This window comes from Collinsella aerofaciens, assembly GCF_015670745.1.
Lineage (GTDB): Bacteria > Actinomycetota > Coriobacteriia > Coriobacteriales > Coriobacteriaceae > Collinsella > Collinsella aerofaciens_T.
In genome coordinates this window covers 1-90,350 of sequence record NZ_JADPCH010000008.1, presented here as the reverse complement: position 1 = coordinate 90,350, position 90,350 = coordinate 1, and the positions used below count along the sequence as shown (strand labels likewise).

Below are 90,350 nucleotides of genomic sequence, written 5' to 3'. Positions count from 1 at the left end.
TTGCTGCTCTACAGTCCTGCGCAAGACGGAAAGCACATTAAGTGCTTTCCTTTGCGTGCGGAACTCGCGACAAACTTCATGCCCTCCGGTCCGCCCCGGGAGCTGGGGTAACTTATTCGGGCCCGGCATTCAGAAAAGTCAGTGCAGCAAAATGGCGATGCAGATGGTGCGAACAAGAAAGGGGCACGTTGCTGAAACGTGCCCCTTATGGGTGGGGTATGGGGTTAGCGCTCGTAAATCAAGTTACCTGCCAGGTAGGTGGCCTGAACCTTGGTGGCCTGGAGCTCTTGGGGGTCGATGGTGAGCGGGTTTTGGTCCAGGACTACAAGGTCGGCATACTTGCCGGGCTCCAAGCTGCCGAGGTTTTGCTCGTCGCCCGCTGCGTACGCGCTGCCAAGCGTGTAGTTGCGCAGGGCCGTTGCCGCGTCGATACGCTCGCTCGGCAACCAGCCGCCCTCGGGCCAGTGGCTGCGGGGGTCCTGGCGCGTGATAGCCGTGTAGAGCACATTCATGCTGGTAACGGGCGTAATAGGGCTGTCGGTACCGAAGGCTTGGCGAATGCCGCGCTGCTTATAGGTCGCAAACGGCCACATGATGCGGCTGCGCTCCAGGCCCAGATCGCGCTCGGGGCCGCCCGGGTCGAGTGTAATGTGACAGGGCTGGCTCGAGGCAACGACGTTAAGCTTGCGTAGACGATCGATGTCCTCGGGCAGGAGGTTCTCCAGATGCTCGAGCGTGTTATGACCGTGCTGGGGCAGTCCGTACAGTTCGGCGGCCTCCTCAAAGATATCGAGCGCGGCATGGATGGCACCGTCGCCGATGACGTGGATGCGCACGGTGTGGCCGCGCTCCGCGGCCGCCAGAACCAGCTTACGCATGCGCTCGGCAGGAACTGTCAGACGGCCCTGGTCGCCCGGGAAGCGCGGGTTGGTATAGGGCTCGGTGAGATAGGCCGTGTGTTCGCTCGACACGCCGTCGAAGAACTGCTTAAAGCCTGGCGCCGAGAGCAGCGCGTTGTTCGCGTAGCGGGTCTGCAGCTCTTCCAAGCGTGACTGGTCATCCAACAGCGTGGGGAACAGATGGGCTCGGATGCCCAACTTGCCGGCTGCCTGCAGTTTGTCGTAGACGTCGTCGCGGATAAAATCGCAGCCCGGCATGGGCATGAGCGACATATCGCATATCGAGGTGATGCCCTGCTCGGCCATACGCCTCATTTGATCGGCGTAAGCGCTTGCGATGCGATCTTCGCCCAGCCACTCAAGGCAGCGCGGCAGCAGCTGCATGGCAGCCGCCTCGTGAGCGATACCCGTGAGCTCGCCGTTTGCGTCCTTGTCGTAGCTACCGCCCGCTGGTGACTCGCTGTCGCGCGTGACGCCGAGTGCATCGAGTGCGCGGCTGTTGAGCCACAGCGTGTGCCCGTCGCCCGAATACATAACACAGGGACGATCGGGGAATGCCACATCAAGCGACGCCTTGGTAGGATGCTCGGGCGGGTCCCAACGGTAGTCGCGCCAGCCCTGCGTCACAACCCAAGCGTCGTCGGGCAGGTCCTGGGAAAACTCGAGCGCATGTTGCACCAGCGCCGCCTCGGACGTGCCCATATCCATGAGCATGTACGGCGAGGAACCGACCGAGGTATGGAAGAAGTGCAGATGAGCGTCATGGAAACCGGGGCAGACAAACTGCTCGCCGTAGTCGATAACCGACGTGGCGGCGGGAGCGGCGGCGATCACGTCACCGGGCGCACCGACTGCGACGGTACGGTCGCCTGCAATGGCAATCGCCAGCTCGCGGGCGGTATCGATGCCGTCTTGCGCGGTAAAGACGTTCTTGGAGCGGATAATCCGATCGATATGCTGCATGAGCATCCCCATCTCTGGCAGGAAATTCAACACCCCCGAGTGTACTCCCCCGCCCCTGCAACAAAACCCCAAGCGGCAAACGGCAACTTTACCAGCCCTAGCGGCAGGTGGCATACTGGAGAGAGCCTGTACGATTTTGCGATCAACCCAGCAAGGAGCAAATCGACCATGACGAAGACCAAGGCACAGCAGATTATGGCGGCGACCGAGGCTCGCGCGGCTGACGACGTCACCGCAGCCATCAAAGATATCGCTACCGAGTTTGAACCCTATATCATCAAGCAGCGCCGCCACTTCCATAAGCACCCGGAGCTGAGCCTTGCCGAGGAGCGCACGACCTCCGACATCGCCAACCAGCTCGACGCCATGAATATCCCCTACGAGCGTCCGCTCAAGACCGGCTTGGTAGCAACGCTTCGCGGCACCGCGCCGGATGCCTACCGCGAGGACGGCACGCCGCGCCGCCGTATCCTGCTACGCGCCGATATCGACGCCCTGCCCGTCACCGAACAGACCGGCGAGGAGTTCGCCAGCGTCAATGAGGGTTGCATGCACGCCTGCGGTCACGACTGTCATATCGCCATGATGCTCGGCACGCTGCAAATCCTGCGCCACATGACCGATGACATCCACGGCGAGGTCCGCATCGTGTTCCAGCCCAGCGAGGAAAACGGCCAGGGTGCCAAGCTCATGATCGGCACCGGTGTGCTCGATGGCGTCGATGGCGCCTATGCCGCTCACATTTGGAGCGAGGTCGACGCCGGCACCGTGAGCTGCGAGCCCGGCCCGCGCATGGCAAACACCGACTGGTTCCGCATCGACGTTCGCGGCACCTCGTGCCATGGCGCCATGCCCCAGCGCGGCCACGACGCCGTTATGGTGGCTGCCGAGATCGTCAACGCCCTGCAGACCATCGTCTCGCGCGAAATCAGCCCCTACGAGCCCGCCGTCATCACCGTCGGCGAGTTGCATGGTGGCACCGCGCGCAACGTTATCGCCGGCACGGCCTACCTTGCCGGCACGGTGCGCACCTATGGCGACAGGACGCACGAGGAAATGCCCGAGCTCATGCGCCGCATCGTGGAGCACACCGCGGCAGCCCTGGGCGCCGAGGCCGAACTTACCGACTACACCATCGCCAACTACAAGGTCGAAAACGATGCCGCCTCGAGCGAGCGCTGCCGTCAGGCCGTGGTCAAGTGCCTGGGTGCAGCCGGCGAAGGCCATTATCGCGGCACGCTTTCGGGCGAGGACTTCTCGGAGTATCTGCGCCGCGTACCGGGCGTGCTCGCCTTTGTTGGCACGCGCAACCCCCAGATCGGCGCCACCTATGCCCAGCACTCCTGCTTCTATAAGATCGACGAGAGCGTGCTCGCCAAGGGCTCCATGGTAGCCGCTCAGTATGCCATCGACTTTTTGGCCGAGCCCACGCAAGAAGAGCTCGACGGCCCCACGATCGCCGCGGTTGCCGAGACCAATCCCGACCTGGCAGCCAAGCTGCGCTCTGCCAAGGCAACGGCCGCCGAGGCCCGCGACGCCGTGCACGACGCCCGCACCGCCCGCCATGCCGCCATCAAGGGCATCCACGATGCGCGGGCTGCCGCTCGCCACGAGGAGAAGCATGGCGAGTAGCCGTCACGCCCACCCATAACAACCTGGCTAGAGCAAAGCGAGGGCAAACGTTATCTCAACGTTCGCCCCCCGCTTATATGTCGACCGTTTTTCTAGCGCGTCCTCCGTCACGACAGGTAAGAGCGAAGGATGGTGAGCCAGCGTGGGGTTTCGAGGTGGATGATATCGGTGGGAACTCCGGCGGGAGCGTGGCCACCAAAGAGCAGGCCCGCGTCTGCCGGGTTGATAAGGCGCACGATCCATACGGCAACGACCAGCACGCACAGAACAATAACCGCAATGTCGATGCCGCGCTTTAGCTTGCTCGACGTCACCTCCTCGCGCACGAACGCGAGCACAAACGCAATCGGCACCACCCAAAACAGCGGATGGTAGGCAAAGGCCGCCGCAAAATCGAGGCGCAGTGCTGCCAGCCAGGCCCTCGTCATGCCACATCCCGGACAGGGAATGCCCGTCATCAGGCGAAACACGCAGCCGATATCGAGCAGGTAGAGTGCGAGCCAGGCGACAAAGAGCGCGCCGATGCAAGAAAGGGCGCGGCGAATGAGTTCCGCCGCGCCCTTATGTCCCTGGGAGCTGTTCACGCCGCTCTTATCGTTAGGCACGAGCGTCAAGACGGACGTTATAAGCCGTTGCCATGGCATTGGTATTCTTGATGATGATGTTCATGGCAAAGATGGAGCCAAGGCCGCACAGCAGCGCGCCGACGATCTGCCACATAAGAACGGTGGTACCGTTCTCCTGGAACATCAGGCCATAGCGAGGAGCATTAGCCTGCAGGCGGTTGCCGATCTTGTAGTACCAGTAGAGTGCGTAGAAGCCGCAGGTCACGAACGACAGCAGGATAAATGCTGCCAGACCCGGCGTGGAATCACCGTCGTCCTGGCACATGACATTGATGTCGCGCGCGAGGCAATAGAGGAAGTAATACGAATAGATGCCGCAGGTCACGATGGAAAGCAGGAGCCAGCCGATTACGCCACGGTCGGTCTTAATCGGAGCATAGCCCATCGGGGCAGGTGCAGGCTGCTGAGCATACTGCTGCTGCCCGGCGTACTGCTGCTGCCCGGCGTACTGTTGCTGGGGCTGAGGCGCAGGCTGAACTGCCTGAACCGGAGCGGGCTGAATCTTCGTGGGCTGCGGAGCAGGTTGGGGCTGAGATGCAGGCTGCGGCGCGGGCTGCGGAGCAGGAGCAGCGGGAGCGGCACCGACGGCAGAACCGCAGACGGGGCAGAATTTGGCATCATCCGAAATGGGAGAACCACAAGTGGGACAGAATATAAGCTTCTCCTTTTCCTAAGGCGTTGCACGCCTTCAAACCTTACACGTCTATGTTCTCAACAATAGCCGCGACGTTGTTGCGCAACATTGACCAATTTCCGAGAAATTTTGCTACAACCGATTTCCCAGGCATTTTCTTGCTTCCGCAGCAGAAAAAGGCACCCCGGGCTCAGTTGCCCAGGGCGCCTCGACCGACTATTCGGTTTGATTGTTTTCGGCAGCAGGATTATCGCCCGGCTCATCCGCCGGCGTGGCAACGGCATTCCAAGCGGGTTCCGCAGGCGTCGCCTCGGGCGCAGGCGCGGGTGCCGGGGCAGGTGCCGGGGCAGGTGCCGGAGCGGGTGCAGGCGCGGGTGCAGGCGCGGGTGCCGGGGCAGGGGCAGCACCAGTGGCGGCCGTGGGATTGAACCCCGCAGGAGCAGGCTTCTTCTCACCCGGGAGCACGAACGTCAGGACATCGTCGGTATCCTCATCGGCCCACTCGCTGGCATGGCGCGCGGCCCAGTAGCCAACGGCACGATATTTGAGCATCGTGCCAAACACATTCAGGAACACGGTGACAAAGGCGATGATCATCAGGAACAGGATGAGCGTAATGCCGCCACCCTCGATGATAGCCTCAAGACCCGAAGGACGAGAATAGTAGCCGTAGTAGCCATAGCTGCTAATGACCAGCGCGGCAACAAAGCCAAAGATGGCGGTGAAAATCCAGGTGATGATATTGGAAACAATGCCCGTCAAAAACTCGGGGAGAATCGAGGCGCAGAACAGCTTGCCCAGGTTGGCCTTGTAGGACTTCCAGACCTTCTCGAGCGAAAACGCGCTTTCCACGCGGCCGGCGACTGCAAAGTGCATCACGGCAGCGTCACCAAACATCTTAAAGAAAATGCCCAACACCGCCGATACGATCATGGCAAAGACAAGCAGACCCATCGACCCGATGAGTGCGCCCTCGAGGCCGCTCGAACCGAAGTAATAGTACGAACCAACGGCACCGATCACAGCGCTCTCAAGCACCGAGAACACCACGCCAATCACCGGAATAATGGCCACGAACCCGAGCACGTTCGTAATGACAGACGAGAAGATGCCCAGCCCAAAGGAGGTCGAGCGCAGCAGCGGACGCTCCATGCCGTTATCGTCCTTGAGCGACAGGTCGCGACCCCACTCGATAGCAAAGCCAGCGCCGCACACGCTTGCCACGTAAGCGAGCAAAAAGCCAATGGCCGCCGCGATGCCACCGATAACGGGGATAAACAGCACCAGCACCGACACGACGCAGATCAGCGCCGGCAAAAAGGCAATCTGGCATACGCGAACCAGGGCGCCGGGAACCTTAATCATGTCGTTGAAGGCCTGCGCCATGCAGCCCTTGGGCACGTTCATAGCCGGCTGGGGCGCAACGAACGGCTGCGGTTGGGGCTGCGGCTGGGGCTGGCCCTGCGGGACGGAACCGGCAGAGGCATGGGGGGCCTCGGTATTAGGGGCACCGCACACGCCGCAGAACTTGTCGTTATCGCCCATGGGAGCGCCACACTGCGAACAGAACATCGAAATCATCCCTTCGTATCTAGAGCGAATCACCTGGATCGCAAACGATGTCTTTGGCAACATTATCGCCCAATGTGGGGACAACCCCAAGATGACCGATTTGCAACGTAGGCGGCTTTATTCAATGATTCGAAGGGTATATCCGCGCTAGTTCGTGCCGCGGAAGCCCTTGCCCACGATCTCGGAGCTGTCAACGATCGTGATAAACGCATCCGGATCGATATCGCGGGTATAGCGGCGCAGTTGCACTGCCTCGCGACGGCTCAGCACGCTCATAATCACCGTGACGCACTTGCCCGAGAAGGCGCCGTAGCCACGGCTGATCGTTGCCGTGCGGTTGAGATGCTTGACAATAAACTCCTCGACTTTGCGCGGTTCGGCGCAAATAATCGTACAGACCTTGCGCAGATGGATGCTCTCGATGGCCTTATCGACGACGAGCGTCTTGGCAAACAGGCCAAGCACGCAGTACAGGCCGACGCGCGGGCCATACAAAAACGCCGCGATGGTCACGATGCCGATATCGACCAGCAACAGGGCACGGCCGATCTCGAGCGTCGTGCGACGCTTGAGGATCATGGCAAGGATGTCGGTGCCGCCCGTCGAGGCGCCAATGTCAAAGACAATGGCACTGCCCAGCGCCGGCAAGATGACGGCAAAACACAGGTCGAGCCACATATCGCCCGTCATCGAAACATCCGTCGGAATGAAGAGCTCAAACAGCGAGACGTAGGCCGAAAGCGCAAACGAGGCAAAGACGCTCCAAAGGATTGCCTTGCGCTCCAAAAAGATAAAACCCAGGATGACCAGGACCGCGTTGATAATCCACATAAATACGCCGACGGGCAGAGTCGGGAACAGAGTGGAAAGAATGACCGACACGCCCGAGGTGCCGCCGAAGGCAAAGTGATTGGGCGTTTTGAAAGCCACGATGGCAAAGGCCGTGAGGATCAGGCCCAGATTGAGCTCGGCAAAAAAGCGCGGAAAGCCTGGCTCCTGGCTGCGCTTGCGGCCGGCGCGCTCGCCACGTTCGATATCCTCGCGACCGACGACGCGCTCCATCGGCACCACCGGAGGACGATGCACCTCCTCGGCGGCACGCGACGCCGCCTCTGCCGCAGCGGCTTCAATCGCCCATGCCTTGCTTTCGGTCTCGTGTTCGTCGGCCATTACGGCAACCCCTCGTTAACAATTTGGAAACAATGCGCCCATTAGGGTAACGCGGAACGCGAAGATTGCAACCCTTAGTTAGACGAGCGGTATGACTAGATCGAGGCTATATAGAAAACGGTCGACCGCGCTTTTGCTTGCGCTGTCGGCCGTTTGACGTTTTCGCAGATAAAACCTGCCAAAACAAACATCCCTTTTTGGAAGGTTATTCGTGCTGGCTGGTGCGGTGCTCGTACTCCTCGGGGGTGATGACATCCTCGATGCGCAGGTTGACGCCCGCCACCTCAAGGCCGGTCATCGCGGCAAGGCGCTCGGTGACACGTGCCTTAACATCGTCGAAGATCGCGGGCGCATAGGCGCCGTACTCGATGATGACCGAGATGTTGACGACCACGCGGTTGTCATCGGTGACCTCGACCGTCACGCCCTTGGTCAGGTTCTCGGCACCAAACTGCTCCTGCACAAAGTGCATGAGGTTACCCTTCATGCCCAGAACGTGCGGAACCTCGCGGGTGGCCATGGCGACGATCTTCTCGATCACGCCGTTGGAATAGGTCAGCGAGTCCTCGGACTCGTCCGCCTCCTCATCCATCTCCTCGTTATCCTCGTCCGCATCGGACTCGGCCTCGACGAGCGCCTCGTTCTCGAGCGTTACGTCCTCCGCCTCGGCGGCGACGGCCTCGTTCGTCTCGAGCTCGGTATCGGCTACATCGACCTTCGTGTTAAAAGCCATGGTTCCTCCTTATGCCTGCCGCGGATGCGACAGTCGAATACGTATTAGCGGCCGCTAAACAGGCGGCCGAAGAAGTTGACGATACCGTTCTCGCCGTCGCGAATCTGGCCGATCACGGCGCCGATCAGCACAAAGAATGCGATGACGAGCGTGTCCCACAGGCCCAACGTAAGTACCAGCACAGCGAGGATAAAGCCTGCCACGGCGCCGAGCGTAGTGTTGGGATGGCGCACGGCATAGCTCCAGATAGCAGCGCCCGTACCTTTGATGAGACCCATGGCATCGTCAAAGTCGTTAGCGGCAACGTCATGCTGCTCGCCGGCCTCGGGCTTGGTGTCGGTGGTCTCGCCTGCCGGCGTAGCGTTCTGGTCGATCGTCAGGCGCGGCGTGCGGGCGGTCTTGTCTTGGTTGGTATCACTCACCGGAAACCTCCACGGTCTGGACGGTAGTCTTGGACGGCAAAAAACGGACGCGCGCGGTCGTGCCCGGCGTGCCGAGCATGGTGTCGCAGGCCTTCTCGATGCGCTGCTGCATCGCGATAGCTTGAGAGGCCACGTCCCGGTCGTCGAGTGCGATGGCCTCGACCTTAAAACGAACGCGCGACTCGTCGGAGCCTTGAACGCGCGCCTCGATATGCTCAACCATCACGCGATCATCGAACTCCGCCGCGGCACGGGCGCACGAGGAAAGCGCTGCGAGCGTGACCTCGATATTGCGCTCCCCCGCCGGATGCACGCAGGACGGCTCGCGACGCGCGAACATCAGGCGGAAAAACCCGATAAGCACGCCAAGTGCCACGATGGCGGCGCACACCGTAACGACGACGCGAGGCATGGTGTCACGCAACAGCAGCATAAAGCGATACGTATACGGTCCCCAGAACTGGCAGACAAGCGTACCCAGCGCCACGATGGCGGCGGCAAGATACACGATCGCTAGGGCTCGTTTGAGTACGCGCACGCGCGCTCCCTTCAGGTTTCGGTCCACAGAATGCAAAACGGTTCGCATCATTATAAAAGAGCCGGGTCCGGTGCTCTACGCACGCGGATCCGGCTCATCTATTCCACGAGGCTTGCATGCTCGCTTCATTATGCCCAGATATGCACGGCTTAACCCGTGCAGGCGCTACTCCTCCTCGAGGGCAGCGATGACCTCGTCGGTCATGTCCATGGTGCTGTAGACGTCCTGGACGTCGTCGAGCTCCTCGAGACGGTCGATGAGGCGCTGGACCTTCTTGGCGTCGGTACCGGAGACCTCGGTCGGGGTGGTCGGGACCATGGTGGTCTCGGAGCCCTTGACCTGGACGCCCTGCTCCTCGAGCGCCTTGGAGACAGCCATGACGTCGTTAGCAGCGGTCCAGACGATCCACTCCTCGCCGGCGTCCTCGTAGTCCTCGCCACCGGCCTCGGCGATGGCCATCATGAACTCATCCTCGTCACCGGCAGGACCGTTGGCGATCATGGTCTCCTTCTTGGCGTTCTCGTCCAGGATCTCCTTGGCGACGACGATCTGGCCCTTGCGCTCAAACTGGAAGGCGACGGAGCCCGAGGTGCCCAGGTTGCCACCAGCGTGGGAGAAGGCGGAACGGACATCAGCGGCGGTGCGGTTGCGGTTGTCGGTCAGGCAGTCAACGTAGACGGCGACACCGGCGGGACCGTAGCCCTCGTACACGATGTTCTCGTAGACGGCGGCATCGGCACCCGAACCAAAAGCCTTGTCGATAGCGGACTTGATCTTGTCCTTGGGCATGGACTGAGCCTTGGCCTTAGCAACGGCAGCGGCGAGGCTGGCGTTGTTCTCGGGCAGCGGGTCACCGCCGAGACGGGCAGCAACGGTGATGTTGCGGCTCAGCTTGGAGAAGAGGGCGGAACGCTTGGCGTCCTGCGCGCCCTTACGATGCTTGGTTGTGGCCCACTTAGAGTGTCCGGACATACGTGTCTCCTATCGGTTTCGACCTAAAGCCCAGCGCAGATGCTCGGGCAATATAAACAAACGTCGTTATGATATACCTACTGGCCTGCGAGATAAACCCCAAAATGAAGGCGTCGTGATGATACAGCCCCTTAGTGCAAAGCAACCTGACCCCAATGCACCAAATTAGGACCAGAGGAGGTCGCTGCGGGTGATGGTGGCGCCGACGGCAAAGGGCATGCAGGCGATGACCGGATACAGGTAGCGCATGTAGGTCGAGCCGTTGCAGGGACCGATCAGGCACACGGCGAGCACGCCCAGCAGCGGCACCCAAATGGCCAGCGCGCGCCACGAATGACGACGTAGCAGATAGACCACCACGGCGATCATGATCCACACATAGGTGGCCGAGCTCATGGTGAGCGAGATAAACGGGATGCGTTGTACTGCCACGCGATACAGGTTGATCAGGTGGTCGCACCAGCGCACAACCTTGCTATCGACCGGATGGAAGTCAAAGTACTTGAGGTTATCGGGCTTCGCCATAATCTCGGCACTGCGCGCCGTGCTGTAGACCCATGCGTCGCGAGCGCTCGGATAAAAGTAGCCGTAGTAGTTATTGATGAGCGCCGAGATATAGCACCCGGGGTCCTTTTTGAACATCTGGGCCCACACCTCAAAATAGGCCTTGATGTCCTCCTGCGAGGCGTACTCGTTAAAGCAGTTCTTGACGGCATCGGACTTATCTGGGTTGTAACGGCGGCCCAGATTCTCGTACTTGAGCACGCGGTCGATCACGGCACGCTCTTCGTCGGTCACCAAGCCGTCGCAAGGAGCCTCCACGATGGTGCCGTCCTCCTTAACCGTGGGGTTGACGCCCGAGTTGAGGCCGTCGTGCTTTTGGACGAAACGAGCCGTCTGCTGGAACGGAATCGAGAGGATTTCGCGCTTGGAACCAGGCGTGATGTCGTGCGCCGGCATAAAGACCTTAGTGAAGTACATATTGGAGGCAAGGCAGAGTGCAAGCACCGCAAGAACTCCCACCCAGCGGAAACGCGGGATGGCGCCCGAAGGCGCAGCACCAGCCTGCTTGGCTGCACGATGAGCCACATGCGCGTCCCATGCGCAAAACGCCGCCGCGATTACGCATGCCGCCAGGGGAAACACCAGGCCGCCGTTACGCAGAAACGTGGAACCCATGGCGCCCAGAGCGAGCAGCAGCCAGTCATGGCGCGCAAAGAGCACGGGCCTCTGTTCGCCCGCACGCTCGGCATTGGCATCGCGACGGGGCAGGCCGCAGGCCACGAGCTTCACGGTCTGCACCAACAGCACCAAAAACGCGTCGGCAAACAGCACATCTTTGGTAAGCAGAGCCGCATAGTTGGAGAACATGGGCATAAACACAAAGAACAGCAAGATCACGCCGCGGACCGGCAGGCTCACGCCCAGCTTGCGCAGCGACGAGATGGAATAGGCCATGCAGGCGGCCGTAATGACGAACTGGGCGCAGGTGTAGATGGCAAGACCTGCGTTGGCGCTATTGAACAGCGAAAGCCCCAGCTGGACGCACGAACCGATGATAGCCGTGTGCACCACGGGGTGATGTCCGTTGAGCAGCACATTGGGATTGAGCAGACGCAGGTAGTCACTCGTGCCGTTGGGGTAGTTGAACCACTGGCGAATCTGCGCGCCCGTGTCTCCCATAAAAAGGCCGGGCAGCGAAGCGATGAGCGTGGGCGCCCAGGCGATCATGAGCACCAGGAAGGGCCCGGCAAAGGGATGGACCGAGAGCACGGCGTGAGCCACACGCCATACGCGGCCAAAGTGCGCTTCGGAAAACGGAATGCGCCGAGAGCTCAGCCAATCTAGACACTCGAAGGCAAGGTAGAAGGCAACGACCGCCAAGAGCATCCAGCCCGCACCGCCTATCCAGGCGCAGATGATGCGGGCCTTGTCGCCGAGCACGATCTCGGCCGAATCGGTGAGGTCGTAGCTGCGGCCAAACACCATGCAGACGGCAAAGAACAGCGACGGAAGGATCACCGAGGGACGCCAAGCGTCGCCGCGGCCAAAGAACACGTAGCGAAACGGCAGCGTGAGCAGGCAGGCAAGCGCAAGCAGCATGACCGCGTCGGTATGGCCGGCAAACGAGAGGAGCACCTCGTAGCACACGTACAGCATGCCCGAGGCTTTGGGGTCAATTGCCAAGACTGCGTTGCTCGACACCGGGGCGGGATCGATGGAAAACGCCGTGGTCGCCAACAGCGCGAGCAAAAATGCGATGAGCGTCTGCTTGGCGGGATAGCGCTTAAACCAGACGATGCGGGCAGCGTCGCGCGCAGCCGTTGTGGAGAGGTCGGGATCCTTCACAGTCCGAAAGCCTTTCTAGAAACCTATCAAACTCGGCAAAACCACCACAAAGGTACCTGTCCCCTTTGTGGTGGTTTTGGTGGTTAGGCGTCCAAGTAGACGCGCTGGGGGCGATTGCGGTGTCGGGCGAAGATGATGAGCGCCAGACCGGCGATCACGAGCGGCAAACTCAGCAGCTGACCCATGGTGATGACACCGCCCAGCAGATAACCCAGCTGGGCATCGGGCACGCGCACGAACTCAACGAGAAAGCGGACGATGCCGTACCCCATCACGAACACGCCCATAAACGTGCCCTGGGGCAGTAGCGGCTTTTTGCGGCTGAGCACCTGCAAAATACAGAAGAGCACGACGCCCTCAAGAAACGCCTCGTAGAGCTGGGAGGGATGGCGCGGCATATCGCCCGCGGTGCCGCCAAAGACCACACCCCAAGGCAGATCAGTCGGTTTGCCCCACAGCTCGCCGTTGACGAAATTGGCGCAACGTCCCAGGCACAGCGCCAGCGGGGCGCCGATCACGGCAAGGTCGGCGATGGTCCAGGCGTCGAGTTTATACATGCGGCACACGATGATGCCGCCCAAGATGCCGCCCACCAGACCGCCGTGGAAGCTCATGCCGCCCTCGTTGGTGGCAAAGATTTCGAGCGGGTGAGTCCAATAGTAGCCATCGCCGTAAAAGACGACGTAAAACAGGCGCGCGCCGATAATAAGGCCAAAGACCGCACCGACCACGACGCTCGTCAGGTCATCGATCGTGATGTCGAAGCCCCAACGACGCTGCGTGCGGTACATAACGACCGCCGTGAGCAGGGCGCCGACCACATAGGCCAGACCGTACCAGTAGATCGTGATGGGGCCCGCCGAGATCGCAACGGGGTCAAGCATATGGTAGAGGTCGTTGAGCATATCGATCCCCCTGCTCCCTACATACAAATGCGGCCGCGGGCCTTGCGCTCGCAGCCGCATATTTGGACGTAACGTCTATGCGGAGCGTACCGTCCGCAGCTTTCGCATCTTAGAACGGCGCGTACTCGTCGTACAGGTCCTCGGCCTCGCCGGAAGCATTGACCTGCTCGACGCGGGTAACGCCGGGCACGTGCTCCTTCAGGATGCGCTCGATACCCATGGAAAGGGTCAGCGAGCTCATGGGACAGCCGGCGCAAGCGCCCTGCAGTTCCAGCTTAACGACGCCCTCGTCGTCGACGCCCACATACTCCATATCGCCGCCGTCGGCCTGCAGGTTGGGGCGAATCTCTTCAAGAACCTTCTTAAGCAGCTCTTCGTTAACAGCCACAGGGGCTCCTTTCTCACAATAACGCGGGCACGCCCGCGGACAGAAGCTATGTTACTACAGCCATGTACCCGCTCACGAGCCGTCCATGCGCGCAGACGCGACTTTCACGAGTAGTCAATTTGGGACGGGGCTCTTTGAGCTGCGTTCGTCGCCAGATAGCGACAACGCATATTACTGCTGAGCTTGTCCCCCGGTACCAATCTGAACATCGACGATGACCTGGCGGTAGCTGATGCCGCAGGAGTCGAGAATGCGGCGGCTGATACGGCCGTCATCGGTATCGGCATACTTATTGTCCAGGTAGACGACCTCGCCTACACCTACCTGCGCCAGGATCTTGGCACAGTCGTGGCACGGGAATAGCGTGACGTAGACTGTGGAACCCTCGAGGTCCTTGAGCGAGCCACGGTAGTTGAGCACGGCGTTGGCCTCGGCATGGACCACGTAGTTGTGCTTGTCCTGCAGAGGGTCGTCGCTCGTACCCCACGGGAAAAAGTCATCGTTGAGCGCCGAGGGCGTACCGTTGTAACCCACCGAAAGGATGCGGTGGTTAGTGCTGGCGATACACGCTCCCACCTGCGTGTTAGGGTCCTTACTGCGGCGCTGCGCGGCAATGGCCACGCTCATAAAGAACTCATCCCAGCTAATAACGTCGCGGCGCTTGCCCGACGCAGTTTGATGAAGATCGTCCGACATGCCAGACACCTCCGAAATCGCAATAGTTTGACCCATTGTAGCAGGTGGAAGGTGGAGACGTTTTTGTCCCATTGCCCCCATCGCTACGCGCGGCGAGGCTTTTGGTTGATGTGGTAGAGCTCGGCGAGACCCCGCAGCGTCAGCGCATCGTCGACCGTCAGGCTATGGCCGACCAGCGCCGCAAGCGCCTCGGCATCGTCGCCGGTAATGACGATGGGCACATCGCCCTCCCCCGCGGCCTTGGTCGCGCGCATCTCGGCAAGCACCATGTCGAGCATGCCGTCGATGCGGGCCACCTCGCCCAGAACCACGCCCGAGCGCATGGCCTCACGCGTGTTGCGGCCGATGACGTGTGTCGGCGCCGAGGGCTCAACCTGCGGCAGGCGCGCTGCTGCCGCCGAAAGCGAACGGGCGCCGAGGGCCAGGCCTGGCGCGATAACGCCGCCGACAAAGGTACCGTGCGCGTCGATGACCTCGATATTGGTCGTCGTGCCCAGGTCGATCACGATGCACGGCGAGCCGTAGACGGCGCGGGCCGCCACGGCGTCGGCGATGCGGTCGGGACCGATCTCGGCCGGGTCATCGTAGTGCACGGGTATGCCGGTCTTGAGGCCCGGCCCCACCGTGAGCACGCGCCCCGTGCAGGTACGGGAAAGTGCCGCCTTCCACGGGCGCTCGAGCGCCGGGACCACGCAGCTCAGCACAGCAGCCGCGGGCACAAGCGCACCCGGCATGCCCGCATCGGCCGCCAGTGCGGCCATGACCTGCACGAGACGCATGCGTGCCTCGTCTGCTGTGATGCTCGACGGCGTGGTGATCTCGCACGTCGCAAGCGGGCATTCCTGTGCCGCGGCCGAATCCTCGGCAAACAGGCCAAAGCGAATGAACGTGTTGCCCACGTCGACCGTCAATATATATGTGCACCCATTAAGCATCGTCGGCACTCCTTTCGTCTGCCCAGCAGTATATCCCGATGATTATTCTGGGACGGGGATTTAAAAATCATTAGGTACACAATGATTTTTAAATCCCCGTCCCAGAATAATCATCCTTCGGCTTCGCTCGGGGTAGCTAAAAAGCCCCGTCCCAAATGAGCTGCCGTGCCGCTATACTGGTGCGCGGTCGTTCGCGAGCTCACGCGGCGGCCCTTGGTAACCCGACTTCCCGCGCCGTATCCGTAGCGGCGCTCCCGGGGGAAGCGGATATACGCAAAGGAGTTCTATATGAGCAATCCCTCGAACCGCACCTCGATGCGCGGTCAACTCACGCTGCGCGGCGTCGTCATCGGCGTCCTTGGCTGCGTGATCATCACGGCAAGCTCGGCCTATACCGCCCTCAAGATGGGCGCCCTCCCCTGGCCGATCATTTTCGCTGCCGTCATTTCGCTGTTCTTCCTGAAGCTCATGGGCAACGCCAGCCTCAACGAGGCCAACGTCACCCACACCATCATGTCTGCGGGCGCCATGGTCGCCGGCGGCCTGGCGTTTACCATCCCGGGCGCCTGGATGTTGGGCTATGCCGACCAGATCAGCTGGCTCGACATGTTTATCGTGGCGCTCGCCGGCACCATCTTGGGCCTTCTAGCGACAGCGCTCATCCACCGTCACTTTATCGTGGACGCCGCGCTGGAGTTCCCCACCGGCAACGCCGCAGCTCAGACCCTACGTGCTACCGAGGCCGGCGGCAAGACCGGTAAGCAGCTCTTTGGCTCCATGGCCATCGCAGGCATCTACAGCGTGCTGCGCGACGCCCTGGGCGTGGTGCCCAGTATGCTGTGCACGCTCAATATCCCCGGCGTGACCTTTGCCATCTACAACTCGCCCATGCTGCTATCCATCGGCTTCCTCGTGGGCTTCGCCCCCGTCGCCTTCTGGTTTGCCGGCGCGCTGCTGGGCAACTTTGGCATCATCGTTGGCGGCACCGCTGCTGGCCTGTTCGATATTGTGACCGCGCAGGGTATCGTCAAATCCCTCGGTATGGGTCTTATGATGGGCTTTGGCGTCGCCGTCGTCCTTAAGGACATCCTGCCGCAGGTCGCCGGTATCGTCCGTGGCCTCGCCGCCGACAGCTCCACCGACACCGACGAGCAGTCGCTTATCTCGGGCTCGCTTAAGCTCGACGCCGGCATCATCGGCCTGGGCACCGCAGCCATCGCTGTGATCGTTGCCATCGCGCTCGACCTCGGTCCCGTCCCAGCCGTCATCGTCACGCTGTTCACCTTTGTCACCACCATCATGAGCGCACAGAGCTGCGGCCAGACGGGCATCGACCCCATGGAGATCTTTGGCCTCATCGTCATGCTCATCGTGGCTGCCTTCGCGCAGCTCGCGCAGGTCAAGCTGTTCTTTATCGCCGGCATCGTGGCCGTGGCGTGCGGCCTTGCGGGCGACGTCATGAACGACTTTAAGGCCGGCGCCGTGCTGGGCACCAACCCGCGCGCACAGTGGGTTGGCCAGGCCATCGGCGGCATCGTGGGCGCCCTGGTCGCCGCCGCCGTCATGGTCGCGCTCGTCACCGCCTATGGTCCGGACGCCTTCGGCCCCGACAAGAGCTTCGTTGCCGCGCAGGCAAGCGTGGTCGCCACCATGGTCTCGGGCATCCCGAGCGTGCCGTGGTTCGCAGGCGGCTTTATCGCCGGCATCGTCATGTACTGGCTCGGGATTCCGGCCATGATGATCGGTCTGGGCGTGTATCTGCCGTTCTACATGTCTCTCACGGCCTTCTTGGGCTCCTGCGTCAAGCTCGCCTACGACAAGTGGGCCGCACACCGCGACGCCGAGGCCGGTCTTTCGGACGAGGAGAAGGCCGCCAAGGATGCCGCCTTCCAGGAGCAGGGCCTGGTTGTCGCCAGCGGCCTGCTCGGCGGCGAGTCCATCGTCGGCGTTATCCTGGCGTTTGTCTCCGTGGGTCTGAGCCTGCTGGGCTAAGTCGAGCAGCTGCTCGACAGCAACCATATTGCCTACGATTTGCCCGGTCGGTAGCTTTCGCGGCTACCGACCGGGCTTTTTGATATCGAAACAAAGAAAGGCCAGCGCGCTGCGTATGACAGCGCGCCGGCCTTATCGGTTAAGCCATCGAAGCGCTCCTGCTATGAACCGAAGTTCGTTGCAGAAACTACGCTCGAAACGCTACATCTGCTTGCGACGACGATCGCTCAGCATCACACCAGCGGCCACGAGGGTGATACCGCCGATGACGAACACCTCGCCCGCAAGAGCGGAGTCATCGCCAGTCTGGGCGAGCGCGGCCGACGTGGCCTTCTTCTTGGCGACAGGAGCCTTTGCAGCAGCCTGCGCAACCTGAGCCTTGGCCTGCGGCTCGGCCTTGGGATGATACTTGTCGTACTCGGCCTGCGCGGCAGCCAGGGCATCCTTGGCATCGCCAAGCTCGGCAAGCGCGGCGGCATAGGCGTCGTTGGCATCGGACAGCTTGGCATCGGCATCGCTCAAAGCAGCCTTGAGACCAGCGGCGGCATCGACGGCAGCCTTATAGCGAGCGTAGGCAGCGTTCAGCTTGACCAGCTTCTCGTTGCCCGTCGTGCCCGCGGCAAGGGATGCCTTGTGATCGACAGCCTCAAGATCGGCCTTGAGTGCCTCGTCGTTGGCAAGCTCTGCCTTGGCCTTGAAGATATCGAGGTTCGCATCGACGACGGCTTCGTTGGCGGCCTCGAGCTGCTTCTGGGCATCGGCGACACCGGCGACGGCGGCGTCATAGGCGGCCTTGGCGTCGTCGACCGCCTTCTGGGCGCCGGCGAAGCGCTCGAAGGCCTTGTTTGCGGTGGCAAGCTCGCCCTCGGCGGCCTTGACCTTCTCCTGTGCGTCGGACAGGGCCTGCGCCTTGGCGGCAACCGCCTGCTTGGCGTCCAAAAGAGCAGTCGCGGCCTGGACATCTGCGGCCTGGGCCTTGTCTACACCAGCCTGGGCGGCATCGTCGGCCTTCTTTGCCTCGTCAAGCGAGCCCTGCTTATTCGCAAGGCCCGCTTGGGCGGCATCGCGCTTGGCAGCAAGGTCCTTGACCGAAACCGTGGCGTTGTCATACGCCTCATTGGCCTGTTCGGACTTTGCCTTGGCGGCATCGCGGGCGCTGTGAACCTTCGCCTTGTGAGCAGCGGCCTCGGCTGCCTTCGTCTTGCTGTCAGCAAGCGTGGCGTTTGCCTTATCGAGAGCCGCCTGGGCAGTAGCGGCCTCGGCCTTGGCGGCATCGAGGTTCTGCTTGAGGGACTCGATGTCGATTCCGCCGAGTGCGTCCTTCGCGGCGTCGCATGCCGTCTTCGCGGCGGCGGTACCGGACTTAGCCTTCTCGTACTCACCCTTGGCGGTGTTCATGTTCACATCGGCTGCGGTGAAAGCGTCCTGGGCGGCATCCTGCCCGTTTACAGCTGCGAAGTAAGCTTCCCTAGTAGTTCCAAAGTTCTTCTGCGCCTCGGCGAGCTTGCCCTGAAGCTCCTTGAGCTGCGCCTTCTGCGCCTGCGTGCCGCCAGCGTTATAGGCAGAGTCGATGTAGTCGTTCACGAGCTTCTTGAACTCGGAGACAGTGAAATCCTTCTGCCCCGTGCTCCCGCTATAGTCGAAAACGGTTACCTCGGAATCGGTATTCTTACCGCTACCGGTCGCGATGCCGATAGCCTTCGCGCCGGCATCGATGATGTTTAGATAGTGCCCGCACTCATGGTAGATGCTGTTGTAGTGCTGGTAGATATAGTAGGAATCATATCGATGGCTTCCAAGTGCGTCACCATACTGCCCGACGTACTTATCGAACGCCTTTTTCTCCTGGGTGTAGAGACCGGTATATGGCCAGCCGAGGGTATCCTCGGTCTCGCCTCCGGTGTATGCCCCGCCGCCGCCTGCAAGATTCTCACCTTGATCGAAATAGCAGTTCGAGTGTCCCCAGATGTTCGATGAATATGATGTATTGAGGGCGGCTGCCGCAGTCATGCGGAGGCTGACGCTAAGCTCAGACTGGCCGTTCGCCTTGCGGAGGTTGTTCTGGGTATCGAGGTAGGTCAGGGCGTTACGCATCTGCTCCAAGGAGAGCGGATTGGTGTCGCGAGACATGTCCTGATCGACGTACTTGTCATACCAGTCCTGTTTCTCTGTCGTCCCCATGAGCATCGACGCGGCGGTACTTGCATTTGACTTCTGCTGGGCGGTGAAATCGCTGCTGTTGCTGATGTAGGCCATAAAGCCGAGCATGCCCTTATTGATGACTTCCTGGTCAACGGTCATGTTGGACTTTAGGTCTGCAATCTGCTGCTCAAGAGCCTCAACCTGGGCATTAGCAGCGTCATAAGCCTTTTCCGCGGCGTTCGAAGCGGCGCAGGCTGCCTCCCACTCGCTGCGCTTCTGCTTGCGAACTTCGACAAGCTTATCGTACTCAGCCTTCTTGTCGGCCTCGGTCTGCTGGGCCTGCTCGTATGCCGTCTTCGCGGCGTCACGCTTACTGGCCGCGTCCTTGTACTCCTTGTTTGCCGCATCGTATGCAGACTGGGCAGATGCCACAGCAGCGTTGGCGGCGTTGGCCTTCTCCTGCGCGGCAGCGACGGCAGCCTGGGCGGCCTGCAGATTTGTCTGTGCGGTGGCGTCGGCATCCGTCGCGGCATTGAGCTCCGCCTGCGCGGTCTTGAGCTCACCAGCAGCAGCGATCTTGGCGGCCTCAAGCGCACTCAGGTCAACACCCGTACCCGAGACGGCAGCATCGAGCGCGGCCTGCGCCTGGTTGAACTTCTGCTGGGCGTTATCACGCGCGGTGGTTGCGACTGCGAGAGCAGCGGCAGTCTCCTGCTTCTTGGCCTGGGCAGTCGTCAAAGCTGCCTCGGTATTCTGCTTTTCCTGCTGGGCGCTGGCCTCGGCAGCCTTGGCCTGGTCCAGATTGTCCTGTGCAGTAGTAACGGCCTTATTGGCGTCATCGAGCTTTGCCTGCGCGTCCTCGACGGCCTTCTTGGCGGCCTCGTACTCGTCCATACCCATGGCCTCGAGCTTGGCCTGGGCATCATCGAGGGCCTTCTTGGCCTCATCCTGCTTTGCCTTGGCGTCCTTGAGCGCCTGGGTCTTATCCTCGACACTCTTGTTGGCCTGTTCGAGCTGATCGTTCAGGTCGCCCAGCTTCTTCTGCTGCTGCTCGGTCTTTTCGACGGCTGCCTTAAGCTCGTCGATCTTCTCCTGAAGCGCGGCTACCTCGGCCTCGTTCTGCTCGGCGGCGTTATCGGTCACGGCCTGCGAGGCCTGATTCTTTTGCTGCTGTGCCTGCTTTTGAGACTGGCCCGCCGCGTCGGCCTTCTTCTGGGCGGCATCGTAGGCGGCCCGAGCGTCCTTGAGCTGCTTTGCCGACTCCTCGGCCAGCTGGGCAGCCGTCTTTACGACCGCTTGGTTACCGGCGGCAACGGTATTCTCTACAGAACTACCCCCCCCCCTGAACAGAATCGCCGTTACCGGTTGACGGTGCGGCGATTGCCGCCAGCGGCGACATGAGCGGCTGAGCGATGAGGCCCGCCGTCAAAACGGTTGCGACGGCGCGGTTGGCAACGCCCTTGACGTTGACGGCCTTGGCCCGAGGCTCAAAGTGTTGTGGACTGTAGTTTGCCATGGCTTTCTCCCTTTGACACGGATGTATCCATACGTATCAAACGGTAGCTGTCGATTTTTGAATTCTGTTGCGCAACATTGGTCACCAGCGAATTTTTTGAAATTCGCGCTCTCGTGCTTCACAATTTCGTCACATATGTAGGAACTGGTGCATCGTATTCTTGCAGGATCGAATTGAGCCTATGATTTGCATTTGCTCCCGCGTCATCCGCCCTATCGGATTCCGCATCGAGCAGGCACCCCGCCCGCCGCGGTGTAGAGTATGGGCGACGGGCGAGATATGCGGGCCCGTGTCAGAACGAGGTGAACATGGAACTCGATAGACAACAGCTCAAGCGACTGCGTGAACGCCATCACCGGCGCCATGGCATCCGCCCTGCCCATAGTGAGGCTGCCGAACAGGCTGGTCGCTTTTTAAAGCGCGCGTTCAACATTCGCGAGGGACGCGCGCCCTATCACGTGATCCGCAAGCGTTTTGTAAACGGGGCACGCCTGACCGGCTCTCACCTGTGCATCCTCATCATCGCCATGCTGATCGCAAGCATCGGCCTCGATATCGACTCGGACATCGCCATCGTGGGCGCCATGCTCATCTGCCCGCTCATGGGCTCGGTTCTTGCCATGGCATACGGCATTGCCACGCTCGACCGCGAGATCACCGTCGAGGCCATTGCCAGCCTCGCACTGCAGATGGTCTTTTGCCTGGTCACGTCCACGCTGTATTTTAAGCTCTCGCCCCTTGGCACCACCACGGCCGCCATCATCGACAACTCGACACCCACCATATGGGACCTTGCCGTCGCGCTCGCGGGCGGCTTTGCGGGCGGGCTGGGCAACTCGCGCGACCAGGAACCCGCCACGCTCATCGCCGGCGTGGCCGTAGCGACCGCGCTCATGCCGCCCCTGTGCGCGGCGGGCTACGGCATCGCCATCGCAAGCGGGTCGCTGTTTCTCTCGGCGCTCTACGAGTTTGGCATCAACGTAATCTTTATCGCACTCGCGGCCGAAGCCGTGCTGCTTCTTCTGCGCGTGCCGCTCAAGCGCGACCTTAACGGCGACGGCATTGTGACCGCTGAGGAAGACGCCGAGGTCAACGAGCTGTCACGCAAGGTGCGCCGCCGCATCATTGTGGGCACGATGATCTTTACCATCCCCTGCATCGTCATGACCGCGGGCTCCATTGGCTCGGCGCAGGCCGGCATGCAGGACGGCTACGGCGTCACCGAAACCACGCGCGAGCTCGCCGCGGTGCTGCCGGGCTTTAAGGATTACACCGTTGCCGTCGAGACCTCGACCACCGAAGGCGACGAGGAGGGCATCGTCGAGCGCGAAATTGTCGCCCATGTGACGACAAGCGAGGCGCTTGGGGCACACGACCGTCACGTCGCCCGCAAGCTCATTGACCTCAACGTGCCCGAACTCGATCGCGTGGAGTTTGATGTGGAGTAATGCGGAGCATGGGATGGCTCCCGCGCACAGGCGCAAGTCGCGGCGAGGCTCAGACGCGACGCAGGCACATGCAAAAAGCGGGACGTAGTTCACGTCCGCGCCCCGCTCGCTGTTTTATTGCCGTGAATCAGACGTCCGCATCGACATCGCCAGACTCCACCGTAAACGCCGGATCGGTGCTCACAAGATAAAATCGGGTCACTTTGCTATCTCTAAATAGATAGAGCTGGCCCTGCTCGCGTCGGCGTGACGTATACGCCACGTGAACCGTACCGAATTCTTCGCCGTTTTCCTTCTTTAATATCAGGATGTTGGGGTCATCCGTACGCTTAAACTGCCCGTCTACGCAGCTGCCGTCTTTGTCGACCAGTTGCCACCGATGGTTATCCTCTTCAAGAAAGGCCAGGGTTTCCAGACTCGTCTTGTCGTCCCGATAGTAACCGTCAATGGCAAACCCTTCGGAAGCGCATTCCTGCATATAGGACGTTTCTCGACTTATAGCAAACAGCCCTGTAGCGCCCAGGAGCACAGCCAGGCAGACCACTGCAAGGGTTATCGAAATAGCACGGCGACCCATGTTAGCCCAACCGATAGTTGTTTAACGGAGCGTGAAACATACCTGGAACCTCCGATATCAGGGGGAACGTCGCCAGCAGGCTGGCGACAACTATATGTTTCTGACATCAAACCATATGGCTGCCACTCGCGGAGGGGGCATCGGCGAACGGCGTGTTTTCATACTCCATTGGTCAAACCTAAGCGCAACGCTACAGCTCGTACTTGTACACGCGGTAGATGTACTTTTCGGCTTCCATCTCGTAGGTGGCGATGGGTAGACCGTAGCGGTCGTCTCGTCGTTTGGCAGATAGGTCACGCTGTGCCGGCCTGCATTGAGCGAGAAATCGCCCTGGGCCTGCAATAACTTGTCTTCAAAGCCCGAGCCGGCCCAGAAATCGGGCAAGCCCACGGAAGGCTGTAGCAAGGTCATTTGCGCAACATATGTCCAGCAAAAACGGGTGGTAGCCGGTACGGCCACCACCCGTTTGTCTCATATCTAGCCCATAGCAGGCAAGCTACTTCTTAATGCCGCGTCCCAGGCGCTCAGCGACCGACGCCACAGCACTCTCATCGACCGAGCCGCAGCTCACGCAGCCATCATGGGCACGCATCTGGCCGGTGACCTCATCCATCGCGAGCGGCGCTACCTTCTCGAGCTTAAAGCCCTTGCCGGCGCGCATGTTTTCCTTGGCCACGCTAATCATGAGCTTAATGCGGTTGAGCTGGTTGACCTCGGATGCACCGGGGTCGTAGTCCACCGCGACGATGTTGCTCTCGGGATGTTGGCGGCGCAGCTCCTTGATCACGGCCTTGCCCACCACATGGTTGGGCAGGCACGCGAAGGGCTGCGTGCAGATGATGTTGGGCGCACCGTGATCGATCAGGTCGAGCATCTCGGCCGTGAGCAGCCAGCCTTCGCCCATGTTGTTGCACACCGAAAGCACCGTGCGGGCCTTGTCGGCCATGGTGCCGATGCGCTCGGGTGCCTCGAAGCGGCGGGACTTTTCGAGCATCTCCTCCACCGGCGTACGCATCCAGTCCACGAGCTTGATGAGCGCCTGCATACCAGCGCGCGTAGTGGCAGAGCTTCCCAGCTCGTCCTTCTGCAGCTCGGCGTTGCTCATGGAGTACAGGAAGAAGTCGAGCAGGCCCGGCACCACGGCCTCACAGCCCTCGCGCTCGATAACGTCGACCACGTGGTTGTTGGCCGTGGGATGGAACTTGACCAGGATCTCGCCGACCACGCCCACGCGCGGCTTGGTGCCCTCGCCCGCAAGCGGCATGGTGTCGAACGCGCGGATGGCCTCGCGGCACAGCTTGGTGTAGTTGTGGCGGTTGAACTTGGGCGCCAGTTTGCGGGCGCGCGCCATGTACTCCTCGTAGAGCGCGTTGGCGGCGCCGGGCGTGGCCTCGTACGGGCGGCAGCGGTAGAGCATCTGCATCATCACGTCGCCAAAGAGCACCGCGTAGACCGCCTGCTTGAGCAGCGCCGGCGTAATCTTAAAGCCAGGGTTGTCCTCGCCGAGCGCCACGGCCGAAAGCGAGATCACCGGGATCTCGGGGTGGCCGCTCTCGCGCAGGGCCTTGCGAATGAGCGCGATGTAGTTGGTGGCACGGCAGCCACCGCCGGTCTGGCTGATAACCACGGCCGTCTTAGACAGGTCGTACCGACCGCTCTCGATGGCCTCCATGATCTGGCCCGTCACCAGGATCGACGGATAGCAGATGTCATTGTTCACATAGCGCAGACCGGCCTCGACGGCATCGTGATCAGTCGAGGGCAGCAGCTCCAGGTTGTAGCCGGCACCACGGAACACCTCTTTGACCAGATCAAAGTGGATCGGCGCCATCTGCGGGCACAGGATGGTATAGCCCTCCTCGCGCATCTGCTCGGTGAAGGGTACCTTGGGCCACGCGGTCGACGCGCTCTCACGCTGGGCCTCAAACGTGTACTTGCGGCTCGCGAACGCGGGGGCATCCGTGGAGGGCGCCACCGGCGCGGCGTCGCCCTGCTCGTAGGCCTCGCCCGCGGCCGTGGCCTCGGCCAAGCGCTCGGCCTCCTGGTCCTTGAGCGCTGCCATGAGCGAGCGGATGCGGATGCGCGCGGCGCCCAGGTTGGACACCTCGTCGATCTTGAGCACGGTGTAGATCTTGCCGCTGGCCTCCAGAATCTCCTGCACCTGGTCGGTGGTCAGAGCGTCCAGGCCGCAGCCGAAAGAGTTGAGCTGGATCAGGTCCAGGTCGTTGCGCATCGTCACAAAACGGGCGACGGCATACAGGCGGCTGTGGTACATCCACTGGTCGACGACGCGAATCGGACGCTCGGGCTTCACCAGGTGCGCAAGCGAATCCTCGGTAAAGACCGCGAAGCCAAAGCTCGAGATAAGCTCGGGTAGGGCATGGTTGATCTCGGGGTCGTTATGGTAGGGACGGCCGGCGAGTACGATACCGTGGCCGCCGTGATCCTCGACCCACTTAAGGGCCTCCTCGCCCATGGTCTGGATGTCCTCGTGGAAGCGCGCATCGGCCTCAAAGGCAGCGTTGACAGCGGCATCGACCTCGGAGCGCGTGATCTTGGGACCGCGCACGCGACCGCGACCGGCCTCAGCATCGGCCACGCGGTCGACGGCGAGCACCTGGTACAGGCGGCGCTTGAGCTCGGTCTTGTCGTGATACGGCACAAACGGATACAGGAACTCGATGTTCTGCTCGCGGATCTCGTCGATGTTGAGTGCCAACGCCGTGGGGTAGCTCATGACGATGGGGCAGTTATAGCAGTTACCGGCGGTCGGATCCTCCTTGCGCTCCCAGCGCACGCACGGCATCCAGATAAAGTCGACGTCACGGTCGATAAGGTTCATCACGTGGCCGTGGCTCATCTTGGCCGGATAGCACACGCTCTCGGACGGCATGGACTCGATGCCCGCCTGGTAGGTCTTTTTGCTCGACTGGTCGGACAGCTGCACGCTAAAGCCCAGGCGCGTAAAGAACGCATGCCAGAAGGGGTAGTTCTCGTACATGTTGAGTGCGCGCGGGATGCCGACGGTGCCGCGCGGGGCCTCGTCGGGGCTCAGCACCTCGCGGTTAAACAGCAGATCGTTTTTCTTTTTGAAGAGGTTGGGGGCCTCGGTCTTCTGCTTTTTGTGGCCGGCGCCCTTCTCGCAGCGGTTGCCGGTGATAAAGCGCCTGCCGCCGCCAAAGTCGTTGACGGTGAGCTGGCAGTTGTTGGAGCAACGGCCGCAGCGGACATGCTTTTGCGTCACGGTGAGGTGCGCGATGTCCTCGGCTGAAAGGATGGTCGAGGTGCCATCGGCGCCGGCGCGATCGCGAGCGAGCAGGGCCGCACCATAGGCTCCCATGCAGCCGGCGATGTCGGGACGCACGGCATGAACGCCGGTGAGCTGCTCAAATGCGCGAAGCGTGGCGTCGGACATAAAGGTGCCGCCCTGGACGATCACCTGGCTGCCGATCTCCTTGGGGTCGCGCAGCTTAATGACCTTGAACAGGGCATTCTTGATGACGGAATAGGACAGGCCGGCCGCGATGTCGCCCACCGTGGCGCCTTCCTTTTGCGCCTGCTTGACGCGCGAGTTCATAAAGACCGTGCAGCGGCTACCCAGGTCGACGGGGGCCTTGGCATGGATAGCGGCATCGGCGAACGCGCGCACGTCCATGTTCATAGAGACGGCAAAACTCTCGATAAAGCTGCCGCAGCCCGACGAGCAGGCCTCGTTGAGCATGATGTGCTCGATAACACCGTCCTTGACGCGCAGGCACTTCATGTCCTGACCGCCGATGTCCAGGATGAACTCGACGCCGGGCAGGAATGCCTTGGCGCCGCGCAGGTGCGCGACGGTCTCAATCTCGCCGGAGTCGGCCTTGAGGGCCTCGATGAGCAGCGCCTCGCCGTAGCCCGTGGTGGTCACGTGGCCGATGGTGCAGCCGGCGGGGATGTGGTTGTAGAAATCGGCCATGATGACCTTGGCCGTGCCAAGGATGTCGCCGTTGTTGTTACCGTACCAGGTGTGCAGCAGCTGGCCGTCCTCGCCCACGAGCGCGGCCTTCATGGTGGTGGAACCGGCGTCGATGCCAATGAACACGCGGCCGGTGTAGCCGTCGAGCTTGCCCTTGGGAACGACTTCCTGGTCGTGGCGGGTCTTGAACTCGGCAAAGTCCTCGTCGGTGGCAAAGAGCGGGTCCAGACGCTCGACCTCGGCACCCTGTGTGTCACCCAGGGCATCGATAGCCTCGATGAGCTGCGGGAACGTGCTGAGCTTGTTGGACTCATGCGCCATGGCGGCGCCGCTCGCCACAAACAGGTGGGCGTTTTGGGGCACAATGCGGTGCTCCTCGTCCAGGTTGAGCGTGAGGTAGAAGCGATGGCGCAGCTCGGAGAGATACTGCAGCGGGCCGCCCAAGAAGGCGACGTTACCGCGGATGGGACGGCCGCACGCCAGGCCCGAGATGGTCTGGGTCACGACGGCCTGGAAGATGGAAGCGGCGACGTCCTCGGGACGGGCGCCTTCGTTGAGCAGCGGCTGCACGTCGGTCTTGGCAAAAACGCCGCAGCGGCTGGCGATGGGATAGATGGTGGTGGCGTTGGCCGCGAGTTCGTTAAGGCCGCTGGCGTCGGTGTGCAGCAGAGTGGCCATCTGGTCGATGAAGGCGCCCGTGCCGCCGGCGCAGGTGCCGTTCATGCGCTGCTCGATGCCGTTGTCGAAGTAGATGATCTTGGCGTCCTCGCCGCCCAACTCGATGGCGACATCGGTGGCCGGGATGAGGGTCTCGACGGCGCGCTTGCTGGCGATGACCTCCTGGACAAACTCCAGGTCGAGCCACTGGGACAGCAGCAGGCCACCCGAGCCGGTAATGGCGCAGGTCATTTGGGCCGTCGGCAACACGGTCGCGGCGCCTTCGAACAAGTCGCGGGCACAGGCGCGGACATCGGTGTGATGGCGCTGGTACTTGGCGTAGACAATCTGGTTGTCGTCGTTGAGCACAGCGAGCTTAACGGTGGTAGAGCCCACGTCGATGCCCAGGTGCAGGTTGCCACGGGCGTTCTCGGGGTTGAAGATCGCGCCTTCGGGGGCGTGGGCGGCGGTGACGGCTACGGGGGCGGCGGCGGGCTCGCTGGCGGCGGACGTCTCCCCTGCCGCGTTCTTGGCATCGGCAACTGCCTCGGCAACTTTTTCGGCAGCCGCGGTCGCGGCCTTCTGCGCGGCATCCACCACGGCGGGTGCAGCCTCACGCGCGGCAGCGACCATACGGTCCTTGATGCCCTCGACGAGTTTGCTCATTGTCTCTCCTCTTAGTTGTTTGACTCGACAGCTGCGGCGGTGTCGGCCGCGTCCTCGAGCTGTAGGTTCAATAGCTTCATGCCGTATTCCGGCACGTTGATATCAATGGGTTGGCCATACAGGTCACCAGGGCGCACAAAAGCGAGCACCGTCATAATGCGCGCCATGGCCTCGGGCGATTCGGTAAGCCCACGCTCAAACCAGCGCTGAATCATGCCGACCTCGGCACTCACGACGTAGGTGACGTAGTAGTCAAAGAAGGTGCCCAGCGCCAAGCCCAAAATGCCCGTCTGTGCACGCGGCACCACGGCCTCGCGTGCGGTATCGATGATTCGCTTAATGAAGGCCTGGTCGCCGCCCGGACCCAGCAGCGCACCGATTAAGTCGCGGTTGGCCGCAAGGTAGCGCAGCAACTCAACCGAACCAGGCGCCGGCTCGAGCTCATCGATGTTGTGATAGAGATCAGGCAGCTGAGCTGCGGTGATGAGCTCAATGCGCTCACGGATCTCGGCCAGCAAGCCGTCCTCGATTTGATTGATAAAGTCGGGGATATCGCGGTAGTGCGAATAGAACGTGCGGCGCGTAAGGCCAGCGCGCTCGGTGAGCGACGCGACATTAATGCGCGAAAGGTCGCCGCTTTCGGCAAGCTCGCTGGCAAGCGCCTGGCGAAGGGCGCGCTGCGAGCGAAGGGACCGGCGATCGCATTTCTCGAGCTGGGACAAACGTCCTCCTTGTTACTCAGCCTGTGCGCTATTGCACAGTGCGAGTATTATTGCACACCGTGTGTATCAACACGTAAAGGCAATATTTAGAATGTGACAAAGGGACAGTCCCTTTGTCACATTCAGCGACCGCCTAGGTTGTGCCAGTTGTGCCTGGCTTTTGAAGCGGCATTGCCAATTGTTCAAAATGTCATTCGTGGGTAGAATAGTGTCGACGGCAGCCCAAGTTCTGGAAAGCTGGGCAGCGCCGTTGTTTGCATTAGGGGGTCAACGCCTTAGCGGCGGCGACCCCTTCTGTTGCGCTTCGAACGCTGCTTGAGTGCCTCGGAAAGGCCGACAAGCGCCGTGAAGAACGAAACCAAAGCGGTCAGAAGTCTCACGAAATCAATCAAATCGGTCATGGGCATCACCTCCCATCGGATGGAGGGCGCTGCCCGGCACATGGAACTGCCGTCAACGATACCGATTCTATCAAAGCGCAGTTAGATATGCGAATGTTTGTTCGCATTTCAAGAGACCAGCATCACCTGTGACAAAGTGACTGTCCCTTTGTCACATTATTCGATGACGGTGCGGGAGTTTTGCTTGTGCATGGTGGCGAGCATGTGTTTGGGGACGGCGTGGACCATGCAGCTGCCGATGGTCGCGCTCGCGGCGGCCTTGGCGGCATCGCTTGCGTTTTTGGTCGCGTAGCTGTGGCGGAAACGCTTGAGCATGGCAATGTCGTTGCCGCCGTCGCCGTAGACCGCGACCTCGTCCTCGGCAATACCGTAGTAACCCGCCAGCCAGGCCACGCTCTCGCCCTTGTTGCACGCCACGTCCGTGATCTCGAACATCACCGGATCGAACGGCGCGTTGACCACGCGGTCCGAGCGCTCGACCAAATACGCCTTAAGGTCGCGCTCCAGCTCGGGCGAGGTCACGCGGCAGTTGATCTTGCACACATCGTGGCGCAGGATGTCACCGATCGACTGGTCGAAATATTGTTCCTCGTGATACCCGCCACGTGCACGCATGCCACGCATCACGATACGCTTGATAGGGCTGTCCTTTTTAAAGCCCGCTTGGTGCATCTCGAACGAACCGCTCGAAAACATGCCATCGGGCGTGGAGCAATCGAAGCAAATGTCCGGGAACGCCTTGAGCAGTTCCTCGGTAACCTGCGGGTCGATGGTCCAGGTCTTGAGCACCTCGCCATGACTGTCGCGCACGATGGAGCCGTTAGAGCAGCAGGCATCGAGCGCCAGACCCGTAAAGCCATGCTCGCCGACCGGCAGCGTCGAGCGCCCGGTCGCGGGAACCACATGCAAGCCAGCCTCGGTCAGCTCGCGAATGGCACGACGGATGGTCCCATCTGCCTCATGCAGGGCGTTCAGCAGCGTTCCGTCTAAGTCACTCGCAAACATCTTGATCATGGGCACGCCTCTCCTTCGTCTGCACGATATTGTAGACGAGAACGGGCGCGTCCAAACAATGGCGTCCCGGCGCGACGTGCCACTGCCTCCACAAATTCACGGTGCCCCAGTGCCTTAAGACATTCGCCATAAGCGACTTTTCAGCCGATAAAACAACGCCGTCGTCAACGTCAGCACCGCCAGCATGCCTGCGAATACAATCGCCGGTGTCCATCGATCATATGCGAGTCCGTAAACCAATTGGCCAATAGGCGTTGCACAGGAAAGCGTCATATAAACGAGTGCCAGCACTTTTCCGCAGAGTTCCTTTGGCGCTGACAGCTGAACAAATGAAACGATTTCGACCGATGTAATGCTTGCCCACGCCATGACCCATGCCGAGCCGGCCGCAAGCGCGGCAAACGCTAATTCATCAGGACCGCTCAGTAGCGTGACAATAATCGGTACGACTCCAAAACAGATCATCGCAACATATCGACATATGCCCTTGAAGGAAAAACGATGCGGCCAAATACCGACCAAACCACTGCCGACAAGACCACCTAAGCCCATAGCCACCTCAATAATCCCAACAAAGGATGACTGCATTCCGAGATGCTTTGCAACAATAACGGGAGCGCCAATCGTTAGCCCAACCAACGCAAGGTCCAAAATAGCCGCAAGCAAAATCACGGCGACCAATGATGAATTTTGCAACAGATACCGAATCGACTCCCGAAAATCGTTTCGGCATGTCGAGCAAGTCGTACTGTCCCCCGTCATTCCAGATGAGGCATTTTGCTTGAGTGCGCCCCCAAACAGCAGGGCTGACATCGCAAACGTCAACGCCGCAGTTTCGCATAGAGCATCGATACCGAAGCACCCATAGACTGCCGTCCCGACTACAGGCCCCAAGATATTACTCATCATGGTTATCTGCGAGACCAACGCAGTGGCACGCTCAACCTTTTCTTGGCCCGTCATGCGCACCGTCTCAATTTGAAGCATCGGTTTCAACAGCGATTGGATGCCATATTGGACGCAAAGCATTGCTGCCACGACAACCGCAAGAGGCAGCGAACGCTTCACGGGGATAAACAGCAGTGATGTAGCCATCAGAACAATGCCGAGTACCACAAGAACCCCGCGATGTCTTCCCCGATCCGCCAAGATCCCGCCAACCGGAGTCGCGAGCACGCCTGGTATGAACGCTATCGCCGCGACGGCGCCATATAACGTTGACGAGCCGCTGCAATCGAACAAGTAGAGCGGACACGCAAAGCACAGTGCTGACAACATTGAATACGCACACAGCTGTGCAACAAGAAGGCCAAATAGTCTGATAGATCGCACTGTTTTTGGCGCCAACGAAACGCTAATTCTTCGCATCCCAGCCATAAGCCTGCCCCCAAATACATACTGCTAGTATGTATTTAATGACTTGAAAAGGGCAGCCGTGGCTACCCTCACAAATCAATTACATACCGTTGGTATCTATATTACCACCCGGCACGGTTCCATACGTCCCAAATCTGGACCGTTGTCTGGAGCACTTCATTACCCAAATCAAGCCCCACCGCGGCCGCCATCTGCGCCAAACATTGTGCGCGAGCAAGCATTCGCTCCTTGGGCTCGAGCGGACGGAACAATGGCAGCAGCCAAAGATTCGCTAACAACGATACGGCCTCCGCTGCTTCGCGCGGGCATTCGCACGCAATGGAGCCGTCGGCGATGCCCTCCTCGATTACTGGCAAGAGATTGCCATCGGCCGACTCGTCAAACGAACCTTGATACTGCATCGCCAGCAGCCGCGAGCTTTTTACCGGATCTGCCGCAGGATGCATGCGAGCCCATAGCTCGATTTGCGGAACGACGGACTCGGGCGCATAAAGTCGTTTGAGCTTTTGAGCTCCCGTCATATTGCCAGCACCGAGTGTCGCGCGACGGTGCTCAGCAATCGGAGCCGTTGCCCGATCAAATGCGGCGTTGAAAATCTCCTCTTTGCTCTTAAAGTGATGATAGACAGCACCCTTGGTCATGCCATCGAGGCGGTCGACGATGTCTTGAATGCTCGTCCCCTCATAACCCTGCGCGCAGAATAGCTCCAGCGCCGCGTCGAGGATCTTCGCGACCGTCTCCTCGGGATATTTATTACGACCCATAATCCGTCCATCCGCAACGCAAGCCTTGTGTCTCATTGCAGCATTTTAACGTTGCGGATGGTAGACGGTCGATTCTACACCGCGGCGGGGCCGTGTTCGCCGGGGCGGATGCGGATAACTTCCTCGACCGGCTCGACCCAGATCTTGCCGTCTCCGACGGCACCGGTGCGGGCGGCGTTGCAGATGATGTCGACAATTCCGTCGACATGTTCATCGGCGCAGATGAGGGTGAACTGCACCTTAGGGATCGTGTTGACAAGCAACTCGTTGCCGCGCACGTATTCCTTCCAGCCATGCTGTGCGCCGCAACCCTGCACCTGGTTGATAGTCATGCCACGAACATCGGCAGCAAACAGCGCATCTTTAAGAACCTCAAGCTTTTCCTGGCGCACGATAGCCGTGATCTTTTTCATAATGAATTCCTCTCAATAATCAACGTATCCCTTTACATGAGACGCGGGTTTCCCAGGTGCCGCAGATTGGGTTGAAAGAGGAGCGCCGCGTACTTTTGTACGCAAGCGACGGTTTGAAACCCAAGGTGCGGTGCCTGGGGAAGCCGCTAGTCAAGTCCCGAGAAGGAGGGATATGCGCTCTCGCCGTGTTGACTCGCATCCAAGCCCAGCGCCTCGTCGGCCTCGTCCACGCGCAGGCTGCCGTGGAACAGTGCCTTGACCACCGCGGCGATCACCAAGTCGAGCACCAGTACAATAGCGACCGTCACCACAATGCCCAAAATCTGCGAGATGAGCAGCGAGACATCGCCCGTGTAGAACAGGCCGCCCTTACCGGTCCACGAGAGCTCCGGCACGCAGAACAGCCCCGTGAGCACGCCGCCCAGGATGCCGCCGATGCCGTGGCAGCCAAACGCGTCGAGCGCATCGTCGTAGCCAAATTTGGTCTTAAGATGGCTGATGGCCAGGTAGCAGATGGGAGAGACGATCAGGCCCATGACCAGCGCTGCCCACGGCTCGACAAAGCCCGCGCCGGGCGTGACCACCACAAGGCCCGCAACCAGACCGGTGCTGGCGCCCACCAGCGTGGGGCGACCGGTGTGCACGCACTCGACGGCAAGCCACGAGACCATGCCCGCCGCGCTAGCCGTCACGGTGTTGAGGATGGCGAGCGCCGCCACAGCGTCGGCCTTAAACTCGCTGCCGCCATTAAAGCCAAACCAGCCAAACCAAAGCAGGCCGGCGCCCAACGCCACAAACGGCACGTTATGTGGACGGTAGCTCACCATGCCAAAGCCACGACGACGGCCAAGCATTAAGCAGAGGATCAGGCCGGTAAGACCGGACGAAATGTGCACCACGTCGCCGCCGGCAAAGACGAGTGCGCCGATGATGTCGCCGATAAAGGAGCCATCGCCGCCCCAGACCATGTGGGCGAGCGGCGCATAGACCACGAGCAGCCAAATGCCCAGGAAGGCCGTCATGGCACCAAACTTAACGCGGCCGGCCAGGCTGCCCGTGACGATAGCGGCAGTGATCATGGCAAACGCCATCTGGAAGGCAATGTTGATGATCTGAGGGTAGGCGGCACCGTCCGCGGCATTGCCCTCGGCCGCCTGCAGCACCTGGTTGAGTACCGGCAGGCACAGCAGCTGGTCAAGGCCTCCAATAAACGGGCTGGAACCGTCGCCGCCATAGGCCAGAGACCAGCCGGCAACAATCCACAGCACACCAACCAGGCCAATGGCGCCAAAGCACATAAGCATGGTGTTGATGACATTTTTGCGCCTGGACAGGCCGCCATAGAAAAACGCCAAGCCCGGTGTCATTAAAAACACGAGCATGGTGCAGACGAGCATAAACGTTGTCGATCCCGTATCGTACATTCGCTCTCCCTTGGTCGCATGAACGTTGTCGGCGCCCATAATGCGGCCGAGGGGCAACTGGTGTAGACCAGATACGGCGTTGTTAAACGCGGCGTTGTCGAATGGAAACGGTGCCGCAATTTTGGAAACGGCGCGGCAACGGACGCGAAACGAACGGGAAATACGCGAGCAAGGAAGCCGTGAGCGCGCCCGTCCCGGCTAGCGGCGGAACAGCTCGCGGGCTCGGTCGCGGAGGTCGGTAGCTCGGATGACGCCCTCGTAGCGGTTGATGCGCAAGCGCGGGAAGGCATTGAAGAAGCGCAGGTCGCGTCGGCTGAGCGACACGCTTGGCACCGGACGGCTCATGCGCTTGCCGGCAAGGCGACGACTGAGCGACGGACGCGGCATGTTCGGCGCGGCATCGGCCACACGGCGGGCGGCAAGCGCCAGGCCGCGAGCACCATCCGCGATAAACGTCGGCATCGAAGCCTTCTCGCGCAGGGCATCGAGCGTCGCGTCGCCCAACTCCGCCAGCCACGCGTTAACGGCACGGCTGCGGATATGCGTCTGTGCCACCGAGTCGATCGCCGAATCGGGAATACGTTCGAGCATGGAGTCGGACGCATCGGCAAGCGACTCGTTGATGCGGTCGGCAAGGTCGGCGCGCACACGCTCCAACTGATCGGACAGACGCCGCCAGCTCGCCAACGAGCACACCGCGTCGACCATCATCGCGACCGCGACGATAAAGGAGGACAGCCGCACAATCAGCACCGGCAGATGACCAAGCAGCCCCAGCAATGCCGGCTCCACTAAACGGCAAATGCACAGCGCACCCAGGCCAAACGCGCATGCCCAGTACAGGCAGATACGTCCGTGCAGGTTAAACGGCAGGTGCGAATAGTCCCAAAAGCGAGCGCCCGTTGTTTTTTCCAACAGCACGCCTACGCTGTACTCAATCACGCTGCAAACGAGCGCTGCAGCGACAAACTGGCTCGAGGCATCCGGAATCCCGCGCAACAGCAGCCAGCAGGCAATGCCGCCCACACCATAGATAGGACAACACGGCCCCAGCAAAAAGCCACTGTTGGCAAATCGTCCGTGATTGAGCATGGCGCATACTGTCGATTCCCATACCCAACCGCAAAACCCGTAAAAGGCAAACGAGAGCACCAGTGCCGAGAGTGGGCAGGCGGCAAGCGTCGCGCCGTCAAACGCCATATCAATCGCGGTTTCCACCGTCTACCCTCTCCTCTTTTCACTCGATGCTTTGCTCACGCTATCGTCCGTCTCATCCTTGCGCGGCAGGCGGCCGGCGACCGTCTCACGCAGAGCACACCATTTATCCGCCAGGCACACAATCCACGCCTCGCGACACGTCGGCGGCACCGGCACCAGCGGAAACATATGCCGCACGATAATATTCCGCTCGCGCGGCGTCAGTTCAAAATCTTCCTCGGCACGCGCCAGGGCAAAAAACGGGTGGCGAAAGCCATGCAGCCGATGGCTTGGATCGGGATCGTGCCAGTCATAGAGAAAGTAATCGTGCAGCAGGGCTCCGCGCAGCAACGAAGCACGGTCGACCGAAATGCCAGCACGGCCCAAGCGCTCGGCAAAGGACAGGCTCGCCCGCGCTACCGAAGTCACATGTGCATAGACCGTCACGTCGCCATGTTGGATAAACTCGCGCGTCAGGTCCAGACGGCCCGCCTGTGCCAGTTGACGGGCAGCATGGTCTACTTCGCACGCGATGTTCTCGGCACGAACGACATCGGACATGCTGCCTCCTTCCAGCGGCTCACAGCGGCAAGCCACGGCTTGTGCACAATCGATAAAAACATCATGGAACACATCAGTATGGCATCGGACAAAACGTTTTGCCCCGCCAGTTGGCGAATTACCGCGCCGCCGTCACATATCAAACGCCAAAATGTGCGAGACTGTCTTGTGCAATTGTGTCGGCCGAGGGAGCGCCGGCGCTCGATTCGCATGGAGTAACCCACAACGATGCTGCTTACGCAAACGACAACGCCCGAGGACGTCAAGGCTCTTAATCGTGCCGAGCTCCCACAGCTCTGCGACGAGATTCGCCACGCCATCCTCGAAAGCTCCGCCGCCGTCGGCGGGCACGTTGCCCCCAACCTGGGCGTCGTTGAGCTTACGGTCGCGCTCCATCGCGTGTTTAACTCCCCTATCGACAAGATTGTCTTTGACGTTTCGCACCAGACCTACGCCCACAAGGCGCTGACTGGGCGCGCGTACACTTATATCGATCCGGAGCGCTTTGGCGAGGCCTCTGGCTTTGCCAATCCCGACGAGTCCGAGCATGACCTGTTCGCCATGGGTCACACCTCGACCTCGGTGAGCCTGGGCTGCGGCCTAGCGCACGCTCGCGACCTGGCGGGCGATGCGTACAACGTCATCACCATCATTGGCGACGGCTCGCTTTCGGGCGGCTTGGCGTTTGAGGGCTTTAACAATGCCGCCGAACTCGATAGCAACCTGATCATCATCGTCAACGATAACGACCAGTCCATTGCCGAGAACCATGGCGGCCTCTATCGCAATCTGGCCGAGCTGCGCGCCAGCAACGGCACCTGTGAGCGCAACGTTTTCCGCGCGATGGGGCTCGACTACCGCTATCTGGACGCCGGTAACGACGTGTTGGCCCTCGTCGATGCGCTGCAGGAACTGCGCAATATCGATCATCCCATCGTGCTGCACGTCTCCACCGCCAAGGGCAAGGGTTTTGAGCCGGCCCAAAACGACCCCGAGCGCTGGCATCACGTAGGCCCCTTTGACATGGCGACCGGCCGCAAGCTCTGCCCGGGCCATCCGAGCGAGCCTGCGCCGCGCACCTACGCCGACATTACGGGCGAGGCGCTCAGCGCCGCCATCGAGCGCGATCCGCAGGTCGTGGGCATCACGGCCGCCACACCCTACATCATGGGCTTTACACCCGAGCTTCGCGCTGCCGCCGGCAAACAGTTCGTCGATGTGGGCATTGCCGAGGAGCACGCCGTGACCTTTGCCACCGCGCTTGCGCGCTCGGGCGCCAAGCCAGTCTTTGGTGTGTACGGCACGTTTTTGCAGCGCGCCTACGACGAGCTGTGGCACGACCTGTGCCTCAACGACGCCCCGGCAACCATTTTGGTGTTTGGTGCGTCGATCTTTGGCACCACGTCCGAGACGCACCTTTCGTTCTTTGATATTTCCATGCTGGACGCTCTTCCCAACATGCACTACCTAGCGCCGACCTGCATGGAGGAATACCTGTCCATGCTGAGCTGGTCGCTCGACCACCGCGAGCATCCCGTGGCGATTCGTGTGCCTGGTATTGGCCTGGTAAGCCGCCCCGATTTGGCACCTGCCGAGGACACCGATTACGGCATCGCGCGCTACAACGTGGTGCGCCAAGGTCGCGACGTTGCCGTGCTCGCGCTTGGCGATTTCTTTGAGCTGGGCGAGCGCGTGGCAAACCGCTTGGCCGCCGAGTACGGCATCGAGGCCACACTCGTCAACCCGCGCTTTGCGACCGAGCTCGACCGTGAGTTCCTCGATAGCCTTGCCGCCGAGCATCGTGTTGTCGTCACCCTCGAGGACGGCATCTTGGACGGCGGCTGGGGCGAGCGCGTGGCATGTTATCTGGCATGCACGCCGTTGCGCACGCGCACCTTCGGCATCGCCAAGGGCTTCCCCGACCGCTACGACCCCAACGAACTGCTCGCACAGAACGGCATGACGGTCGAGAACATGGCCGCCGAAGCCGCAAGGCTACTGAACGAGTAAGAAAACCTCCGCAAGGGAAGCACCCCCGCGGAGGTTTTTATTTTCGCGGCGCGATTATCTCAATCTGTAACACCTAGGGCCCGAATTCCCGTCTAACTGTTACAGATCGAGACAAGACATCTTAGTCCCCGACGTTTGTCTCGATCTGTAACAGATAGAGACCTTTTGTCCGTCCAGATGTTACAGATCGAGACATTCGAATCCCCCTGAAGAGAAAATCTCAATCTGTAACAGTTACTCGGCAAAAACGGCTGCAGATGTTACAGATTGAGACAAAGCAGCAAGGCATGCCACCGCATCGGCCAGGACCACCACAAAGGTGCCTGTCCCTTTTTGGTAGGTAGAATTACCCATAAGGTAAGTATGTTTCTGAGTTATTTCGTGTTGACCCATTTGAGCGCGATGGGGTATAACTCTACTCAACCGCTAGGGATTTTATTGAGAAAGGTGTTCTACCATGAGCAAGAACCTCTCCCAGCAGGTCGTTCTCGACCGCCGCGGCTTTGTCGCCGCCACCTTCGCAACCGTCGCCGGCCTTGGTCTTGCCGGCTGCTCCGACACCAGCGCCGAGGCCGACAAGGGTTCCGCCGCCGGCTCTTCCAAGAGCTCCAATGATACCGAGGCTTCCACCACGCTCGACGCTAAGGCATTCGATAAGCTCGTCGACAATGGCCCCAAGGCCGATGACGATGCCATCGCCGCCAGCACCTGGGCCACGGCCGTTAAGGACGCCGGCGTCTTTAAGATCGGTGGCGTTCAGACCTCTACGCTTTTCTCCCTCCTCAACGAGAAAGACGGCCAGACCCGCGGCTTCGACGCCGGTATCGCACAGCTCCTGTCCAACTACATTCTGGGCGAGAACAAAGTCGAGATCACCCAGGTGACCTCGGACACGCGCGAGTCCGTCCTGCAAAACGGCCAGGTCGACGCCGTCTTTGCCACCTACACCATCACTGACGAGCGCAAGAAACTCGTCTCCTTTGCCGGTCCCTACTACTACACCCAGCAGGCTATCCTGGTGCTCGCCGATAACGACGACATCAAGAGCGTCGACGACCTGGCCGACAAGAACGTCGCCGTCCAGTCCGGCTCCAACGGCCCCGCCATCCTGGAGGAGTTCGCCCCCAAGGCCAGCCAGCAGGAGTTCAAGACCGACGAGGAGGCCCGCCAGGCACTCCAGCAGGGCCGCGTCGATGCCTACGTCATCGATAACAACATGCAGCAGAGCGCCCTGGTCCGCGAGCCCGGTAAGTACAAGATTGCCGGCAAGCCCTTCGGCAGCAAGGAGCCCTATGGCATCGGCCTGCCGCTCGATTCCGACGGCGTCGCCTTTGTCAACGACTTCCTTAAGAAGATCGAGGACGATGGCACCTGGACCGAGCTGTGGCAAATCTGCATCGGCGACCGTACGGGCGACACCAATGTTCCCGAGCTTCCCGAGATCGGCGCCTAGGCAGCGAGCCTGGTAACGGCCGCAACGAAACCATATGGAAACGCATGATGCGCTTTATTGCGGTAAACTGTTTCCTCACTGAGTTGTCGGGGCTTCCGTACACACGGGAGCCCCTTTCCTTATCGGCGGGAGGTCCGCATGAGTCTCTCCGGGCTCTGGTCACTCTATGGCCAGAACTATATCGACGCGCTGCTAGCAACCTGGGGCATGACGCTTGAGTCGTTTGCCATCGCCATGGTACTGGCCGTCGCCGTCACCGTGATGCGCGTGTCGCCGCTCAAGCCGCTGCGCGTCTTTGGCGACCTGTATGTCCAGGTCTTCCGTAACATCCCCGGCATCGCGCTGCTTATCATCGTCGTCTACGCGCTGCCGCCGCTCAAGGTTGTTCTGCCCTACCGCACCTGCGTTATCGTCGCTACGGTGCTCTTGGGTTCTGCCTTTGGTTCCGAGAACTTTATGAGCGGCATCAACACCGTCGGTGTCGGCCAGGTGGAAGCCGCCCGCTCGCTCGGCATGAGCTTTAACCGCATCCTCGCCAAGATCGTGATTCCGCAGGCGCTGCGCTCGAGCGTGCTGCCCATGACCAACCTCTTTATCGCCGTCATGCTCACCACCGCGCTCGGCAGTCAGGTACCGCTTAAACCGCAGGAGCTCACCGGCGTGGTGAGTTACATCAACACGCGCTCGCTCGGCGGCGTCGCCGCGTTCTTTATCTCGGCGCTCGGCTACCTGGGCACGGCCTTTGTGGTGAGCCACATTGGCAACTACATCGATAAGAAGGTGAGGATCCTCCGATGAGCAAGCATTCCTCCCCTGCGCTTACCATGCGCGATGCGCTCTACGAGGCCCCCGGCCCCAAGATGCGCGCCAAGATTCGCATCGGCACCGCCATCTCGCTTGTTGCCGTCGCCGTGCTCGTCGCCCTGGTACTGCAGCGCTTTTATGTGACCGGTCAGCTTTCGGTCCACTATTGGTATTTCTTTACGCACCTCACCACTTGGAAGTTCCTGCTTGCCGGCTTTGAGGGCACCGTTAAAGTCGCACTCACCGCTGGCGCCATCGCGCTGGTGCTGGGCTTAGCCCTTATGCTCGGCCGCACGAGCGACATTAAGCCGCTGTATTTGGTCTGCCGTGTGCTCACCGATTTCTTCCGCGGCGTGCCGAGCCTTCTGTTCATCTATTTCTTCTTTTTGGTGCTACCCCAGTACAAGATCGCGCTACCGTCGTTTTGGATGCTCACGCTCCCCGTCGCGCTCGCCGCAGCCGGCGTACTGGCCGAGATTTTCCGCGCCGGTGTCAACGCCGTGCCGCGCGGGCAGGTCGAGGCGGCCCAGGCGCTCGGTCTCTCCAAGGCTAAAATCACCTTTAAAATCGTGTTACCGCAGGCGATTCGGTTTATCATTCCGTCGTTGATTTCGCAGCTTGTGGTCGTAGTCAAAGACACCACCGTCTCCTACGTGGTGAGCTACCCCGACCTCATGCAAAATGCCCGCGTGCTCATTACCAACTACGACGCCCTCGTGTCGGTCTACCTGGTAATCGCGGTCATCTACATCCTCATCAACGTCGCGATCAACAAGGCCGCTGTCTATGTTTCGCACAAGACCGGCGCGACCATCATCCGCTAACGATTTACCATTTCAAGTCATAAGGAGCCGAGTACCATGGCACAGAGCACCTCTTCCACCGGCAATCAGCCGCTGATCGAGCTCAGACACGTCGATAAGCACTATGGCGACCTGCACGTCCTCAACGACATCAATCTCTCGGTCGACCGCGGCGAGGTCGTCGTTGTGATCGGTCCTTCGGGCTCGGGCAAGTCGACCATGTGCCGAACCATCAACCGCCTGGAAACCATCGACTCGGGCGAGATTCTCATCGAGGGCGAGCCCCTGCCGCAGGAAGGCAAGGATCTTGCCCGCATGCGTGCCGAGCTAGGCATGGTGTTCCAACAGTTCAACCTGTTCGCACATATGACGGTGCTGCAGAACGTCATGCTGGGGCCGGTCGACGTGCTGGGCGTGTCCAAGGAGGAGGCTCATGAGCGCGCCATGGATCTGCTGAGCCGCGTGGGCGTGGCCGAGCAGGCCGATAAGGTGCCCGCACAGCTTTCGGGCGGCCAGCAGCAGCGCGTGGCCATCGCCCGCTCGCTTGCCATGCAACCCAAGGCCATGCTTTTTGACGAGCCCACGAGTGCCCTTGACCCCGAGATGATCAACGAGGTGCTCGAGGTCATGGTCCGTCTGGCCCAGCAGGGCATGACGATGATCGTCATTACGCACGAGATGAACTTTGCCCGCCGCGTAGCCGATCGCGTCGTCTTTATGGCCGACGGCCAGATCGTGGAAACCGGCACGCCCGACGAGTTCTTCGACCACCCCCAGACCAAGCGCGCCCAGGACTTCCTCAACTCCATTAAGGGCCACTAACCAGCCACCCCGTGGGATAAATCCATTGAAAGCGTCGTCCCACGTCTCTCATGCGCCCTGTCACCTTCAGATTCGAAAGCCGCACCTATGATCGGAACCCGTACTTCATCGTCCTACACCCCGCACGTCGACGTCGCCCCCGCCGACCGCCCACTCATCCTCGTCGCACCGCGCTGGGAAGAGGCAGAGCCGTTTTTAACCGAGATGCTCTCCCCCAACGAGGAAATCGCAAGTGTCTTTGTCGATGCCATCCTTGCCGCTGGCGGCCTGCCGCTGCAGATGTCCATCACCGAGGACATTGAGGTCATCCGTCATTACGTCGATATCGCCGACGGCATCGCCATTCCCGGCGGCCCCGATGTCAATCCCAAACGCTGGGGCGATGATCGACCCTACGACCCCACCCTCTGCTGCGAGATCCGCGATAGCTTTGAGTTTAAGCTGGTCGGCGAGGTGCTTCGCGCCAAAAAGCCGCTCTTTACCACGTGCCGCGGCACACAGCTGCTCAACGTCGCTACCGACGGCACCCTGTGCATGGATGTGCCGAGCCTGGGCGCTCGCGAGGGCCGCACGCAGTGGCGCCATACCCACGTACTCAACGACCCCGTGCATCCCGTCGAGGTTGTGCAGGGCTCGCTGCTCGAACGCGCGGTTGGCGGGCACAGGCTGATCCAGACCAACTCCGCACACCACTGCTGCGTCGATCGTCTGGGTAAAAGCACGCGCTTGGTCGCCAAGGCAACCGACGGCGTTCCCGAGTGCATCGAAGTCGAAGGCCAGCCGTTCTGCCTGGGCGTGCAATGGCATCCCGAGTACACGTGGAAGACGCTCGAGACCGACTTTAACCTGTGGAAGTCGTTTGTCGAGGCAGCGGCAAAGGTTAAGCAGGCCCGCTAGTTCACGAATCACACAGGCTTAAACCTTCCATGCCAGGGGGCGGACACCAGCCACGGTACCCGCCCCCTGTATTTGGTATGCTCGGTATGATTATCCCTCACAAACAATCAAAGAAATCTCGACCGCAATCGGTCTACGGTAAAGCAAATGGTGAAAACGCTTGCTACATTGATTAGGCAGTCAATTAGAATCGAGGCGCATTGACTATTCCCCAACGGGGTCACGCCACAAATCCACATGAGCATCGAGGCTGGAAGCGGAAGCATGGAGTTGGCCCCGAGCTGTATGTAGATCGCTACAACGTTGACAAGCAGCAGTATGCCAATCGGACCGAAGCCGGATCCAAAATAGGAAACAGCAACCACGCAAGAGACCACGTATGCAAGGCAGACGACACTCGCCAGAAGAAGTCGATAGCAAAAAATATTCAGGTTGAAATACTGCTGAGCATCCAAAACGATTACGCAGTTAAGACAGTACAAAACGACACTCGACAGGATAAACGCGCCCAAAAGGGCAAAAGAAGACAGCACCACTCGCGCAACGATAGCGCACACACGCTTCCCTCCCCGAGCCTCCGACAACCCCCACGGTTCCTCAATAAAGCCCGAACTGACAAAGCGCGGCACAATGCAAGCCGCGATGAACGGAAAGAACAATGCATGAGCCAACGGGGCTACGTTGAACAGCAGACCGCGAAAAACCTCTGAATTACCAAATAGAAGGACATCCTCTGCCGATAGCCGAAGCGTCGGGTCTGGGAAAAAGCCCAAGAAACTGTTCTCACGGAGGCTACAGAACCACATCGGGAAAGAATTAAGCTGCAATACCACCATGCACGCATAAATTACCAGGATTAAGGCGTACGCCCATTTGCTCGCATGCTTCCATTCTGACTGGAGAAGTCTTTTAATCTGACGAGCCATTGAACACACCCCCAGCGCGAAAGCTCACGAGAGCGTAAATCAATACCGATAGACAGCTGGCTGCCACGCCATATCCCAGAAGCGTCAGCTGCCCCATATCGCTATACCCAAGAGCACTTCCGACTCCAAGATACGGCCCCGGAAGAAGGAAAATCCATCGCAAGGACGGTATGGGCGCCTGAAGGTAAGTTCCGTAGAGCGTCAAGCTCATGACAAATCCGATTATTATCACAGCCCCGCTAAATACAGCGCTGCTTGTAATCCGATAGATGGTTACCGTCTCCAACGCAACCGATATCACCAATACGGCGTTGATTATCATTGCGGGCAAAAATGCAGCCAGCATGCTATGCGCATAGTTTTGCCCTCCACGTGTTATCGCTATTGCAAAAAGAAGAAGGCAAAGCGCACTATATGCTGCGCCAATTATTAAAGCAGACGAAAGCACATGTGCTAGGACCCCATTAAAGCGGGTAAGACCTCTTGCTGAAGAAATTCGGTGTCCCTCTTCATAGCCACGCTCCTGTAAAATCGCCAGGCAAACGATGAGCGGAACGAACAGAGACGTGCCGGCAAAAGCACTGCGCACAAGGGACTCATCGGGTGCAGAAGGATCGATTACATTCCAGAAACCAATATCCTCCCCAAAAACGCTATTGCCAAAGGCGAGCAACGTTGTTCCGTTTTTTAGAAAGACACCGAAGAGAAGGCCGAACGCCAGAATAAGCGCAAGACCAAACTTCGCCGGAAACATCCTGTGCAAACGCATCATATCTGCCTTTATGGGATGGATCGCCCGCTTCATAGCGAGACCGCCTTCATCAAGCACCTGTAATACTCTTTTAGGGACGACGCCTCATCCCTTATGACGTCCATCGATTCCTTTTTCAGCAGTTCGCCGTCATGAATAAACACGCAACTTGTTGCAACTGATGCCAACTCATCCAAATCATGGCTAGAGATGAGCATGGTCTTACCCTGTTCTCGATTCAATCGACCGATAAGGGCCCATATACTCTCGATGCCCAGCGGGTCCAAACCGTTTGCTGGCTCATCAAAAATAAGCAGGTCAGTGTCACCCAACAAAGCCGTAGCTATATCCAGCCGCCGTTTCATTCCCAGAGAAAAACTGCTTACGCTCTTTTTCTCTTCGACGTCCAGTCCAACTAGACTCAAAACGCGAGGAACCTCACGTTTCTCATCAAGCCCCCATTCCGCACATCGGATCCGAAGATTCTCAACCGCACTGAGGGACTGGTATGCTCCGCTGGAATCTGGCACATAGCCGACACGCGTCCGCATCAGGCTAAGCTCTCTCTTTGATTTGCCTCCAAAGAGCTCCACGCTCCCCGACGATGGCTCGCAGAGGCCCAAGACGATTTTAATAAGCGTGCTTTTGCCCGCACCGTTTGCACCGACAAGGGCACAGAGCTCAGACTGATGCACCTCGAAGGAAACGTCATGCAAAACGCGCCGTTTCCCGTAGCGCTTTGACACCTTTGATAGCTTTATCGCTGATGCACTCATTGGCCTCCCGTTCTGCCTGATAGCAAAACCGCTCATATCGTTCCTTCTTTACTTTATCGTTTTTCATAGTTTTTATTGTTTTTCGATAACTCATATTTGTCAAGATAATCTAAAAGAAAGAACCCGTGTTAGACACGGGCCCCTTTACGCTGATATTTCGTTATAGTTGTTCGCTTTATGCTACTCATCGCTCAAATCTACAGCAAAGACTGATGTCGGAAGCAACGCCTCATTGCCTCCGCCGTCCCGCATCTGTCTCACGACATTTTTTGCGCGCTCAACAATAAGCTCCTCAAGCTCTTTCTCACTCACCCGCCGAATAATATCTCCCGGTTGACAATCAAGTTCATCGCAGATATCAAGAAGCGTCTTAAGGCGAATAGCTTTTATTTTTCCGTTTCTTAGCTTTGAAATATTAGCCGGGGTATGCCCCGTGGCCCGAATCAGATCAGCGCTGGTCTTTCCGGTCTTAAGTAGTTGCGTCTCAAGCTCGATGATGAGATAGCTCATGCTTCCTCCTACACAAGCTCGTCAGACTGCTCTTGGAGCAGCGAGGCATAACTCCAGATCACCGAGATACACAGACAGACAGCCGCGCCGATAAGCGACCCCGCATCAAAGGCAACGCCTTGGCAAATCTCAATAACGAAGGAATGAGGCACGACGTAAAGCTCCAGCCCACCAATGGTAAGATTGACCGATCCGTAGGCACCAATAAGCGAAACCGCGGCGTTAACAGCAAAGGCAAGCGCAAGAACACGGATAAGCCGCACATGCGTCTTGGTAAAGGGCGAGACGCCTCGCGAGATGTTACGGCTGATCCCACACAGAACGACAAGCGAAATACCCGCGACGAGTGCCAGGCACAGTCCGCTTGGGATAACGATGCACCCGCCATCGAGAAGCGTCACGACGCCGAAAGAATCGACAGAAGCAACGTTTGCAATCGCATACCAGATCACGTAAACAACCAACGCGGTAAAAGCGACGAGCATCCCTGCAAAAACGGCTGCCATGCAAAAACCAAGCTTCCTGATATTTTCGCCCGCCTTGGCCATACGCTGAACGCTGTTGGACATACACTCACCCTCATCGACTCTATCGTTATTCGAACAGTTTATCGAACAACGATATGGATTGCATGCGGAAAGCCCCGCCAGTGCGCATAGGCCATTCACTAATCAGAAAGGGTGAGAGTGGATTATTGGACACGTATCGAACGAGAGTGGATAATCTCCCACTTTGAGGCCGCCACCGGGCCTAAAACGGGAGATTATCCACTCTCATAGTCATCAAGGCCCGCAAGCTCTTATTCGGCCGCCTCGCGCAGGGCTGACATCGTTGCCGCATATTGCTGCTGCAGCGCATGCATCCCCTCGCGGGCGCCGTCAACGGTATCGGCGCCGCGCAGCGCCTCGGTCACCACGACCGCCGGCTCGTACAGATTATCGAATCCCAGGTTCTGGCTCACGCCCTTGAGCGTGTGCGCTGCCATAAACGCACCTTCGGCGTCTCCCGCCGCCATGGCGGCCTCCAGCTTGTCCATACTCTCGTCATCCAAAAACTTGAGGGCAAAGCGGGCAAGCATTTCCCCGCCCATCAGCCGAGCGCACGCGTCATCATAATTAGCGCCGATCTTCTCATACGCCTCACGCATGGAAATCATGGATTAAAACTCCTTTGGTCAAACTAAATCGTGGGAAACGCAACGACGTCGGCGGGGCGTGCCAACGTCTCGGCAATACGGTCTTGCACCTCGAGCAGGCATTCGAGCAACAGCGGGTTAAAGGTGCCGCACTTACCGTCCAGGATCATCTGGATCGCCTCCTTGTGCGGGATAGCGTCCTTGTACACGCGCACGCTCGTCAGCGCATCATACACGTCGGCCACCGAGACCACCTGCGCGGCAATGGGAATCTCGTCGCCCTTAAGGCCATCGGGATAACCCTTGCCGTCCCAGCGCTCGTGATGCCAACGCGCAATCTGGTACGCATATTCCATAAGCGCATTGCCGACGTGATGGCGGCCCAGCTCAAGCAACATGTCGGCGCCCATCGTGGTATGCGTCTTCATAATCTCGAACTCCTCGGGCGTAAGGCGCCCGGGTTTGTTGAGAATCGCATCGTCAATCGACATCTTGCCGATATCGTGCAGCGCCGAAGCCAGGGCAATCGTAGAGCGTTCCTCATTGTCGAGGGAGATGGTGTCGCTACGCTGGACCAGACAGCCAAGCAGCAGCTCGGTCAGCTTCTCGATGTTCGTAACGTGTCTGCCGCTCTCGCCGTTGCGAAGCTCCATGACGCCGGCCATGATGTCGATGAGCATGCGACTGTTCTTGACGCGCTCGTTGTACTGCTGGGACAGCAGGCTCGTCAGGCGGCGCTGTTTGGCGTATAGGCGGATGGTGTTGCTTACACGGCGGCGCACGACACGGGAGTCAAACGGGCGGTTGATATAGTCCGAGGCGCCCAGCTCGTACGCGCGCAGAACCATATCATCGGAATCTTCGCTCGAAATCATGATAAAAGGCAGATTGTCGATACCCGATCGGCGCGACAGATCGGCCAGCACCTCAAAGCCGCTTATGCCCGGCATGACAATATCCAGCAGCACGAGCGACAACTCATCGCCATAGCGGTCGACCATGTCGAGCGCCGTACGACCGTTGTCGGCCTCCAGGATGCAATACTCGTCCTTGAGCATCTCGTTGAGAATGGCTCGGTTCATCTCGGAGTCATCAACAATAAGCACCAAAGGCTTTTCGCTTTGGAAGGCCTCGATGGAATCGGCATCGGTCACGACCGTACCGGCTTTTGCCTTAGCGCGGCTCAATAACTGGACAGCGCGGCCAACGCCCTCATCGACCGTCTCGCCATGAATGCGAAGGCCACCAACACATGCCGTCAAGCTCACGTACTCATGGCCCGGAACAATCGTGGAACGAACGGCATCGGACACCTGATGCAGGCGACGGGTGAAGTCATCGGAGGGAATATTGGGCATGACGACCACAAACTTGTCGCAGCCATAGCGTACGAGCTCGTCAGTCGAACGAATTCCGCTGCGTATGGCCGTCGCCACAGCACCGAGCGCAAGGTCGCCGGCATGACGGCCACACGTATCGTTGAAGACCCTAAAATCATCAAGGTCGATCACCGCAACGCCGGCATTCATGCGGGCGCTACGGAGCTTTTCCTCGTAATATCGGCGATTGCGCACGCTCGTCAGCACGTCGGTGTAGACAAGGTCCTCTTCTGCAGCCTCTTGCTCATCGATCGGACGCACCATCAGTAAGACATGAGGCTCGCCCTCGACCTTCAGAGGGCGCAGGCGGGCGCGGTACTCAACACCATCGTTGAGCAGTTGCTCCGACACTTCATCGGAATCTGCCAAGGCCTCAAGACTCGACTGACGCAAACAAGGGCACCGATTGCCGGCGAGCAGGCAGTTAGGCTCGCTCTTAATCTGATCGGCCGACAGCAAACGCACCACGGGGTAGGTCTTCGCGACGCGGGCGACCTCGGCGGCAGCCTCCTCGTCGGTTAGATTGACCTCGTGATTATTGAGCATATGGGGCCCTTTCTATCGTTACGCACGGCAACAGTGCATATCAATTGGTACAAGGGTAACATCTAACAGCTGAAGGCAAACGCGCGATTATCGTTACATTTTTATGACCTGGCAAGCGGCAATAATGGAGCCGCGGGCGCGCGCTTATGGGCGCATTCGTTAACAATGACGAAACGCTAACAGCCCCTCTCCCCGCAGGTCATCGAGCGTGCTAACGCTCCAAGACATCGCGAACGGCGTTTGCCGCCGTAACGGGGCGATCGCGCAGACCGTTATGCGCGCCCGGGATCGTCACAAGAGGGCAATCGAGATATTCGGCAGCCGCTCGCGTGCCAGCCTCGCGGGGCGTGCCAACCGAGAGCTCGCCCAAGAACACGGCCGACACCGCCTTTGACGCGCGGGCGCGCTCCCAGTCGGGAGCATATGTCATATTTGTTCCGTATTCATTGGCCATAAAGCAACGACCATTGCGCAGGGCATGTTTGACTTCCGCTTCGGTCGTCCCAGGAGCCTCGGGGTCCAAGTCGCCGAGGGCTCCCAAGAAAAGCCGGAGCGCCCTTGAAACCTTTCCCGCCGCAATCATATCGAGCAAAACCGGAGCTGCGCCCATGCCGACGCCTTCGGCCGACACAGCCGGCTCATGCAGAATCGCACGGGCGACGAGATGGGGTTCGGCGCGAAGAAGCTCCAGCGCCACCAACGTACCGGCGCTATGCGCAAGCATATTTGTCGGAGCGCCAACGTGTTCGATCACGGCTTGCAGGTCGGCGGCCTGAGCGGCAAGATCATAGCTGCCGTCTGCCGCATCGCTGCTGCCACCGCAGCCGCGGCGGTCGTAGGCAATTACGCGGTAGTTGCGGCTGAGCTCACAAGCGATACCGTCGAAAAATGTGCCGTCGACACAAGCGCCGTGCACGCACACCAAGGCAGGAGCATCAGGCGACACATCTGGGCCGGCATATTCGCGACAGGCAATCGTGGTGCCCGCATTCTCGACCGTAAAATTCATGTTGTGCCCCCATCATCAATGCTCATCCAGTTGCACGTCAGCGCGGTTGGATGGACCCACATTGCCTTACACCTTGTTAACAGATTAACTTTACCCGACCCGAGGCTTTTCATGGCGCGGCATAATGGGCGACGTGAAAAAACGAAACTTGTAAAGCAAGAGCCCGCACCTTGCTTTGGAGCCGATGCTATGCTTAGGCACAATTGTCTTGAGGAGCATATGCCTATGTCTACGTTTTTGAATGCCAGCCCCATCTTTGGGCCCGTTCGCAGCCGTCGCCTTGGTCTCTCGCTCGGCGTCAACATGATGCCGGCCAGCGGCAAAATCTGCACGTTCGACTGCATTTACTGCGAAAACGGCCTCAACGCCGAGCGCCCCTGCCATGAGCCGTACAACACAGCTGCCGTGGTACTCGACGCGCTCGAGGCAAAGCTGCGCGAGATGGCAGCCGAGGGCGAGCTCCCCGATGTGATCACCTTCGCAGGAAACGGCGAGCCCACCGCCGCACCGGAGTTTCCGCAGGCCATCGCCGGCGCCGTCGCGCTGCGCGACGAGCTTGCCCCAAACTCCAAGATCGCCGTGCTCTCCAACGGCACGCGCGCCGACCGCCCCGAGGTGCACGACGCGCTCATGATGGTCGATGACAACATTCTTAAGCTCGATACCGTCGACCCGGCATTTATCCAGCTGCTCGACCAGCCCGTTGGCCCCTACGACGTCGAGCACCAGATCGAGACGTTCGCAAGCTTTGACGGTCACGTTATTATCCAGACGATCTTTTTGACCGGCGAGTATCAAGGCAAGCCCATTGACAACACCGGCGAGGAGTACGTTGCCCCCTGGCTCGCGGCGCTCGAGCGCATTCGTCCGCAGGAGGCGACCATCTACACGGTGGCGCGCGAGACACCAATCGCCGGCCTTGCCAAAGCGGTGCCCGAGGTGCTCGACAAGATTGCCGCACGCGTGCGCGCCCTCGGCATTCCCTGCCAAGTGAGCTACTAGCAAAACCACGCAGCAGCTAGTGTCAGCCATCCCGCTCCATCAGTTGCGGTGATATAGTTCCTATTTATGCTGTTAAACCGCTTAAATCGGAACTATATCACCGCAACTTTTATGGACGCGTGGGTGGGCTATACTAGCTGCGGATGAAAGGAAGTTAGCCATGTTTGACAACGGACCCGTACCCGGCCGCAACGACGCCTGCTGGTGCGGCAGCGGTAAGAAATACAAGAAATGCCATAGCGCCTTTGATGAGCGCCTCGAGCGCTTGTGGGAAGAGGGCTGGGAGGTTCTGCCCCGCACGCTCTACAAGACGCCCGCCGATATCGAGGGCATCAAGCGCTCGGCAGCCATCAACGTGGGCGTGCTCGATTATGTGGGCGAGCATATCTCCGCGGGCATGACCACCAACCAGATCGACCAGATGATCTACGACTACACCGTCGAGCACGGTGGCACGCCGGCCGACCTCAACTACGAGGGCTATCCCAAGAGTGTGTGCACCTCGATCAACGATGTGGTCTGCCACGGTATCCCCTGCGATACGGACGTGCTGCACGAGGGCGACATCATCAACGTCGACTGTTCCACGATCTTGGACGGCTACTTTAGTGATTCGAGCCGCATGTTCTGCATCGGCGAGGTCTCTGCCGAGCGCCAGCACCTGGTCGAGGTCACCCGTGCCAGCGTGGAGGCGGGTCTGGCCGCCGTCAAGCCGTGGCTGCCGCTGTCCGTTATGGCCGAGGCCGTGCAAAAGACGGTCGAGGACGCTGGCTTTAGCGTTGTGCGCGAGTACGGCGGGCACGGCATTGGCAAGGAGTTCCACGAGGACCCGTTTGTGGGCTTTACCACCGAGGCGCCCGATGTGGACACCATCATGGCTCCGGGCATGGTCTTTACCATCGAGCCCATGGTCAATGCCGGAGCGCCCGACATTAAGATTAGCAAGGGCGACGGCTGGTGCGTACGCACCAAGGACGGTAGCGATTCGGCCCAGTGCGAGGTACAGCTCGTGGTGACCGAGGACGGCTACGAGCTGCTGAGCTGGTAGCCGTAGATGCGCCGGATGCTGACGGGCACCCTCGTCTTGCATCCGGCGTTTTATTTGAACGTTTTGCCTGATACAACCTGCCAAAATAAACCTGTCCCTTTTTGGCAGGTCGAGCGGAAAGGACTGCTTGTGAACATCCTGGTTTTGCTGCCCGTCAATGATCGTCACCGCGCGATTCTTGAGTCGAGCGCTCCGGGCGAGGACTTTATCTACACGAGCTCCGACGCCATCACGCGTGAACAGGTCGCCAACGCCGACGTAATTCTGGGCAACATCGACCCTGGCATGCTCACGGCATGCGACCATCTCCAGCTGTTGCAATTGCAGACCGCCGGCTATGACGATTACTTAGCCGCCGGCACCGTGCCGGCCGACGCCAAACTGTCTTGCTCGGTGGGCGCCTACGGCCAGGCTGTGAGCGAGCACATGTTTGCCATGGTCCTTTCCATGATGAAGCGCCTGCCCGGCTACCAGGACCTGCAGCGCGAGCATCGCTGGGAGGATTTGGGGCCGGTCACCTCGCTCAAAAACGCCAATGTGCTGGTGCTGGGCGCGGGCGACATTGGCGGCCACTTTGCCACGCTCTGCCGCAGCATGGGCGCGCACGTCCGCGGCATCAAGCGCCATCCACTCGTCTACCACATTGTGTTTGAGGACATGGACGGCATGGACGCCCTACCTGAGCGCTTGGCGGAGGCCGACATCGTCGCATCCTTTATGCCGAGCACACCCGAGACCCGCGGCCTGGCGAACGCCGAATTCTTCGCCGCGATGAAGTCGGGCGCCTTCTTTGCCAACGGCGGCCGCGGCGATCTTGTAGTTGCCGACGATTTGGTTGCCGCCCTGGAGTCGGGACATCTCGCCGGCGCCGCGGTCGACGTCACCGACCCCGAGCCGCTGCCCGCGACAAGCCCGCTGTGGGATGCGCCCAACATGCTCATCACGCCGCATATCTCGGGCTGGTTCCACTTGGAGGCTACGCTCAACAATGTGGTCGACATTGCCGCAGAGAATCTGCGTCACCTGCAAGCCGGCGAAACTTTACGTTGTTGGATCGAACACTAGAAGGACGTCAGGTAGTTTCTTGCGTCTACTACACTCATTGCTGCGACGGGTGCGTGTGAACAGAGTTTGGCATCGTTGGTGACCAGAAGGTCTGCCTTTGCGCGCATTGCTGCCGCAATGATTAAATCGTCTTCGTAATCGCTATGGAGCTTACGCTGCTTGCTCGCCATCCATATGTCACTCAGGTCGCAGGGTACCGGCGTGGCAAGTTGCGACAACACGTCGAGGCAATCCCATGCAAGTGATGTCGCCGCCACGGCGGCATCTTGGGATAGCGAGCCATGCTCGCGCCGATACCACGCCTTATGTTCGCTCGAAATCAAATAGAACAGATCTTTGGACGATGTCGCCGCATACAGCAAATCCACCTGCGCCGTGCATGCATCGCGTAAAAACTCAATCGCCACCGAACGACCACGTCGTGAGGGAATGAAGTAATCGAGCCACACGTTGGTGTCAACCAAGATGCGCCTTGGAGTCTCACTCATAGAGCCAGCTCATCTCCTCGCCGTAGCGATCCGCGTAGGCGTTCCGTTTGAGTTCTTCATCGCCCGAGGGCTGAGCCTTGACCATATCGATTCCCGACTCACGGCAAGCGGCAGCGAACAGCTTCGACCCCTGATCCATGAGCTCGAGCTTACGTTTAGCGGCCTTTTCGCGCTCGCGCTGTTCCGCCCGGGCACGACCGGGCGAAAGGATGTCCTGGAGCGCGCCGGGCCGATCAGCCAGCGACGCTGCAAGCCGCCAGAGCGCTCGCACCGCCTGGCTCGGCGTCATACCGGCCCTGGAGAGAGCGGCGTCCCCACTCCTTTTAAGATCGGCATCGAGACGTACGTTGATCTGAGCGGCTGTTGTGGTCATGACCTCTCCTTAATACTTTATAATCATCATAAAACTCTATGGTAGATACGTAAAGCATGTATAGCATTTATAAGCATTAGCCGTACTCTGTACACAAAAAGCCGCCGAGGCACACTGCACCTCGGCGGCTACGTATCACCGATCTAGTTCGGTTTCACCCTTTGCATTCGTCCAGATAAAACCTGCCAAAATGAACCTGTCCCTTTTTGGTAGGTTTTAGAGCTCCACGCTTTCGGCGCCGTTGATGGTTAGGTTGCGCTCGTAGAAGGCGGTGAGGGCGCGGATGGCGTACATCACGTCGCGTACGCCGCCGGTCTCGTAGCTTGAGTGCATGGCCAGCTGCGGCAGGCCCACGTCCACGGCATGCATGCTCGCCTGCATATTGGACAGGTTGCCGAGTGTGGAGCCTCCGGCCATATCGCTCTTGTTGGCGAAGGCCTGTGTGGGTACGTCGGCGTCATCACAGATGGCCTGGAACACCGCGCGGCTAAAGGCATCGGTGCAGTAGTGCTGGTTGGCGGCTTCCTTAATGACAATGCCGCCGTTGAGCACAACCTGATTGCGAGCATCGCACTTCTCGGCGTGGTTGGGGTGCACGGCATGCGCATTGTCGCAGCTCACAAGCATCGAGGCGGCAAGTGCGCGATGGTACGACTCGTCGTCAAAGCCCAGCGATCCGTTGATGCGGCGCAGCGCGTCGGCCAAGAACGTCGACATGGCGCCCTGCTTGGTCTCGGAGCCAACCTCCTCGTTATCAAAGCAGCAAAAGACCGAGATGTCATGCGCATTCTCGGCACCCAAAAATGCCTGCAGCGAGGTGTAAGCGCAGGCCAGGTCGTCGAGCTTGGGCGTCGAGATAAACTCGTCGGCCCAGCCCCAAATGCGCGCATCCTGACGATTGACCAGGAACAGATCGCGACCTAGGATCTGCTTGGGTTCAACGTCCAGTTCGTCAGCGATCAGTACGTCAAAATCTCCCTGTTTAAGCTCGCCGGCGCTGATGAGCGGGCACAGGTCGACGGCTCGGTTGGGAGCAAAGCCCTCGTTAACGCCGCGGTTCATGTGGATGGCAAGGCTCGGGATAATAGCGACCTCGCGCTCGGTGGCAAGCAGGCGGCTCTCGATACGGTCGCCCTCGCGCACCAGCACACGTCCGGCCAGCGCCAGCGGGCGGTCGAACCAGGTGTAGTCGATCATGCCGCCGTAGGCCTCGGTGTTCAGGCGCAGCGTCTCGCCTGCGCCATCGAGCTCGGGCACGGCCTTGACCTTAAACGTCGGCGAATCGCTGTGCGACGCCGTGAGCTGAAAATGATAGTCACCGGCGACGCCGTCCTCGCCCCACGTCGCGGCCAGGTCCTCGCCCACCTTAAAGGCAACAACGCTCGAGGTGTTGCGCTGCGTGTAATAACGCCCGCCCGGTTCGATGTCCCACGCCGCATTCTCGGGCAGGTAGGTAAAGCCCGCCTCGTCGAGCTCGGCCATAATGGTCGCCGCCGTATGGAACATACTGGGGCATGCCTCGATAAAGTCGATAAGGTCGTTGGCGGCCTCGATATCATCGGCCGTCACATGCGCGCGCTCGGGCGTTTCCTGATCCGTCATGCTCTCCCCTTTCGCTGGGTTGATGGTCCCCTCCAGCATACCCCGCCACGCCAGCGCCGCACTCTTCATTCCGTGCTTAATTCCGCGCCACTCACCAAGTTGAGCCATCATGCCCGCGCTCCTTTTGCGACAATTGCGCTAACAGGACGAGAGGAGCCGTCATGAAGCCACGTAACATTGCCATCACCTGCGGTGTCGCGGGAGTCGCCGTCGGCCTTGCCGCTGCCACCGGTATCGTTTATCACAAGCAAATCAAGTCCGCCGCGTCGCTCAAACGCTTGACCGGCTACGCGGATGGCTATGACCTGTACGCAATCGACATCGCCTACGGCTACGATCTCGATCGCATCATCGCCGCTGGCGTGCGCGACGACCAGACCTACATCGATGCCGTGGTGGCGCAGGTGCTGCCCGGTGTGCCGGCACATGTCCAGGCGCCCCAGTTTGCCTGCAGCGCTTTTGTCGCCGTAGATGCCGAAGGTCGCGTGCGCACCGGTCGCAATTACGACTTTAAGGACGACACCTCGGCGCTGCTGGTGCGCAATCACCCACGCGGCGGCTATGCTTCCATCGGGCTTGTCGCCCTTAACAACCTGGGCGATAACACTCCGCTTGACTCCGTCGCCGGACGCGCCGCGGCGTTGATGGGCCCGTTTGCCCAGCTCGATGGTGTTAACGAATGCGGCGTGTCCATTGCCGTACTCACCCTGGATTCCAAGCCCTGTGACCAGGACACGCAACGTCCCGTCATCAACACCTCGCTCGCCATCCGTCTGGTGCTCGACCGTGCCGCCACCACGCAAGAAGCTGTCGACCTGCTTTTCGCCTACGACATGCACGCCATGGCAGGACGCGATTACCACTTCTTTATCAACGACGCCGCCGGTGACGCGCGCGTAGTAGAATGGGACCCGCGCGATCCGGACCGCGCTTTCAAAGCGACTCCCGTACGCCAGGTTACGAACTTCTACGCCTGCTATGGCGACGAAGTGCTGCCCAACCAAAAGAATGGCGAGCTGGGCCATGGCAAAGAGCGCGCCGTCGCAATCGCCGATGTCCTTGACGCCCATGTCGGTGCCCAGGACGAAACGATTGTCTGGGAAGCCCTGCGCGCCGCAGCGCAAGAACCCAATCCGGAAGACATCACCAGCAATACGCAATGGTCGGTCGTCTTTGACAATACCGAACCCGCCGCCGCTATTACGCTGCGCCGCCACTGGGGCGACGTCGACGCCTTCGCACTGTAAGGAGCCAGGCCTGTCGGCCTTACGCTCGCCTGACGTTGTTTACATTTCCATACGCTTGAGCTAACACGTTTTACCCCCGCGTCAACAGTGTGCGGGGGTAAACTTATGCGCATGTTATAACTTGCCCGGAAGGATTCATCATGCTTAGGATCGGTCTTCTTACCAGTGGCGGCGACTGCCAGGCACTCAACGCCACCATGCGCGGCATTGTCAAAACACTTATGACCAACAGCGAAGAGCCTATCGAAATCTATGGTTTTGAGGACGGCTACCAGGGCCTTATCTACAGCAGATTCCGTGTCATGACTCCCGCCGATTTTAGCGGCATCCTCACCCGCGGCGGCACCATCCTGGGCACGAGCCGTACGCCGTTCAAGCGCCTGGACACTCCCGAGGCCGACGGCGTCGAGAAGGTGCCCGCAATGGTCCACACCTATCATAAGCTGCAGCTCGACTGCCTGTTTATGCTGGGTGGCAACGGATCCACCAAGACCGCCAACCGCCTGCGCGAAGAGGGCCTCAACGTTATCGCGCTGCCCAAGACCATCGATAACGACACCTGGGGCACCGAGTTGACGTTTGGCTTTACGAGCGCCATCGACGTCGCTACCAAGTGCATCGACGACATCCACACCACCGCGTCGAGTCACGGGCGCGTGTTCGTTATCGAGATCATGGGCCACAAGGTTGGCTGGATCCCGCTGTATGCCGGCGTCGCGGGCGGCGCAGATGTCATCTTGATTCCCGAGATTCCCTACGACATGGATAACGTCATCAAGACCATCGAGCATCGCATGGAGACCGGCAGCCGCTTTACTATCGTGGCCGTCGCCGAGGGCGCTATCTCCAAGGAGGACGCGGCGCTGCCCAAGAAGGAGTACAAGAAGAAGCTCGCCGAGCGCACGAGCCCGTCAATCGTGTACGACATCGCCAAGGAGATCGAGGCCAAGACCGGTCGCGAGACCCGCGTCGCCATCCCCGGCCACACGCAGCGCGGCGGTCAGCCCGACGCCCAGGACCGCATCTTTGCGACTCAGTGCGGCGTCGAGGCAGCGCTCGGCTGCCTGCGCGGCGAGTTTGGCTACATGATTGCCCTGCGCGACGGCAAAATGTGCCACATGCCGCTCGAGGATGTCGCCGGCAAGCTCAAGTTTGTCGACCCCCAGAGTGATCTGGTGCGCGAGGCCAAGGCGCTGGGCATCAGCTTCGGCGACGAATAGCCTCGGCTGGAACCGCCCCCATCGGAGCTCCCAGGGCTTACCTCCCAAATCGTCCTCGGACATGTCAGGACCCCGCCGTGCGCTTCGCGCGGCGGGGTCCTTCCGTCCTGCGGAAAGATTTGGGAGGTAAGCCCTGGGGCCTCCTGCGGTAACTGGAGAGGCCGAGGCTATTCGCCTTCTTGCTGCGGGTGCCTGACCTGAAATTCAGTTGCGGTGAAATAGTTCCTGCTTAGTCCGCAAATGGCTGAATTTAGGAACTACTCCACCGCAATTTACTGAGTGGGAGCTCTTGGCTGCTACTTGCATTGACATTTGTCCTAAAATGGCTGGTCGTTAGGGGTTGCTACCGGTAGTTGCGGTAGGGTTTGAGCAGATTCTAACTAGAAATGGTGGTCGCTACCGGTTGTTCTCGGCATACTCGGCTCATTCGATTCGACCATCAAACGAAAGGAACCACCATGGATCTTGCGATGGCACAGCGCCTCGTCGATCGCCGTAAAGCTGCCGGGCTTTCTCAGGAGGCGCTTGCTGCCCAGCTGGGCGTAAGCCGCCAGGCTGTTAGTAAATGGGAGCGCAGCGAGTCCTCACCCGATACCGATAACCTCATTGCGCTCGCCGCGCTGTATGGCGTGTCGTTGGACAAGCTGCTATATGGGGAGGCGGCCAACGATGCCGACGGCCCGGAGGACGGTAGCGCCGACACCGAGACGGCGGATGTGGCTGACGAGGCTGAGGATTCTGCCGAGCACGCCGATTGCGGTGACAAACCACTTGTCGATATTTCCCTCGCGCGCGGTATCCACGTCATTGATCCCAATAAAGGCGAGGAAGTCCATGTTGGTTGGAGCGGCATCCATGTGACCAACGAGCGCAAGGGCGAAGAGGTGCATGTGGGGCCGGGCGGCGTGCATATCGATACGCTTGAGGACGATGGACATAGCGTGCGTACCAATGACGACGGCACCGTCACCATCGACGGCGAGACGTTTTCCAGCTGGAAGGAAGCACACGACAAGCTCGACCATCATGGCAAGCATTTCCACACCAAGGTCGGACGTGCATGGAACAAATTCCCCTTCCCCGCACTTGTCACTCTCGCCTATCTGGTGCTCGGCATTGTCTACGGCACATGGGGCATGGGGCTTTTCCTCGTCTTTTTGGTTCCCGTCTACTACGCGATTGGTGACTTTATCGATCGACGCCATTTGTCAAAGCTCACTGAATGCGTCTATCCAGCAGCCGCCATCGCTTGGTTCCTCTACATGTGGCTCTGTTTGGGACAGCCCCATCCTGCATGGATCATCCTCATCACGATTCCCATCGTAAAGGCGCTCATGCGCTGGTGTCGCAAACAATGGAAGTGCCGCAAACAGGCCTAAACCGCCCCAACCAGCCAGCGCCACTCATCCGACACCGCCCGCCCCTTCCAAGTTGCGGTGATATAGGGACTGTTTTGAGGCTCCAAAGCGCCAAACAGTCCCTATATCACCGCAACTTACAAACAACTGGGCCAGTTCCGGCACGGAGATTAGCATTGAGCTGACCACGCGCCAAGAAAAGGGCCTATTTACTACGTTTAACTCGAGAGAGCCGACCATACCTGCCTTTTTTGAAAATCGACAGGCCTTCTACCTGCGGTTTTATTTTTCGTTTCCCCGGCATGATTGAGAGTATCCAATTAAACGTAGTAGATAGGCCCGTTTTGTGGCATACGACCCATTCAAGCCCAATCTCGAAGGCTAAAGAGAGCCTCTCATCCACGCCTGCGAGCGAAAACCAAATAGAATGAAAGGCAAATGGAAAGCCCGTTTGACGAGCGGAGGACATATGCGCGACGTAGCCGAAAGCGACTGGAAGCTGTTTAAGAAAATGCTTCCTCAATGGCAAGAACGTTATATGGAAAAGCTCATCAGCCAGTACGTTGAGATGCTGAACGGCGACAGCGAAGCGTCCAGTAGATTTTGGGCACTAGAAGAGCACCTCAATAGAGACAAGCTGTCCTCAGGCGTAATTGCAAACGACATTCGCCGCAGCACAATGCACCGCGAGATAGCCAATTTGCTTATCGACAGCGTGATCACCCTTGACGACCTTGACGGTTTTACCGAGGACATTAAGAGCTATGCGCAACACTGGATTGGCCAGTAAGAGCACTGAACGACAGACATCCCCAGCAAAACGGGGCAAACGCCGGATCGCCCGTAGGTGTCCGGCGTTTGCCCAGATAAAACCTGCCAAAATAAACCTGTCCCTTTTTGGCAGGTTACTCGGCACTCTTGAGGGCGCCGACCATGTCGATCTTGTTGAGGGTACGATTGGTGGCGAGGTTGACGATAAACGTAAAGCCAAAGGAAAGCACCACGGCGAGCACGTAGCTTAGCGGCTCGACCTCGACATCAAAGTACAGCGACGGCATCTGCAAAATGTACGTAAAACTCTCGGCCAGCAAGCCGCCCAGCGGCACGCCCAGCGCAGCGCCAATCGCCGTGAGGATCAACGTCTCCTTGTTGACGTAATGGTGCACCTCACCGCGGCGGAAGCCCAACACCTTAATGGTCGCCAGCTCGCGCTCGCGCTCGGAGATATTCGTGTTGGACAGCGTAAACACCACCACAAACGACAGGCACGCTGCCATGAAGGTCACGAGCACCACAACCGAATTGATGATCGTAAAGTTCGCCTCATAGTTTTCCCAATGCTCGGCCGTACTCGAAATCGTAAGCCAACCGTCACTCTTAAGATTCTTGCTAAACGCAATCTGGTCGGCCGACGAGCCCTTAAGCAGCACAAAGACGCCGTTAAGACGTGCGCTTCGACCGAACGCACGCTCATAGGTGCCCTGCGTCATGTAAAGCGTGTTGCCCAGATAGTTAAGCGAAATGTCGCTGACTTTGACCTTGGCAACATTGAGCGACGAATCCTGGACGTGAGCCGTATCGCCCGGCTGAATCCCCAGCACCAGCTGTGAACTCTTGCTCAGATACACGTCTCCGTCACGCAAAGGCAGCGGTTCATTGGACTCATCCTCCAGACGCACGTAATCGCCCAAGTCACCCGTGCGGTCATCGGGCACCACGATCAGCTGCACGGTCTCGCTCTTGCCGCCAAACGTAAAGGTGACGTTGTCGGTCATAATCGGCAGGGTCGAGGTCACGGTCACGTTGAAATCATTGGCCGCGCTGCGCTCATCCAATGCCGCGCACGTCTGCGAAAAATCGTCGGGATTGGCGACCGCCAGCAGGTCGTAGCGCGTGATATGCCCGTACTGTTTGGGCGAAAGCGCCACCGACGTGTCGCGAATGCCCATACCGCAGATCACGAGCGCCGTGCAGCCGGCGATACCGAAGATGGTCATAAAAGCGCGCTTTTTGTAGCGGAACAGGTTACGTGCTGCCACCTTGTTCAAAAAGCCCATGCGGCGCCAGATAAAGCCGATGCGCTCAAGCAAGATGCGAGAGCCGGCGCGTGGGGCCTTGGGACGCATGAGCGAGGCCGGGGTCTCGGCCATCTCGTGGCGGCAGGCGATAATCGTAGCGCCCACCACGCCCACGGCAAACAGCGCCACCGAGACGATTGAGGACACGATGTCGTACGAGAGCAGCATCTGGGGCAGCGAGTACATGTCGTCGAACACCGTAAACAGGAACAGCGGCAGGCCCACAAATCCGATGATGTTGCCGAGCACGCCGCCGATCAGACATGCCCACAGCGCATAGTCCACGTATTTGGACAGGATGCGCTCGCGTGAATAGCCAAGCGCCTTGTACAGGCCAATAAGCGTGCGCTCCTCCTCGACCATGCGCGTGGCGGTGGTAAGACTGATGAGCACAGCGACGACAAAGAAGATAAATGGGAAAACCGTGGCGATGGCCTCGATCGAAGAACTGTCGCTCTCGACGCTCGAGTAGCTTGCGATGTTACCGCGGTCCTGAATGTACCAGGTGCATTCGCCCAGATCGGAAAGCTCGGCGCGGGCATCGGCAAAATGCTGGTCGGCGGCGGCGCGGCGCTGGTCCAACTCGGCCTGAGCCTGGACGCGCTCCTCGCTGCCCTCGGCCATACGGTTGATGTTATCCTGCTCGATCCCAAAGAGCATGGCGGCCTGACGCTCGGCCGTATCCAAGCTTGACGGCGTGTCAACCGTCAACTCCTGGACGCGCGCCTTCTCACGCTCCTCGCGGATCTTCTCGATATTGCCTTTGACCTCGTTGATCTTTGTCGTGTAGGCATCTGAATAGGAGTTAAGACTCTTGGCTCCCTCGACGATCACGTGGACTGCGGAGTAGGAAGAAGATGTCGCGGCATCCTCGCTCACATAGAACTTATAGTCCGCAGCCGAAGCAGCGCGAAAGGCGTTGACTGTCGAGTCGGAGCTCACGTCGGTAGGATCGAGGACCTCGGCCGTAATGGTGTAATCGCCCGCGGCAAACTGATCCTTGGCACTTTGGTTGGACGAGCTCGCGTCATTGGCGGCAAAACTCACCGTATCGCCGAGCTTTTTGCCCGAAGCCTTCAGGAACTTCGAAGTCACCGCGACTTCATCGGCGCTCTCGGGCAAATCGCCGCTCACCAGCGCCGGCTGATCGATGTTCTCCTTGGAGAGACTTTGCACGACCACGCGCTCGCGCGTTGTGCCCACGGCGGTGTAGGCGGTCTCGGTGTAGATGCCCTCGACCGTCTCGACGCCGTCGACCTCTTGGATAGCCGCGAGATCGTCGCGCGTAAGGCCATAGGTCGACTGCACGTTAATGTCATAGACATTCTGCTGGTCAAAATAGGCGTCGACCGAATCGCACAAATCCTCGCAGCCCGCCTTAAGGCCGCACATCACGCTCACGCCAAGCGCAGTGATGACCACGATAGATAGGAAGCGCTTAAGACTGCCCCGAATCGTGCGGTAGATGCCACGGCGAAAAACCGTCGGCACCATATCGTTTGAGCTTTGAGCGGTACGGTAGGTCGCGAACTCCCGGTCGCGGCCCGCGTGCTCCGTATCGTGGTTTTGGCTGTTTTGGCAATCTTGGTCCATGGGCGCTACCACTCGATCGTCTCGATAGGCACGGGATTTTGTTGGACCGTCTCGCTCTCCACGCGGCCGCTCTTAAAGCGGATCAGGCGATCGGCCATGGGCGCCAGCGCGGAGTTGTGGGTGATGATAATGACCGTGATGTCCTGCTTGCGGCAGGTGTCCTGTAGCAACTGCAAGATCTGCTTGCCGGTTTTGTAGTCGAGTGCACCCGTGGGCTCGTCGCACAAAAGCAGCTTGGGGTTCTTGGCCAGCGCGCGGGCGATGGACACGCGCTGCTGCTCGCCGCCCGAAAGCTGCGCGGGGAAGTTGGCGAGGCGCTCGCCCAGGCCAACCTGGCAAAGCGTTTGCTCGGCATCGAGCGAATCGGGGCAGATTTGCGCCGCGAGCTCGACGTTTTCGAGCGCCGTCAAGTTGGGGACCAAATTGTAGAACTGGAAGACAAAGCCGACGTCGGCGCGGCGGTATTCCACGAGCTGCGCCTCGTTGGCAGAGCTCACGTCGCGCCCGTCCACCGTCACGGTGCCGGAGGTCGCCGTATCCATGCCGCCCAGAATGTTGAGCGCCGTGGTCTTGCCGGCACCCGAAGCACCCAGAATGATGGCGAGCTCGCCGCGCTCGACCGTAAAGCTCGCGCCGTCGAGCGCATGAATGCGGGCATCGCCCTCGCCGTATGCTTTGACGACGTCTTTGAATTCGATATAGGCCATCAATCGGCTCCCATCTGGTCGGATAACTCTTTAGTATTACCCATTTCGCACCGACCAAAAAGGGACAGGTTTATTTTGGCAGGTTTTATATGGGGAAACGGCAGCTATAGATGAGGCGCCGGGGAGGCAGAGACATCATCGGCGGGGTCAGGCCGACCGCCAAACACAACGCACGCATCTCAATCTGTCAGCCAAATCATTCGAGCAGCTGTTCGTTTCTATAATATGATTCCGCTATCTAAGCAGGCCGATACGCAGAAAGACGGCCAACATGGCGTTCGACTTTAAGAAGGAATGCAAGGAGCTCTACAAACCTGCAAGCAAGCCGAGTATCGTAACTGTCCCGCCTATGAGCTACGTTGCAGTTCGCGGAAAGGGCGACCCAAATACCGAAGGTGGCGAGTATCAAAACGCCCTGCCGCTGCTTTACGGCATCGCCTATACCGTCAAGATGTCGAAGAAAGGCTCAAGGAGTATCGAGGGCTATTTCGACTTTGTGGTACCGCCGCTCGAGGGTTTCTGGTGGCAAGACTCCCCGAGCGGCGACATCGATTATGTACGCAAGGACGATTTCAACTTTATCTCGTGCATTCGCCTGCCCGATTTCGTCACCCGAGATGACTTTGACTGGGCAGTCGCGGAAGCCACGACCAAAAAGAAACTGGACTTTTCCGCCGTCGAGCTGCTTAAAGTTGATGAAGGTCTCTGCGTTCAATGCATGCATACCGGACCCTATGACAGCGAGCCGGCAACCGTAGACGCTATGTATGAATACGCGACCGAGCAGGGCTATGTCCCCGACTTCTCAGACACCCGCTTACATCACGAAATCTATCTCTCCGATCCGCGCAAATGTGCACCGGAGAAACTTAAGACTGTGGTTCGTCATCCTATCAAGCGCGCTGAATAGTGTGGAGCGTCATTTCACGCGCTAGGTTTTAAGCCAACCAGCCGTCTCCCAGGCCGTCCGGTAATTATCCTGACGTGGCCCGTCGCATCTTATATCCCCTAGGGGAAATTGCGTCCCGTTCTGAAGCCTCAAACTGGGATACAGTTTCCGCTAGACGCCCCAAGAGGAAAGTACGTCCCACTCCGCAGCGTCACGCCGGGACGTACCCTCCGCCCACAGCCTTCCCCGTCGGCGTTTCCCCAGATAGAGCCTGCCAAAATAAACTTGTCCCTTTTTGGCAGGTTTTAGAAGCGGACGGTGAAGGTGATCTGGTTGCCGCGGCCGCAGACAGAAGCGCTCCCGCCATGGGCCTCGGCGATGGCTCGCACCACGGACAGGCCCACACCCGAGCCGCCTGTCTTGGAGCTGCGCGACACGTCCGCACGATAGAAGCGGTCGAACAATCGGTCCAGGTCACCCTCGGGCAGCTCATCAACAGCATTCGATACGACAAGCTCGGCCAAGCCTTTGCCCGCACCGCGCGAGACGGCACGCAAACTCAACTCAATCACGCTGCCCTCGCTTGCGTAGCGTGTGGCGTTGTCCAGCAGCAGCTCAACAACCTGCGCCACTGCCGCGGCATCGGCATGGGCCCGCACACCGCTCGCGATCGACGTCGACAGCCGCTTTCCGCGCGAAACCGCCACCGATTCAAACGGCGCCGCCGCCTTGTCCACAGTCTCCGAAAGATCGATCGATGTCATAGTAAAGCCCGCCGAGCCCTCGTCCATGCGAGCCAAAAATACCAGACGCTCCGTGAGCGCCGTCAACCGTGCAACCTGCTCGTGAATGCTCTGCGTCCATTCGCTCTCGCCGCTCTCGATTTCCTGCACCTCGTTAGCGGCATCAATCACGGCCAGCGGCGTCTTGATCTCGTGGCTTGCATCGGTAATAAAGCGCTTTTGCTTGCTGTAGCTCTCGACCATCGGCCGAATCACCGCACCCGAGGCGCCCGCCACGATTGCCAGCACCGCCAGCCAGCCAATGCAACTGATTGCCACGCTCGCGCTCAAAAACGAATGAAAGCTTGCAAGCTCGCGCGAGCAGTCGACGAACACATAGGTTGTCTCGTCGCCCTGAACCGTAACTGTATAGCGGTAGTTACCAGAAAAGCCCGAGGTCCAGCCCTTGGAATACAGTCCTGCCGCGATGCGTGCAGCACGCTTGGCGCCCACCGCGGCAATGCGGGCCGTGTTGACATCGGTCACCTGCCCACCGGCAAGTGTCACCGTAAAGTAGCGCGTGTCGAAGGGAGATTCCGCCGTCATGCCTTCAAAATGCCCATCGCGAATGGCCGCCCGGTTACCGGTAGCAACCTTGCCGGCAACCGCATCCTGACCGGGACCGGTCTTAGGCTCGTCCTCCCCATCAATGCCATCCTTGCCTGCCAAGATATAGTCCAGGCGAGCATCGGCCATTTTACAGACATGCGAGTAGTTGACGACGTTGATGCCGGCAATAATGAGCGTAAGCACGACGGTCACGGCACCCATGGCAACCAAGATAAACTTGCGACGCAGGCGACGTCCCATTGCACTGGCAGCATCGGCGCGCCCCGGATTACCCGAGTCCGCGCCCATGCCGAGCTTTGCCGCCATGCGCTTCCACCATGCGCGTGCGCTCACGCCTGCTCGTCCCCTTCGACAACCTCAAGCGAATATCCCTGATTGCGCGACGCGCGGATGGCCACGTTGGCACCCAGCGCCGTCAGCTTTTTGCGCAGGTAGGAGATATAGACCCACACCACGTTGGCACCCTCGGGTGCATCCTCGCCCCAGACCTCGAGCATCAGACGCTCGGTAGGCATGCGCGTGCCGGGGTTGCGCATAAAGAGCTCCATAAGCTGAAACTCACGATTGGCCAGATGTTCCTCGCCCAAAGGCCCAACGAGTGTGCACGATGCCGTGTCGAGGCGCACGTTGCCCACGCTGAGCGTCGTGGCGTCAATTGCCGTCGCAGCGCGCGTCATGGCACGAATACGCGCAAGCAGCTCCTTGGCGGCAAACGGCTTGGTCAGGTAATCGTTGGCACCGGCATCCAGACCCTCGACCTTATCGGACACCTCGCTTTTGGCCGTAAGCATGATGATGGGCAGGCGTTTGCCGGCCTCACGCGTGCGCTTGAGTACCTCGATGCCGTCCATACCGGGCATCATGATGTCCAGGATTGCGGCGTCATAGTCATTGGCAAGTAGATATTCGAGTGCCGTCAGACCGTCGAGCGCGGTGTCGACCTCGTAGTCGCTATGTTGCAGAATCGCGGTAAGGGCGCGGGAGAGACCGGGTTCGTCCTCGGCAAGCATCAGCTTCATAGTTGCTCCTTTGGCGCACGGAGATACAGATTTCGATACTGCCGATAATAGCGCACCGAAAGCTGCCTTAGCGCAGCCTTAGCAGCTCAACCTGCACGTTTCTAAAAACGCTGGATAGGGCTTAGCCAAACTTAAGGCGCAGATGCCGAGCGCATGTCTGCGCGTCAGCCGCGGTAGAACAGCTTTGTCACGAGGACAGCCATACCACCTCGCGACGGCATGTTGAGACCATGCCATCCCCTTTGATGCGGGAGCCGCCAACGCGGGCTGCTCCGCGCCTATCCGATTGGAGAACACTATGGGCAGCTTGTTCAACCGCAATACCGACGGTGTCACCGGCAGCGAGAGCGCCGAGCCCAATACGGCATCCCAACACGCAGCGAGCGATGTGCCCGCCACGGTCGTCAATCCACTCTATGCGGGAGAGTCTGCTGGAGAGCACGCCATGCCCGCCGGCACGTCGGCGCCCGCTCCCGATACCCGCGCATATGTCGCCGAACCCGCTCCGCAGCAGACGGTCTCCACCAAAGAGCACGACGACAAACAGCCCAGTTGCGCCGCCAACCTGCTCCTAGTCGCAACGCTTGCCGCCGTTTGTGGGCTCGCTGGCGGGCTTGCAGGTGGTGCCATCATGAGCGCCGCGACCGGCGGATCGGCCCAGGCCGTGCAGGGTGGCATGGGCGCCGGCCAGGGCGGCATGCAGGGCGGCGGGGCACCGAGCCCGGATGGCGCCACCGGCAACGGCAACGGTGCCTCGGATAGTAGCGCTCCGAGTGGGCAGGCGCCCACGGGCGCACCCGACGCGAGCGGTTCTGTCGATGGCTCGACCGATGGCAGCTCAACCGACGCCCCGGGCGATGCGCCTGCGGACACGAGTGCCGACGCCGACACCTCGCAGACTTCCCTTTCCGCCTAGCCGCCTGAACAGAAAGGCACGATCATGACTAAGCCCGACATCATCGCGCAGGACGCCCGCGCCGTACCTGCGACCACGCAAAACCGCCCCGCGCCCGCAACCGCTCAACCACAAACCAAGGCAGCGACGGAGCAAGCAGCTCAAAGCACGCCCTCCCCTTCTTCCATCCTCAACTGCGGCGAGCCGCGCGAAGTCGACTGCGACTTTGTCATCCCCGTCTTTAACGAGCAGGCCGAACTCGGCTCCTCAATCATGCTGCTGATGGATCAGCTACGCCAGATTTCGCTTCATGCCAAGTCGTTTACCTGGCAAATCGTGATTGCCGACAACGCCAGCAGCGACAAGACTTGGGAACTCGCCCGCATCCTCGGCTGCAAGTTTCCCTTTACACTCCGTGCCATCCGCATTCCCCAAAAGGGTCGCGGTCGTGCGCTCAAAATCGCATGGAGCACGTCCAAGGCCCGCGTGCGCGCCTATATGGATGTCGATCTCTCCACCGATATTCGGCAGATTCCCGAGCTTGTCGGCCCCATTCTGGACGGACGCGCCGACGTTTGCTTTGGCTCACGTCTGCTGCCAGCGTCGCGTGTGGAACGCTGCGTCAAACGCGAGTTTATCTCACGCTCGTATAACCGCATGCTGCAGAGCTATCTGAGCGTGCATTTTCACGATGCACAGTGCGGATTTAAGGCAATATCTGCCGAGGCCGCAGACACACTGCTGCCGCTCATCCAGGACAACGAATGGTTCTTCGATACCGAGCTTTTGGTCCTGGCCGAACGCATGGGCATCGCATCCTGCGAGTTTGCCGTGCGCTGGAAGGAGGACCCTGGCACGACCGTGCATATCGTCGACACGGTGCGCAAGGACCTTGCCGGCATGAAGCGGCTCAAGGCGAGCGAGGGACAGACAGGTGCTACGCCGACAAGCGCGTATCGTTATCCCCTCAAGCAGGCGGCGGATGCCTGATGAGCTTTGACACCCTTCGCCAATCAGCACATGTCTCGCAGGGGGCGCGCTCTCTTCGCCGCGAGCTGCGCGCGTCCTCGGCTCCATCGCTCGCCCCCGCCCGCGGCCCAATCGACTGGATCGCCGTTGCACTGCTCATGCTTGCAGCCACATTCGTCTTCTTTTGGAACCTGACCGCCTCGGGCTACGCCAACGAGTTTTACAGCGCCGCGGCGCAGGCGGGCTCCAAGAACTGGGAGGCTTTCCTGTGGGGCAGCTTGGATGCCGGCAACGCCATCACCGTCGATAAACCACCCGCATCCATCTGGCTCATGGCGCTTTCGGTGCGCCTGCTGGGCTTGAGCTCGTTTGCGATTCTGCTGCCGCAGGCGCTCATGGGCGTTACGTGCACGTATTTGCTGTACGCCACCGTGCGCCGCGTTTGGGGCAACGCCGGCGGCATCGTGGCGGGCATCGTGTTTATCACCGCGCCCGTCGCGGCCCTCATGTTTCGCTTTAACAACCCCGATGCCCTGCTCATCTTGCTTATGCTGAGCGCCGCCGCCTGCGTACTGCGCGGACTCGAGCTGCCAGCGGACCGTCACGGCAATCGCATGCGCACCCGCTGGTATGCCGTGGCCGGCCTGCTAATCGGCCTGGGCTTTTTGACTAAGCAGTTCCAGGTGCTTTTGGTACTCCCCGGTTTTGGCTTGGCCATGTTGTTGCTTTCGCCCACGACTTGGCCGCGCCGCCTGCTCGACGCTGTCGTGGCACTCGGTGCCATGGTTGTCGGCGCCGGCTGGTGGGTAGCGCTCACCGTGCTAGTGCCGAGCGGCTCGCGCCCCTACTTTGGCGGCTCACAAACCGACTCGTTTATCGAACTTACCTTTAGCTACAACGGCCTGGGGCGCCTGACCGGCAACGAAACCGGCTCGGTCATCCCCGGAGCGTCCGAGGCGCTCAACGGCGCCTGCCAGGGCGGCATGTGGGGCGAAACTGGCCTGTTCCGTCTATGGACGAGCGACTTTGGCGACCAGATCACCTGGCTCGCCCCCATCGCCTTCGCTGCCATTATTCTCGGCCTTATCGCCGCCACGCCCGCCAAAAGGGGACAGGTTTATTTTGGCAGGTTTTATCTGGACAAACGTGGGGGTGAGGCCGGTCTGGACACCGTTGCACACATCCGCCGCGCTCAGGTTGTCATCTTTGGCGCCTGGCTTGTCGTGACATGGCTCGTCTTTAGTTTTATGGCCGGCATCTTCCACGCCTACTACACCGCGGCGCTCTCCCCCGCCATCGCGGTACTGGTCGCCATATGCGGCGCCAGCCTGCTTGAGCTTCGTAATCGTTCCTGGATGCCGAACATCACGGGGCTTCTGATTGCCATAACGAGCGCCTGGGATATGGCGCTGATATTACGCTCCGGCAGCTTTGTCTGGCTGGGCGTCTGCATCGGCGTGATTGGCGTGGTGGCAGGACTTGCACTCTGCATCATCGGCTTTTGGATGCAGGATTGCCTGCCTACGACATGGCCTTTGACTCTGAAACACGGCGCCCGCGGCGTTGCGACGATCGGCATCGTTGCCCTCTTAGCTGGGCCGATTGTTTGGACCACCTGCACGATTTCGACCGGGCACACTGGCTCGATTGTCACGGCAGGACCCGGTGACAGCATGAGCGGTGGCGGCCCCGGTGGCAACGGAGCTACGCCTGACGGCGGATCCAGCCTGCTCGGCGGCACGTCCGCCAACGATAGCCTGGTCGAGCTGCTCACACAAAATGCCAGCGGTTACCGCTGGGCAGCAGCGACCACGGGATCGCAAAACGCCGCGAGCTACCAGCTGGCAAGCGAGCTTCCCGTCATGGCCATCGGTGGCTTTAACGGATCGGATCCCGCGCCCACGCTCGATGAGTTCAAGGTCTACGTTGCCCAAGGCCTCATCCGCTACTACATCGCAAGCGGCGGCATGGGTGGCGGTATGGGCGGCACGCAGATGGGCGGCTCGAGCGCTGCAAGCGAGATCGCCGAATGGGTCGCTCAAAACTACACGGCCCAGACCATCGGCAACACAACCGTCTACGACCTGCAAGAGCAATAGGGGTTTCCCGCCGCTAAACAAAAGGCGCCGCGAAAGGACAGCGACTCGTCCCTTCGCGGCACCTTCGTCATGCAAAGTGCCCTGGCGTTATTCCTCGTACGCGCCCTCAAGCCGAAGCAGCCACTCCTTGCGGTCAAGGCCGCCGGCATATCCGTTGAGCGATCCGTCGGCCGCCACCACGCGATGGCACGGCACGATAATCGAAATGGGATTACGTGCGACCGCAGCCCCCACCGCACGAGGAGACACAACGGGCGCCTCGTTTCCCGGTACACGATGTCGAGCCGCAACACGCCGGGCGATCTCGCCATACGTGGCAACCTCGCCACGCGGAATGGAAAGCAGCTCAAACCAAACCTCGCGCTGAAACGCCGTGCCGATCATATGTAACGGCGGCGTAAACCGAGGTTCCTGCCCTGCAAAATAAGCATTCAGCCAAGCCCAGGAACGTTCAAGCACCGAAGAGGCTACACCATTTGCGGGACTCACCGACGACATGCCGCCAGCACCAGAAACCGCATCGGCACCTTCAACGTACTCCGCATCTTCTTTGAGAAGCGTGGAGCCAAAGTGCTCCTGCCCCTCAAACCAAAGCCCCGTCAGACCGCGGCCATCAGCGGCAAGCAAGATTTCGCCCAAAGGCGAAGCAAACGTCGTCGTGACCACCAGCGGCTCCTTTCAAAACTCCGCTCCATAATACCGCGAATTGTGCAGACAACTCCCGCAGATGCGTCCGGACAGACTCGATTGTCCAAGAGAGGGCGTTTTCCCTCTCAATATCGGCCGATACCGAGTCGCAACGCCCAAAACGATGTCCGGCAAAAACGAAGGTGAATGGTTTTCCGAGAAGTGGACGAGTAAAACTAGGGCCCCGAAGCATCCGCATTTTTTAATTGCAAAACAGCAGGATTCATGCGATAAAACCGCAGGAAATGGCGGCCAAAATATGCCGATGCTTCAAGGGTCCAAAATAGGTCGTTCACTTCCCGGAAAACCATTCACCTTCGATTCGCATCAACCCCTAAGCCCTCACAAGCAACAAACACAGGCGCGCCAAAGTTACCGCCTCAACCCCAAAGTTCCCGCAGGCAGCAGGCGCAACAGCGCCGCAGCTGCCGGCGGCGCTCCACAGTCCCAAAAGGCGGCAGGCGCGAAGCGCCGGGGTCGCCGCCGGGACTAGGGCCCGCAACAGCCACGTGCCCCCACATCAGCCCAGCGGCCCCAACCGACAACGACCCCATCGCAGATCGCTTGCAGCAGCGTCGCCGCAGGCGGGGGCTGGGCTTAGTTTTCAGAACACTCCGCAGACCAGTGTGGCGCCTTGTCCGCGGCTCCGAAGGAGCAGGACAAGGCGCCACACATGGTCGAGGACGTTCTGAAAACTAAGCCCGGCCCCCGCCGGACAGGTCACGCTACTCGCAGAGCAGCTTAGCGATCTGGACGGCGTTGGTTGCCGCGCCCTTACGGATTTGGTCGCCGCAGCACCAGAAGGTGATGCCACGCGCGGCCTCGGGGTTCGAGATGTCGCGGCGCACGCGACCGACCCAAATCAAATCCTGGTCGGACGTATCCATCGGCATGGGGAAGCGGTCGTGCGCATCCTCGGCAGCCATATCGTCAACCAGCTTGACGCCAGGAGCAGCAGCCAGCTCAGCACGGGCCTCTTCCACCGTAATATCGCGCTCAAACTCGAGCGTAATGCTCTCGGAGTGCGAACGCAGCACGGGCACGCGCACGCAGGTGCAGTTCACGCGCAGCTCGGGCAGGTGCATAATCTTACGGCCCTCGTTTTGCAGCTTCATCTCCTCGGAGGTAAAGCCCTCTTCCTTGACGCCGCCAATTTGCGGAATCAGGTTGCTCGCGAGCTGGGCGGCAAATGCGTGCGGCTCGGGAATCTCCTCGCCGCGGCCCAGGGCGGCCAGTTGGGCCTCGAGCTCGGCCATACCGGGAGCGCCGGCACCCGAAGCCGCCTGATACGTCGAGACGATCATGCGCTTCACGCCGGCGAGCTGGTGCAGCGGCCACGTGGGAACCAGACCGATAATGGTCGCGCAGTTGGGGTTGGCGATAAGGCCGTGATGCCACTTGATATCGTCGGCATTGATCTCGGGCACGACCAGCGGCACCTCGGGATCCATACGGAAGGCATGGCTGTTGTCGACCACGACGGCGCCGCGCTTGACGGCCTCGGGCAGCAGTTCCTTCGCGATATCGTCGCCAGCGGCTCCGAGCACAATGTCGCAGCCCTCAAAGGCCTCAGGGCAAGCCTCTTCGATCACGATCTGCTCGCCGCGGAACTCGACGGTCTTGCCCGCAGAACGCGCACTCGCCAGCAGCTTGAGCTTGCCAACCGGGAACTCCTGCTCGTTGAGGCACTCGAGCATCTGGGTGCCCACGGCTCCCGTCGCGCCCAAAATAGCAACCGTGTACTGTTTCATGCTTCCCCCTTTAAAGGTTATGGCTTTTGCCCGCACGCCGAGCAGGCCGATTATTGTTGCCAGTGTATACAAGAACGAGGCGGGCACGAAACCCGCCCCGTCGAAACGAAACCGAAACGAAACGCCCCGCCGTAGATTTTTGAGACATGACCCAAAAAATCTACCGAGCAGTCGCTACTTTTTGAGCGCAGCCAGGGTGGGATCGACCGGCGTGGGAGCCTCCAAGTCGGAGACCTTCACAATGCCGTTCTCGTCGGAGAAGGCACGGTAAATGGTCTGAATCGCCAGGTCGAAGTCTTTCTCCTCAACACCGATAATGATGTTGATCTCGTCGCAGCTCTGCGAAATCATGCGCACGCTCACGCCGGCCTGGCCAAGCATGCCAAACAGGTGGCCCGAGATACCCGCGCGGCCGCGCAGGTTACGACCGACGGTAGCGATGAGCGCCAAGCCCTCGACAACCTCGATCTCGAGCGGCTCGACCTCCTGCTGAATGTCGCTCACAAGCGAGTACAGCGAATCGTGAACGTCCTGCTCCTGCACCACGGCGCCAAAGCGGTCGACACCGGTGGGCATGTGCTCAACGGAAACGTCATAGCGCTCGAAGACCGAAAGCGCGCGGCGCATAAAGCCGACACGGGGCTTGGTGCGGTCGCGGGCCACATTGATGGCGACAAAGCCGCGTTTGCCGGTCACGCCGGTAATGATGGGCTCCGCCTCGCCCTCGTCAGCCGTCTCGCTAATGATGGTGCCGGGGTCCTGCGGCGCATTGGTGTTCTTGATGACCAGCGGAATGCCTGCCTCGCGCACGGGGAACACGGCCTCCTCGTGCAGGACGCTTGCGCCCATGTACGAAAGCTCGCGCAGCTCCTCGTAGGTAACGCGCGCAATGGGCTGAGCCTCGGGAACAATACGCGGATCGGCAGAATAGAAACCAGAGACATCGGTCCAGTTCTCGTACAGGTCGGCGCCCAGGCACTTGGCCAAGATCGAGCCCGAGATATCGCCGCCGCCACGATCGAGCAGCTTGATCTGGCCCTCTCGCGTCGCGCCGTAGAAACCGGGCATAACAAAGCCGCCCTGCTGGCCGTATTCCTGCACCAGCTCGGAGGTGCGGTTCATGCTGAGCGTACCGTCATGATGGAACGCCACAACCGTCGCGGCGTCCAGGAACGGCAGGTCCAGGTACTCGGCCATCAGGCGAGCGGTGAAGTACTCGCCACGGCTCACGAGCTCCTCGGTGGAGTAGCCGCCCGAGCGGGCGCGCTCGGCAAAGGCCGCGAACTCCTCGCGGATGGGATAGGTGAGCTCCAGCTCATCAGCGATATCAAAATAGCGCTGGCCAATGTCCTCGAGCAGCTCCTCGCACGACACGTGATACTTAACGTGCGCGTTAACCAGGTAGAGCAGGTCGGTCACCTTGGTGTCGCCCTTAAAGCGGCGACCGCAGGCGGAAACCACCACAAAACGGCGAGCAGGGTCGGCGTCGACGATGGCCTTGATCTTCTTAAAGTGTTCGGCGTCGGCGACCGACGAGCCGCCAAACTTGGCAATCTTAATCATGGGCTGGAGGTTACCTTTCTAAAAGCCTCTGCAAACCTGTTTTGCGTGCTCTGATACCATGGGTTCACCGATTGGGACCAAGGTATCCGAGGAGCACTGTTATATGGGAACTTATCATAGTACACGAGGACGCACTTTATCATGCTCAAGTAAGGTGGCAATCCGCACCGGCATAGCTCCCGACGGGGGTTTGTTTGTCTCGGACGAGCTTGGCACCCAGCAGGTCGATATCAGCTCGCTTGCAGATAAATCGTACTTTGAAATCGCTCAAAATGTGTTGGGAATGTTACTGAACGATTACACGGACGAAGAAATTTCAGCCTGTGTGAATGAGGCTTACCGCGGTACGTTTGCGAATGAAGAGGTTACACCGCTCGTCAAACTCGACGCTGCGCCGGGCGCTGTCGCCCCTCAGACCTATGTGATGGAGCTCTTTGGCGGCCCCACGAGCGCCTTCAAGGACGTCGCCCTGCAGATGCTCCCCCGCCTCATGGCCCGCACTTCCGCCAAGGACGGCGGCGCCGAGCGCATCATGATCGTCACCGCCACGTCGGGCGACACGGGCAAGGCAGCACTCGCCGGCTTTGCCGACGCCCCGGGTACGGGCATCACCGTCTTTTATCCCGAGGGCAAAGTCAGCCGTGTGCAGAATCTGCAGATGTCCACACAGGAGGGCGACAACGTCGCCGTCTGCGGCATCCGCGGCAACTTCGACGACGCCCAGAGCGCCGTCAAGCGCATCTTTGCCGATAAGGAGCTCGCCGAGCGTCTGGATGCCGCCGGCACGGTGCTTTCGAGCGCCAACTCCATCAACGTCGGCCGTCTGGTGCCGCAGGTCGTCTACTACTTTGCCGCCTATGCGCAGCTGCTGCGCGCCGGCGCCATCGAGGCCGGCGACGCCGTGGAGTTCTGCGTACCGACCGGCAACTTTGGCGATATCCTGGCCGGCTACTATGCCAAGCGCATGGGTCTGCCCGTCGCCAAGCTCATCGTCGCGAGCGACAAGAACAACGTGCTGGCTGACTTCCTGACCACCGGCGTCTACGACCGCAACCGTCCGTTCTTCACGACCATCTCGCCGTCGATGGACATCCTCATCAGCTCTAACCTGGAGCGCATGCTCTACTTCCTGTCCGATGGCGATTGTGAGCTCGTTGCCGGCCTTATGGAACAGCTGGCGCGGACTGGTCGCTACGAAGTTCCCGCCGACCTGCTGGCAAAGATTCAGAGCGTCTTTGGCTGCGGTTGGGCCAGCGAGGACGAGGTACGCACTGCCATCAAGAGCTGCTGGGACGCGAACGGCTACGTGATCGACCCGCACACCGCTTGCGGCTATCACGTCTTTGAGCAGGTCGCTCCCACCGAGGGCGCCAAGGCTCGCGTGCTGCTTTCGACCGCCAGCCCCTACAAGTTCCCGCGCGCCTGCTGCGACGCCCTGGGGCTCGACGTTCCCGAGGACGACTTTGAGGCTATGCGCGTGCTCGAGCAGGCAACCAACACGGTTGCCCCGGTCCAGCTCGCCGAGCTCGAGTCCAAGCCCGTCCGCTTCGAAGACGTCTGCGACGTAGCCGACATGGCCAACTACGTAGAGCAGGCTGCAAAAAAGATGGCTACCAACTAAACCCTTACTAGGCGCCGGCGAAAGCCGGCGCACCTTCTTTTATCAGATACTCACCGGGATAATGACGAGCTGACATGCGGGTCTGCCTGTTTAGTTCGTCGCGAGTTCCGCACGAGCCGGAAAGCACTTAATGTGCTTTCCGAGCGAGCCAGGACTGCCCGAGCAGCGAACTAAACAGGCAGACCGCCCAGGAGATTCCCATGATCAAAATCACCGTCCCCGCCACCAGCGCGAACCTAGGCATTGGCTACGACACCCTCGGCATGGCCGTCAGCCTCTACTCGCACTTCACCTTCGAGCGCGCCGACAAGCTCACCATCACGGGCTGCCCCGAGGAATTCCAAAACGAGAACAACCTGGTCTACGTTAGCTTTGTCGATGCACTGGCCGCATGGGGCGAGCCGGCCTTCCCCGTCGCCATCGACATTCAGACTGACGTTCCCGTCGCCCGCGGCCTGGGCTCCAGCTCCACCTGTGTCGTCGCCGGCATTATGGCCGCCGCCGCGCTGACAGGCCACACCGTTGACCGTGCCGAGCTCGTCCGCATTGCCACCGAGGTCGAGGGCCATCCCGATAACGTCGCCCCCGCTATCCTGGGCGGCGCCGTCTGCTCCTTTGCGGCGACCGATTCGCTCCCCCAGTGCCTGCGCTACGAGGTGAGCGATCGCTTGCGTTTTATTACCGTAATTCCGCCCTACGAGGTGCATACGAGCGAGGCGCGCAAGGTTGTGCCGCAAGAGATTCCACTCTCCACCGCCGTATGGCAAATGGGCCGCATCGCCGGCATGACGCGCGGCCTGGAGACCGGCGACCTTGACCTGATTGCCGCCGCCAACGACGACCGCATCCAGGAACCCTATCGTCGCCGTCTGATTCCCGACTACAACGCCGTGCGCGACACCTGCCTTAACGGCGGCGCCAAGACCATCTGGATCAGCGGTTCGGGCTCGACCCTCATGGCCGTGACTGACGACACTATCGTGGCAAAGTTCCTGCAGGTCAAGCTGCGCGAGCAGTTCCCTAAGTGTGATACGCATATTCTGACGTGCGACACGGAAGGCGCTCAAATCGAGTACCTGTAGACATCCTCCTCATATACCTGTCCGGGACGGTCGGGATGTTCCCTCAAAATCGTCCTCGCGCATGAAGGCCCCTTGTCCTGCTCCTGCGGAGCGACGGACAAGGGGCCTTCGCGCTGCGGAATGATTTTGAGGGAACATCCCGACCGTCCCTGCGCGCACCTTGCTGAGGATGTCTACAGGGACCCACGCTTTGAAGGGGCGCCGGGCTGATAATCTGGCTTTTTATTGGTAGGGGCTCTTGCTAGGTAGGGACACTTACTAGTGACAGGCTTCGCCTGTGCGCTTGGTTTACGCTGCGCTGGTTTCTTTGTATTCGAAGACTGGTTCTAGGAGGTCTTCGATGTTGCAGTGGAGGGCTTTTGCTATGGCTCTTACGCTTGTTACCGAAGCTTCATTGATGTTTCTCTGGCGCTGCTCGTACATTTGGATTGAGCGGAGTGACACATCCGATTCGTATGCCAGATCTTGTTGGGTTTTCTTGAGCCTCTTTCTTGCTAACGCAAGCTTGGTTTGCCTGGACGCTTTTTTCGCCATATCGCAGACGAGGCGAGCCACGCGTTCCTCCGAGGCTTCGTGCCAGGGGTAGTACAGACTGCGTAGCACATCGAATGGAACGACATGCAGCAAATCTTCGAAAGACTCTCCTAGGCGCCACTGAAGGTATGCCAATATCCAGCCTGTCCAATATTCCGGTGTCTTTTCGAATCGGTAGGTTCGATTTGGCATCGGCCTTGATTGATAGCCCGACCTTTCGGCGATAAGCGCGAACAGCTCAACGCCCGATTTTCCCGACACTACCCATGCGTTGCCGCATTCGAACTCGCGAGCTACGCCGCTCAAGCAAAAGAGTTCAGCAACTTCCGATCCTTCTGCTCCATAATCGTTAACGGCATAGTCAAAGCAGTCGCCGAGATTGTTCATTGCGTCCTCGAGGTAGTAGACGGGGTATGTCCTACTCGGCCCACGATCCGTTAACTCTTGGATCATTCAAATCAACCCTCCCTGCCATCAAATCCCTAATGTCGACACCATCAGAGTCAAATCCGTTTACCGTATCCAGGTACTTTCGTCGAGCGTTCTGTTCTCGCTCAAATCGTTTGGGATAAAACTCAGCTCCCGAAGCCTGCTTCCAATCGCGGAACTTAATCGCCGAGAACGCACGCTCACTCATAAGCGCATATTGAATGCCCAAATCCCCCAAAAACATAATGCGCTGCAATTGCCTGAGCGAGATCATGCCGTTGACAAACTGTCTTGCAAACGAGAAATAGGAATCGTCTGCACGATAGCCTCGAATAACGTCATAGGGAGAAATATCAATCAGGCAGTTATCCAGCAGATAACGAAGCCCCTCGCGTGCTACTGGCGTTGAAACATTGAACTCTCTGTTATTCGCCAGAATTGCAAGCCAGTTGAGAATCGAGAACTCACCTGATTCCAAATCCAAAATCGCAAGGCCATCTAAATCAAGCTCATATCGATTGGCAATGCCATCAGACTCGGTCCGACATGCCCACTCCATTGCCATTTCCTCATGCGGTGTGCAATAAAACCCGCGCCCATAGTCATTGAATTGCCTGCATTTATCCAACGATGGATGCTCGACAACAACCTCCGACCCGTGCCAAAGCTCCATATCGACCTCCTAAAAAATATCACCTCAGCGATAGTTTACCAATAACTATCACTGAGGTGATATAGATAGGAGCTTTTGAAGGGCTGCAGCCTGACTAGAGGCAGGCCTCGGCGATGCGCTTTTTTAGTTCGTCGATGCCGGTGCCGGTTTGGGAGCTTGTGATGATTACGTTTTCGGCCGGGACGTTGAGCTGCTTTTTGATGGCTGCTGCTTGGCGGGCCTGCTGGGTGCGGCTGAGTTTGTCGGCCTTGGTGAGGCAGACGATAAAGTTGAACTCGTTGCCCTGCAGGTAGTCGATCATGTCATGGTCGAGTTTACTGGGGTCGTGACGAATGTCCACCAGTGAGACGACCAAGTTAAAGCTGCGCTCGGAGTCGAAAAAGTCGCCGATAAGCTCGGCCCAGCGGTCGCGCTCGGCCTTGGAGCGACGGGCGAAACCGTAACCCGGCAGGTCCACGAAATGCACGTCATCGGCCTCAAAGAAGTTGATGTTGCTCGTCTTGCCCGGCGTACTGGAAACCTTGACTAGGTTCTTGCGGCCAAATAGCTTGTTCATAATCGACGACTTGCCCACGTTGGAGCGGCCGACAAAGCTCACCTCGGGGCAGGTGGACTCGGGAATCTGCGAAACCTTGCCATAGCTGGCGACGAACTTGGCAAGCTGGTAGTTAATGGAATCGGCCATGGACACTCCTTGGTCGTAGGTTCTTACAAATAGACGCGCTATTGCGCAGCGGCAATGCGGCGGACGATATCGAGCGTAATGTCACTTGCGACACGCGCGTACTCGAACAGATCGAACTCTCGCTCGCAAATTGCATCGTACGCCTCGTCACAATTATCGCTGATAGCGCGCAACACCAGGCAATCGACACCATTTTTGGTTGCGACATGGGCAATTGCCGCGCCCTCCATGCCGACACAATCGGCATGCGTCGCCTCGATAGCGTCGTTGCGCATGGTGGCGCCCGTCACAAAGCGGTTACCCGTGGCAATCGTGCCGACCAGGAACTGCTTGGTGCCCTCGTTCGAAGCGACTGCATTTTTCGAAGCGTCAACAAACCCACGTCCAGCAAGCACGTCGGCGGCAATATCGACCAGCGCGGGCGTCGAGCCAAACTCCTCGAGCCCCGGTGCGGACTCGGCGATAAGCGCGGTATCGGTATCCAGATAGCGTAGGCGTTTGCCAATGACCACGTCGTCGATATGGAGCTTGGGGTTCAAACCGCCCGCAATGCCCGAAAACACAACAGCCTGCGGAGCATACTTGCTAATGAGGTGCTGTGTTGCAGCGGCGGCGTTCACCGTGCCCATGCCCGCCGTTGTGGCGACAACTGTCAGGCCGTCGAGCTCACCGCTCACAACGGTCAAGCCCGCCTCCCGTGCCTCGCAAACGTCGCTCAGCTCTTCCTTAATCTGCATGATCTCTTTTTCGAGCGCACCGATAATCGCGATGGTAGCCATACCATTCCCCAAACCTATACGAAATTCTCAACCAAGGTATGGTACCAGCATTTTGTTTGACCTCGCCAAACGAACACGCTAAGCCAGTGCAGCTCGCGTATCAAACAGAGCCTTTGCAATCGCGGCCGTAACCTCGCTCGAACGGTCACCCCATGGCATCGATGTCATGACGCTCATGACATAGGTACGGCCATCGATGTCGATGAGGCCTGCATCGCATGTCGAATAGTAACCATCCTCGCTAATCCAGCCTGCCTTGTTGCGCACCAAAACCTGCTCGTCCGCAATGCCATCGCGAATAAACGAGCGCGATGTTGATGTCAGAAGGCCCGACAACCACTGTGAAGTCTCGGTATCCATGCTCAGATACTCGCTCATCTCACGCCATAACCTCGCAGAAGTGCGCGGGCAGTAGATCGGAAAATCACTCATCGGATCCAGTGCCGTATCGTAACCGATGCCAAGACCGACAATCCAATCCTCGTAACCGACACGGTCAAACGCCGCACGTAACGCAATAAACGAATCGTTGTCTGAATAAACGACCGCGGCCTCGATCAAGTCGCGTACCGTCTGCCAACCCATGTTGTAGCCACCATAGGTGCCAAGGAAGTCATCGAGTGAAACCTGGCCCGTCTCGACCAGAGATTCGCAGATGTACAACGCATAGAGTGCCTTGTAGCTACTCGCACCGTACACCTCGACATCAGCGTTATACGTCACGCCCTTACCGCTCGACAGGTCGTAAAACACCACGCCCACATCGCCCAGCTCCTGCGCCTGGTCAAGCGCATTCTGGAGTGCGGCGAGGTTCTCATCCTCCAGGGCGAGGATCTGGTCATCAACCAGTGAGAAGGTCTGCACGGTATCGCCTGAGGGAATATCGTTAAAGTCAGCCTTCGAAAGCCCCGTCTTGAGGTTCGCTGTCGACAGGGTTTGACTTGCGGTGACTTTAGATTCAGAGACCTTTTTGTTTTGCGTCTGTACCGTTGACGCATCTGAATGTGCCATTCGCTCCGATGCGTAGGTTTTGGCGGTAATTCCGAGGATAATAACCGCCGACGTTAGCATCCCAATGGCGGCAATCTTCCTCACGCGGATGCGAGTGTCGGCAAGGCCACACGAAGACGTGTCCTTCGTCTTATATCTGCTGCCATGCTGCGGCACATACTCGTCCCGCGATGCGATGTTTCGCACGTGGTCTCCTGACTGCTACCGTTTATATACGAGCAGCATGATACCGAGCAGGCATTTCTTTCCAAAGATATTCAGCGGCGTTTAAGGTGTCTTTAAAGAAACCACAAGCGTATTTATCCAAATGGCACGATTCTGTTGCGCATCTCACCGCAACCTTGACCAGTCTTTTTGGGACGGGGCTCTTTGGCAATCAACTTGGTGCCCAGGGGCGCTCATTTAAGTCTGTCCCCAATGAGTGCCCTTGGGGAGCGAAAATGGCTCGCTAGCCGATGGCGTTTTTGAGTTCCGCGCGGCGCTTTTTCATGCCCGTCATGACGGCATTGCGCAGCTCGGGCATGCGCGCGGTATCCATCTGAGGTACGCCCTCAAGCTTATAGGGAATGCCCAGTTGCTCGTACTTGACGACACCCATCGTGTGATACGGCAGCATTTCCAGGCCCACCACGTTGTGCCATGGAGCGATGAGGCAACCGAGCTTCTCGCACTCCTCCACCGTGTCGGTAATGCCCGGCACAACCACGTGGCGGATAACGACCTTGATCTTGCGACGGGCAAGCTCATCGCCAAACGCCAGGATACGTGCAGGATCGCAGCCGGTCAGCTTTTTATGCTCGACCGGATCGGCATGCTTAATATCGAGCAGTACCATGTCGGTCTCGTTGAGAACGGCATCGAACTTCTCGGGATGCTGAGGGTCGAAGGCGTAGCCACAGCTATCCATGCAGGTATGTACACGACCATCGGGGTTGTTGTGCATTGCACGGAACAGGTCGGCCAAAAACTCGGGCTGCAGAAGTGGCTCGCCGCCCGAAACCGTAATTCCGCCGCTGCGGTAAAACTCATGGTTACTCTGGAACTCGTCCATAAGGTGCTCGACGGTCACCATGGTGCCGCCGCTAACCGACCAAGTATCGGGATTGTGACAATACGCACAGCGCATGGGACAGCCCTGAACAAACACCACAAAGCGGATGCCGGGTCCGTCGACCGTTCCCATCGTCTCGATTGAATGCACGCGGCCTAGGGCAAATGCGGAATCCTCAGGACGAGCGTCCACACCCTCAAGCGTCATCTCAGCCATTCCCGCTACCTTGCCTCTCCTTGGATGCAACCAATTAAAATGCCAGAGCCATTCTAGCCCATGCGCTTGCGTTTAAACGTCTCGGGCTAGAATGGCACGTTTTAATCTATCCCCCATCACCATGGCTGGGGTCTACGTCGAGATGTCAGGCTGAAGAACGCTCGCCTGCGGCCTTTACGCCTTAAGCGTGAGCACCGCACCGAAGGCGGTCGGGCCACAGTGGCTCGAGATGACGCCGCCGACTTGAGTCCAGGTAACGTCCTTAAAGCCCAGGTCATGCGCATAGACTTCCATGTCATCGCGCAGCTCCTGGGAAAGGCCCACCGAATACGCCAGGCCAATGTGCGAGTAGTCAATCTCGCCCTTCGCAACCATGTGGTCAATGAAGGCGCGGGCGCACTTGAGCATAGAACCGCGGAACTTCTTGGTCGCCACGAACTTACCGCCCGTCACCTCAATGCAGGGCTTAATCTTGAGCAGATGGGCACCAAGGAATGCGACGTTGGACAAGCGACCGCCCGCCTTAAGGAAGGCAAGGTCCGTAGGAACAAAACCCAGCAACACGCGGTCCATGACGGAGTTCGTAAATGCAAAGATCTCGTCAACGGTGGCATCGGGATGAGCCTCAATATACTTGGCGGTCTCGACGACAACGAGCGACTGGCCCACCGAGACAAAGCGCGTGTCCATGGAGAACACGTAGTCGCGCCCCTGAGCCGCAATCTTAGAGGACTGATGCGAACAGGTCGTGGCCTCGGAATATGCAAGATGCAAAATAGTCGCGTCGGGTTGCTCGGCATGGATGCGGTCGTACACATGCGCAAAATCCGCTGGCGAACAGCCACTGGTCTTGGGCATCACACCAAACTCGTTGCAGCGCGAATAAATCTCGAGCGGATCGATCGAGCCGTCCTCGACGGTCTCGTCACCAATCGTGACATGCATGGGCACGCGCACGATGCCGTAGCGCTCGCAGAGCTCCGGCGTTACATCCGACCCAGACTCAACCACGATTACATACTTGCCCATTCTTATCACGACCCATCTCGACATTGGCTTTTCAATACATGACACGCGCGTCGCGCTGTTGCACAACGGCATCTAAGCGCCAAAGAGACGCCGCCCTTTGCACATAACAAAGGACAGCGTCTCCCTGGAAAACTCCGTGCTTAACTGAGATTTTACACGGTTTATTAAGGAGTGTTACTTATTCCGCAAACGGTCGCTATACGCGATAAACGGTAGTTGGCCGCGGCAACTGCGACACATTCCGCCCAACAAGTCCAATCGTGCTCCATGCACGGTTAATGAGCGAGGCGGTAGAAATCCATCGACGCCGCGCCCTCGGCGTGCAGCGCCATCGCCGGAACCGCCGACGAATAGGTACGGCTCGTAAGTGCCGCCTCACCGCCGTTGGCAAAAATCTCGACCATCGTAGTGTCCGAAAGCACGCGCAGGTCGCGAAGCTCGCCGAGCTCAATCGACCTCTGGTCGCGCCCATAGCCTTCGTCACCCATGTCGAGGGTAAGCATCCCGTCCGCATAGCGCACAAAGACACCCTTGCGAATCTCGAGCTCAACCATCTTGGCGCCCTCACAGGAAACCACGAGATCAAACAGGCGGCCCGGCTCCTCAACGGTTTCACCGCCTGTCGTGCGAACGCAGTCGCCGCGCATCCTCTCAATCTCGTGCGCCGGCTGCTGGCAGAGCTTACCATCGCGCATGCTCAGCTCTCGCGGCACCGTCAACGCGCACTGCCACCCGCGCGCCACCGTCGGGTTTTCCGCCGTCGCATCGGGGCAACCCGACCATCCGATCATCAATCGCCGGCCTGCAGCATCCTCAAAGGACTGCGGAGCATAGAAATCAAAACCGGCATCGACCATCGGGGGCATGCCCTTCCCGACGATTTTAAAGCTCGGCGCCTCCCAATCGGCCTCGATGGGGAACCACACGCACTGATGCGGATTGCGGTAACGCCAACCATCGGCAGGCACACCCTGCGGACAGCAAACGAGAATAAGCTCGCCATCAAGCTCAAACAGATCAGGGCACTCCCACATAAAGCCAAACTTCTCGCCCAGCTCAATGCGCGTCGCATAGCTCCAGACCCCTAAATCACGCGAAGTATAGACAAGCACGCAGCCACGGTCGTCTTTCGTACGAGCGCCCAGAACCATGTAGTAGATACCATCGTGCTCAAGGATCTTGGGGTCGCGCACGTGCGTACCGATATCGTCGGGGTAATCGACTGGTCCAACAGCCATGCGCTTCTCGCCCAATTCGTCGGGATTCTCGGCAACCATATGAATCTGGTTTTGCTCACGGCCCGTCAACACGTAGTCGTAATCATCGCGGTCAAAATGCTTGACGTTGCCGGTATAGAAGTAGTGAATCTTGCCATCACGTACAAAGGCAGAACCAGAATACGCTCCGCTCGAATCCAAATCGGAATCGGGGAACAGCACGGGGCCGTGATTCTCGTACGTCACAAAATCCTTTGTCGTCAGATGGTTCCAAAGCACTGGACCGCCATGCGCAGCATCGAACGGATCGTATTGATGATAGATGTGATACGTATCACCAATCTGAACCAAACCGTTGGGGTCGTTGAGCCAGCCAAGCTCAGGCTCCACATGGAACAGAAGCCTATCGGGGTCGGACGCGATGCGAGCCGCCGTCTCATCCTGTCCGACACGCCACTGCTCATAGTCCGCGCGTGTCACTTTGTTTTTTTTATTTAACATCGCCGTTGACTTTCTCGTCTATGGGGAAGGACGCTCGACTCACACGAGTCGAACGCCCTTCCTCAAATGGACTTATCCTCAGATTACACTGAACGGCTCAACTAGAAGCTAACGTCGAAGCCAGCGCCAGCGCCCTCTTCATCGGTGGTCGGCACGCCCTTTGCCTTGTTGTAGGCAAAGATCAAGACGATCGGCACGATAAAGGCGATGAGATTGCCAGCCACATACCACACGAGGGTCTCGGGCGTGACGATGAGCAGGCCAAGCACGCCGGTCAGACCCTGACCGATAGCGCGCACCTCAAAGAGCTTGACGAAGGCACCGCCGCAGCCTGCACCGATGCATGCGCAGATGAACGGAATGATCGAATAGCGCATGTTTGCAGCAAAGATAGCGGGCTCGGAGATTCCGACCAGCGTCGGGATAAAGGACGACATGCAGATGTTGCGCTCTTTGGAGTGCTTCTTGTGAATGAGGTACATACCGATGGCGCCGCCGCCCTGGGCGATGATGGAAACCGACCAGATGGCCTGGATGTAGTTGAAGCCAGTCGTGGCAACAAGGTTTGCCTCGATACCCTGGATGAACTGATGCGTACCGGTAACGACGAGCGGCTGCAGGAACGCGGCGAAGACAAAGGCACCAAAGACGCCCATCCTGTTGTACAGGATATCGATTACGCCGGCGAGGACGTCACCGATCAGGTTGCCGAGCGGGCCGAACACGGTGAACAGGGCAACGTTAGCAAGAATCAGGGTAACGGTCGGGACAAAGACGAACGAAACGACCTCGGGGATGTACTTCTGGGCAATCTTCTCGACCTTGGCCATAAACCAGGCAGTCAGGATTGCGGGGAACACACCGCCCTGGAAAGCAACCATGGGAATGGATAGCGGACCGAAGTTCCAGTACTCAGCACCCGTCGGGTCCATAACGAACGTGTTGCGGTTCATAAGGCTCGGGTGAACCATGACGATACCGACGAGGATGCCCAGGATCGGGTTACCGCCAAAACGCTTGACCGCGCTGTACATAACCAGGACAGGCAGGTAGTCGAACGTGGTGGCGATAATGGCAAAGAAGCTTGCGAGGTTCTTGAGGAACTCGCTGTGATCGGCGAGGCTGCCCTCCATGCCAAAGAGGCCGTTGGCAACGATCAGCGACTTAAGGCCGATGATGATTGCAGCGCCGACGAAGGCGGGAATGATGGGGATAAAGATGTCCGAGAATACCTTGAGGACCGAGAAGAACTTGCCCTTCTTGTCCGCCTCGGCGCCCTTGACCTCGGAAGCACTGATCTCCTTAACGCCCGTCAGAGCCATAAACTCATCGTAAACCTTGTTGACGGTACCGGTACCGAAGATGATCATGAGCTGGCCGCTGTTGTACAGCACGCCCTTGACGCCATCGATGTTCTCGAGCTCGGCCTTGTTGTATTTGCTCGTATCCTTGAGCACCAGACGCAGACGGGTCACGCAATGCGTGGCGCCCTCGATGTTCTCCAGTCCGCCGACGTTGTCGACGACTTGCTGGGACACTGCCTTGTAGTCCATGTTCCTCTCCATTCCTTTTCTAAATCATAAAACGGTTCGTTGCCGCTACAGAGACGCGATCGTTGCGTTTGCGCACTTGAGCGCACCGTCGGTGACGGTAAGCGCCACACCCTGGCCCTGCTTGTTGCAGAAGCGAGCGTTGAGCGCAACATCATCGACAAAGATGGTCGCGATGTCGTCGTCGACGACCAGACGCACATGGTGAGTGCCCTCGCCCTTAAAGAACAACGGACGCTCGAGGCCCATGTTGTTGACCTGGAACCACGGGTACTGGGGAGCCGGCGTGAACTCGAGCTTGCCCTCGCGCAGGTTGGCGCGGAACTCATAGGCAAGACCAGTCTCGGCGTCCTCGGCGAACTTGACCGAGAAGCCGGCAGCGTTACCGCCGAGCTCAATGTCGGCATCGAGCAAGTAGGTGGAGCCGGCATCCGCGACGAGCACCTGCTCGACCTTGCCCGACTCGCAGGAAAGCTCAAAGGTCTCGACAGCCTTGCCCTCGCCAAAGGCGCCAAGCATGCTGTCGGGGAGCTTGGTGCCGAGCGTTCCGTCGGCACGCTGAACGATCTCGAGGGGCATAAAGGTGCCACCCCACAGGTAAGAGCTGGGGTCACCGCCCTCGTCACGCGTAGGAACCCAACCAAAGAGAACGCGGCGCTCACCATCAAATGCGGTACGCGCGGCATAGTACGCGCGGCCATCGAAGGAATCGTCCGCAGGAGTGATCCAAGGACCGTTGATAGAGCGAGACATGCGGTAACGGGTCTTGTTGCCATCACTGTACTCGGAGAACACCAGATACCACCAGTCGCCCATCTTAAAGAGATCAGGCATCTCGAACATGGTGTACAGGCCCGGATTCCACCAGTCGCCCTGGAACTCCCAGGTATCCAGGTCCTTGGAGGTGAACTTGACCAGACGACCGGTCATCAGACGCTTGTCCTCGCCCACACGCGTGCCGAGGATGAGCATGTACTCTTCGTTCTCCTCATCCCAAAGCACAAAGGGATCGCGCCAGTTGCGGTCATCGTAACCCTCCTGGGGCGGAAGCAGCGTCTCGGCGATGTTCTTCTCCCACTTGACGGCGTCGTCACTCGTTGCGTGAAGAAGAACCTGCTTCATCAAGCGTGCCTTGACCTTATCGCGATTGCAACCAGTGTAGAGCGCATGGTACTTGTCGCCCACCTTAAACACCGTGCCGGCATAAACATACTGGTCGACTTCCTCGTCGCCGCCACGCTCAAGGCTCTCGCCAAAGTCTTTGTAATTGACGAAGTCCTTGGTTGTCGCGAGTGCCCAGCCAAACGGCTCTCCGAAAGGTCCGGGGTTTCGCGTGTCACGCTGATGATAGAGATAGAACGTGCCGTCCTCGCCGTACGGCATGATGTCGCCTACCCAAATTCCCTCAGGCTGGTAATACACCTTGTGCATCCGAGACTTCCTTTCTCACGAGATACTAACTCGGTACAACTGCAAGATATGTCAATCGTTTTCATATGTCAAACGTTTTCACACCAATACGTCTTTTCGCAGTTCCAGTCGTCGGCAAACGGTTGACATATGCCGGCGAACGGTCATCAGAGGTGTTTGAGGAATTCTTTTGGCACGGGATGAACTACGCGGTTTTACCCTCAATGAGTTCAACGGGGAGCTTGATATTCGATTCGGGCTTTTCGCCGTTAATAAGAGCAATGATGGATTGCGCCGCGAGCTCTCCGATGCGATCGATATCTTGGCGTACGGTTGTTAAGTCAGGCATAAACGTCATAGTGCGGCGGGCACCATCCGCGCCCACGACCTTAATATCGCCCGGAGCGCTCAAGCCGCGCTGCTTCATCACGTTAAGACAGATAGCCGCCATCGTGTCGTCTCCCGCAAAGATGCCGTCAATATCGGGGTTCTCATCGAGGATCTTCGCAACGACCGCGCTCTTTTCGTCGTCGGGCTTAACGAACTCAACCTCACGGACAAGCGCGGGCAAACCGGCCTGCTCAACAACATCGAGGTAGGCATCGGTACGCTTATTGGCAGGCATGCGCATGCGGCTATTGCTGCGCAGGCACAGGATGCGTGAACATCCGTCATCGATCAGGCGACGCGTGGCAAGTTCGCCGATGCTATAGCTGTCGCTCGCAATCTGAACAGAGGCTTCGCCAAGGTCGCAGTCGATACCAACCAGACTCAAGCCCATCTCGGCATACGCCTCGGCACCGATATTAAGCGAGTTGACGATGACGCCATCAACCATATTGCGTCGAAGCATGTCGATATAAGAGCGCTCAAGCTCGGGTCGATTGGCGCTATTGCACAGCAGCATCTTAAAACCGTTTTCGGCCAGGGTATGCTCAATGACTTGAACCACTTGGGCATGAAACGGACTGCTGACATAGGGGACGATCATACCGATAAGATTCAGGCGACCGTTGAGCATGGCACGGGCGATATCGTTGGGCGTATAGTTGATGCGCTTCATCGCGGCATGGACCTTATCGCGGGTCTCTTGGCTAATATAGCCGCGATTATTAAGCACGCGAGATACCGTAGTAGGCGAAACCCCCGCCACCGCCGCAACTTCCTTGATGCCAGGCTTAGCCGTATCCTTAGAACGAGCACTCTCGCGAGCCATAGCACCCTCCCCCATCAACATGTCATACGTTTACATACGAACAAAGCATACCCCAACAAGAGCGGGAAGACGGTAACAGTACAAGTAAGTAAACGACTCATCCAAATAATTAGGAGAGTTCCGCCTAAAGGGTGACTCCAAAGGACCCCACATGGCCGGTTTTGGGTTATTTTCCAAAACATCCCGCACTGATATCTTCTGAATTGAAGACGTCGATGGTGCACCCGTATACCATTGACGTCGACACCATCAGATGCGGA

78 protein-coding genes and 1 pseudogene are annotated in these 90,350 nt (G+C 59.4%); 22 read left to right on the top strand and 57 right to left on the bottom strand.

Annotation, left to right across the window (positions count from 1 at the left end):
• Positions 1 to 224: 224 nt before the first annotated feature.
• Positions 225 to 1,862, bottom strand: coding sequence for an amidohydrolase (locus I4W07_RS04455; RefSeq protein ID WP_230317472.1), 1,638 nt, complete (start codon positions 1,860 to 1,862; stop codon positions 225 to 227).
• A 168-nt stretch (positions 1,863 to 2,030) separates the two neighbouring features.
• Between I4W07_RS04455 and I4W07_RS04450 the strand changes: the two genes are divergently transcribed.
• The gene (locus tag I4W07_RS04450; protein WP_196025749.1) at positions 2,031 to 3,494 is read left to right on the top strand and encodes a M20 family metallopeptidase; all 1,464 of its coding nucleotides are present in this window, start codon (positions 2,031 to 2,033) and stop codon (positions 3,492 to 3,494) included.
• 107 nt (positions 3,495 to 3,601) lie between these two features.
• On the opposite strand, the gene I4W07_RS09240 is transcribed toward I4W07_RS04450, so the two are convergent.
• The 14 genes and pseudogenes from I4W07_RS09240 to I4W07_RS04385 form a co-directional block, all read right to left on the bottom strand.
• Positions 3,602 to 4,078 (bottom strand): DUF2752 domain-containing protein, encoded by a 477-nt coding sequence (locus I4W07_RS09240; RefSeq protein ID WP_271739753.1) that lies wholly within the window; start codon positions 4,076 to 4,078, stop codon positions 3,602 to 3,604.
• Between the two features lie 13 nt (positions 4,079 to 4,091).
• The gene (locus I4W07_RS09145) at positions 4,092 to 4,505 is read right to left on the bottom strand and encodes a DUF4234 domain-containing protein (RefSeq protein WP_230317471.1); all 414 of its coding nucleotides are present in this window, start codon (positions 4,503 to 4,505) and stop codon (positions 4,092 to 4,094) included.
• A 207-nt stretch (positions 4,506 to 4,712) separates the two neighbouring features.
• Positions 4,713 to 4,775 (bottom strand): annotated as a pseudogene (locus I4W07_RS09355) (zinc-ribbon domain-containing protein); the annotation flags it as partial.
• A gap of 195 nt (positions 4,776 to 4,970) precedes the next feature.
• On the bottom strand, positions 4,971 to 6,326 hold the full coding sequence (locus tag I4W07_RS04435) for a zinc-ribbon domain-containing protein (RefSeq protein ID WP_196025747.1): 1,356 nt from the start codon (positions 6,324 to 6,326) through the stop codon (positions 4,971 to 4,973).
• A gap of 147 nt (positions 6,327 to 6,473) precedes the next feature.
• Entirely contained in the window at positions 6,474 to 7,496 is a 1,023-nt protein-coding gene (locus I4W07_RS04430) for a YitT family protein (protein WP_196025746.1), read from the bottom strand.
• A gap of 205 nt (positions 7,497 to 7,701) precedes the next feature.
• Positions 7,702 to 8,229 (bottom strand): Asp23/Gls24 family envelope stress response protein, encoded by a 528-nt coding sequence (locus I4W07_RS04425; RefSeq protein ID WP_196025745.1) that lies wholly within the window; start codon positions 8,227 to 8,229, stop codon positions 7,702 to 7,704.
• Between the two features lie 44 nt (positions 8,230 to 8,273).
• Entirely contained in the window at positions 8,274 to 8,651 is a 378-nt protein-coding gene (locus tag I4W07_RS04420; RefSeq protein ID WP_271739752.1) for a DUF2273 domain-containing protein, read from the bottom strand.
• The gene (locus I4W07_RS04415) at positions 8,644 to 9,189 is read right to left on the bottom strand and encodes an Asp23/Gls24 family envelope stress response protein (RefSeq protein ID WP_196025744.1); all 546 of its coding nucleotides are present in this window, start codon (positions 9,187 to 9,189) and stop codon (positions 8,644 to 8,646) included. The genes I4W07_RS04420 and I4W07_RS04415 overlap by 8 nt, the downstream gene beginning before the upstream one ends.
• A 165-nt stretch (positions 9,190 to 9,354) precedes the next feature.
• Positions 9,355 to 10,161: a YebC/PmpR family DNA-binding transcriptional regulator gene (locus I4W07_RS04410; RefSeq protein ID WP_035137586.1), complete on the bottom strand. Its 807-nt coding sequence runs from the start codon at positions 10,159 to 10,161 to the stop codon at positions 9,355 to 9,357.
• Between the two features lie 165 nt (positions 10,162 to 10,326).
• Complete coding sequence (locus I4W07_RS04405) at positions 10,327 to 12,510, bottom strand: DUF6020 family protein (protein ID WP_271739751.1); 2,184 nt, start codon at positions 12,508 to 12,510, stop codon at positions 10,327 to 10,329.
• 83 nt (positions 12,511 to 12,593) lie between these two features.
• Positions 12,594 to 13,415: a prolipoprotein diacylglyceryl transferase gene (lgt, locus tag I4W07_RS04400; protein ID WP_195363743.1), complete on the bottom strand. Its 822-nt coding sequence runs from the start codon at positions 13,413 to 13,415 to the stop codon at positions 12,594 to 12,596.
• 109 nt (positions 13,416 to 13,524) lie between these two features.
• Positions 13,525 to 13,803 carry a NifU family protein gene (locus I4W07_RS04395; RefSeq protein WP_035137589.1) on the bottom strand — a complete coding sequence of 93 codons (279 nt, stop codon included), beginning with the start codon at positions 13,801 to 13,803 and terminating at the stop codon, positions 13,525 to 13,527.
• Between the two features lie 171 nt (positions 13,804 to 13,974).
• Complete coding sequence (locus I4W07_RS04390; protein ID WP_089572276.1) at positions 13,975 to 14,499, bottom strand: deoxycytidylate deaminase; 525 nt, start codon at positions 14,497 to 14,499, stop codon at positions 13,975 to 13,977.
• A gap of 83 nt (positions 14,500 to 14,582) precedes the next feature.
• A complete protein-coding gene (locus tag I4W07_RS04385; protein WP_196025743.1) occupies positions 14,583 to 15,434 on the bottom strand; it encodes a type III pantothenate kinase in 852 nt (283 codons plus the stop codon).
• 288 nt (positions 15,435 to 15,722) lie between these two features.
• On the opposite strand from I4W07_RS04385, the gene I4W07_RS04380 reads away from it, so the two are divergent.
• Positions 15,723 to 17,426: an OPT/YSL family transporter gene (locus I4W07_RS04380; RefSeq protein ID WP_196025742.1), complete on the top strand. Its 1,704-nt coding sequence runs from the start codon at positions 15,723 to 15,725 to the stop codon at positions 17,424 to 17,426.
• Positions 17,427 to 17,627: 201 nt separating this feature from the next.
• Here I4W07_RS04380 and I4W07_RS09315 read toward each other — a convergent pair whose 3' ends face one another.
• Both I4W07_RS09315 and I4W07_RS04370 read right to left on the bottom strand, forming a co-directional pair.
• Entirely contained in the window at positions 17,628 to 20,711 is a 3,084-nt protein-coding gene (locus I4W07_RS09315) for a CAP domain-containing protein (RefSeq protein ID WP_196025741.1), read from the bottom strand.
• Between the two features lie 187 nt (positions 20,712 to 20,898).
• Complete coding sequence (locus I4W07_RS04370) at positions 20,899 to 21,084, bottom strand: hypothetical protein (protein ID WP_196025740.1); 186 nt, start codon at positions 21,082 to 21,084, stop codon at positions 20,899 to 20,901.
• A 308-nt stretch (positions 21,085 to 21,392) separates the two neighbouring features.
• On the opposite strand from I4W07_RS04370, the gene I4W07_RS04365 reads away from it, so the two are divergent.
• Positions 21,393 to 22,532, top strand: coding sequence for a DUF389 domain-containing protein (locus I4W07_RS04365; RefSeq protein ID WP_196025739.1), 1,140 nt, complete (start codon positions 21,393 to 21,395; stop codon positions 22,530 to 22,532).
• A gap of 127 nt (positions 22,533 to 22,659) precedes the next feature.
• Here the strand turns inward: I4W07_RS04365 and I4W07_RS04360 are convergent, their stop codons facing one another.
• The 11 genes from I4W07_RS04360 to I4W07_RS04315 all read right to left on the bottom strand — a co-directional run bounded on the left by I4W07_RS04360 (position 22,660) and on the right by I4W07_RS04315 (position 36,260).
• Positions 22,660 to 23,109, bottom strand: coding sequence for a hypothetical protein (locus I4W07_RS04360; protein WP_196025738.1), 450 nt, complete (start codon positions 23,107 to 23,109; stop codon positions 22,660 to 22,662).
• Positions 23,110 to 23,605: 496 nt separating this feature from the next.
• Positions 23,606 to 28,387, bottom strand: a complete 4,782-nt coding sequence (locus I4W07_RS04355) for a 2-hydroxyacyl-CoA dehydratase (protein WP_196025737.1) — start codon at positions 28,385 to 28,387, stop codon at positions 23,606 to 23,608.
• Positions 28,388 to 28,398: 11 nt separating this feature from the next.
• Positions 28,399 to 29,109 carry a TetR/AcrR family transcriptional regulator gene (locus I4W07_RS04350; protein ID WP_196025736.1) on the bottom strand — a complete coding sequence of 237 codons (711 nt, stop codon included), beginning with the start codon at positions 29,107 to 29,109 and terminating at the stop codon, positions 28,399 to 28,401.
• A 275-nt stretch (positions 29,110 to 29,384) separates the two neighbouring features.
• Positions 29,385 to 29,510 (bottom strand): hypothetical protein, encoded by a 126-nt coding sequence (locus I4W07_RS09235; RefSeq protein ID WP_022094649.1) that lies wholly within the window; start codon positions 29,508 to 29,510, stop codon positions 29,385 to 29,387.
• Between the two features lie 156 nt (positions 29,511 to 29,666).
• Positions 29,667 to 30,524: an HAD family hydrolase gene (locus I4W07_RS04345; protein ID WP_196025735.1), complete on the bottom strand. Its 858-nt coding sequence runs from the start codon at positions 30,522 to 30,524 to the stop codon at positions 29,667 to 29,669.
• Positions 30,525 to 30,638: 114 nt separating this feature from the next.
• Positions 30,639 to 31,892, bottom strand: coding sequence for an MFS transporter (locus tag I4W07_RS04340; RefSeq protein ID WP_268865712.1), 1,254 nt, complete (start codon positions 31,890 to 31,892; stop codon positions 30,639 to 30,641).
• Positions 31,893 to 32,002: 110 nt separating this feature from the next.
• On the bottom strand, positions 32,003 to 32,665 hold the full coding sequence (locus tag I4W07_RS04335; protein ID WP_196025733.1) for a TetR/AcrR family transcriptional regulator: 663 nt from the start codon (positions 32,663 to 32,665) through the stop codon (positions 32,003 to 32,005).
• 74 nt (positions 32,666 to 32,739) lie between these two features.
• Positions 32,740 to 33,078, bottom strand: a complete 339-nt coding sequence (locus I4W07_RS04330) for a P-II family nitrogen regulator (RefSeq protein ID WP_196025732.1) — start codon at positions 33,076 to 33,078, stop codon at positions 32,740 to 32,742.
• Between the two features lie 146 nt (positions 33,079 to 33,224).
• Positions 33,225 to 34,502: an ammonium transporter gene (locus I4W07_RS04325; RefSeq protein ID WP_196025731.1), complete on the bottom strand. Its 1,278-nt coding sequence runs from the start codon at positions 34,500 to 34,502 to the stop codon at positions 33,225 to 33,227.
• 198 nt (positions 34,503 to 34,700) lie between these two features.
• Positions 34,701 to 35,720 carry a putative ABC transporter permease gene (locus I4W07_RS04320; RefSeq protein WP_271739750.1) on the bottom strand — a complete coding sequence of 340 codons (1,020 nt, stop codon included), beginning with the start codon at positions 35,718 to 35,720 and terminating at the stop codon, positions 34,701 to 34,703.
• 3 nt (positions 35,721 to 35,723) lie between these two features.
• Entirely contained in the window at positions 35,724 to 36,260 is a 537-nt protein-coding gene (locus tag I4W07_RS04315) for an HD domain-containing protein (RefSeq protein WP_196025730.1), read from the bottom strand.
• Between the two features lie 228 nt (positions 36,261 to 36,488).
• On the opposite strand from I4W07_RS04315, the gene I4W07_RS04310 reads away from it, so the two are divergent.
• From I4W07_RS04310 to I4W07_RS04285, 6 genes are all read left to right on the top strand, one after another.
• Positions 36,489 to 38,270, top strand: a complete 1,782-nt coding sequence (locus tag I4W07_RS04310) for a 1-deoxy-D-xylulose-5-phosphate synthase (RefSeq protein ID WP_196025729.1) — start codon at positions 36,489 to 36,491, stop codon at positions 38,268 to 38,270.
• Between the two features lie 457 nt (positions 38,271 to 38,727).
• Positions 38,728 to 39,723: a glutamate ABC transporter substrate-binding protein gene (locus I4W07_RS04305; protein WP_196025728.1), complete on the top strand. Its 996-nt coding sequence runs from the start codon at positions 38,728 to 38,730 to the stop codon at positions 39,721 to 39,723.
• 138 nt (positions 39,724 to 39,861) lie between these two features.
• On the top strand, positions 39,862 to 40,521 hold the full coding sequence (locus I4W07_RS04300; RefSeq protein ID WP_196025727.1) for an amino acid ABC transporter permease: 660 nt from the start codon (positions 39,862 to 39,864) through the stop codon (positions 40,519 to 40,521).
• Complete coding sequence (locus I4W07_RS04295; protein WP_196025726.1) at positions 40,518 to 41,351, top strand: amino acid ABC transporter permease; 834 nt, start codon at positions 40,518 to 40,520, stop codon at positions 41,349 to 41,351. The genes I4W07_RS04300 and I4W07_RS04295 overlap by 4 nt, the downstream gene beginning before the upstream one ends.
• A 36-nt stretch (positions 41,352 to 41,387) precedes the next feature.
• Positions 41,388 to 42,152, top strand: a complete 765-nt coding sequence (locus I4W07_RS04290; protein WP_196025725.1) for an amino acid ABC transporter ATP-binding protein — start codon at positions 41,388 to 41,390, stop codon at positions 42,150 to 42,152.
• An 87-nt stretch (positions 42,153 to 42,239) separates the two neighbouring features.
• Positions 42,240 to 43,049 (top strand): gamma-glutamyl-gamma-aminobutyrate hydrolase family protein, encoded by an 810-nt coding sequence (locus tag I4W07_RS04285; protein ID WP_196025724.1) that lies wholly within the window; start codon positions 42,240 to 42,242, stop codon positions 43,047 to 43,049.
• 107 nt (positions 43,050 to 43,156) lie between these two features.
• Here I4W07_RS04285 and I4W07_RS04280 read toward each other — a convergent pair whose 3' ends face one another.
• From I4W07_RS04280 to I4W07_RS04245, 8 genes are all read right to left on the bottom strand, one after another.
• Positions 43,157 to 43,975, bottom strand: a complete 819-nt coding sequence (locus I4W07_RS04280) for a hypothetical protein (protein WP_196025723.1) — start codon at positions 43,973 to 43,975, stop codon at positions 43,157 to 43,159.
• Positions 43,959 to 44,780 (bottom strand): hypothetical protein, encoded by an 822-nt coding sequence (locus I4W07_RS04275; RefSeq protein WP_196025722.1) that lies wholly within the window; start codon positions 44,778 to 44,780, stop codon positions 43,959 to 43,961. The genes I4W07_RS04280 and I4W07_RS04275 overlap by 17 nt, the downstream gene beginning before the upstream one ends.
• Positions 44,777 to 45,538: an ABC transporter ATP-binding protein gene (locus I4W07_RS04270; protein WP_196025721.1), complete on the bottom strand. Its 762-nt coding sequence runs from the start codon at positions 45,536 to 45,538 to the stop codon at positions 44,777 to 44,779. The genes I4W07_RS04275 and I4W07_RS04270 overlap by 4 nt, the downstream gene beginning before the upstream one ends.
• A gap of 144 nt (positions 45,539 to 45,682) precedes the next feature.
• Positions 45,683 to 46,012 carry a helix-turn-helix domain-containing protein gene (locus I4W07_RS04265; RefSeq protein WP_195363767.1) on the bottom strand — a complete coding sequence of 110 codons (330 nt, stop codon included), beginning with the start codon at positions 46,010 to 46,012 and terminating at the stop codon, positions 45,683 to 45,685.
• 8 nt (positions 46,013 to 46,020) lie between these two features.
• Positions 46,021 to 46,560, bottom strand: a complete 540-nt coding sequence (locus tag I4W07_RS04260; RefSeq protein ID WP_196025720.1) for a hypothetical protein — start codon at positions 46,558 to 46,560, stop codon at positions 46,021 to 46,023.
• A 251-nt stretch (positions 46,561 to 46,811) separates the two neighbouring features.
• Positions 46,812 to 47,168 carry an Hpt domain-containing protein gene (locus I4W07_RS04255; RefSeq protein ID WP_230317470.1) on the bottom strand — a complete coding sequence of 119 codons (357 nt, stop codon included), beginning with the start codon at positions 47,166 to 47,168 and terminating at the stop codon, positions 46,812 to 46,814.
• Positions 47,169 to 47,191: 23 nt separating this feature from the next.
• The gene (locus I4W07_RS04250) at positions 47,192 to 49,072 is read right to left on the bottom strand and encodes a diguanylate cyclase (protein WP_196025719.1); all 1,881 of its coding nucleotides are present in this window, start codon (positions 49,070 to 49,072) and stop codon (positions 47,192 to 47,194) included.
• 211 nt (positions 49,073 to 49,283) lie between these two features.
• The gene (locus tag I4W07_RS04245) at positions 49,284 to 50,081 is read right to left on the bottom strand and encodes an alpha/beta fold hydrolase (RefSeq protein WP_196025718.1); all 798 of its coding nucleotides are present in this window, start codon (positions 50,079 to 50,081) and stop codon (positions 49,284 to 49,286) included.
• A 225-nt stretch (positions 50,082 to 50,306) separates the two neighbouring features.
• Between I4W07_RS04245 and I4W07_RS04240 the strand changes: the two genes are divergently transcribed.
• The 3 genes from I4W07_RS04240 (at position 50,307) to I4W07_RS04230 (ending at position 53,196) form a co-directional block, all read left to right on the top strand.
• Positions 50,307 to 51,083, top strand: coding sequence for a radical SAM protein (locus tag I4W07_RS04240; protein ID WP_196025717.1), 777 nt, complete (start codon positions 50,307 to 50,309; stop codon positions 51,081 to 51,083).
• A gap of 160 nt (positions 51,084 to 51,243) precedes the next feature.
• Positions 51,244 to 52,131, top strand: a complete 888-nt coding sequence (map, locus tag I4W07_RS04235; RefSeq protein ID WP_152068565.1) for a type I methionyl aminopeptidase — start codon at positions 51,244 to 51,246, stop codon at positions 52,129 to 52,131.
• 129 nt (positions 52,132 to 52,260) lie between these two features.
• A complete protein-coding gene (locus I4W07_RS04230) occupies positions 52,261 to 53,196 on the top strand; it encodes a D-2-hydroxyacid dehydrogenase (protein ID WP_271739749.1) in 936 nt (311 codons plus the stop codon).
• On the opposite strand, the gene I4W07_RS04225 is transcribed toward I4W07_RS04230, so the two are convergent.
• From I4W07_RS04225 to I4W07_RS04215, 3 genes are all read right to left on the bottom strand, one after another.
• Complete coding sequence (locus I4W07_RS04225; RefSeq protein WP_195620809.1) at positions 53,193 to 53,660, bottom strand: type II toxin-antitoxin system VapC family toxin; 468 nt, start codon at positions 53,658 to 53,660, stop codon at positions 53,193 to 53,195. The genes I4W07_RS04230 and I4W07_RS04225 overlap by 4 nt on opposite strands.
• A gap of 16 nt (positions 53,661 to 53,676) precedes the next feature.
• A complete protein-coding gene (locus tag I4W07_RS04220) occupies positions 53,677 to 54,057 on the bottom strand; it encodes a translation repressor RelB (RefSeq protein ID WP_148331244.1) in 381 nt (126 codons plus the stop codon).
• A 216-nt stretch (positions 54,058 to 54,273) separates the two neighbouring features.
• The gene (locus I4W07_RS04215) at positions 54,274 to 55,659 is read right to left on the bottom strand and encodes a M18 family aminopeptidase (protein ID WP_196025715.1); all 1,386 of its coding nucleotides are present in this window, start codon (positions 55,657 to 55,659) and stop codon (positions 54,274 to 54,276) included.
• A 161-nt stretch (positions 55,660 to 55,820) separates the two neighbouring features.
• Between I4W07_RS04215 and I4W07_RS04210 the strand changes: the two genes are divergently transcribed.
• The 4 genes from I4W07_RS04210 to I4W07_RS04195 all read left to right on the top strand — a co-directional run bounded on the left by I4W07_RS04210 (position 55,821) and on the right by I4W07_RS04195 (position 60,274).
• On the top strand, positions 55,821 to 56,906 hold the full coding sequence (locus I4W07_RS04210) for a carcinine hydrolase/isopenicillin-N N-acyltransferase family protein (protein WP_196025714.1): 1,086 nt from the start codon (positions 55,821 to 55,823) through the stop codon (positions 56,904 to 56,906).
• 140 nt (positions 56,907 to 57,046) lie between these two features.
• A complete protein-coding gene (locus tag I4W07_RS04205) occupies positions 57,047 to 58,126 on the top strand; it encodes a 6-phosphofructokinase (RefSeq protein ID WP_196025713.1) in 1,080 nt (359 codons plus the stop codon).
• A gap of 458 nt (positions 58,127 to 58,584) precedes the next feature.
• Positions 58,585 to 59,505, top strand: coding sequence for a helix-turn-helix domain-containing protein (locus I4W07_RS04200; RefSeq protein WP_196025712.1), 921 nt, complete (start codon positions 58,585 to 58,587; stop codon positions 59,503 to 59,505).
• Positions 59,506 to 59,953: 448 nt separating this feature from the next.
• On the top strand, positions 59,954 to 60,274 hold the full coding sequence (locus I4W07_RS04195; protein ID WP_196025711.1) for a multidrug transporter: 321 nt from the start codon (positions 59,954 to 59,956) through the stop codon (positions 60,272 to 60,274).
• Positions 60,275 to 60,389: 115 nt separating this feature from the next.
• Here the strand turns inward: I4W07_RS04195 and I4W07_RS04190 are convergent, their stop codons facing one another.
• Positions 60,390 to 63,155, bottom strand: coding sequence for an FtsX-like permease family protein (locus tag I4W07_RS04190; protein ID WP_230317469.1), 2,766 nt, complete (start codon positions 63,153 to 63,155; stop codon positions 60,390 to 60,392).
• Between the two features lie 5 nt (positions 63,156 to 63,160).
• A complete protein-coding gene (locus tag I4W07_RS04185) occupies positions 63,161 to 63,862 on the bottom strand; it encodes an ABC transporter ATP-binding protein (RefSeq protein WP_196025710.1) in 702 nt (233 codons plus the stop codon).
• 271 nt (positions 63,863 to 64,133) lie between these two features.
• Between I4W07_RS04185 and I4W07_RS04180 the strand changes: the two genes are divergently transcribed.
• Positions 64,134 to 64,772 (top strand): GyrI-like domain-containing protein, encoded by a 639-nt coding sequence (locus tag I4W07_RS04180; RefSeq protein WP_196025709.1) that lies wholly within the window; start codon positions 64,134 to 64,136, stop codon positions 64,770 to 64,772.
• A 284-nt stretch (positions 64,773 to 65,056) separates the two neighbouring features.
• On the opposite strand, the gene I4W07_RS09310 is transcribed toward I4W07_RS04180, so the two are convergent.
• Both I4W07_RS09310 and I4W07_RS04170 read right to left on the bottom strand, forming a co-directional pair.
• Complete coding sequence (locus I4W07_RS09310; RefSeq protein ID WP_196025708.1) at positions 65,057 to 66,436, bottom strand: sensor histidine kinase; 1,380 nt, start codon at positions 66,434 to 66,436, stop codon at positions 65,057 to 65,059.
• Positions 66,433 to 67,122, bottom strand: a complete 690-nt coding sequence (locus I4W07_RS04170; protein WP_196025707.1) for a response regulator transcription factor — start codon at positions 67,120 to 67,122, stop codon at positions 66,433 to 66,435. The genes I4W07_RS09310 and I4W07_RS04170 overlap by 4 nt, the downstream gene beginning before the upstream one ends.
• 298 nt (positions 67,123 to 67,420) lie before the next feature.
• Between I4W07_RS04170 and I4W07_RS04165 the strand changes: the two genes are divergently transcribed.
• Genes I4W07_RS04165 through I4W07_RS04155 form a run of 3 tightly spaced genes read left to right on the top strand, consistent with a single transcriptional unit; the run spans position 67,421 to position 71,085 of the window.
• A complete protein-coding gene (locus tag I4W07_RS04165; protein WP_196025706.1) occupies positions 67,421 to 68,038 on the top strand; it encodes a hypothetical protein in 618 nt (205 codons plus the stop codon).
• A gap of 24 nt (positions 68,039 to 68,062) precedes the next feature.
• Positions 68,063 to 69,007 carry a glycosyltransferase gene (locus tag I4W07_RS04160; protein ID WP_196025705.1) on the top strand — a complete coding sequence of 315 codons (945 nt, stop codon included), beginning with the start codon at positions 68,063 to 68,065 and terminating at the stop codon, positions 69,005 to 69,007.
• Positions 69,007 to 71,085, top strand: coding sequence for an ArnT family glycosyltransferase (locus I4W07_RS04155; RefSeq protein WP_196025704.1), 2,079 nt, complete (start codon positions 69,007 to 69,009; stop codon positions 71,083 to 71,085). Before I4W07_RS04160 ends, I4W07_RS04155 begins: the two co-directional genes overlap by 1 nt.
• 87 nt (positions 71,086 to 71,172) lie before the next feature.
• Here the strand turns inward: I4W07_RS04155 and I4W07_RS04150 are convergent, their stop codons facing one another.
• The 3 genes from I4W07_RS04150 to I4W07_RS04140 form a co-directional block, all read right to left on the bottom strand.
• On the bottom strand, positions 71,173 to 71,751 hold the full coding sequence (locus I4W07_RS04150) for a methylated-DNA--[protein]-cysteine S-methyltransferase (RefSeq protein WP_238057754.1): 579 nt from the start codon (positions 71,749 to 71,751) through the stop codon (positions 71,173 to 71,175).
• A 746-nt stretch (positions 71,752 to 72,497) separates the two neighbouring features.
• Positions 72,498 to 73,523 (bottom strand): aspartate-semialdehyde dehydrogenase, encoded by a 1,026-nt coding sequence (locus I4W07_RS04145; protein ID WP_196025703.1) that lies wholly within the window; start codon positions 73,521 to 73,523, stop codon positions 72,498 to 72,500.
• Positions 73,524 to 73,697: 174 nt separating this feature from the next.
• Positions 73,698 to 75,086 (bottom strand): aspartate kinase, encoded by a 1,389-nt coding sequence (locus I4W07_RS04140; protein WP_196025702.1) that lies wholly within the window; start codon positions 75,084 to 75,086, stop codon positions 73,698 to 73,700.
• Positions 75,087 to 75,189: 103 nt separating this feature from the next.
• On the opposite strand from I4W07_RS04140, the gene thrC reads away from it, so the two are divergent.
• Positions 75,190 to 76,707: a threonine synthase gene (thrC, locus tag I4W07_RS04135; protein WP_196025701.1), complete on the top strand. Its 1,518-nt coding sequence runs from the start codon at positions 75,190 to 75,192 to the stop codon at positions 76,705 to 76,707.
• Positions 76,708 to 76,907: 200 nt separating this feature from the next.
• Positions 76,908 to 77,789, top strand: a complete 882-nt coding sequence (gene thrB / locus I4W07_RS04130) for a homoserine kinase (RefSeq protein ID WP_196025700.1) — start codon at positions 76,908 to 76,910, stop codon at positions 77,787 to 77,789.
• 288 nt (positions 77,790 to 78,077) lie between these two features.
• Here the strand turns inward: thrB and I4W07_RS04125 are convergent, their stop codons facing one another.
• The 11 genes from I4W07_RS04125 to I4W07_RS04075 all read right to left on the bottom strand — a co-directional run bounded on the left by I4W07_RS04125 (position 78,078) and on the right by I4W07_RS04075 (position 90,090).
• Positions 78,078 to 78,710: a helix-turn-helix transcriptional regulator gene (locus I4W07_RS04125; protein ID WP_196025699.1), complete on the bottom strand. Its 633-nt coding sequence runs from the start codon at positions 78,708 to 78,710 to the stop codon at positions 78,078 to 78,080.
• Positions 78,711 to 78,741: 31 nt separating this feature from the next.
• Positions 78,742 to 79,425, bottom strand: coding sequence for a DUF3990 domain-containing protein (locus I4W07_RS04120; RefSeq protein WP_117758363.1), 684 nt, complete (start codon positions 79,423 to 79,425; stop codon positions 78,742 to 78,744).
• A gap of 94 nt (positions 79,426 to 79,519) precedes the next feature.
• Entirely contained in the window at positions 79,520 to 80,110 is a 591-nt protein-coding gene (yihA, locus tag I4W07_RS04115) for a ribosome biogenesis GTP-binding protein YihA/YsxC (protein WP_006234871.1), read from the bottom strand.
• A 38-nt stretch (positions 80,111 to 80,148) separates the two neighbouring features.
• Positions 80,149 to 80,889 carry a 5'-methylthioadenosine/S-adenosylhomocysteine nucleosidase gene (mtnN, locus tag I4W07_RS04110; protein WP_196025698.1) on the bottom strand — a complete coding sequence of 247 codons (741 nt, stop codon included), beginning with the start codon at positions 80,887 to 80,889 and terminating at the stop codon, positions 80,149 to 80,151.
• Positions 80,890 to 80,967: 78 nt separating this feature from the next.
• Positions 80,968 to 81,900 carry a serine hydrolase gene (locus tag I4W07_RS04105; RefSeq protein ID WP_196025697.1) on the bottom strand — a complete coding sequence of 311 codons (933 nt, stop codon included), beginning with the start codon at positions 81,898 to 81,900 and terminating at the stop codon, positions 80,968 to 80,970.
• A gap of 448 nt (positions 81,901 to 82,348) precedes the next feature.
• A complete protein-coding gene (gene pflA, locus I4W07_RS04100; protein ID WP_196025696.1) occupies positions 82,349 to 83,167 on the bottom strand; it encodes a pyruvate formate-lyase-activating protein in 819 nt (272 codons plus the stop codon).
• 174 nt (positions 83,168 to 83,341) lie between these two features.
• A complete protein-coding gene (locus tag I4W07_RS04095; protein ID WP_229107860.1) occupies positions 83,342 to 84,196 on the bottom strand; it encodes a DegV family protein in 855 nt (284 codons plus the stop codon).
• A 275-nt stretch (positions 84,197 to 84,471) separates the two neighbouring features.
• Positions 84,472 to 85,914: a glycoside hydrolase family 32 protein gene (locus tag I4W07_RS04090; RefSeq protein ID WP_196025695.1), complete on the bottom strand. Its 1,443-nt coding sequence runs from the start codon at positions 85,912 to 85,914 to the stop codon at positions 84,472 to 84,474.
• 101 nt (positions 85,915 to 86,015) lie between these two features.
• Complete coding sequence (locus I4W07_RS04085; protein WP_052044095.1) at positions 86,016 to 87,467, bottom strand: PTS transporter subunit EIIC; 1,452 nt, start codon at positions 87,465 to 87,467, stop codon at positions 86,016 to 86,018.
• Positions 87,468 to 87,512: 45 nt separating this feature from the next.
• On the bottom strand, positions 87,513 to 88,895 hold the full coding sequence (locus tag I4W07_RS04080) for a family 43 glycosylhydrolase (RefSeq protein WP_196025694.1): 1,383 nt from the start codon (positions 88,893 to 88,895) through the stop codon (positions 87,513 to 87,515).
• A gap of 184 nt (positions 88,896 to 89,079) precedes the next feature.
• The gene (locus I4W07_RS04075) at positions 89,080 to 90,090 is read right to left on the bottom strand and encodes a LacI family DNA-binding transcriptional regulator (protein ID WP_225093894.1); all 1,011 of its coding nucleotides are present in this window, start codon (positions 90,088 to 90,090) and stop codon (positions 89,080 to 89,082) included.
• Positions 90,091 to 90,350 lie beyond the last annotated feature (260 nt).

Bases quoted from the DNA above. Each gene is read 5' to 3' on its own strand.
- I4W07_RS04455 (WP_230317472.1), bottom strand. From the start codon at position 1,862: ATGCAGCATATCGATCGGATTATCCGCTCCAAGAACGTCTTTACCGCG.
- I4W07_RS04450 (WP_196025749.1), top strand. From the start codon at position 2,031: ATGACGAAGACCAAGGCACAGCAGATTATGGCGGCGACCGAGGCTCGC.
- I4W07_RS09145 (WP_230317471.1), bottom strand. From the start codon at position 4,505: ATGGGCTATGCTCCGATTAAGACCGACCGTGGCGTAATCGGCTGGCTC.
- I4W07_RS04435 (WP_196025747.1), bottom strand. From the start codon at position 6,326: ATGTTCTGTTCGCAGTGTGGCGCTCCCATGGGCGATAACGACAAGTTC.
- I4W07_RS04430 (WP_196025746.1), bottom strand. From the start codon at position 7,496: ATGGCCGACGAACACGAGACCGAAAGCAAGGCATGGGCGATTGAAGCC.
- I4W07_RS04425 (WP_196025745.1), bottom strand. From the start codon at position 8,229: ATGGCTTTTAACACGAAGGTCGATGTAGCCGATACCGAGCTCGAGACG.
- I4W07_RS04410 (WP_035137586.1), bottom strand. From the start codon at position 10,161: ATGTCCGGACACTCTAAGTGGGCCACAACCAAGCATCGTAAGGGCGCG.
- lgt (WP_195363743.1), bottom strand. From the start codon at position 13,415: ATGCTCAACGACCTCTACCATATGCTTGACCCCGTTGCGATCTCGGCG.
- I4W07_RS04390 (WP_089572276.1), bottom strand. From the start codon at position 14,499: ATGTCGGACGATCTTCATCAAACTGCGTCGGGCAAGCGCCGCGACGTT.
- I4W07_RS04385 (WP_196025743.1), bottom strand. From the start codon at position 15,434: ATGCTTAATGGGTGCACATATATATTGACGGTCGACGTGGGCAACACG.
- I4W07_RS04380 (WP_196025742.1), top strand. From the start codon at position 15,723: ATGAGCAATCCCTCGAACCGCACCTCGATGCGCGGTCAACTCACGCTG.
- I4W07_RS04370 (WP_196025740.1), bottom strand. From the start codon at position 21,084: ATGGCAAACTACAGTCCACAACACTTTGAGCCTCGGGCCAAGGCCGTC.
- I4W07_RS04365 (WP_196025739.1), top strand. From the start codon at position 21,393: ATGGAACTCGATAGACAACAGCTCAAGCGACTGCGTGAACGCCATCAC.
- I4W07_RS04360 (WP_196025738.1), bottom strand. From the start codon at position 23,109: ATGGGTCGCCGTGCTATTTCGATAACCCTTGCAGTGGTCTGCCTGGCT.
- I4W07_RS04355 (WP_196025737.1), bottom strand. From the start codon at position 28,387: ATGAGCAAACTCGTCGAGGGCATCAAGGACCGTATGGTCGCTGCCGCG.
- I4W07_RS09235 (WP_022094649.1), bottom strand. From the start codon at position 29,510: ATGACCGATTTGATTGATTTCGTGAGACTTCTGACCGCTTTGGTTTCG.
- I4W07_RS04345 (WP_196025735.1), bottom strand. From the start codon at position 30,524: ATGATCAAGATGTTTGCGAGTGACTTAGACGGAACGCTGCTGAACGCC.
- I4W07_RS04340 (WP_268865712.1), bottom strand. From the start codon at position 31,892: ATGCGAAGAATTAGCGTTTCGTTGGCGCCAAAAACAGTGCGATCTATC.
- I4W07_RS04335 (WP_196025733.1), bottom strand. From the start codon at position 32,665: ATGGGTCGTAATAAATATCCCGAGGAGACGGTCGCGAAGATCCTCGAC.
- I4W07_RS04330 (WP_196025732.1), bottom strand. From the start codon at position 33,078: ATGAAAAAGATCACGGCTATCGTGCGCCAGGAAAAGCTTGAGGTTCTT.
- I4W07_RS04325 (WP_196025731.1), bottom strand. From the start codon at position 34,502: ATGTACGATACGGGATCGACAACGTTTATGCTCGTCTGCACCATGCTC.
- I4W07_RS04315 (WP_196025730.1), bottom strand. From the start codon at position 36,260: ATGTCCGATGTCGTTCGTGCCGAGAACATCGCGTGCGAAGTAGACCAT.
- I4W07_RS04310 (WP_196025729.1), top strand. From the start codon at position 36,489: ATGCTGCTTACGCAAACGACAACGCCCGAGGACGTCAAGGCTCTTAAT.
- I4W07_RS04305 (WP_196025728.1), top strand. From the start codon at position 38,728: ATGAGCAAGAACCTCTCCCAGCAGGTCGTTCTCGACCGCCGCGGCTTT.
- I4W07_RS04300 (WP_196025727.1), top strand. From the start codon at position 39,862: ATGAGTCTCTCCGGGCTCTGGTCACTCTATGGCCAGAACTATATCGAC.
- I4W07_RS04295 (WP_196025726.1), top strand. From the start codon at position 40,518: ATGAGCAAGCATTCCTCCCCTGCGCTTACCATGCGCGATGCGCTCTAC.
- I4W07_RS04290 (WP_196025725.1), top strand. From the start codon at position 41,388: ATGGCACAGAGCACCTCTTCCACCGGCAATCAGCCGCTGATCGAGCTC.
- I4W07_RS04285 (WP_196025724.1), top strand. From the start codon at position 42,240: ATGATCGGAACCCGTACTTCATCGTCCTACACCCCGCACGTCGACGTC.
- I4W07_RS04280 (WP_196025723.1), bottom strand. From the start codon at position 43,975: ATGGCTCGTCAGATTAAAAGACTTCTCCAGTCAGAATGGAAGCATGCG.
- I4W07_RS04275 (WP_196025722.1), bottom strand. From the start codon at position 44,780: ATGAAGCGGGCGATCCATCCCATAAAGGCAGATATGATGCGTTTGCAC.
- I4W07_RS04270 (WP_196025721.1), bottom strand. From the start codon at position 45,538: ATGAGCGGTTTTGCTATCAGGCAGAACGGGAGGCCAATGAGTGCATCA.
- I4W07_RS04265 (WP_195363767.1), bottom strand. From the start codon at position 46,012: ATGAGCTATCTCATCATCGAGCTTGAGACGCAACTACTTAAGACCGGA.
- I4W07_RS04260 (WP_196025720.1), bottom strand. From the start codon at position 46,560: ATGGCCAAGGCGGGCGAAAATATCAGGAAGCTTGGTTTTTGCATGGCA.
- I4W07_RS04255 (WP_230317470.1), bottom strand. From the start codon at position 47,168: ATGATTTCCATGCGTGAGGCGTATGAGAAGATCGGCGCTAATTATGAT.
- I4W07_RS04250 (WP_196025719.1), bottom strand. From the start codon at position 49,072: ATGCTCAATAATCACGAGGTCAATCTAACCGACGAGGAGGCTGCCGCC.
- I4W07_RS04245 (WP_196025718.1), bottom strand. From the start codon at position 50,081: ATGAATTTTACGGTCGAGAATGCGGGCACCACGATTGCCTGTCGCGAA.
- I4W07_RS04240 (WP_196025717.1), top strand. From the start codon at position 50,307: ATGTCTACGTTTTTGAATGCCAGCCCCATCTTTGGGCCCGTTCGCAGC.
- map (WP_152068565.1), top strand. From the start codon at position 51,244: ATGTTTGACAACGGACCCGTACCCGGCCGCAACGACGCCTGCTGGTGC.
- I4W07_RS04220 (WP_148331244.1), bottom strand. From the start codon at position 54,057: ATGACCACAACAGCCGCTCAGATCAACGTACGTCTCGATGCCGATCTT.
- I4W07_RS04215 (WP_196025715.1), bottom strand. From the start codon at position 55,659: ATGACGGATCAGGAAACGCCCGAGCGCGCGCATGTGACGGCCGATGAT.
- I4W07_RS04210 (WP_196025714.1), top strand. From the start codon at position 55,821: ATGAAGCCACGTAACATTGCCATCACCTGCGGTGTCGCGGGAGTCGCC.
- I4W07_RS04205 (WP_196025713.1), top strand. From the start codon at position 57,047: ATGCTTAGGATCGGTCTTCTTACCAGTGGCGGCGACTGCCAGGCACTC.
- I4W07_RS04200 (WP_196025712.1), top strand. From the start codon at position 58,585: ATGGATCTTGCGATGGCACAGCGCCTCGTCGATCGCCGTAAAGCTGCC.
- I4W07_RS04195 (WP_196025711.1), top strand. From the start codon at position 59,954: ATGCGCGACGTAGCCGAAAGCGACTGGAAGCTGTTTAAGAAAATGCTT.
- I4W07_RS04190 (WP_230317469.1), bottom strand. From the start codon at position 63,155: ATGGACCAAGATTGCCAAAACAGCCAAAACCACGATACGGAGCACGCG.
- I4W07_RS04185 (WP_196025710.1), bottom strand. From the start codon at position 63,862: ATGGCCTATATCGAATTCAAAGACGTCGTCAAAGCATACGGCGAGGGC.
- I4W07_RS04180 (WP_196025709.1), top strand. From the start codon at position 64,134: ATGGCGTTCGACTTTAAGAAGGAATGCAAGGAGCTCTACAAACCTGCA.
- I4W07_RS04170 (WP_196025707.1), bottom strand. From the start codon at position 67,122: ATGAAGCTGATGCTTGCCGAGGACGAACCCGGTCTCTCCCGCGCCCTT.
- I4W07_RS04165 (WP_196025706.1), top strand. From the start codon at position 67,421: ATGGGCAGCTTGTTCAACCGCAATACCGACGGTGTCACCGGCAGCGAG.
- I4W07_RS04160 (WP_196025705.1), top strand. From the start codon at position 68,063: ATGACTAAGCCCGACATCATCGCGCAGGACGCCCGCGCCGTACCTGCG.
- I4W07_RS04155 (WP_196025704.1), top strand. From the start codon at position 69,007: ATGAGCTTTGACACCCTTCGCCAATCAGCACATGTCTCGCAGGGGGCG.
- I4W07_RS04145 (WP_196025703.1), bottom strand. From the start codon at position 73,523: ATGAAACAGTACACGGTTGCTATTTTGGGCGCGACGGGAGCCGTGGGC.
- I4W07_RS04140 (WP_196025702.1), bottom strand. From the start codon at position 75,086: ATGATTAAGATTGCCAAGTTTGGCGGCTCGTCGGTCGCCGACGCCGAA.
- thrC (WP_196025701.1), top strand. From the start codon at position 75,190: ATGGGAACTTATCATAGTACACGAGGACGCACTTTATCATGCTCAAGT.
- thrB (WP_196025700.1), top strand. From the start codon at position 76,908: ATGATCAAAATCACCGTCCCCGCCACCAGCGCGAACCTAGGCATTGGC.
- I4W07_RS04125 (WP_196025699.1), bottom strand. From the start codon at position 78,710: ATGAACAATCTCGGCGACTGCTTTGACTATGCCGTTAACGATTATGGA.
- I4W07_RS04120 (WP_117758363.1), bottom strand. From the start codon at position 79,425: ATGGAGCTTTGGCACGGGTCGGAGGTTGTTGTCGAGCATCCATCGTTG.
- yihA (WP_006234871.1), bottom strand. From the start codon at position 80,110: ATGGCCGATTCCATTAACTACCAGCTTGCCAAGTTCGTCGCCAGCTAT.
- mtnN (WP_196025698.1), bottom strand. From the start codon at position 80,889: ATGGCTACCATCGCGATTATCGGTGCGCTCGAAAAAGAGATCATGCAG.
- I4W07_RS04105 (WP_196025697.1), bottom strand. From the start codon at position 81,900: ATGGCACATTCAGATGCGTCAACGGTACAGACGCAAAACAAAAAGGTC.
- pflA (WP_196025696.1), bottom strand. From the start codon at position 83,167: ATGGCTGAGATGACGCTTGAGGGTGTGGACGCTCGTCCTGAGGATTCC.
- I4W07_RS04095 (WP_229107860.1), bottom strand. From the start codon at position 84,196: ATGGGCAAGTATGTAATCGTGGTTGAGTCTGGGTCGGATGTAACGCCG.
- I4W07_RS04090 (WP_196025695.1), bottom strand. From the start codon at position 85,914: ATGTTAAATAAAAAAAACAAAGTGACACGCGCGGACTATGAGCAGTGG.
- I4W07_RS04085 (WP_052044095.1), bottom strand. From the start codon at position 87,467: ATGGACTACAAGGCAGTGTCCCAGCAAGTCGTCGACAACGTCGGCGGA.
- I4W07_RS04080 (WP_196025694.1), bottom strand. From the start codon at position 88,895: ATGCACAAGGTGTATTACCAGCCTGAGGGAATTTGGGTAGGCGACATC.
- I4W07_RS04075 (WP_225093894.1), bottom strand. From the start codon at position 90,090: ATGGCTCGCGAGAGTGCTCGTTCTAAGGATACGGCTAAGCCTGGCATC.